Raw genomic sequence first — 115,343 nt, 5'->3', positions numbered from 1 at the left:
TGGGCCTGAAAAATATACGCCGGGGTATGCGCTCCAAAAAAGTACAGGTCGCTTTCGATAAGAACATGGAGCTGCTACTACGCATCAATGGCTTTTTTCTGGGCGCCATCGGCATAGATATGATTGTATCAGGTATAAGAAACCTGGTGACTATTGAGATGTTACAGTAACTAGTGGTGGTCTTTCGAGAAGATTATGCGCGGTACCTTCCTTTGATGTAGAAATCTACTGAATAAATGGTAGTGGTGGTTTAGCATCTTATCCACCATTTTAAAACTAGGCAGGAAATTAAATTTTCTACTACTTTGTATTATATAAGCTTATCTCAAGATAAAAATTATGGAAGGAAATAAAGTGCTTCATTATATACAAGATGTTGTAGAAAATATGCCAGCTGACTGGTTGAAGCTAACGACCCATCGCCTGGATATTTATAATGAACAATTAGCCAAAACCCAATTCTTAGATCAGTTTGAAAATCTGTTTAGAGACAGCAATACTGAAACATCAGCACTCAATGCACTACCCACTGCTTTCGACTATATTCGGTTGGGCCATCCACTATCTTCCGTACTGGAATGGGCTATTGCTAAGTTAAACAATCTAAAACCGGAGAATGTCATTAGTTTTTCTTCCAGAACGGCCCCCATTTTAGCAGTTCTGAGAAAAAACCTGCTGGATCATAAGCACACTCAAATCGTTTATACCGGTGCGTTACCGGATGCTTTCGATGCTGAAGTGCTAGAGCGTGTTTACGGTTATAAGTTTGACATAAAGCAGGTCGAGAAAGTAGAAGAGGTTTCTGAGTTTAACGGCAGTACCATTTTCGTTTCACAAGAAGATGAAATTGGTAAAGTTGACCTCAACCCGAATATTGACTTCTTTGTCCAGGTCCATTCTCAATTTGGAAGTATCTTATTGGTAAATGGTGAACAAAACGAGCGCTATATCTCAGAAATTCAGCATGTGCGAAGAAGAGAGACAATTGCCATGACCCCGGCCAATTGTTTTGCTGCTTTGCAGCAGCTGACAGGAAAAGCCTCTTCCGACCATGAACAGCGTGACGTCGAGAGGAACAAAACAAGTGTCTTAGCGTCAATCAGAAAAATTACGGGTACAAATACAAAGCCGCTGGTTGCTTCATCCGGGCTGTCTATGCAGTATGCGATCATGATGGGGCTAGTGCACGAGGCACTGGAAAAACATAATGGGAAAGCTATCAAATTTATTGTACCTCCCAATTGCTATGGTGGTACAAACGACCAGGCCAGACGGGTAGCTGCTTGTCTGGATAATGTTGAAGTAGTGGACTTACTCGTTGATGGGGACCATGACATGGTTCAAAGCATTGATGCCGTGCTAGATGAAATTGCCAGCCAGGATGCTGTGCCTTACATCATCGCTGAGATTCCAACGAACCCAAGGGTTGAAGTTCCGAATCTTGTAAAACTAAGAGATGTTTTAAGTAAAGAGCGTAAGACAGCGGCCGGTGAAGTTGCGATTGATCCGGTTTTCATCTTAGATCAGACATTTTGCCCGAATGTACAATTCGCATGTGAAGACGGGATCCTCTCCACGGTCAGGACCATATCCTATGTGAGCGGTTCTAAATTTCCGAGTGGCGGAAAAGTTACTGCTGGCTACTGTGTAGCAAATACAAAAGCAGAAGCTTCACTCGAAAAAATAGAAAAGCACTTAAGGCTTTGCGACAACGAGGCTACCGATCTTCAGATGGAGATACTGGCAGAGCAACTGCCTTCCATGAATCAACGAATTGCAGATGCTTATAAGAACACACGAGCATATGTAAATTTTATCAAAGAGGTTTTACCAGCGGCGAAAATCAATTTTGTTTCCGAAGAACTAGCGCAGGAAGGGTTTACGCCATCCGTGTTTTCACTGGATCTTCCTACGAAAGGGGAGACTTATGAAGAAAGGGAAGCCTATAAAAGAGCGTTGAATTTAAAGTTGATCAATTTAATGATCGAAGAGATTCCCCAAGAAAGCAAGTATTGTGTGAGCTATGGGCAGTTGAAAGGATGTTATTGGACGATACCAGCCACATCCACTCAGGGGACGACGAAAGAAGACGACAAAGATTACATTGCCCGTGTAGCCCTATCTCCTGATATGGATCTGGAACTGCATAAAAAAGTCTTTTTAGATTTTGTTGAGCAAATTTAAGCCTTCAATACCGCACCATTGCTACAGTTGGCAATGGTGCGATGATGTTCAGGTCGGTAAATTAGGCAAGACTGCACTGGTGTTTAGCTAAAGGGAGAAGAGAGAAATGTTCGAATAGTAACCTAGGAAAATTAAAAAGCCGCTCCAGTTAAATCTGAAGCGGCTTTGGTAGCCCGTAGGGGAATCGAACCCCTGTTGCCAGAATGAAAATCTGGAGTCCTAACCCCTAGACGAACGGGCCGTGCTACTGTATTGCGGGTGCAAATATACAAGCTGATTTACAGGAAGCAAAATTATTTTCGAGAAATAAGCCTTGCTACGCTGTCTCAACCCTCGAACCTCAGGGGACAAAGGATGCAAATGACTAACCAAAGCGTTTTTGTAAACTTCGTCTTATCTTGTGCCGTTATACCTTCATCTGTAAAATAATAAATACTATGTCTAAAAGAGCATTCTATACGGGCGTAACGCCTGAAGCTTACAACGAACTCAAAAGTAAACTGCAGACCTACGGCATGAACTTGCAGGGCAATAGCGGCCGCATCAACGAAAAAGGAGTCAATGCGAACTTCAACTACGATCCTGATGCAAAATCACTCGAAATCAACGACCTGTCGGTGGGCTTTCCGGCCAGCATGATGATTAACGCTGACAGCCTCATGCAGCGCATGAACGAGATGATCACCAAGTATGGAGGCCAAGCACAGGGTTAGGCTATATCCTGATGCTCATAATGCCGTATAAGAAAACCACTTGAAATTAATACCTAAACGAAACCGAAAATAACTATGGAAAACGATAACAAGAGCAACCAGAATGCCAGCAATAGCGGACAAAACCAGGGTAAGAAGGAACCAAGCGCTCTCAAGTTGATGCAGCCACACGACATGTCTAAAACGGTAGAATCGGCTATGCATGTGTTTCAGGGTAAGCACGACAAATTGCCGGAGCTGCTACACGATGTAGGGAAACTGGTGCTGCAGGGCGCCCGCCGCATGAGTACAACGCAGCTTATCCTGACGGCAGGTGCTGTAACGCTGGGTGCCGTGCTGGTTGCTAAATATGTGGCTGACCAAGACTTCGACTTCGAAGCCTAATAATAGTCTACAAAAAACAGAAACCCTTCACCCAATTGTGAAGGGTTTTTTTGTGCTCGCTCATTTGTGGTACGGCCTTTGCAATTGGAGCCTATATAGCAAGACGCTATATTTACCAATACGTTTAAACTCTTTTGACCGAAATTATGAAAAAAGTATCCTTTATCGCCCTGATGTTTTTGTTGGCAGTTGCGTTACCTGCCCTGGCCCAGCAACAAATTTTGCCCCCGCTCATCAGCGTAAACGGAATAGGGGAGGTAAAGCTTGAACCGAATGAAGTCGTGATCAGCCTGGGTGTGGAAACGCGCGAGAAGACCCTGGACCAGGCCCAAAAGCAGACCGATAAGCAAGCGGCCGCTATTATTGCCTATTTGCGCAAGCAGGGCGTCGATGCTAAAGATATCCAGACCTCTTTCGTCAACCTGCAACCTATCTACGCCGGCACAGAGTTTGGAAAAGCACAGCCTGAGTTTTACATGGCTCAAAAAACAATGACCATTGTGATCCGAAAAATCAACAAGTTCGATGAACTGCTGTCCGGCTTGTATGACAATGGCGTGAACCGCATTGATAACATCTACTTCAGAGTATCAGACATGGAGAAGCACCGCGCCGAGGCCCGTAAAAAAGCTATAGCAGATGCCAAGCAAAAAGCCAATGCCCTGACATCGGAGTTGGGAGCCAAAGTAGGCAAAGTATACTCCATCAGTGAGCATACTTCCAATGGATCGCCACGCACGGGTTACGCCAAAATGTCGATGGACATGGAAATGGCCCAGGGTGGCGGTCCGTCTATTGCAGGAGGCGAAGTGATTGTCACGTCTACTGTCAATGTTAGCTTTGTGATAGAGCAATAGTTTGTTCAGGTATACAGCATCAAAAAAAGAGCTCTCAGGTAAATACCTGGGAGCTCTTTTTTTGATTTCAGCAATAAAATAGAAATACCTAGTTCAGCTTTTGATAGCGGTCCATTGGTTTGAAGTTGTTCTGATCATCGAGCAGAAAGCTGATCGGGTTGTTTGGTTCAGCCAGTATCTCTTTTTCACGAATATCCCAAGGCTTGAGCATTTCCTCCAGCATGTGCGCATAGGCCGTCATTTCCCAAGGGTTGAAGACCTCGTTTGTGACATCGTCTATGATGGTGTCGAGGGTGATATGCGTATCTTCTGGTTTGAGTGGCCGCTCAAAATATTCGGGTATCACGCTAAAAATATAGGCCGCATAGAATACCCGTGCCTTAAATTCCGCTACCTGAATTGGGTGTAGTTGCTGCCCCTGCGTGAGGCGGTAGAACTTGCCCAGCGCTTTCCCGATAATGCCATTGTCAAGCAACGTACAGACGAGCACCACCGGACCTAATTTGATGCTGAAGGCCATGGTTGTCAGTTCATCCTGATACTCAAAGGGCAACTCATCCTCGGTAGGGCTCACTTCCAGCATAAACAGCGAGCACGGCAGGAAATCGGAGAACTCCATAGGTACCCGCATGGACTGCAGCACCTTGAAGAATTCGCGGAACTTGCCCAGCATTTTTGGGTTTTCGCTCACAGGGTTCTGCGGCATGATCAGTGGGTCGGCCTCTTTGATGAGCTCTGTGATCAGGGTGCCGTAATACATCTTGCCGATCCACTGAAACAGCTTCTTTGGATCCAGCGCTTGCAATCCGGCTATACCTTGCTCAGCCGCCGCAGCAATTTCTTTTTCCAGCGGAATGACGTGCTGGGTATGGCAATGATCGCAGCAGGGAATGGTAAGCTCGCCGTATGTGGTGATGCTCTTATCAAGCAGAAGCAGTTCCTTGTCCTGCAGCTTATACCTGTCCTGCAGCCACGTAGCAAAAACAGGCGTTCGATTTTCAGGTCCGGTATGTGCCCCGCACAGAAAGCAGTGTTTGTCGCTGAACTGCATGTTAGGGAAGGGGTCGTATAGTTTCAATTCCGTCATGATCGTGTCGTTTGAGGGTGCAAAGATACGAAGAAGTGCTTGTCGGAATCAGGATTTTGGGGATTAAAGGATTGTCAGGATTCTCTTGCACGATTAACCTGCACCTACTCCTCCCGAATCAAGTCCGGGATCTTCGACTTCAAAGGGGGACTCTGCTATAACTTAATCTTTCTGTCATCCTGAGAGGATCTTGGTCGATATAGAGGGCCCCTACCCCCGGCGGTCAGGCAGTTGCTATAACACATCGCTGCCCCTCTCTTTATAGAGGGCCTCTACCCCCAGAGGGGAATATTCTGCTACTACCAAATCACAGGTATGAGCTGAGTAGTTGAAGCAATTCCTTTGCTAGACCGGATCCAACCACCCCCTGCCCCTCGTTATCCAAGGCGGGGAGTCTGTTGCTGCCAATTCTTGGGTATAGGCGTCTTAGCTGCAGTTTCATATGCACGATTGTCATCCCCCTGCCCCCTTCGAAGGGGGACTTCAGCCATTACCAGTGTCAGGTATAATCCAAGTAGCAAATAACCACTGGCAGGTGTAGCAAGAGAAACTTGCACAGGAGCAATTAAACAGAAAGCATTTACCCTGTTCAAAAACTGACGATTTTGCGTTGGGGGAGGAGGGGCCCTCTATTTTTTCATCAAGGAAAAAAGTAAGGCCCGCCCGGCCAGGGCAAGTTATAACAAGCTATAAAACGAGTCAAGTTGCTATATCTACGAAATCAGTTTCAACGCTAGTAAAAGCGGAAATAATAGTATATAAGAAATGATCTTATCAAAAGAGGTGAGGAAAAAAGTTTAACAGCAAGCCTGTAAGCCGGGTTCTGTCGTTAGACCAAAGCCCAACGTCTTATCATTTATCTAGGCCTGCACTCGCGCGCAGGCTCCATCGACCTACCCACTGACATCGGACGAGCAGCCCTTAGCCCCGCCGAAGCGAGGCGCTGTCAGCCTATTTGGTCTTTCAACTCCTAAGGTTTACCCAGCCGGACTGGTCACCCAGCCGCTGGTGCGCTCTTACCGCACCTTTTCACCCTTACCAGCACGAGGCTGGCGGTTATTTTCTGTGGCACTGGCTGTAGCCTTCCCGTCTCCCGGAAGGCCCCTTCCCGTTAGGAAGTAGGATGCTCTGTGTTGCCCGGACTTTCCTCTCCTCCCTTGCGGGAGCAGCGATAAGACGGCTTGCTGTTAAGCTTTCTATACCTGCAAAGGTATGATTAATTGTTGATGGTTAAATTGTTAAATTGTTGAAAGGGGATTATGGTTCCTTTTACCAGAAGACAAACTTGGACAGAGCAAGACTACTTGACCCTTAACCAGTAAAATCAATAGGCGCAAGAGCAACCAATAACATTTTAACCATCAACAATTTAACAATTTATCTGAGTCTCACCAAGGTCGCGCCATACCCAAATTTCTCTTTCTTGGCGTCTTCGAAGAAGCGGATGCCGTGGGTGCGACTCAGGATCTTCTGGATTTCCTTGCGGAGCACGCCGTTGCCGGAGCCGTGGATGAAGATGATCTCATGCATGTTGGCGGCCATGGCACGATCTAATGCATCCTGGAAGCGCTCCAGTTGCAGCTTCAACATAGCGCTGTTGCTCATACTGCTGTAATCTTCCACCAGCTTCTCGATGTGCAAGTCTACTTCATGCTCGGGTGCCTGCACTTTAATATTTTCCTGCGCAGCAGGCTTTTCAGAAAGTTGCTCTTTTATCTTGTCAGTGTCTACAGCCACTGGTTTGGTATCGAGCTGGAAAAGGTAGGCTTCTTTGTTAAGAACAGGAGCGGTTTTCTTGCTCTTGTAAAAGGAGTTGGCGCGAAATTGTACCTTCTTGGTCACCGGCTCAAACAAACTCGGAGCTCCGTTGCGGTGCTGCAGAAACTGCACGATCAACGTCGGCCACTTCTCGAAGTCCTTCATGTGGTAGTGGCTTACGACACGACTCGCTTTTGGGGCCAGTTTGTCGTTCTGCAATCCGCGGTATTGGTTGTTGCGCTCTTCGCCTGAGGTAAAAAGCACATCGTAATCGGTATTGTTCACAACCGTGGCGGCTAAGAGTTCCTCTGACTGGTGCACCATAGCCAGGTAAATGCCTTTCTCGGCTAACACCGGCGCAGTTGGCTCCTTACGGGCTGCTGGCTTGGCATAGGCCTCCGGCTCAGTGTTGCGGAAAGCCTTGGCCTCTTCCGGCGCAATCAACACAATCTCTCTTCTGGAAACAGGTATAGTGAAATCGTTGTCAATGGCGACTTCTACAATGTTGTTATCTAGTATGCGGGTAATGATGCCTTCCTCCCGGCCTGACATCAGGCGTACGCGATCTCCTACGTTCATAGTCTTATGTGTTTTATGCCAAGGTATAAGCCGTTGCCGGCTTTACTTTAGTGTGTAAGTACAACTTGATTTTACACAAAGATACGATTTGTACAGCGGAATAACCGACCTGATTTAGAAGTATACCGGATGGAAACGCAGTCCGTCCGTGCGGTTGTACTCCAGCGCGGGTGCCGGGATTTTGATGATGCTGAGCACGTATAGCGTGGTGTTGAGCACTTTGCTGCGGCCCTTAAAGTGCGTCAGGTTAAGGTCGGGACTGAGGTAGAACTGACGGCGGGCATCGAAGCCGCGTGCCTTATTCAGTTCCGGGTCGTTGTATACCATCCCTTCGGCACCATAACCTACCGCTATACTTAGCCACTTGGGGTAGCGACTCTCTTCTTTCAGAAAATCTCCCAAATTCACCGAGAGCCAGTAGGTCTGACCATTGTAATCCTTGAGCATTTGCTCTGGCTGGGTGCTGCCCAGCACATTGGGACGTTCAGCAGCGTAGCGGGTCGTCCGGAAAGAATATTTGGGCATGATGCGCACCTTCCGCCACGCCAGTTCCTGCGCCACGACTGCGGCCGAGCCTACCGTGTTGGCAATCGCATCGCCCACCGACGCGCCGTAGTCCGACTGAAAACCATCGAAGATCTCGATGGGTGTTTGTAGAATGATGCCCGTCAGTCCACCGTATAAAATAGCTTTTTTATCGGGCACGCCCGCCCAGCGTAACAGGTCTATACCTGCCCGGCTCTGGTGGAAGGCACCCCAGAAGTGCCCGGCCTTGTCCATCTGCTTCCATTGCCGATTGTCGTTGAAGAAGTGGAAGTTCGTTCGCTCCTGATCTTTGTACCATGCTTTGTTCAAGGATACCAACATGGCCGTGTACCCCACCCCAAAGCCGATTCCGAGAACCAGCAGCCTTTCTTGGTTCACAGCAGTGGCCGTAGAGTCAGATGCGGCGGCTATACCCTGCAAGGGTTGGAGCAGGAGCAGCACACAAAGCCAGAAGTGAAGCAGGTAGCGGTACATCAGGCCAAAGATACACAACCGACTGAAATACCATGCGCCTTTGCCGCTATCGCTTCCCTTTAATCAAGATTTAATTCCCTTTTAACTTGCCTTTAATAGGGGCACCCTACCTTCGTGCCATTCAGAATACCTCGTATGAATCGATCTTTTTTCACACTTGTCTTCTTTATAGCCATCTCCACCGCCAGCATGGCGCAGGAAATGGCTATACCTGATACAACCTGGCAGTCATCCAAAAAACCACTTAAACTGGACCATGCGGAGCCCTTGTACATTGACCTGATACGGGACCTGGGAGCACACAAAGGGGAGAAGGAGTGGAACCTCGGCGCGGGTATGACTGACAACCTGGGCTATGACCGCTACGAGTTTTTGGTGGAGTATGAGTGGGCGCCTATTGACAGACTAGGCCTGGAGATCGAAGTGCCGTTATCGATGTATTCTACCAATAGCAAAGATCGTCGGCCGGAAGTGAACCGTCCATCAGACCGTATTGAGTCACTGAAACTGGCTGCCCAATATACCTTTCTGGTAAACGACCGCTTTAAGACCTCCATGGCGCTGGGCGGTATCACGGAGTTCGAGCTGACAGATCTGGATCGGATCCGGAACGATGATATGTTGCAGGGAATTTTATTCAATCCCTTCGTAGTGGCAGCCAAAAAGTGGGGCAGCAATTTTCATTCGCTCATCTACACGGGGCCGCGCCTGTTCAACCACTTCGGCCATAGAGGACTCGAAACCAGTTACGAGGTCAATACCAGTGCCCATTACATGATCCCTAACTCCCGCAACTTTGTGGGAATCGAAGTGAACAAGGAGCTCCAGAGCGGGCACATGGACATGGTACTTCGCCCACAGATGCGACTGGTGATCAACGAGGGGCTGATGATCGGCATCGTGACAGGTATACCGGTTACCAAAGAGCGGGAGCGCATGAGTACCTTCTTCCGACTGATCTACGAGCCAGGGCACCGCAAGCACTAAAGCACAGTACACACAGCAGAAGGGATACTCCTTAGATAAAAGTTTAGGTTGTTTATTATCAGTGTCAGCGCCATTGCTTAGTAGTGGCGCTGTTTTTTTATAGCATCCGGAGCGTACTCATGCCGCCATCCACATGAAGCACCTGCCCGGTAGTCCAACTCGCATCCTCGCTGAGGAGATAGGTGGCTGCCTTGGCCAAGTCTTCTGGCTGGCCCACGCGGCCCAGCGGGTGGCGCTTGTCAGCTGCTTCCACTTTCTCCGGAGTATTCAACAAGGATTGCGAGAGGGGAGTGGCAGTGAGAGAGGGCGCAATGGCATTAACGCGTATACCTGCACTGGCAAATTCGGCCGCAAGCGACACAGTCAACCCCTCCAGGGCAGCTTTGCTCGAGGCAATGGAAGCGTGAAAAGGCATGCCCAGTTGTGCGGCCACTGTGCTGAAAAGTACAATGCTGGCGCTATCCGGTTTCCTGAGCAATGGTAGTAGGACTTTTATACTTTGGATCGCACCCATCACATTCAGTTCGTACTCCTGTCGGAAGTCTTCTGGGTTCATGCGCTCAAATGGCTTCAGCTTGATGCTGCCTGGGCAATACACCAAACCGTGCAGCTCGTTGGAAAGGTCTTTGGTGAAAGTCGGGTCAAAAGCCAGCACGTCTAGTTCCAGATGGTCTATACCTAGCGCTTCTATTGCATCAGAAGTTTTTCGGGAGGCTACCGTTACGTTTGCGCCTTCCGCTTGCAACTGTCGGGCGATGGCCAAACCTGTGCCGGATGTGCCGCCTATGATCAAAATATGCTTGTTATCAAATCGATTCATGATCCATTCCATTGTATCTTAGTAACAACTGTCAGATTTATGCTTTGTTCAGAAGGGCCTGGGTTTAGAAGGCGGCTTGCACGAATCTGAAATGGAACGATGGATAACGGAAGTGTTTTTAGCTAAATTGCAATATAACCTTATCAGGAAAAAGCCTGTATTAAGGGATGTTTTCAAAACGGCAGGCCGACTCATCTCCCGACTGCCATTCGTCTATACCTATTATTATAGTGTTGCTTATACATGTGGCGCATGGGTTTCTCCCTTTCGCCCTTATACCTAAAAATATAGTGCAGCTATACCTTACATCTCACCTTGTATGAAAATCAAAAAAGTACTTGTCGCTAACCGCGGCGAAATTGCCATCCGTGTGCTCAGGGCCTGTACGGAGCTCAACATCCAGACGGTGGCCATCTATACCTACGAAGACCGCTACTCCCTGCACCGCTACAAAGCCGATGAGGCCTACCAGATCGGCAAAGACAACCAGCCGCTACAGCCCTACCTCGACATCGACGGCATTATTGCTATTGCGAAGGAAAACGGAGTAGACGCCATTCACCCGGGCTATGGCTTCCTGTCCGAGAATCAGCATTTCTCCCGCAAATGCGCCGAGAATGGCATCATCTTCATCGGTCCACGGCCGGAGGTAATGGGTTCGCTGGGTGATAAGGTGTCGGCTAAGAAAGTGGCCGTGAGCTGCGAAGTGCCCATTATTCAGAGCAACGATCTGGACCTGAACACTTACGACACCGCTTTGGAAGAGGCGCACCGCATCGGTTATCCGCTCATGCTCAAGGCAGCAGCCGGCGGTGGTGGACGTGGCATGCGCGTGATCCGGGATGACGAGCAACTCGAAAAAGGCTTTTTCGAAGCCAAGAACGAGGCCCTGAAAGCTTTCGGCGACGACACGCTCTTCCTGGAGAAGTATGTCGAGAACCCGAAGCACATCGAGGTGCAGATCGTGGCCGACAACTATGGCAATATTACCCACCTGTTCGAGCGCGACTGTTCCGTGCAGCGCCGCTTCCAGAAAGTGGTGGAGGTGGCGCCGGCCATCAGCCTGAACGAGGAAACCCGGCAACAGCTCTACGACTATTCCATCCGCATTTGCAAGGCTGTGAACTACAACAACGTGGGCACGGTGGAGTTTTTGGTGGAGCCACACAACAATAACATCTACTTCATTGAGGTGAATCCGCGCATTCAGGTGGAGCACACGGTGACAGAGATGATCACTGGCATCGACCTGATCAAAACGCAGATTTTCATTGCCGACGGCTATACACTGGACCATGAGGAGGTACTGCTCGGGCCACAGCATACCGTGCGTGCCAATGGCGTAGCCATCCAGTGCCGCATCACGACGGAAGACCCGGAAAACGACTTCAAGCCAGACTACGGCACCATCATCGCCTACCGCAGTGCCGGTGGTTTCGGTATCCGCCTCGACCAGGGCAGTGTGTATCAGGGCGCCAAGATCAGTCCGTTCTTCGATTCGCTTCTGGTGAAGGTATCGGCACAGGCCCCGACTTTGCGTCACGCCGCCATGAAGATGTCGCGCACGCTGGACGAGTTCCGTATCCGGGGCGTGAAACAGAACATACAGTTTCTGCAGAACATCATCACACACCCGACCTTTATCTCCGGCGACGCCACCGTGGAGTTTGTGAAAAACCACTCCGAGCTGTTCGTGTTCCGCAAGAGCAAAGACCGCGCAACGAAGCTACTCAGCTTTTTGGCCGATGTGATCGTGAACGGTCATCCGGATGTGAAGAATCCGGACCCAAGCAAGGTGCTCACAAAGCCGGATTTTACGGGTTTCAATCTGAACAAACCGTACGAGCGAGGCACTAAAGACCTTCTGACAGAATTGGGTCCGGAAGAGTTCTCCAAGTGGCTGCGCAACGACAAGCAGATCCACTATACCGACACCACCTTCCGCGACGCGCACCAGTCCTTGCTGGCGACCCGCATGCGCTCGTTTGACATGCTCAAGATAGCCGAGGCTTATGCCAAGGATCATCCGCAAACCTTCAGCATGGAGGTATGGGGCGGTGCTACTTTCGACGTGTGCCTGCGCTTCCTGCACGAAGACCCATGGCGTAGACTGGCCGAGATCCGGGAGGCTGTGCCGAACATACTCTTGCAAATGCTGATCCGTGGCTCCAATGGGGTAGGGTATAAAGCCTATCCGGATAACATGATCGAGTCATTCGTGGAGAAGTCGTGGGAGACGGGCGTGGACATATTCCGCATCTTCGACTCGCTCAACTGGATGAAGAGCATGGAGCCCTGCATCAACTTTGTGCGCAAGCGCACCGGCGGTCTGGCCGAAGGCGCGATTTGCTATACCGGCGACATCCTTAATCCAGCCAAGACCAAGTATAATCTGGAGTACTACCTTCAACTGGCCAGGCAGCTGGAAGATGCCGGTGCACACATTCTGGCCATAAAAGACATGGCCGGTTTGCTGAAGCCATACGCCGCCACTGTGCTGGTAGAAGCGCTTCGCGATACCGTGAAGCTGCCTATCCACCTGCATACCCACGACACCTCAGGTATACAGTCAGCCACTTATTTAAAGGCAGTAGAAGCGGGGGTAGATGTAATCGACGTGTCCCTGGGCTCTATGTCTGGCCTCACTTCGCAGCCTAACTTTAATTCGATGGTAGAGGCCATGCGCTTCCAGGAGCGGCATCGTGAGTTCGATCAGAAGAGCCTCAACCGCCATTCCAATTACTGGGAAACGGTACGGGAGTACTACTATCCGTTTGAGTCGGGGCTAAAGGCCGGCACAGCCGAAGTATACCACCACGAAATACCGGGAGGTCAGTACTCCAACCTGCGTCCGCAGGCCAATGCGCTGGGCTTGGGCGATAAGTGGGAGCTGATCAAAGAGACCTATGCCGAAGTGAATCAGCTGTTTGGTGATTTGGTGAAAGTGACGCCAAGCTCCAAAGTAGTAGGTGACATGGCGCTATACCTGGTCTCCAATGGCCTGACCACAGTGGACGTACTCGAGCGAGGCGACCAGATCTCGTTCCCGGAGTCGGTGCAGTCGCTGTTCCGCGGCGATCTCGGCCAACCGGCAGGTGGCTTCCCGAAAAAGCTGCAGGCAATTGTGCTCAAAGACGAACAGCCCTACGACGGGCGCCCGAACGAGCACCTCGAGCCAATCAATCTAAAAGAAGAATTCCGGGAGTTTCAAATGAAGTTCGGAGAGCACACGAAATATACCGACTTCCTCTCGTACCAGCTATACCCGAAGGTATACGAGGCCTACCACAAACACTATGACCAATATGGCAACGTCTCCAAGATCCCGACGCGCCTGTTCTTCTATGGCATGCAGCAGGGCGAGGAGGCCATCATCGACATTGCCCGTGGCAAGTCCATCGTGATCAAGTACCAGTCGCTGGGCCACGTGGATGAGGACGGCATGCGCACTGTGTTCTTCAAGCTCAACGGCCAGACGCGAAACATTGAGGTGCGCGACAAGTCGGTGAAAGTGGAGCGGGTACAGCACCAGAAAGTCGACAAAGGCAATCCGAAGCACATTGGAGCGCCACTGCAGGGCCTGCTATCAAAGATTCTCGTGGAGAAAGATCAGGAGGTGAAGAAGAACACGCCGCTGTTCGTAATCGAGGCCATGAAGATGGAAACCACCATCACCGCTTCAGAGGCCACCAAGATCGCCAACCTGCATTTGCCGGAAGGCTCGCTGGTGAATACTGACGACCTCGTGGTTAGCTTATCGTAGCCAGAGAAAGGTATAAACAGAAAAAGCCACCCAACCTGCAAAGGCGGTGGCTTTTCTTTTTGCTAGCGTAAACCTTCAGTCGCTATATCAAGTACCCTACAAGAGTCAAGAGAAAACATTTTGCGTAAAAGACGGTTTTATACTTGCAGATATGATGCATGCATACTATTTTTGATTCATAGCGCAACAGGTGCTATTCGTCTTCGTAGTCAAGGCCCGCAAACTTGTTATAGGCCTGTTGCAGCTCGGCAAATGCGTGCATGTTGCCTTCCTGTCGGCTGATCAGCATCCCTTTTTTGTAGGTTTGTTCGGCTTTTTCAGGTTGACCAGACTCGGCGTACAGGCTGGCCGCATGGTAGTAGGTGCCTACGTAGCGCTCGTGCTCAGACAGAAGTTTCTCGTAAAAATCCATTGCTTTTTGCGGATCAGATCCACGCAATTCTGTCGCAATCGCATAGATCGTAAATGGGTCGTTCGGGTCTTCTTCGTAGAATTGGAAGAGCTGTTCTAATCTATTTTGAGACATTTCTATTTGGCTATATTTTAACTAACTTCGCATCAAATTTAACTTTTAATAAGCTAACATTTTATTATATGAAAATATTAGTTTGCATCAGTAACGTTCCGGATACCACATCCAAGATCAACTTTACTGGAGATAACAAAGAGTTCGACAAGAACGGGGTGCAGTACGTAATCAACCCTTGGGATGAGTACGCCCTGACCCGCGCCATTGAGCTGAAAGAAGCCAAAGGCGGCAGCGTAACCGTGCTGAACGTGGGCGAAGCCGACGCTGAGCCGAACATCCGCAAGGCATTGGCCATTGGCGCCGACGATGCCATCCGCGTGAACGCACACCCGAAAGATGCTTACTTCGTGGCGCAGCAGATTACTGCCGTGGCCAAAGAAGGCGGTTACGATATGATCCTGATGGGCAAGGAGTCCATTGACTACAACGGCTTCCAGGTACACAACATGGTGGGCGAGATGATGGGCATTCCGTCAGTAACGCCAGCCTTTAAACTGGACATGGTAGACGATAGCACGGCCCGTCTGGAGCGTGAGATCGAAGGTGGCAAAGAAGTGGTGGAAGTGAAACTGCCATTCGTAGCCAGCGCCCAGCAGCCAATGTGCGAGCCCCGCATCCCGAACATGCGCGGTATCATGACAGCCCGCACCAAGCCACTCAAAGTAGTGGAGCCTGCAGGCGGCGAAGCCAAGTCGGAGTACGTGAACTACAGCAAGCCCGAGAAAAAGAGCGGCGTGAAGCTGATCGACGTAGAAAACGCCGGTGAATTGATTAAACTATTGAGAAACGAAGCTAAAGTACTGTAATATGTCTGTATTAGTATTTGTAGAAGGTCTGAACGGAGAGATCAAAAAGTCCTCGCTGGAGGCAGCCTCATACGGCAGCCAGGTAGCGCAGGCCATGGGCACAACCGCTACGGCTGTAGCTATCGGCGATGTTCACGAAGAAGCGCTTGCCAAACTGGGCGAGCAAGGTATAACGAAGGTGTTGTACGATGCCGACGACCGTCTGAAGCAGTTCGTAGCCGATGCGTACGTGAAAGTAATCGCAACAGCTGCCCAGCAGGAAAGCGCGAAAGTACTGGTGTTCTCTAACTCCAACATCGGTGCAGCGGTAGGTTCCAAACTGGCTGTTCGCCTGAACGGCTCTCTGGCAACCAACGTAACCGAACTTCCGAAGATGGATGGTGGTAACTTCATTGTAACCCGTGGTGTGTTCTCGGGCAAGGCGTTTGCGGACGTGAACCTTACTTCCGACGTGAAGATCATCGCGGTAAAGAAAAACAGCACCGACATCATCAGCAACGCAGGTTCAACTGCTTCTGTTGAGAAGTTGTCGGCTGATCTGGCGGAGTCTGATTTTGCAGCCGCTCCAAAGGAGACGGTGATGCAGGAAACGGACGGAGGTGTATTGCTGCCTGAGGCGGAGATCGTCGTGTCTGGCGGTCGTGGTATGAAAGGACCTGAGAACTGGCACCTGATCGAGGAGCTTGCCCGCGAACTGGGTGCGGCAACCGCCTGTTCCAAGCCTGTTTCGGACATAGGCTGGCGTCCGCACCATGAGCACGTAGGCCAGACGGGTATCACCGTAAGCCCTAACCTGTACATCGCGGCGGGCATCTCTGGTGCCATTCAGCACCTGGCAGGGGTTAACTCTTCTAAAGTGATTGTCGTTATTAATAAGGATCCGGAAGCGCCGTTCTTCAAAGCCGCTGATTATGGCATAGTTGGCGATGCGCTCGAGGTACTTCCTAAATTAATTGAAGCTGCTAAAGCTTTAGACAAATAGACTTAGAAGAGCTTAATTGTGAAAAAAATACAGCTAGAGATACTCGGGCTCTCCTCCAGCCAATCGCAGACGGGATCGTTTGCACTGGTGCTGGGTGAGCGAGATGGAAACCGCAGGCTGCCGATCATCATCGGCATGTTCGAGGCGCAGTCCATTGCCATACAGATAGAAAAAATCAACCCAAACCGTCCGCTTACGCACGATCTGTTCAAGACCTTTGCAGAGCAGATGAGTGTGAATATCACCGAGATCCTGATCTCAGACCTGAAAGAAGGCGTGTTCTATTCCAAGATCATGTGTACCGACGGCGAGAAGGAGTTTGAGCTGGATGCGCGCCCGTCCGATGCCATTGCGATCGGCCTGCGATTTGGGGTGCCTATCTACACGGTGGAAAGTGTGCTGTCAGAAGCTGGCATCATTCTGAGCGATCTGGAAGAAGAGGAAGACGAGAACGAAGAAATGACTGTGAAAAGCAGTTCTTCGACGACAGCCTCTAGTTCCAAGGAACCGCTCAACCAGACGTCGGTTGATGACCTGAACAAGATGCTGAACGAGGCCCTCGAAAAAGAGGACTACGAGCGCGCCGCCAAGATCCGCGACGAGTTGAACAAGCGAAACTAGCGTAACATACGTTATACTTTGAAAGTCCTGCCCCTTATCGGGGTGGGACTTTTTGTTTTAACAGATATTCGCCTTACTTTTGGCCAAATTTTTCCCACAGCATGTTCGATATTTTCAGAGGGCTTCTTGGCCTCCTTGCCATTATTGCCATTGCCTTTGCGTTCTCCAAAAGTCGTAAAAACATAGATTGGAGACTCGTCGGTTACGGCGTTTGCCTCCAGATTCTTTTTGGCGTGCTTGTAACCCAGGTACCCGTGGTGGCAAAAGGCTTTGCCTACGTGAGCGAGGGCTTTGTTACCTTTCTGGATTTCTCGCAGGCGGGTGCGCAGTTTCTCTTCGGTAATCTGGCCGACCCCTCCAAGAATAACGGACTAGGCTTCATTTTCGCTTTCTCCGTTCTCCCGACCATCATTTTCTTCTCTACGGTATCGGCTGGTCTGTACTACCTTGGTGTGCTGCAGAAGATCGTGTACGGCATTGCCTGGGTGATGTCGAAGGTGATGCGCCTTTCAGGCCCTGAAAGCCTTTCTGCTGCCGGCAACATCTTTTTAGGGCAGACAGAAGCTCCCTTGCTCGTGCGCCCCTTCATTGCCCGTATGACGCGCTCCGAGCTGATGTGCTTGATGACAGGCGGTATGGCGACGCTGGCAGGCGGCGTACTGGCGGCTTACGTGTCCTTTCTGGGAGGCGATGATCCTGCCCAGAAGGCTATTTTTGCAGCCCACTTGCTTACGGCCTCCATCATGAACGCCCCGGCAGGTATAGTGCTTGCTAAAATTCTGGTGCCTGAAACAGAACATGAAGAGATCACCAACAAACTGGAAGTGAACCAGGAGCAGTTGGGTGTGAACCTGATCGATGCACTTTCGAGAGGAGCCGGTGACGGCTTGCGCCTGGCCGCTAATGTGGGTGGTATGCTACTCGCTTTTATCGCCGTAATTGCTCTGGTAAACTACATCCTGACAGACATGATCGGCGCCTGGTCTGGTTTGAATGAAATGGTAGTGGCCAGCACGAACGGTCAGTTCAACGGATTCTCCTTGCAGTATATTTTAGGCCAGATCTTCCGGGTGTTTGCCTTCATCATGGGAGTGCCCTGGGCCGACACCCTGCAGGTAGGCAGCTTGCTCGGACAAAAAACCGCCATCAACGAATTTGTGGCTTACCTAGACCTGGCCAATATGAAGGAGGCCGGCACGCTCGGGCCAAAGGCGCTGGTCATGGCAACTTACGCTTTGGCTGGCTTCTCAAACTTCAGCTCCATCGCCATCCAGATCGGTGGTATCGGCAGCATGGCTCCAAATCAGCAGGGACAGCTCTCTAAACTTGGCTTTATTGCCTTGTTGGGTGCCTCCCTGGCCTGTATGATGACTGCAACAGTAGCTGGTATGCTATTCGGACTCGACTTCTAATAACTGTCTATACCCCATAAAAAAGGCTCCTGCTAAATGTTAGCGGGAGCTTTTTTTTGTGAGCTAAAGATAATGTTAGACCTGCGCCTTTCTCAGATGGATCGGCTTATACCTGGTTTTTCCCGGTCTGGGTAGTTGCCGTAGGTCCCTCCGGATTTTCGGGCTGTGGTTTGTCCTGTGTTTCCACTGTCTCTTCTGAGGGTGCTTTCTCGTTGCTTTGAGAATCTGGATGAAGGTTGTGCTGACGCTCCTCTTCCTCTACGCGTTCCTCTTCACGCTCTTCTTCCTCTACCTTTTTGGCGTCGCGCATCAGTCGGTTGGCAAAAATGAAGTCGTTAAGCTCTTTGATGTCGGTGTCCATGATCTCATCGCGGGTGCCTTCCCAAAGTTTTTTGCCTTCGTACAGGAAAAAGATCTTGTCACCAATCTCGATTACGGAGTTCATATCGTGCGTCACAATGATGGTGGTAATGTTATATTCCTCCGTAATCTCTTTGATCAGTTCATCGATCTTGAGGGCAGTTTGCGGGTCGAGGCCCGAGTTAGGTTCGTCGCAAAATAGGTATGTACAATTTGGAGCAATAGCACGGGCTATACCTACGCGCTTCTTCATACCCCCACTGATCTCAGAGGGCATTTTTTTATTAGCACCTTCCAGCCCGACGCGCTTTAAACAGAAGTCAACACGCTCTTTGCGCTCTTCTTTGCTCATGTCAGTAAGCATTTTGAGCGGGAATTCGACGTTCTGCTCCACCGTCATGGAGTCGAACAGCGCAGAGCCCTGGAAGAGCATGCCAATCTTACGGCGGATTTCCTGCCGGATGTCGAGCTTGTTGTTGGTGAAATAAGTACCGTCAAAAGTCACACTGCCCAGGTCGGGCTTGATGAGGCCCACAATGCACTTGAGCAGCACGCTTTTACCAGTACCACTGGCTCCGAGCAGGAGGTTGGTTTTGCCGGTCTCAAAAACACCGCTCACGCCATCCAGCACTTTCTTGTCGCCAAAAGCTTTGTGTATGTTGTGTATTTCAATCATGGGTTTTCAGAAAATAAGTAAGCAGGCTCGCCTAAAGCAGGATGTAAGCCAGCACAAAGTCCCCGATCAGGATGGCGATCACGCTATTGGTTACGGCTGCGGTACTGGCCGCTCCCACTTCCAGTGCGCCGCCGGAGGTATAGTAGCCCCGGAAAGAGGAGATGGAGGAGATCAGGAAGGCAAATACCACCGATTTGATCAAGGCAAAAACAATGTTGTAAGGTATAAACTGGTCGCGTATACCAGTGATATATTCCTGAGCTGTCACCTCGCCTGAAAGTGTTCCGGCTAAGTAGCCGCCCAGAATCGAAAGGAACATGGCCAAGATCACCAGCATCGGGAAAACAAGGATAGCCGCCACCACTTTCGGCAGCACCAGGTATGAGGCTGAGTTGATGCCCATTACCTCCAGCGCATCCACTTGTTCCGTAATCTGCATCGTGCCCAGACCGCCAGCAATGCTAGAGCCCACTTTGCCCGCCAACACGATGGAGGTAATGGTAGGGGCTAGTTCCAGGATGGTCATTTCGCGCACCATGAAACCGATGGTGGAACGGGGAATGAAGGCGTTGTCGAGGTTATATGCTACCTGCACGCATGTAACTGCGCCAATGAAAGTAGAAACAATAGCAACGATGATAATAGAGTTGATACCGATCAGAATAGCCTCGTCGACGGTGCGGCCGAACAGAATCTTGGCGGATTCTTGACGGGTGAAAAGGCTTTGCATGAACAGCAGGTATTTCCCAAAGGATTGTAGCATACAGGCGATACGTGTTAAACAAGGTATTAAACGTGTTTCTAAACAAAAATACTGTTTAAATGCCTATATTACGGTTAAATTTCGAAAACGTATTATCTTAAAGCTATATAGAGCGCATGCAGCAGTATATTTTGGTGACAGGTGGCACAAAGGGTATCGGTAGGGCCGTAATTGAACAATTCGCAAAAGCAGGCTTCCACATCATTACTTGTTCCCGAAACGAGAAAGACCTGAAAAAGCTGAAACTGGAAATAGAGGAGCGCTATACTTTTTCCAAAGTGTTTTACCAGGAGGCAGACCTGAGCGATATGGGCTCACTCAAAAACTTTATTGCCTACGTGAAAGGCCTTAAGGTGCGGATTGAGGTTATTGTCAACAACAGCGGCCTATTTATACCTGGCAAGGTGCACGAAGAGGACGATTCTGCGCTGCCGATGATGATCAACACAAACCTTTACAGCGCCTACTACATCACCAAGGCCTTCGTACCGGACATGAAGAAGCGCAGAAGCGGGCATATCTTCAACATGTGCTCCACGGCCAGCATCACCCCTTACACAAACGGCGGCTCTTACTGCATTTCGAAGTATGCTTTGCTCGGTATGTCAAAAGTGCTGCGTGAGGAAATGAAAGAGCACGGTGTGCGCGTAACGGCTATTCTGCCGGGCGCTACCCTAACGGCCAGTTGGGAGGGCGTAGACCTGCCGCCCGAGCGCTTCATGCGCGCCGACGATGTAGCTATGGCAATCTACGGTGCCTATACCATGTCGCCCAACAGTGTTGTGGAAGAGATCCTAATAAGGCCGCAGCTGGGGGATATCTAGCATGGAAAAGTGAGGAGGGTATGCGGGGATAATTTGAACTAGATACAAACTTATACCTATATGAAAAAAGCATACCTGTTACTTCTCGCGCTCGGAAGTGCAACGCTGTCGTTCGGGCAGAAGATGGAATATAGCGTGCAGCTAAACTCAGGCCTGTCCAGTTTTGCAGGAGAGTCATCCTCCAAAACAATAGCTATGAGCCTTAGCAACAGTTGGGGTGGCAGTGCAGGAGTGAGCAATCCGTATGGGAGTAGGTATAACGTGACGTATGGAGCCAGCCTGCAGGCACAATACGTTGCTACCAGTGGTCTTTTATTCGGCACACAGGCTGGGTACGAGCAACTGCGCACCCGAGCCAAAATAGACAGAGCCGTCGGCCAATGGTCACACAGTTCATCCATGACACATCCAGCAGATGGAAAGGCAGTGATCATAGCTGACTACATCAATCTGCAGCCCTACATCGGTTGGCGGATAAAGCAAAGCCCTGTAGACCTGGACTTAACCCTGGGCTCCGACATTGGTTTTAGTCAACAAATGAAAGAGCGATCTGAAGCAACGATGGAAGACGGGACTGAAATTAAAGTTAAGGAGGACCGAAGCGAAAAGATCACCGATTTCAGACCGCGGCTAGGCATAACAGGTTACCATGGACACTTCGGTATATCCATGAGTTACGCGCATGGCATCAAAAACTACCGTGCTAATATGGATGGCGCGAACATGAAGCTGTATACGCGGGTATTCCGGATAGGCCTGCTTTACAGGCTATAGGTAGCAATAAAACAAAGAACTATGAAACTGGAAGGAAAAATTGCTGTAGTAACCGGCGTAAGTCGAGGAATAGGATTGGCAACTGTAAACGCACTGCTGGAGCAGGGCGCAAAAGTAGCAGGCTGGGGAAGAACAGCGCCGGAGGTACAGCACGAGCGCTTTGAGTTTGTGGAGTGTGACGTTCGTCGGGCTGACTCGGTGCAAATGGCTTATAAGCATACCGTAGAGCATTTTGGTGGCCAGGTTAGTGTGCTTGTTAACAATGCCGGCCTGGGCCGCTCTGCCATGCTCGAAGATCAGAATCTGGACGAATGGCATCTGATGTTCGACACAAACGTGCATGGTCTCTTCTACTGTACCCGATTGGTAGTGCCAGGTATGAAAGAAATGGGAGAAGGGCACATCATCAATATCTCTTCTATTGCGGGCACCACAGGTATAGAGCAGATGTCGGCTTACTGCGCCACCAAGCATGCGGTCCGCGGCATTTCACACTCACTCTACAAAGAGTTGCGCGATTATGGCGTAAAGGTCACCTGCATCTACCCCGGTTCGGTGCAAACCAACTTCTTCGACAACATTGACAGCGTGACCGTAAACGACAACATGATGCGCCCCGGGGATATCGCCTCTACCATACTGCATTGCCTGGAATCGCATCCAAATTACCACCACGTAGACATAGAGGTACGCCCGTTGATGCCAAAGGGAAGAAAGCAGGTATAGCTGATATTTGGAACAGCTTTTGTAGCTTTGCGAACCCTAATTAACGAATAATTAATAATGGTGAATGAATAATGGAAGGCAATCCTGATGCGTCATTATTCATTATTCATTAATCATTACAATGCATGTCAGTTGAAGTAAAGAACCTTACAAAAATATTTGGGTCGCAGCGGGCCGTAGATGATATTTCCTTTTCCGTGGGGCAAGGTCAGATCCTGGGTTTTCTGGGGCCAAATGGGGCTGGCAAGTCCACGACTATGAAGATCGCAACCTGCTACCTGCCGCCTACCACCGGCACCGTGCTCGTGAACGGCTACGATGCTGTGCAGGACTCTATCGCCGTCCGCCGCAGCGTGGGCTACCTGCCAGAGCACAACCCGCTCTACCTGGACATGTACGTGCACGAGTACCTGCAATTCGTGGCTTCTGTCTATGGCCTGAAAGGGCGCCGGGCGAAGGAACGCGTGCAGGAAATGGTGGAACTATGCGGACTCACACTGGAGCAGGGCAAAAAGATCGGAGCGCTTTCAAAAGGCTATCGACAGCGTGTCGGGCTGGTGCAGGCGCTGGTGCACGACCCGCAGGTGCTCATTCTCGATGAGCCGACCACTGGCCTTGACCCGAACCAGATCGTCGAGATCCGGGCACTTATCAAGCGCATCGGGCAGGACAAAACCGTGATTTTCTCGACCCATATCATGCAGGAGGTTACCGCTATTTGCGATCGGGTAGTGATCATTAACAGGGGCAAACTGGTAGCCGACAGCGACGTGGCGAGTCTGCAGGCTGGTTCCCGAAACGAAAAGTCGACCCTTGTGGAGTTTGAGCAGCCTATACCTGTAGAGGCCTTGGAACAAGTGCCGGGAGTGCTGTCGGCTACACTGGCCGAGGGTACCACCTACCGGGTCATCTCCAGAAAAGACACCGATATCCGCGCTACCATCTTCCGTGTTGCTGCCGAGCGCAACTGGCCACTGGTAGGGCTGCGCCACGAAGAGAACTCCCTTGAAAAGATATTCCAACAACTGACGAAGTAGGTATACCAAATGCTCGCTATACTTAAGAAAGAATTTAACGGCTTCCTGAACTCCCTGATCGCCTACATTGTGATCATGGTGTTTCTGGTGGCCATCGGCATGTTCATGTGGGTATTCCCAGAGAGCAACGTGCTCGATTACGGCTTTGCTGATATGCAGACGCTCTTTAACATGGCACCCTGGCTGTTTCTATTTCTGATCCCAGCTATCACCATGCGTACATTTGCCGAGGAGAAGCGCGAAGGTACGATCGAGTTGCTGCTCACCAAGCCGATCACAGACCTTCAACTGATTCTGGGCAAATACTTCGCGGCGCTCCTGCTGGCCCTATTTGCGCTTATACCTACCCTGATCTACTACTATACCGTGTATGAGCTCGGCAATCCGCAGGGCAATGTAGACTCTGCCGCTGTGGTGGGCTCATACCTGGGCTTGGTGTTTCTGGCAGGCGTTTTTGCGGCCATCGGCGTATTTGCCTCCTCCGTTTCTGACAACCAGATCATCTCCTTTGTGATTGCTATTTTCCTGTGTTACATCTTTTATGCCGGTTTCGAACTAATCGCTTCTATATCTGTTTGGGGCGGCTACGGCTACTTTATCAGCCAGCTAGGTATAGAATACCACTATTCGGCCATTAGCAAGGGGCTGATTGACTCGCGTGACGTGCTGTACTTTCTGAGTGTGATCGCGATCATGATTCTTTCCACCAAACTTGTATTGAGCAGCAGAAAATGGTAACAGAGCAGGCAACGATACCCAAGAGCAAGCGCAGCAGCGACCTGACCCGCTTTCTGATCGCGCTGGCGGCCATTGTGCTGCTCAACGTACTGGCGGCCAATTTCTTCTTCCGCCTCGACCTGACCGAGGACAAACGCTATACCATCTCACCCGTTACGAAGCAGATGCTTTCTCAGCTTCCGGAGCCGGTGTTTGTGGAGGTATACCTGGAGGGCGAGTTCCCCGCCGGTTTCAAACGCCTGCAGCAGTCGGTGCGCGAGACGCTGGACGAATTCCGCATCTACTCGGGCGGCAACGTACGCTACGAGTTCATCGACCCGAACGATATCTCGGACGAGAAGCAACGTACTGAACTCTTTCAGAAACTAGCGGCCTCAGGTATACAGCCGACTAATCTGCGGGCCAATGAAAGCGGCAAGCAGGTGGAGCGTCTGGTGTTTCCGGGTGCCCGCGTCTTGTACAAAGGCAAAGAGACTGGTGTGATGCTGCTGAAAGGTAACCTGGCCGCCTCTCCTGACGAGCGATTGAATCAGTCGGTAGAAGGAGTAGAGTACGAACTGGCTACAGCTATACGCAAGATGGCTTTCCAGGGCAACAAGACCATCGGCTACATCAGTGGGCAGGGGCAGTTAGAAACACAGTATGTGACTGATCTTCTGGGCTCCTTGCAGGAGTTCTACCGGGTGGCTCGCGGTGAACTCCGCAACATCCCTTCGCTGGATGGTCTGGACCTGATCATCATCGCTAAACCAACCGAAGCCTTTACCGAAGCCGACAAGTATAAGATCGACCAGTTCATCATGAACGGGGGCAAAGCGGTGTTCTTTGTGGATGCCCTCAATGCGAATATGGACAGCGTGGGAGCGGGCGGTATGTTTGCCATGCCCTATAACCTTAACCTGGATGACATGCTTTTCCGCTACGGCGTGCGTTTGAACCCAACCATGATCATGGACCTGAACTCTGGCTTTATACCGATCGTGACGGGGTATATGGGCGAGCGACCGCAGACCGAGATGGTCAACTGGCGCTTTTACCCACTGCTCAACACCTTCAGTAAGCACCCGATTACGCGTAACATCGACGCAGTGTATTCGAAGTTTATTGGTACGATGGACACGGTGCGGGCCGACGGTATCCGCAAAACACCGCTCGTCTATACATCGGTTTACTCCCGTGTGATGCAAGTACCCGTGCCGCTGACGCTCGAAGAAGCCCGTATGGAAGTGAAGCCGGAACAATACCAGGCTGGTCCGCAGCCGGTGGGCTACTTACTGGAAGGCGCTTTTGCCTCCCTCTTCCGTAACAGACGAGCACCGGAGGGAGCGGCCAATCCGCAAGTGAGAGAGACTGGAGTTCCGACCAAAATAGCAGTTTTCTCGGATGGTGACCTGGTGCGCAACGAGGTAAACCCACGTACCGGACAGGCTTACGAACTAGGGTTTGACAGGTACAACAATGTGACCTTTGCCAACCGGGAGCTGGCCATGAACACGATTCACTACCTGCTGGACTCTGAAGGTTTGATTAACGTACGCAGCAAGGAAATACAGCTACGGCCGCTGGACAGGGTGCGGGTGAAAGAGGAGCGCACGTACTGGCAATTGCTTAATCTGGTGGCACCGATCATGCTACTGGGCCTGTTTGGGGTGGTTCGCTACTACCTGCGCAAGCGGCGTTATGAACGCTTCTGATTTTTTTGCCCTGTATGTAAAGAAATTGTGAAATGCCGGACCGTTTCAGGTAGTTTAAATGCGAAAAATTTTTAACTTTGTCCAAATAACATTATAGCTATACATAATGAAATTTATCGTCTCTTCCTCTGCTCTTTTGAAGCAGTTAGCCAGCATAAATGGTGTGGTAACCAACAACCCAGTGGTTCCTATCCTCGAAAACTTCCTGTTCGAGATCAACGACAGCACCCTGACCATCACAGCCAGTGACCTGGAGACTTCCATGATCACCGAACTGCAGGTAGAGGCGAAGGAGAGTGGCCGCATTGCTGCCCCTGCCAAGATCCTGATCGAGACACTGAAGAACCTGCCAGACCAGCCGGTAACCTTCACCATCGACGAAGAGACCTATACCATCGAGATCAGCTCCTCAAACGGACGTTACAAACTCTCTGGTGAAAACGCAACCGACTTCCCGCGTGTACCTGTGGTGAAAGGCGGCAGTGCCATCGAGATTCCGTCTAATGTGCTGGCCCGTGCCATCAACAAGACCATTTTTGCAGTAAGCAACGACGAGCTTCGTCCAGCTATGACGGGCATTTACGTGCAACTGCGCACTGATAACGTAACTTTCGTCGCCACAGACGGTCACCGCCTGCTGCGTTTCCGTCGCACGGACATTGCTACGGCCCAGGAAGCATCGCTGATCATTCCGCGCAAGGCCTTCACGCTGCTGAAGTCTACGCTGCCTTCTGAGGCAACCGCCGTGCGTATGGAGTTCAACCAGTCCAACGCCTTCTTCAGCTTCGACAACATCCGCATGATCTGCCGTCTGATCGACGAGCGCTATCCGGACTATGAGAATGTGATTCCGGTGCAGAACCCGAACAAACTGGTGATTGACCGTGCTGCTTTGCTGAGCTCTGTGCGTCGTATCTCCATCTACTCCAATAAAACCACACACCAGATTCGTCTGAAGCTATCAGGTTCTGAACTGCAGGTATCTGCCGAGGACCTCGATTTCTCTAACGAGGCAAACGAGCGCCTGACGTGCCAGTACGACGGCGAGGACATGGAAATCGGCTTCAACGCGAAATTTTTGATCGAGATGCTTAATAACATCGATGCGGATGAAATCTCGTTTGAGCTGTCTACACCGAACCGCGCAGGTTTGCTGATGCCGCTTGCTAATGAAGATAATGAAAATGTTCTGATGCTAGTGATGCCTGTAATGCTGAACAATTACGTATAAGAAGATAATTTCTCCTAATGCAGAAAGGCGGACCGTTTTGGTTCGCCTTTCCTGTTTTTAGGGGATGATGCTTATACTTTGGCTTAGCGCCGAAGCACTATTTTGCTTGCTGTAGTTTGATGTATACCGGGAAATGATCGCTATACCCGCCTAGGTATAGGGTGTGGGACCAGGTTTGGCGGGGAGTGTCTTTATACCTGCCAAAGGTAAATTTGGCAAACTCAGGGTCATGGATCTGAGCCGAACCATGTACATAATGCAAACCAGTTTGGGTATTCATCATTGACTTAGTGACCATGATCTGGTCGCGCATTTTGTTGTCGTTGCGGGTATGGTAACTGCCGTTTCCCTGCACAAACCACAGGTAGAAGGTATTGAATAGCTCGTTCTGGTAGGCCGGATTAGGTCGGCCGGAAGCCTTTAAGACTTTTTCTACGCTCACAGAATTAGGCTCATCCGCAAAGTCGCCCAGCACAATGATTTTCGCATTCTTATCTGTTTTCAGCTGCAAGTCCAGCTGGCGACGCAGTTCCGTTGCCGCATCGCGCCTGCGGGCCGCACCCAGTGTCGCGCTGCCACGGTCTTCGGGCCAGTGGTTCACATATACCGTAACCGGTTCGCCAGCCAATGTACCTTTCACCTGCAGGATGCCGCGCGACGCAAATCCTCTTTCTGAAAACTTAACAGGAAGATTAGTCTGCGAAGTCGGTTTGAATACTCTAGGATTGTAAAGCATCGCCACGTCGAGCCCCTCCGGGTCAGGTGAGTCGTAGTGGATGATGCCATAGCGGCGTTTGCGAAGCGGGGAGGACTTCACTATGTCATCCAGCACCTGGCGGTTTTCCACCTCACAGAGGCCGATTATGTCGGGGCCATTCTTTCCTCCGATGGTCTCAATCACTTGCGCTATATGGCGTATTTTGGTCTTATACCTGTCCTGGTCCCACTGCAAGACGCCGCCCGGTGTAAAGCCGTCATCATCTGTTTTGGGGTCGTTCTGAGTATCATATAGCTTCTCTGTGTTATAAAAAGCGATGGTATAGAGTTTCGGTTTTTTGATAGAGGAGGTTAAGCTGGCGCACCCTGAAAGCATGGTCAGACTAAAAAGAAAGAAGAAGGTTTTTATTCCGTAGCGCATCACGTAACTTTGTACTTGGTTTTAGTATTCAAGCATAGTACGAGATATATATAGCCCAAAGTTTAAAAAGAAAAGAAAATGAAGAAGTCTGAGATATACTTTAGCATTGCGCTTGACGAGCAGCGCGTACCAGAGGCCATCAGCTGGAGAGCCACTGACGCAGGCGAAAAGATACATTTTGCCAAAGCCATCAACATTTCGCTCTGGGATCGCGACGAGGCGGGCACGATGAAAATCGACCTGTGGACAAAGGATATGCCAATCGACGAAATGAAGTATTTCTACATCGATACGATCGGTGCGATGGCACAGAGCATTGCTACAGCCACCAGCGACAAGGTAATGGCCGACAAAATGCGCGCTCTGTGTGAAGACCTGATGAGTCATGTAGAAGAGGAGCGCAAAAAGGAAAACAATTAGCCTGTAAATAATGAAAGCCACCCTAAGAGGTGGCTTTTATGCTATTAAAATTTTGGTTTGGTCTAGTTTACGTTAGAAGCGATTTTGCTCTTATCGGCCTGCTGGTTAGTGGCCATGTTCTGAGAACCTTGCTCGTCCAGGCTTGATACGAACTCGCGGTCAACTTTAGAGTACATTTTGCGATCACCGAAGTAATCGTTGTACTGCACAGTGCTCAGGATGTCTTCAAACTCCAGGTCACGTACGGCCAGTACTTCTTTGCACTGCTCTGCAATCAGCTGCTCGTTGCCTGCATGCTTCTGCTCAATTTCAGTAATCTGGGCAGCTACATCCAGGTTGATTTCTCTAACTTTATTTGCCTGGTAGTTGTTCAGACGTAATTCACGAATCATCTGCTCAGAGAGGTGATTGGCACGCTTCTCAGCAACAACAGTTACATTATTACCTGAAGCAGATGCGCTGAATACAGTTCCGAATACTATAAATGTTATTGCCAGTAGCTTTTTCATAATCTTAGTGTTTTTGGTGTTTTCAATGCTTTGTCAGATTCTTTTCTGAGGCAGCGTAGTTTTAAAACGCGGGTTGTTTGTAAATGATTCCGGTAATTTAAACTATTTTTTTCGCTACTCTATCAGTGCCGAATACAAGCTATATAGTACAGAAATAATGCCAAAGAGGTCAAATTGTTAACAATTTGACCTCTTTTTTTGATTTTATTTTGGATTTTACCATTCGTTCCGCCACATCATCGACTCGACTGGTTTGGTTGTGCGGTTGTTGTATTTAGCGTTCTCTTTACTGTTATAGTAGTTCTCAATACCACCTTTCACTTCAAAATAAATCAGCTGACCGATCGGCATGCCATGGTAAACGCGCACCTGTTGGGTAACCGAAATCTCCAGCGTCCAGGTGTTGCAGAAGCCTACGTCTCCTTTGCCGGCTGTAGCGTGAATATCGATACCCAAACGGCCAACACTAGACTTGCCTTCCAGGAAAGGCACGTGCGCGTGGGTTTCTGTATACTCCAGCGTTACACCCAGGTATAGGGTGTTGGGTTGTAAAACGAATCCCTCCTCTGGTATTTCAAACACATCGATCTCGTTGTGGTGACGGGCATCGAGTACTTCGTTGCGATAGGTGGCCAGGTAGCGGCCCAGGTGTACGTCGTAGGAGTTGGTGCCAAGGCCAGAGCGCTTGAATGGCTCGATCAGAATAGTGCCTTTCTCAATCTCTGCTAAAATCTGCTTATCTGTAAGAATCATGGGGTGCAATGTTATGACTGTAAAAGTAAGCAAAATGGTTGATTGTTGAATTACTGAATTGCTGTATTGTTAAATTGTTAACTGGTTGAGGTTGCATGATCAGATGAGAAGGCGATAGGGTTTGTATTGAAAGCTCTTCCCTCTTCAAAAGGATCAGGCTATACCTTACTTAATTGAAAACGGCAGCCCATTTCTGAACTGCCGTCTTTTTTCTCTTATTATGAAGGTATAGCTTATCTCAGTAAAGCCTCTTTTAACGCCTCACTGTTAGCTTTGAGGTACTCTTGTACCAACTCGTCCGTAATGGCTGTAGACACAAACAGCGACTCGTACTGCGAAGGGGCCAGGTATACGCCGCGCTGCAGCATAGCGTTAAAGTAACGACCAAACATCGCTGTATCCGATGTTTTAGCGCTCTCGAAATCTGTAACAGGCTGCTCGGTAAAGAAAATGCTGAACATAGAGCCTACATGGTTGATCGTGAAATTCATGCCCAGTTCCTGCATGTTCTGCTTCATCCCGTTTACCATGTTAGTAGTGGTGCGCTCCAGGTTGGTGTAAACCTCTGGGTGCGCCTGCAGGTACTGCAGCATGGCCATACCTGCTGACATGGCAATCGGATTGCCAGAGAGGGTGCCTGCCTGGTATACCGGTCCGGCTGGCGCCACGAAGTTCATGATCTCTTTCTTGCCGCCGTAAGCGCCCACTGGCATGCCACCCCCAATGATCTTGCCGAGTGTGGTCATATCAGGCGTAACGCCAAACAGCTGCTGCGCTCCACCTGGGGCCAGTCGGAAGCCCGTCATCACTTCATCAAATATCAGTACGATGCCTTCTTTGGTACAGAGGTCGCGCAATCCCTGCAGGAAACCAGCTTCTGGCAGCACAAGTCCCATATTACCGGCCACTGGTTCCAGTATAATAGCCGCAACCTGGTCTTTGTTGGCTTCGACCAGCGTCTTAACAGCTTCGAGATTGTTGAAAGGAGCAGTGAGCGTATCAGCGGCAACGCCTTTCGTCACACCCGGGCTGTCTGGCACGCCAAGGGTAATAGCACCGCTACCGGCAGCGATCAGGAACGAGTCGCCGTGGCCGTGGTAGCAGCCCTCGAACTTGATCATTTTGTTGCGGCCTGTATAGCCTCTGGCCACGCGCACGGCCGACATAGTCGCCTCAGTACCGGAGTTTACCATGCGCACCTTCTCAATCGATGGCACCATGTCAACGATCAGCTCAGCAATTTCGATTTCCTTGCGGGTAGGAGCACCGAAGGATAGGGAGTTAGGTATAGCCCGTTGCACCGCTTCCTGTACAATTTCAGCGGCATGGCCCAGGATCATAGGCCCCCAGGAATTGATGAATTCCATGTAACGGTTGCCGTCTTCGTCATACATGTAAGGCCCTTTGGCCGAAACCATAAAGCGTGGATTGCCACCCACGGCTCGGAAGGCACGAACAGGAGAGTTTACCCCGCCCGGTATAGAGTGCTGTGCACGCTGAAACAATTCTTCGCTAATTGGCGCTATTTTCATAATTCTGAATTCTTAGAAGTTAAAAGCGATGATATAGACATGGTGCTATACCTTGATTTGAAATGCCGGAAGCCTTAAAAAACCGGATTCACGATAGTTAGTTGCAAATTCTCCAGTTTCGTGATCGGAATAAACTGGTTGTCGCGTCGCACTTCGTTCTGGGCTGCGCGGTCGGTGTAGCCTATACCCTTATAAAAGACCCCTGGTCTGAGTCCTTCCGAACCGAGTGCCAGATTAAAGCGCGATCCGTAGTTTTGGAGTAATGTTCCAAAGTAGTACATCATCTCAAAACCTGCATAAGCATAAGGTGAAGGCGGCATGTTATACCTGGCGGCATACCTTTTGCGGAAGTGGCGCACCGCAGGGCTCATCTGGTCAATGTATTTCGGGTTGACAAAGTAGATTTCCAAATCATCCAATTGGCGGAGCGTTAGCTGTCCTATACCCAGCCAACTTTCGAAGGTAACCAGTGGGAGAGTGGCAGCCCTGGACTGCAGCGTGCTGACCGTGTTGGCTGCGGCCGTCATCTGGTCCGAGAACACGGCTAAATGGCCTACGTTTTCCAGATTTAATTCCTTGAAAACAGATGCAGTGGCAGAACTCTGTGCAGAGTTTATTTTTTTATAAGCTGCTACTTTGCCCCCAAGCTTAAGGAACTGCTCACGGTAGAACTGGCTAAAAGCGATGTCATCTTTGCTTCCTTCATACAGTATGATAGCCGTTTTGGGCTCAAACGTGTTGTAAGCGTAGGTAGCAGCCTGACGCGCCTGCGTTGCTACTGAAGACTCGAATAAGAAAACATTTGGGTTCTGACCAGCGACTTCCAACTCCTGTGATAGCGGATTGACCACGTTCACATTGTTCTGCGCAGCAAATCGAGCGGCTATTTTGGCTGATGACCTGTAAACGGGACCAATGACCAGATCCATTCCTTTCAATTCTGAGTTTTCCAGGAGACGCTTTACAGCTGTTGTATCAGTGCCAGCATCGTAAGCAAACAGATTGATGTTAACGCCCTGTCGCTTGAGAGAGTCCTGGGCCATCTTCATGCCAGCGTAGAGGTCGGTAGCAAACTGATTTTTGCGCGCTGCCTGACCCAAGTCCTGGTCTAACTGAAATGGAAGGAGAGCGGCTACATTGTAAGCCTGCTTGCGCATGGCATTGGCGCTCAGGTAACGGTTGCGGTCAAGGCGGTGCTTCGACACAATGCTCTCCAGGGTAGTTTTGTCCTCAGGACGGTACCAGCCAGACAACAACTTATCAGCAAAAGTCTGAGCCACGGCTTTGTCATCCGGGTAACGCTGCAGTAGCTGCTCAAAAGTTGCACGGTCTGTAATGCGCATCAAATAGTGGCGCTTCAGATTGTCTGCATCTCCCTGTAGCTTAGCAGAACGCAGGCTTTTCAACTCAGCCAGTGCCTGCTCATAGTCACCCTGTTCAAAAAGCACATTGCCGAGCAGATAACTTGCTTCGGGCTGGTTTGGCCAGTTGGGGTGCTGGCCCTGTAGCTGTTGTAGCATACGACGGGCCTCCGGCAATTTGTTTGCCTTGAGAGCCGCTATGGCATAGAGGTAAGAAGCTTCAGGAGCGTATTGATTTTTGGGACCAGCCTGCGTGATAGGCAAAAGTTCAGCCATAGCCTTGTCATAGCGCTCCTGCTCTATTAGTACCTTGCCATTGCTGTAAGTTGTGCTATAATCCTGCTGGGCCTGAACTGGCAGCGCGAGTGCAGCCACAAGCAGCAAACCCGCTGCATGCTTCAATAAGCTTCCTTTCATGTTATTTTATTTGATTGAGTGATGGAGTGAGTTAGTGAATGGGTGATTGAATGAAATCAAAGATCATACATACTTCTCAATAGCCGTTTCATTAATGCTTTATTAACAATTCAGCCAATTAACAATTTAACCATTCACTAACTCACACATTCATTAACTCACTCCATTAATTTACTCCCACTCAATGGTAGCCGGTGGCTTCGAGCTAATGTCGTATACCACGCGGTTTACGCCTTTTACTTTGTTGATGATCTCGTTGGATACATCGGCCAGGAACTCATACGGCAAACGGCTCCAGTCCGCTGTCATGCCGTCGATAGACGTAACGGCACGGAGGGCTACCACATTTTCGTAAGTTCGTTCGTCACCCATCACGCCTACTGACTGCAACGGTGTCAGGATAGCGCCAGCCTGCCATACCTCGTCATACAGACCTGACTTTTTCAGGTTGCTGATGAAGATGTGGTCTACCTGTTGCAGTACATGTACCTTCTCCGGTGTGATGTCACCTAATATGCGAATTGCCAGGCCAGGGCCAGGGAACGGATGGCGACCCAGGATGTTATCATCTATCTTCAGGGTCTTACCAACCAAACGCACCTCGTCTTTGAAAAGTGTTTTGAGTGGCTCCACCACTTTCAGTTTCATAAAGTCAGGCAGGCCGCCTACGTTGTGGTGCGACTTGATGGTAGCTGAAGGGCCTTTCACACTCAGCGACTCAATTACGTCTGGGTAAATAGTGCCTTGTGCCAGCCACTTCACGTCTTCAATTTTGTGTGCCTCATCGTCGAACACCTCAATGAACACGCGGCCAATCGCCTTGCGCTTGCCTTCCGGGTCAGAAATGCCGGCCAGTGCGTCATAAAATCTGTTTTTAGCGTCGACGCCTTTCACGTTCAGGCCCATGTGCTTGTAAGAGTCAAGCACCGACTCAAATTCGTCTTTGCGGAGCAAGCCGTTGTCTACGAAGATGCAGTACAGGTTCTTGCCGATCGCCTCGTGAATCAACATAGCGGCTACGCTCGAGTCCACACCGCCGGATAGACCAAGCACTACCTTGTCATTGCCCAGCTGCTGCTGTAGTTCCGCTACGGTCGCATCCACAAACTGCTCAGATGTCCAGTCCTGCTGGCACCCGCAGATGTGCACCACAAAGTTGCGGAGCAGGGTTTTGCCTTCGTCAGAGTGTGTTACCTCCGGGTGAAACTGAATGCCGTAGGTTTCCTGGTCGCGCAGCTTATAAGCAGCTACACGTACCGTTTCCGTGCTGGCTATTACTTCAAAATTGTCAGGAATTTCTTTAATGGTATCACCATGCGACATCCATACTACAGAACCCGGCGTGAGTTCTTTCATGAGGCGGTTGGCGGTGTGCAACTCTGTGAGTCTGGCGCGGCCATATTCGCGAATAGTGGATGGGGTGACTTCGCCCTGGTGCTCGTAAGCGATCAGTTGTGCGCCGTAGCATACGCCCAGCAAAGGGAGTTTGCCCATGTACTGGCTCAAATCGATGGTAGGATGTTCGTGGTCGCGCACCGAGCAAGGGCTGCCCGATAGAATAACGCCTTTGACATCTTCCGTTAGTTCCGGAACATTATTGTAAGGGTAAATCTCACAATACACATTTAGCTCGCGCACCCGTCTTGCGATCAACTGGGTGTACTGGGAGCCGAAATCGAGAATCAGTATTTTTTCTGGCATGCGCAAAGGTAAGGTGTATTAGGCTTTTTTGCCAAAAATAGGGGAGATATGTTTTGTTTCGTGCTTCAAAACATATATTCGGTAAGTAATGGCTTGTGTATGTATAGCAACTTATGTTGTTTTATAGCTTCGCCTGTGCGGCGGTCACTCACTTTTTTCCTTGATGAAAAAATCGAGGGCCCCTACCCCCACTCGCTGACCGCTCTTGACAGGGGGCCCCCCCTTCACCCCCAACACAAAATCGTCGCTAGTGCACCGGGCTAAAGTAATCTGCTTTGTAGCCTAGGTGCAAGTAAGCCTTGTTATACCTGACAGTGGTGGTTTGTAACAACGCTTATACCTGTAGATAGGCAGTTACAGATTCCCCGCCTTGGACAAGGAGGGGTTAGGGGTGGTTGGACCCGGTATAGGGTATAGAAAGAGAACTGTAACAGCTACAACACTTGTACCTTTAAAGCAGCAACTGCAGAAATTCCCCTCTGGGGGTAGGGGGCCTCTATAAAGAGTGGGGCAGGGGTGTATTATAGCTAATGCTTAACCTCCCTTTGACTAAGATCCTTTCAGGATGACGGATAGAAAGGCACTAGCTGCAAAAAGTCCCCCTGGAGGTAAGGGCCCCCCTCGACAAAGAAGGGGTAGGGGACAATCGTGCACTGGCATCCTGCAAATTCTTTAATCCTGTAAATCCTGATTCAGACAAGCTATACCTCCGCAGTCCTAGACATTCGCAGGTCTGTTAGACGCTGCGGGATCTTTCCCTCTCCATAGGTATAAGTTACAAGCCCTCTAAAACAAAACCGACTGACTAGTAGTGAGATTGACTCTTATTGGTAATCCTGATAGATAATTCTTTAGAATATGCTTGCACCGAATGGGATTCTTCGTACCTTTGTAACGGCAAATCGGCACGGCCAGCTCCCGTCGAACTCCCCCAGGGCCGGAAGGCAGCAAGGGTAGATGGTTGAAGCGGCGCGATGTTGGTTTGCCACTTTTTTTTGCCCATACTTTTCTGACCGGCTCCCTCGCCGGTCTTTTTGTTTTAAGCCCGGCCGCTTCTCTGCTCTTCCTATACCTTGCTATACAGTTGGTTAACCTGCCTTTGAGGGCTTATACCTCAATTGTGCCGCATCTTTTATACAATGTCTTTTGACTTAGGGCATATTGCGTTAGATTTGTAGGAAAATCTACATCTTCAGCATTATGAAATTCTTTGTTGATACTGCAAACCTGCAGGAAATTCAGGAAGCGCACGACCTCGGTGTGCTCGACGGTGTTACCACCAACCCATCACTGATGGCTAAAGAAGGCATCTTCGGACATGACAACGTGATGGCGCACTACAAGCAGATTTGCGAAATCGTGGATGGTGACATCAGCGCCGAAGTGATCGCAACGGACTTCGACGGCATGGTACGCGAAGGCGAACTGCTAGCCGAACTGCACCCGAACATTGTGGTGAAAGTACCGATGACGCGTGAAGGTGTGAAGGCGATCCGTCACTTCAGCGAGCGCGGCATCAAAACCAACTGCACACTGGTGTTCTCTGCCGGTCAGGCTATTCTGGCTGCCAAAGCGGGTGCTACCTATGTGTCTCCTTTCGTAGGTCGTCTGGATGACGTGTCAACGGATGGTTTGCAGTTGATCGAGCAGATTGTGCACATCTATGGCAACTATGGCTACCAGACCCAAGTGCTGGCTGCTTCAGTTCGTCACGTAATGCACCTGGTGCAGTGCGCTGAGCTAGGCGCTGATGTGGTAACATGTCCGCTTTCCGTGATCACTGGCCTCCTGAACCACCCACTGACTGACATCGGACTGCAGAAGTTTTTGGCTGACCACGCCAAAGGAAATAAGTAATGATTAATGAATAATGAGTAATGATTAATGGGGAATAGTGCATGGGCCAAAAGCCTTAACATTATTCTTCATTAATCATTATCCATTCTATACCTGGCAATTCTTCATTAGTCAATACTCATTATTCATTCTAAAAAAGATGTACATCATCAAAGTAAAGGGCAAGGCCAAAATTCCGGATTACATTCAGCTGCGCGACGATAACTTCGTGCTGATCGCCTATTTTAGGGCAGACCGTCCGCTCAAGAACCTCGACCGCTATGGGCTGGAGGGAAAAGAGGAGGCACTGGCTGCACTGATTGAATCTCTTGAGTTTGGTAAACTGCAGCAACTAGACATTTAATTATCTTATGAGCTTTTCTTCTTCCACCCCTGTTGTATCACTGCGTGATGTAGCTATTTACCAGGATGTAAACACCGTGCTGAGTAGTGTCAACTTCGACATTGACAAGGGGGAGTTTGTATACCTGGTGGGCCGCACGGGTAGCGGAAAAAGCTCTCTGCTCAAAACCCTTTATGGTGACCTGCCGCTGCAGACGGGCGTGGGTACCATCGCCGATTTTAAGCTTACCAAGCTCCCACGCAAGCAGGTGCCCTACCTGCGCCGCAAGATCGGTATCGTGTTTCAGGACTTTCAGTTGCTCTTTGACCGCACAGTGGCCGAGAATCTGGCCTTTGTACTCAAAGCGACAGGCTGGAACGACAAGTCGAAGCGCAAGCAGCGCATCACGGAAGTGCTGATGCGGGTGGGACTGGATGCCGCCGCTAACAAACTGCCGCACCAACTGTCCGGAGGCGAGCAGCAGCGTATCGTGGTAGCGCGTGCTCTTCTTAACGAGCCAGTTATACTATTGGCTGATGAACCCACCGGTAACCTTGACCCGATCGTAGCAGACGGCATCATGCAACTCTTCAACGAGATCAACAACACTGGCACGGCCGTTCTGATGGCTACGCATAACTACGAAATCATCAACCGCTACCCGCACCGCGTGCTTAAGTGTGAAAACGGCAAAGTGCTCGATTCAAAGGTTGAGACTTTCAACCTGACCACGGGTTACTAAATCTGATTTTCCTGGTTTTAGATTGTAGGAGCTTTTACAGAAGGCTTTCCGGACAGCTATACCCTTTCCTGTAGCTTATCATAGTTTTCAATTAAGAAGCTCTATTACTTACCTAATCCTGCGCCACTGAGTGAGCATCCATTGGTTCATATTTGGGTATACCCGCAAGCCAAGCATCAGGCCCATGTAAATAGCGGTGATGAGCAGGGAACGCACCAGAATATCCAGGTATAAATTGCCAAGGTATGGCACCAGGTATGAGGCTCCCAACGCTACAGCTGCAATAGCTGTTACTCCCAATGAATTCCAGGCAAAAGGCTGCATCTTATAGAGCCACTGCACAAAGAACAAGCGCAGCAGGTTGATGGTCACATAGGAAATCATCGAAGCCAGGGCCGCCCCGTTTATTCCATAGATAGGTATAAAGACATAGTTGGTCCAGATAGTCAAGCCGGCCAGCACCACATTGAAGAGCAGGTCCCAACGGTATTTCTCGGAGGTCGCCAGGATGATCCCGTTTATACCTGTGGCCAGGTCGATGATCCGGGCCATGGACAGGAACAGCACCACATACTTACCCGCCCTGTAGGTCTCCGGCATGAAGGAAAAGAGGTTGTCGATATTAGCCCAGATGCCAATAAAGAGCAGTAAACCCACGATCAGGTTGATCAGCGTGATTTGCTTGTAGAGTTTTTCCATACCTGCCATATCCTTGTCCTTCCAATACTCTGCCACCTGCGGAAAAGCAATCTTGAAAATCGATCGTGCAGGCACCATAATAGCGCTGGTAATAAAGAAAGCGGTAGTATAAATACCGTTGTCGCCCAGACTGTAGGAACTGATCATGATCTGGTCGACGGTCGTGATGATAGTGACCGATATATTGCCCAGGAAGGTAAAAAAGCCATAATAGAGCATCTCCCGCAGGGGCACAATGCTAAGCGCTGCCAGGCGTGGACGCAGAAACAATTGCTTTAACCACAGCGCATACACCACCAGCGAAAGTGTGATCACCGCATTGATGACAATGTAAAGCAGTACAAATTGCCTAAACTCGATCCAATCAAATGCATAAAGACCAATCAGCACCGTCGTGAGGATGCGCAGCAGAAAATCCTGGGCAAAAGACGAAATGATGGTCTTGAACAGCGAACGCAGGTAGGCTGTGAGCAGGTTAAAAAGCAGGGTGAAAAAGGCCAGCGGGATCACAAAGTAATAGTAATCGAGCAGGAGCGGGGAGTTCTCGATGTAGTAGTCGATCACCACTGGTTTGAACAATAGGAAGAGCCCTGCGATGGCAGCGAAACCCAGTACAGGTATAGCCAGCATCAGAAAGAGGAAGCCATGGTGCTCCTTGCTCTTGTCCCGGAAATAAGGGAAATAGCGTACGCTCATGTTCACAAAACCGAGCGCTGAGAACTGCGCGAACATCACCGAGATCTGGATCAGCAGACGGGTAAGGCCTACTTCTTCCTCTTCCAGAAAGTTAGGGAAAAGCAGGATGGTGTTCACATAGCCGATGGCGATGCCGGCATATGAGATCACGGTGTTCCAAATTCCCTCTCGCTGGAGATGTTTGCTCATGTTTCTATTTCAGGCCACAAAGGTAGCCGATTCCTACAATTTGCCCTTGGCTAACATTGCTTTTACAAAATCAGCTGCCAAATCACTGCTTCTGCCGTCATGCTCCGTGCCCACAGTCGCATTATAATACCTGGCCCGCTGGTATACCTCGGGCTTTTGCTGTATACCTTGCTCCAGCATTGGCTTGAGTGCCTTGTAAGAAGTCGTCTCTTCCACAAGACCATGCGACACGTAGCCATAATAGTCGTGCAGTTCTTCTTTAGGGTTGAAGTTGAAGTAAACGGACCACACATTCAGCAGCACAGCCTCCAGGTGGATGCCGGAATTGCCGCTGATCAGCATATCCAGCTCCCGCAGGTACTCAAAAACGGACTGCTGTCGGGGATTGGTAAGGCTGATGTTCGGACTGATGCCGGTGACAAAGGTATAGCTGCGCTTGTCGCGGGGGTGGGGCCGCAGCAGAATTCTTAACTGCGGAAAGTCACGGTTGATGTGGTGAAGCAATTGCTCCACTTCCTCAATCCGGTCCATCAGGTTGCAGGCTATACCCAATGTTTGCACCTGCTGGTTCTTATTACGGATCGGCACAAACTTATCAGCTTTCGGCATGCCGATAAACTCCACCTGACCGTGCACCGGACCGTACCGCCTGTACTTGTCCAGCGAGTCCTGTCCTTCGAGCAGGTTCAGGTCAAAAGTCAAGGGTGGAAATAAGTTGCTTACGCTCGAGTGCTGCACATAAACGGCAGGTATACCTAATTCCTTAGCCGCCAACAGCATAGCACGGGCATCGGCGTTGTGGTCGTTAGCAAACACGATGGCCTGTGGGCGGTATTTTCTGAGCTTCTGCAGGTATACCTCGTAAAAACCGATGGCATCGTAGAGCAGGTCCACGAAGCGGAGGGTGCTGTGTTTGCGATGCGAGAGAAACTGAAAGAAAATCGGTAGAAATTTATAATAGTAGAACAGTTTCTTGCGCAGCGAGATCCGCGCCACCTGCTGGTTATACCTGCCAATAGCCTTGCTCTGACCCGCCACCATCACCGCATCAGGTACAGCCCCTTCTAAAAAGTGCAGACTGTCGTAGTTATTCTGACTCACCACATACAGCCACACCTTACCCTGCAGTCGCTCCGGCTGCTCGACTGACTTGAACAGATTGCCAAACAGCCGCACCAGGGTATAGCCAGCCATGCGCAGTACTCGCAGGAACGGATTAGCGGGTGAGGCTGCATTTTTGGCGCTTTCCGGCAGTTTATAGAAACCTTCGGAAAAATGCAGGTATAGAATGTTACTGTACAGGGTATACCAGTCTTTCATGTGTTATACCATGTCCCAGCTAAGCGGTGTGCCTGCTTTGATGTCCTGCGCAGCCTTTTTGCCCAGCAGATCTTCGTAATGTTTCGGCGGCAGCCCCAAACCGGGTCTGATCACGCGGATATTCTCTTTGGTGAGGGGTTCACCTGCCTGAATGTCTTTAGAAGCATAGACGGAGCGCTTGAATAATCGGCTTTTTTCCTCTGCCCGTTGCACGCCGTACTGTACATGCCCCAGCGCCAGCCAGGCCCTTTCCGACTCCACCACCAGCGACTGCAGCTCGGCGGGCTCCAGTGAGAAGGCCGAGTCCACGCCACCATCGGCGCGGCTGAGGGTAAAGTGCTTCTCGATAACGGTTGCACCCAGCGCCACGGCGGCCACAGAGGCCCCAACGCCCATAGTATGGTCCGAAAGGCCCACCTGCACATCATACAAAGCGCTCAGGTGCGGGATAGTACGTAGGTTGGTGTTTTCCGGCGTGGCTGGGTAGGTGGAGGTGCATTTGAGCAGGATCAGCTCCAGGCAGCCCTCTTCGCGCAGCACCTGCACGGCTTCGGCCACTTCCTGCACGGTGGCAGCGCCGGTACTCATGATCACAGGCTTGCCAGTGGCTGCCACTTTGCGCAGCAGCGGGTGGTCCGTGTTCTCAAACGAGGCGATCTTATAGGCCGGGGCATCCAGACTCTCCAAAAAGTCCAGCGCCGACTCGTCGAAGGGGGAGGAGAAGACAATGATGCCGCGCTCCCGTGCCCGCTCAAAAATAGGCTGGTGCCATTCCCAGGGGGTATAGGCCTCTTTGTAGAGGTCATACAGCTCACGGCCTTTCCAGAGCGAACCCTCGTCTTCAATGGTTAGAGCACCCGGCAGGGTCATGGTATCGGCAGTATAGGTCTGCAGTTTGATGGCATCCGCACCTGCATCGGCGGCGGCGTCCACAATGGCCAATGCCCGCTCCAGCGACTGGTTGTGGTTGCCCGACATCTCCGCGATGATGAATGGCTTATGCGATGGGCCGATCAGACGGCCGGCAATACTAATATCGTTGATCATGATTTCTGTTTCTAAACTATGCTTGGGCCTTTGGCTGCCAGACAAAACGGAATGCCTTTGGATGTGCCGGATCGACATTGCCATACGCAAAACCGGCTTTCTCAAAAGAGCGCACAGAGGCTTTATGCTCCTGCTGCACCAGCCCTTCTACAAGTTGCACATCGGGCCGATCCTGTAAGAGCTGCTGTGTACCTTTGAGCAACACGGTGTGTCCCAAGCCTTTACCGCGAAAGTCTGCGGCAATCAGATAGCTGATCGTAGCTGTTTTATCGTTCATGTCGAAGCGAATGTGAGCGGCCGGCTTTCCGTTCTCTTCAGCAAGATAGAGGATGGCGTTGGGGTTGTCAAGTTTGGCTTGAAACCAGCGGGTATGATCCTGCAGCGGAATCGGCTCCGGGTTGAACGAGTGTCGGCGTACCTCCGGGTCATTGGCCAAGTCGAAGAGTAGCTGTAAGTCATTCGGAACAACTTTGCGCAATTTCAGACTTGTCGCCAAGCTCAAGCTTTTGAAAAGCTCCAGCAGTCGCTCCGGGCTTTTGCCGTCGAAAAACTGTCGCTGGGTTGTGAGTTGTGTCTCAAATTTTTCTTCGCTTATACCTTGCTGCAGTACTTTTGATAGGTTGCTGTATTCTTGGGCTATACCTTCTGTGGTCAGGAATTGGTGCATACCTGCCTGGTTGTCGGCAGTTTGCTTTACAAACAAAAGTCCACCCACGGCGGCGTATTCATAAGAAATCCCGCTTGCGGAGGTAACGGCTGCCTGGCATTTGGCCATCAGGCGGCGCAGACTTTCAGCGGAAAGGTCGCGGTGCAGTTTGGCCTGAGGCTGTTCTTTCAGGTGCTGTTTCAGTTCATGTAATCGGGTATAGGCGCTACCCACCACTATCTCAATATGCTTGACGGCAGGTATAGCTTGCAATGCTTCCAGTGCTTGTAAAGTATGGTTATCTGGATCGGCACCACCCATGCAGACGAGCACATGCAACTCACCTTCAGGTATAGTCCGGGCAGCTTTGGCAGCTCTCAAAAAAGCAGGGCGCAGCAGCGCATAGTGCGGACCGATCAGCAGTCGGGTATAGGGAGCGATTTGGTATTTCACGGGTGAAACGCCACCAGCCTGATTGATGACCGCATCTGCTACGAAGGTATAAGTGTGGATATCGTCGATGCAAACCAGAGCCGTGCCACGTGATTTGATGTTTTTTTGGTAAGCTGTGCCGAAGGTATAACCATCCAGCACCACAATCTCTTCTGCTGAAATGTAGGCATCCAGTTCGTGCACAAAGCGATCAGCATCGGGTTCAGCAGGAGGAAGCACGATGATGCCGTCGCATACCTCCCGTATCCGCTCCTGCAAAGCTTGGTCAGGCGATTGGATGGCGAACACGCACTCGAACTCCAGGCGCAGCATGTTCACCAGTGCCAGTGAGCGTGTCACGTGGCCCAGTCCGATGCGGCTGTTTCCGTCTGCCCTGAAAATAATGCGTGTCTTCCTGTTCATGCTATCCTAGTTTTAGCAGTGCCCTGGTCAATCCTCCGGCCTGTAGCTGTTTCCGGGCAGCAGCCAGCTCCTCTTCTTCGCTTACGAAAATTTGCCGCTGCGTATTTGCCGCGTTGATCTCCTGCAGCCAAGGCTGCTCCCGCAGCAAGCCGCTAATCGCCTCGTGCGTGATGGGCTGACCCGGTTTCCAAAGTCGCTCAAAAAGCAGCGCAGCCAGTGCATAGTCGGTAGGGTAGTCTACGGTCAGGCGCAGCTGACTGATGTCCGATTCGATAGGCAGGGTCTGATTCTTGAAACTCGCTTCTCTTCTGATGAAAGGCGTCACATGCTCCCGATCGGAGGCAGCCGTGGCCTGGGCAGCGGCTTTCTCCAGTGCCTGACGGGTAAACACCTCCACATTGGTGCCCAGGGGAAGGCCGGTGGTGATGATATAGTCTGATGCTGTCTGCAGCAGTTTTTCTACTGCCTGATCAATCGTCTCCGGCAACACAAAGGGGTTATCGCCGGTGAGCCGCATGATCACATCCAGCTCATAGGTATGCGCCGCCTGTTGGAACCTGTCCAGCACATCGTCGGCTGAGCCGCGCAGAAAAGGAATTACCTTGGTGCTGCAGAAATTCTCGATGGCATCGTCCGCGCTACGGGTGGTAGTGGCGACAATGGTTTGATGCAGCGATTTCGCGTCGCGTGAATTCATCACCACATGCTCCAGCAGACTGGTGCTTCCGCTGAAGGGCAGTGGCAGCAGGACTTTGCCCGGCAGTCGCTCCGAGCCCAGGCGTACCTGTATGATGGCGCCGACCTTTACCATGCCGTCCAGCCTCCGTCCAGCACCATGTTCTGTCCCGTCATAAAGGCCGAAGCGTCTGAGGCCAGGTAGACGAAGGCTCCTTTCAGGTCATCAGGTTTGCCAATACGACCGAGTGGGTTCTTCTTCTTGAGTTGCTCCATAAATGCCTCGTTTTGCTGCACCTGCTCGCTTGGGAACGGGCCCGGCGTAACGGCATTAACCGTAATATTGTACTTGCCCAGGTAGCAGGCGAAGTAGCGCGTGAGCTGCAGCACACCCGCCTTAGCAGCTCCGTAGTGTGGCGGATTCAGGAAGGCCGGGCTCTCGTCGTAGATGCTGAAATCAGGGGAAACCATGCCGTACATGGAAGACACGTTGATGATGCGCCCGCCTTGCCGCTTCAGGTAGGGAATTGCTTCACGGATGCAGCGATACACGCTGTTGAGGTTGCCGTCGATGCCGTAGGCCCATTCTTCATCTGTGAGCTGCTCCGGTTGCTGGCCTTTGGAGTAAAAGGCGTTGTTCACCAGCACGTCGATTCGGCCCGCTTCCTGCTGCACCTGCTCAAAGGCGGCTGTAACGGTTTTGGTTTCGGAGATATCGCAATAGACGAAGGAGAGGTTTAGGTCGGGATGCTCGCTGAAAGCCTCCTTAAACTTGTCCTCGCTCCGGCCCAGCACATACAAGGTGGCGCCGGCCTCGGCCAGCGCCAAGCTGATGGCAGTGCCCAGGTGGCCGTAGCCGCCGGTAACGAGGGCCACCTTGCCGGTCAAGGAAAATAGGTCGGTCAGTTTGCTGCTCATCGTGCGGGCCACTTGTAAGGTAAGAGTATCGTTTCGTTATCTTCTTTCAATTCCAGGAGTTGGGTATACAGCGCCTCCGGCAGCACCGTGTCGCTGTAACGGATGTTCTCCTGCAGGGTCAGCAGGCTCTCGACCCCTATCACCACCTGTGAAATATAGGGATTTGCCAGCGCAAAACCCAGACAAATAGCGCCGATTGGAAGTTGGTAGTTGCAGGCCAGTTCTTGCAGGCGCTCCAGTTTGGGCGCTGCTTCCTGCAGGTATAGCGGCAATTGGTCCGGCTGCATAAAATAGAGTCCCTGTAGGTATACGGAGCGGATGTGCGATTCAATGCCCCGGCTCCTGAGTTCTGGCAACAGCTCCTCAAAGCGCCTGTCGAAAATGCTGTAGGGGAACTGTACCAGGTCGATGGGCACTTCTTGTTGAAGCAACTCCTCAGCCTCGGCCGGATGGTAGAGGGATATACCGATCTTCTCCACCTGGCCCGATGATTTCAGTTCTTGCAGCTCGTCCAGTATACTCGGCTTGCCGCTGTAACTCGCATAGCTGTGCAGCAGGCAGCCATAGAGCTTGTCGATGCGTAGACGTTCGAGCGATTCCCGGAAGGCCTGCGCTATAGGTTTGCCTGGCTGATTCGGCGGATACTTACTGATGATGCGGTAAGTTTCTGGCAAGGAGTTGAGTACATTGCCGAGACACTGCTCGCTGCTGCCATAGGCCGCCGCCGTATCCAGCGTGTCTAAACCTGCCTTCGCCGCTTCGGCCAGTATGGCCGCCACCTCAGCTTCCGGAATTTGTCCGCGCTGGTTGCTGATGCCGTAGGGCAATCCGAACTGCGCCGTGCCCAGGATCAGCCGCTTTGCCGGTGATTGGTTATCCAGACTCAAGCCTTGCAAAATTCTTTTACCTTCTCAATCACGAATTGCTGCTCCTCGTCGGTCAGCGTCGGGTACATCGGTAGGCTCAGGCAGGCCTCGTAGTAGCGCTCGGCCTGTGGGAAGTCGCCATTTTTGTAGCCGAGGCTGCGGTAGTAAGGCATAGTGTGGGCCGGGATGTAGTGTACCTGCGCAAATACCTGGTGCTCGCGAAGAAAATCATAAAGCCCTTTGCGGTCAACCACTTGGATCACGTAGAGGTGGTAGGCGTGGCCTGTTTCACCGGCCTCGGTTTTAGCAGCCGGATTGGTGCCCAACACCTCTATACCGGCAAAGCCTGCGAAAGCCTCATCGTATACCCTGGCGATCTCTCTTCTTCTCTTCATTCCCTCGTCGGCGCGGCTCAGCTGGCTGATGCCCAGGGCGCAGAGCATGTCAGGAATGCGGTAATTGTAGCCCAGCGCCTGCATCTCCATGTACCAGCCGCCGTGGTTCTCCTCCAGCAGGTCCGCATCGCGCGTGATGCCGTGGGTGCGGTAGAGTAGCAGCTTCTTGTAGAGTGCCTCGTCGTTGGTGGTCACCATGCCGCCCTCGCTTGTGGCGATGTGCTTGACGGGGTGGAAGGAGAAAATGGCCAGCTCAGCAAAGCGTCCGTTGCCACAATACTGCTTCTCGCCATAGCTGTCTATAAAGAAGCCACCAGGAGAATGGGCCGCGTCCTGGATGATCCACAGCCCGTGCTCGTCGGCCAGCTTGCGAAGCTCCTCCAGGTTCACGGGATTGCCGGCAAAATCCACTGGGATGATACCTGTGTAGTAGCCCTTGGGTTTGCTCTCCACCATCTGGCGTACCTGCGCGATGTCGATCAGGGCTGTGGCCGGGTCGATGTCAGCAAACTCGACGGTGCCGCCGCAGTAGCGCACGCAGTTGGCCGAGGCCACGAAGGTGATGGGCGTGGTGATCACGCGCGAGTTCTCGTTCACCCCCAGCGCCATGGCGCAGAGGTGCAGGGCAGCCGTGCCGTTGCTCACCGCCACGGCGTATTTGGCGCCTACGTATCGGGCGAAGGCCTGCTCAAACTCCGCCACCTTCGGCCCCTGCGTCAGGAAGTCAGACTGCAGCGTCTCCACCACCGCCTGTATGTCGGCCTCGGTGATGTGCTGGCGTCCGTAGGGGATAGGCTTCATATTCTTAAACTGTTAATTTGATAATGTGTAAATAGAGTGATGTTTTCTGTGCTGATGACTTAATAAACTGATGCATCTAAAGTATAAGAAGAGGAGTGTAGAGGTGTGGTTTGTGATTTTTTGCTGTAATCGAAGCTTTTTTATCATTTCGGCAAAAAGAGAAATCTGAAATTGACTTATTATACTTTAACCAGCCAGATCTCTACATACTGTCGAGATGACAAAGTTATGTCTCAACCTGGCTAATCCGCCTGAATAAATTAAGCATTCAGCCATTCAACTACGTATACTCATTCACTCAACTACTAAATCACTCATTTTACAATTAATTACACACTGAACTCCGGATCCACATGCTGGCGGATCTGGTCGCGGAGTTGCTCTACGTTGAGCCATTCGCTGTTGGTACCGGAGTTGTACTTGAAGCCCATTTCCACCATTTTGCCGTTGTGTGCTTTGATGAAATCCTCGACCGTCCAAAGTGAGGTAGAAGGCACAATCACATAATATTTGTCTAACTCTACGGTGCTCAGGGAGTCAGTTTCGGTGATCATCTCTTCGTGCAGTTTTTCGCCCGGACGTATACCTACCACTTCCTGCTTGCAGTTCGGCCCAATGGCCTCGGCCAGGTCGGTAATCACATAAGAAGGAATCTTCGGCACGAAAATCTCGCCGCCCCAATGGTGCTCGAGCGCATGGAAAACTAACTCTACGCCCTCTTCCAGTGAAATATTAAAGCGGGTCATTTCTGGATGAGTAATAGGCAGCACGCCTTCTTCCCGTTTCTTCAAAAAGAAAGGCACCACTGAACCGCGGGAGCCGATCACGTTGCCGTAGCGCACCACGGAAAACTTGATGTCACGCTTGCCCTTCATGTTATTAGCGGCTACAAAGAGCTTATCAGAGCACAGTTTGGTAGCGCCGTACAGGTTGATCGGAGCGGCAGCTTTGTCAGTTGACAGTGCCACCACGTGCTTCACGCCGGTGTCGAGGGCAGCGTTGATGATGTTCTCAGCACCCAGCACGTTCGTCTTGATGCACTCCATCGGGTTGTACTCAGCGGCAGGCACCTGTTTCATGGCGGCGGCATGCACAATGATGTCGATGCCTTCGCAGGCTCTTTTGAAACGATCGCCGTCGCGCACGTCGCCAATAAAGTAGCGGACAGAATTATACTTGCTATGCGGAAAAACCTGCGACATCTCGAACTGCTTGAGTTCGTCTCGGGAATAGATCACCACCCGCTTCACGTCCGGAAAGCGGGCGTATACCATCTCCACGAACTTTTTGCCAAACGAGCCAGTGCCGCCCGTTACCAGTATAGCTTTATTATTTAGGTCTAATGCCATGCTTATTTTTTACTTTATACTTGGGCCCAGAATCTGTAACCCATGCCAAGCTGCAAGTTAAATATTTAATTGTTGATTGCTTAAATTGTTGGTAGTTGATTGTTAATTGTTGGTTGTTGCAGAGGGATGTTGTTATTTGCTGATTGTTATAAGGGGTAATTGTTGACTGTGCATGCTTGACCCACCGCTGCTCCTCTCAAGAGGGATTACAGTGTAAGATTGCCAATAATTGATTGGCCGTGCACGATTCGGACAGGTCGAAACCTGTCCATATATTAATTAACTCCTAAATTCCAAAACTTTACTTCTTCATGTTGAAAAAAGCTTTTTTCGGGTTGCTGCATACGCTGGGCTATTACTCGCGCTATACCTCGGTGCTACATCATCCGGGCAAACAAGTGCTTAGCCCCAGCTATGTGCTGGATTTCAACGATGCGGAAAAGACATTTCTGGAAGATTCTGCCCGCAGTTTCAACTACGCCATCGACTATAGTCTGGGCTACCGGCAGAAAGAGCAGTACCTGATTCGGTTGCAGGAGGTGGAAGCGCTGGGTAACTCCGGTGCCGTGGTACTGGATGGAAAGGTTGTGGTGGAGTCAGTGGGGGAGGTGAGTCGGCTGGCCAAATCGGATGCTTTTAAGGAATTGTCGTTGCTGCTCCCAAAAAAGCGAAGTGGCCGCTATACCTCTGTGCTATACCTGCCCTGGGCTGATAACAACAACTACCACTGGTTTTTTGACTGTCTGCCACGCCTGTACCTGGTGCTGGAGCATACCCACGAGCCGATCAAGGTAATCATGCGCCGTGACATGGCCCGCTACCAGCTTGATACACTGCAATTTGTGCTAAAGGACTATCCCCAAGCCGAACTGGTCTATATTGGCAAACATGAAAAATGGCAGGTTGAGGAGTTTGTACTGCCCTCTTTTGTAGCCAATGTGCAAAGCGGTTATCTGCCTCGTGAGGTGGCCGACTGGCTGCGGCACAAGGTATGGCAGGGCTATGACGTGCAGCAAGGCAGTCGCAAAAGGCGCATCTACATTAGTCGAGCCAATGCCAAAACCCGCCGTGTACTGAACGAGCAGGAGCTTTTGCCGCTGCTAGACAAGTACGGCTTTGAGATGGTGCGGGCCGAGGACCTGACTTACCAGCAGCAGGTGCAGCTCTTTTATGAAGCTGAAGTTGTCATCGCTCCCCACGGCGCCGGCCTGACCAATCTGCTTTTCTCGGAGCAATGCCAGGTTCTCGAATTTCACCCAGCCAACCTGATCAAGACGCACTACTTTTTGCTCTGCAAAGCACTCGGCTTCAGGTATAGCGCCTTAGTTGGTACAGCAGGGGATAAACTGGAGAACTATACCATACCGGTGCAGGAAGTGGAAGCGTGGCTGAAAGGAATAGGCGTTTAGGTATATTTAGTTAAATTGAAATTGAATGAAGGGGCTTGGTTTTAACTATCTCCATACATAGTGCAGATAGTAGGAGTTAGCATTCCTCCTGTACAGTAGTTGTATGATATTAAAAGCATGAATAAAACTCTTTCACAATCCTACGTCTACTTTGCTCTTCAAGGAGATGATTTTGACCCTAACGTAGTCACAATCGCACTTGGAATAGAACCAACAGACTCTTGGAAGAAAGGGGATAAAGGTCGGTATATTCCTAATCAGAAATTTGCTTCTTGGAAGTGGTCAACTGGAAAAGGAAAAGAATCAGTATTTCTTGAGAAACTTGTGGAAGAAGTTATTGATAAGTTTGGGGACAAGGTAGAAATCATTAATAAGTTAAAAGATAAATACCAGCTGACTTCTGTACTTGAAATTGTAATGTACATCGATGTTAATCCAGTAGAGTCAACTCCAGCTTTAGGGCATGAATTAAAAACTATAGAATTTCTTTATCGAACGCAGACAGTAACAGACGTAGATATTTACAGATACGATTCAGCAGAAAAGGAAGAATAACAACCATACAACAAAGTATAGCAGGTATGCTGCGGCAACGCCTTGCTATCTGCTATACCAGCACGTTGTAGCAATTTATGATTATCAGAAGTCGAGTGAACTTGTAGGCTATATACATATATCTCCCGTCTACCTGGTAGAGGCTGCCATGTAGGATTTCCTGAAAGGGGAAGATGCCGTGCTAAACTATACCTTGGATTTAATCAAACAAAGTCTAGAACTGAAAGGCAAAAAACAGTAGATTTAATTTCTCTCAGGCCTAATAAATAAACCTAAAACTTTCAAAACATGAAATTTCTGAAGATTCTATACCTGGTATTTGCTGCTGCCATGTTAGTAGACTTAATAACCTCTTTCTACACCACCCAGGAAGTGTTCAGAGTATTTTTCTGGGAGACGAATATCTGGTGGTATCGACTCTACAAACTGGCTTTTTTGTTGATATCTGTTGCCGCTTTCTGGGATCAACAGAAGCGCGGAAAATTAAATAACCAGTAGGCTGCTGGCTTTAATAATATTAAAGAAAGTTCTAAAGTAACGAGGAAGCCTCTATGGAGCAGTCACCTCGTATCTGTTTTAAGTTTCTTCCATCAGTCCAAGTTCTTGGGATGCTATTCTGCGCATCTCTATTTTCTGGATCTTACCTGTTACTATCATCGGGAAGCTCTCTAGGCATTCTGGGCATACGGTATTTTTGGTATTTTAAAGCATTTGATTTGCGCTTTCCCTCAGGTCACCCTATGCTGTAAAGTAGTATAGAACCCCCTTGCATTCTTCCAGCTAAGTCATCATTTCTTTGCCGTATTAGGATGAGGCATCTTCTGCTTAAATTCCGAATCACCCAGATTGGGTACTTCATGACATCAGTTCCTGAGTTGCTAATGTGTACAAGCTTTAATTTGCTGAATATAATTTAGCATCTAAATAATGGAATAATAATTGCTAGTATAGAATATTAAGAATACCTTGTATTTAGCGTCCCACCTTTTACAAAACTTAAATCATGAAGAAACTTTACAAATCCTGTCTCATCCTGGCCTGCCTGTCTTTCTCACTTTATAGCTGCGACACCAACAAAGAAAAAGATGAAGTTTTACCCACTCAAGAAGAGATTGATTACATTGTAATCAATGCCAATACTACTGATTTGCCTGTTAAACCTGGTACGATTGCGGAAATAGATGGGGCCTTTGCCTACAGAGAAAATCACTATATCACTTCAGTACCCCACCGGTTCACCATCGATAAAAAATACTTTTGGGCACATTATAGTGGTCAGGACAAGAAGATGCCTGATCTTCCGCTTCATGGTAGCAAAATAAACGGGGAGGCCATGTGTATGAACGGCCTGACGGGCTGTGACGATGTAAGGCCTTCTACCCTTTGGAACTTCTATGGACCGCAGGCGCAGGACAGGAAGCTGAAATGGGAGTATCTTAACAGGGATAAAAGCAAAGGTTATCGGGTAGAAATGACTAATATCCCGACCCCTGCTACAGTAACTGAATTGCCTGATCGTATTTTGTGGGAAGAAAATATCGATTTTCAATTTGAAAGAAACAGTGCAGCAGACAGTATTATAATAGCGCTGCTGTTTGTACCCAAAGACAAAATAGACAATATACTCCCATTCCCGGTTATAGGAGGCACGCGATCATGGATATTCCCTGCCAAGTCGAACGAATCATCACTTACCATGAAGAAAGAAGCGTTACAGAGCATGGGGCAGCAATCCGGTTTTCCAACTGAAAACGATTCAGTGTTTGTCAATGTGATGACATCCCGCCACGTCATCAAAAATATCGACAACAAGAAGATGCTGATCTCCTACACGATAAACGACATCAGACCGGTCGTGCTGGAAAGGAAAATTGACTAAACCCTGGCAGCTTTCGCCACCAACCGCTTCACCACCTTGGCCAGCTTCGCCGTCAATTCGCGCCTCGAAAACTGGGCGTCGTTGATATAGGGCAGGTCGAGGTTCGGATTGATAGACCAGGCTTTGCTCATCAGCATCAGGTGGTCGAGCATGAGCTCGTGGGCCGTGTAGTGGAACAAGCGGCCGGCACCGCACTCGTCTATGATCCGGTCGGTGTCGGAGTGAACGGGTCCCAGGCAAACAATAGGCTTGTTCGAGGCCAGGTACTCAAACAGCTTACCCGGCACATTGGAATATACAGCCGGCACATCCGCGATAGCCATGAGCAACATCGTGCTTTCCATCAGGTATTTGATGGCCTCGGTGTGCGGCACGTGCGGCACAAATTCGGTTATACCTTCCAGGCCGGCCTTGCTGATGCGCTGCTTCACACCCTCTGATACCTTGCCTACAAAGCGCAGTTTGTACCGGATGTCACTGTTCACCGAGCGCAGCTGCGAAATTACTTTCAGGAACACATCAATGTTGTAATTCTCAGTGATGGTGCCAGTATACGTAATCAGAAATTCGTCTTGCGGTGGGGTAGAAGGATAAATAAAATCATCCTCGTCATACCCGTTCGGAATCACATGGATCTTATCCGGATCAATTTTAGCGGGTTTGTTGAGGAAAAGGCGTTTGGTGTCTTCGCTTGTCACGATCACGGCATCAGCCCGCTCCAGCACCTGCAGTTCGTAATTACGATCGATGCGCTTGGCAATCGGGGTGTGGTACAACTGGTCGTAATAGTGAATGTTGATCCAGGGGTCGCGCAGGTCCGCAATCCAGGGCAGTCCGTACTTTTCTTTCAGCTTCAGGCCGATCAGCTGGGTGGAGTGAGGCGGACTAGTAGTCAGGATCGCCTGAAAATGACCATCCTTTAGCAAGTCGTCAGCCTTTTTTAGGGCGTGCTTGTTCCAGCCTACGCGGGCATCCGGTATGAACAAGTTGCCGCGCACAAACTTAAACACTTTGTCCAGAAATCCGGTTTTGGCCTCTTCGTTGGCAAAGCCACTGTAAGGTATTTCTTTCTTGCCGGAGAGTTTCTTGTAATACTCAAAGGGCTCGGAGGTGGCGGTACGATACACGGCTATACCATCGGGCACTTCGCTCGCAAACGTATGATCGAGCACCGGATAAGAGGCCTGTTTCTCGTCGACGGTCAGCACGCTGGGCCGCACACCCGACAGTGGTAGGTATTTGCAGAACTTCAATCCACGCTGCACGCCCGGCCCACCCGAAGGGGGCCAGTAGTAGGAGATGTATAGTAAATTAACCTGGTCTGTCTTTTCCAAAGTGATCAGCAAAATAACTTCTTTCCCAAAGATAGCAAAAGCGTAATTACGAATGAATAATGAATAGTGATTAATGAATAACGATTAATGACGAATAAATAATGATGAATGATTAATAAAACTATGGAACAAGCTGTAGAGCTAAAAGCCCTTCACTCGTCATTACTCATTAATCTCTCGTCATTACTCATTCCTATAGCAACTATTCCTGATATTCCTTAGTTTTGTAAGTAAATCCAGAATTAGAGAGATGTTTGATAATTTAAGTAACAAACTAGACCGCGCCTTTAAGACCCTCAAAGGCCAGGGAAGCATCACCGAGATCAACGTAGCTGCCACCATCAAAGAGGTACGTCGTGCCCTGGTGGACGCCGACGTAAACTATAAAGTAGCCAAAACGGTAACCGACAAGATCAAAGACGAGGCCATGGGCCGCGACGTATTGATCTCTGTATCGCCGGGCCAGTTGATGGTGAAGATCGTGTACGAGGAGCTGACGGAGCTGATGGGTGGCCAGAAGCAGGACATCAACCTGAAAGGTGAGCCGGCCATCATCCTGATCGCGGGTCTGCAGGGTTCTGGTAAAACCACCTTTACAGGCAAGCTGGCCAACTACCTCAAAAAACAAGGCCGTGGCGTACTGGTAGCTGCCTGCGACGTGTACCGTCCGGCTGCGATCAACCAGCTGCAGGTGCTGGCCGAGCAGGTAGGCGTAGAGGCCTATACCGAACTGGAAAACAAAAATCCGGTTCAGATCGCTCTTAACGCGGTAGCACACGCCAAAAAGACAAACAAGAAAGTAGTGATCATCGACACCGCCGGTCGTTTGGCCGTGGACGAGGCGATGATGAAAGAAATAGCCGAGATCAAGGCCGCCGTGAAGCCAACCGAGACCCTGTTCGTGGTGGACTCCATGACCGGTCAGGATGCGGTGAACACAGCCAAGACCTTCAACGAGCGCATCAATTTCGACGGCGTGGTACTGACCAAGCTCGACGGTGACTCACGTGGCGGTGCTGCCCTTTCTATCCGTGCGGTAGTAGAGAAACCGATCAAGTTCATCTCGACTGGTGAGAAGATGGAAGCCCTCGACTTATTCTACCCGGATCGTATGGCACAGCGTATTCTCGGCATGGGTGACGTGATCTCCCTCGTAGAGCGTGCGCAGCAGGCTTTCGACGAGGACGAGGCCAAGCGCATCAACAAAAAGATCCGCAAGAACCAGTTCAACTTCGACGACTTCCTGACGCAGCTCGAGCAAATCAAGAAGATGGGTGACATCAAGGACCTGGTAGGTATGATCCCAGGCGTTGGCAAAGCATTGAAAGATGTAGAGATTGACGAAGGCGCCTTCAAGCCGATCGAAGCGATCATCAAATCGATGACGCCGCAGGAACGAGAGAACCCGGATATGATCAGTGGCAGCCGCCGTGCCCGTATCGCAAAAGGCTCCGGTACAGACATTACGCAAGTGAATAACCTAATGAAGCAGTTCAACGACATGCGCAAAATGATGCGCTCCATGAACAAGATGGCCGGCACCAAAGGCGGCATGGCCAATCTTGCTAAAATGATGGGCGGACGTCGCTAAGCGATTCTAAGGTATAAGCAGAAAGGCTGAACAGGTATACTGTTCAGCCTTTTTCGTTTTAGGTGCCTGTATACACCTTAGCAATAGATTCTTAATCTCTGATGCTATACCTGTGCTAGTAACTCAGAGGGTATAGCGTTAATACACTCGTTTGTCTTCTTTCATTGCCCATCTTTTAAATGCCTCCTGTGCTTCCTCCCGAAGCATCTGCTCCATCGGAATGGAACGTTCTGGTGCATTTTTCTCAATTTCGTTGTAGATGAACTGATCGTCGAAACCAGCCTCGGCAGCATCGTCTTTTGAATTGGCATAGTACACCTTACGCGGACGGGCCCAGTAGATGGCACCCAGGCACATGGGGCAGGGTTCGCAGCTGGTATAGAGTTCGCAGTCCGTTAGTTGGAAGTTACCCAGGGCCTGGCAGGCCTTGCGAATGGCGTCTACCTCAGCGTGTGCAGTGGGGTCGTTAGTGGCCAGCACATTGTTATACCCACGGGCGATGATCTGGCCGTTGCGCACAACCACAGCCCCGAAAGGTCCGCCAAAACCAGCTTCCATTTTATCGATGGAGAGCTTGATGGCTTCCCGCATAAAGTGTTTTTGTTCTTCAGTCATAGAAATCGCTTCACGCTGCAGCATACGTAATCCTGAGGGAAAACGGTTAGGGATGTAGTCGGACCTCTACTTTATAACTGACGGGAAGGCTGGAATTGTAAGTGAATAACTTAGCCAAATATTTACCAGCTAAGTATATATAAAAGCAATAGCTTACACTACACTTGTGCCTTTTAACGCATACTCGTAGTGCAAGCTATTCAAGCTTGGGCTGCTAACCGAAAAGGAGAGCTAGCTGTATTTTAATAGATAAATATTTACTTTTGGAAGTATATTGTTTATTATTTGTATTTTAATAACCTCTCTAAACTAAATACGGACCATACGTAGTATTAGTTTGGAACAGGCTAAATACGTAGGTATTTTTATACTTCAGTGAAAATTGCTTGGAGCTGCTTAGGAACAAATAAATAACAGCTATATGGTTACAAGACATTATCTGCCGTTGTCGCGGCTTATCTCAATCAGGATGCAATGGGCCGTTATGGTCCTGCTGGTATCCCTGATGATGAGTGCCTGCACGGCCACGCGCGAACAAGAAATCGAGGGCGATGTGAATGAGTTTCGCTCCTGGGTAAACGCCCAGACAAACAAATTGGAGGAGCGAACGGAGGAAGACTGGAAAAAAACAAAAGAGGACTTTAAGCAGCGAACCGAGGAACTGGACCGAAAGCAAGAGAACTTTTCGGAAAAGCTGCGAGCCGACTACCAGCAGATCAAGGCAGATTTTAAGGCCCGTGAGAAAGAGCGTGACAGTATGGCCAACAGGGAGGCTCAGTTAACGAAATGGGAGCGCGACCTGCTGGGACAATACGCCAATGGCACAGCGCTCAGTGCAGCTAACATTGAGCAGGCTTATCAGAACTTTATGAGCAATGTGCGGGCTAGAAACAAAAACTGGGGCCAGCAGGACTGGGAAATGGCCGATGCCGTGCTGGAAGAGCTGAATCAGCGCAAAGAAGCTTTTGATGAACTTCCCGACGAGACTGAAGTACGTATAAAGACTCTACAGATGGAGTTTGCCGCGCTTAAAGAAAGCGAAACAGCCAACTAGTAATTCCCTTTTAACAGCATACACCCTATGGCCAACCCTGAGACCTTAAACCCTGAGCTATACCTTGTCAAAGCCTTTACAGAGCAGCCTAACGGAGGCAACACAGCCGGCGTGGTGCTCTTTGCTGACAGGCTTTCGCGCGAAAGACGCCAGAAGATTGCGGCCATGCTGGGCCTTTCCGAAACGGCTTTTGTATCCGCCTCCGAAGTAGGGGATGTGAAAGTTGAGTTTTACACGCCCCTGAAGCAGATTCCGCACTGCGGGCATGCGACAGTAGCTGCATTCAGCCTACTGTGGCAAAAGGGACTGCTGCTTAACGGAAGCGCCGTGAAAGAATCGATAGAAGGCCCCCGACAGATCAGTTTTGAGGAGGGCAAGGTATACCAGGCGCAACTGCCACCACAGTACACCACCATGGAAGCGGCCGGTATCAATCCGCATCTTATTGCCACGGCACTTGGGCTGCCGGAAGGGTTTGTTTTTCCGACTGTGCCACTCATCGCCAGCACCGGAGTCCCTTTTCTACTCGTGCCTGTACCTGACGAGCGTACGCTGCACCATCTGCAACCAGACCAGGAACTGGTGCGCGCCATTTCAGATAAAGTGGGTTTGGTGGGTTTCTACGCGTTTACGACAGCTACACCAGCAGCTGATGCGAGTGCCCGCATGTTTGCCCCGAGTTATGGTATACCTGAGGAATCAGCCACCGGTATGGCGGCAGGGCCGCTCGCCTGCTACCTGCACGATCATCTGCAGCAATACAAAGCGAATTTCTTGATACACCAGGGCTACCTCATGCGGCATCCTTCTCCCAGCCAAATCGAAGTGGTATTGCAGCTGGACGGAGAGGGGCACATCATGGGCTTACGTGCCGGCGGAAGTGGATTGGTGATCAGGAAAATGGAATTAGGAGATTTTTAGCCTCGGTTACTGAAGCCACTGCTGCCGTAGTCGGGTAATCTGCCGGGCATGGTGGCTGAAGTGGTCCTGAAGGAATGCCAAAGTCTGGTTTATTGTGAGCATGCCTGCATAGGGGTGTCGGAATACGCACTTATCCAACTGTTGCTGAGGTAGTTCGGTCAGCGTGTCTTCCAGCTGATAGCGGGCGGCGTCCCACTGTATGCGGAGCGAGTTTAGGCTGGCATAGGCCGGCACTTTCGCTACTGCTGCAGGAGCCTTAAACTTCATGCCCGAATGCAGCGCAACCCGAAGCAGCAGCGACCGGAATCCATGTGCCAGTGAAGCTGACTCCAACGCGTCTTCCTGCACTTTGCGCTGTATATAGCTGTTGGTCAGCTGCTCTACCTGAATCAGGTGGGCCACAATCTGGTTGATAGACCACTTGCCAGTGGCAGCGGGCCGGTTTAGAAGTTCTTCGTCCAGACCCTCCAACTCCCCGATCAGGCGGTTGCGCGACTCTTCCAGTTTCAGGTATCGGCTTTCTAGCAAAGGATTCATCAATTGAATGTGGCTAAATACAGTTGTGCTCATAGGTAAACGTAGGTTTAGGTCGATTATTGATTGCCAATCTACATAAATTTCTGATTAATGCAACGGGCGGTACTATTTTTTTGTCTCTAAATATCTGATAATAAGGCAGCTGATTTAATATGGAGTAAAATATATAATTGGATAAGTTCAACTTTAATGAAACAAAAGAGGATAATCCTTTTCTTTGCAGAAAATATACAGACAGCATGGCAATGATAAACGACCCGGTAGGGGCTGCAATACAGGACTTTATGGCCGGGAACCGAAAGGCGAGGATTGTGGTGGAAAGCAACCTGACCGAAGACGATGAAATAGAAGTAGCTTATCTGTTTCGGACACCCGAACAGATGCCGGAGCTAGAACTACTGGCGCTGGAGAAGTGCCGGGGACGTGTGCTTGACGTAGGCGCAGGAGCCGGCTGCCACAGTCTCGCCCTGCAGGAGCGCGGCCTTGATGTAACGGCGGTTGATCTGTCGGCTGGAGCAGTGCAGGCCATGCGGGCGCAAGGTATAAAGCAGGTCGTACAGCAGGATATCTTTCACCTGAGCGGCCAACGCTACGACACGCTGCTGCTGCTCATGAACGGGGTAGGTATAGCCGGTGATCTGGAAGGACTGGAGCACTTTCTCGAGCATACAAGAACGTTACTTAACCCCGGAGGCCAAATCCTGCTTGAGTCGTCGGATATTCTGTACATGTTTGAAGAAGAGGATGGATCCGTGCTGCTTGACCTGAATGCCGGCTACTATGGTGAGGTAATGTATAATATGCGTTACAAACAGCACCAGACTGGCGAGTTCAAATGGCTCTTCATCGACCCGGCCATACTGGAGGACTATGCCACAGCGCAGGGTTATACCTTTGAGCAGCTTTACGAAGGAGAGTTCGGTAACTACCTGGCCCGACTGGCACTGCCAAAAGCTTAGGCTCAATTTGCGCAGGAGGCTATACCTTTAGATGCCGCTTTGCCGTATGGCTGTAGGTATAGCAAAAAGGCAAAACTCATGCAAAAAAAGCTTGCAACAACCTGGCAACTCACGAAACGAACGTTTAAGAAGTTCATCGATGACAATCCGCTCGACTATGCGGCCATCATAGGGTTTTATACTATTTTCTCGTTACCGGCTGTGCTCATCATTACCATTCGCATTGCGGGCGCTGCTTTCGGTCAGGAGGCCGTGCGGGGCGAGGTGGTGAAGCAGGTAGGCGGTATTGTAGGGCGCAACAGTGCCGCGCAGGTGCAAAGCATCATCGAGAACGCAAGTCAGTCGGAGGCCAGCACGATCGGCACCGTAGTGGGGGTACTCGTAATGGCCTTTAGCGCAACGACTGTGTTTGTGGCGTTGCAGGACTCGCTCAACGCCATGTGGAAGGTGAAGGCCAAAGCTGAAAAGGGCTTTATGAAGCTCGTGATCGGTCGTCTGCTCTCACTTGCCCTGGTGGTGAGCTTTGGCTTTTTGCTGCTGGTTTCACTTTCGATAGACGTGGTGCTCGGACTTGTCTACGATTACCTGCAACAGGAACTCTCTGGTATAGCCGTTTACCTGGTCACCATCGGCAACATGCTGGTGTCGATTGCCATTGCCACGGTTATTTTCGCTGCCATCTTTAAAGTGCTGCCCGACGCCCGTATCCGCTGGGCCAATGTATGGGTGGGCGCTTTGGTGACAGCCGTTCTGTTTACCCTGGGCAAGTTCGTTCTTAACATCTACTTCCAGCACGACCCCTTGGCCGATACCTACGGTGCCGCCGGTTCGCTGGTGCTCATTCTGGTATGGGTGTACTATACGTCTGTTATTTTTCTGCTGGGCGCCGAGTTCACGCAAGTATACTCCGAAGAACATGACCGAGGCATCAGGCCCACTGACACTGCCGTAAAGGTAGAAAAGCAGGAAGTAGAGCAGGACCAGGATACAGGCAAAGTGGAAGTGAAGCGCAAGTCGGGTCTGAATTAGATTCCTATTCCTGTTAGATTATTATATCTTATTCCCATACCTGCCACAAATAAGCTAGGTATAAATCCATCCGTGAAACCATCATTTCAAACGCCCTCATCAATACAGCCGATCGCGGAGTATAATCCTGCAGCATACCCATTGTCTACTTGTTGGTTAGCTGAATTCTCAGAAGGAGACACACAAATAAAATATATAGCGTATAAGATGTATTGCACTGTCTGCAGGAACAGCCTCTGGTAGGTGTGATCCCAAACAGTATTCATAAACCTAAATCCTATGCCTTATGAAAAACCTGAAATCCTGGCTGGCTGTGTTTGCCATGCTAACCCTGTTTATGTATGGCTGCGATAGCGGCGGCACCGATGTGGTGGAGTCTGGCACGTACCAGGGAAGTGTAAAAAAAGCGGTGCCTGAGAAAACAGAGATTTACGTGCAGACCGATGACAACAAGACCCTGGAGCTCTACTTTACAGACGCCACTACGCTAACCCGAAATGGAGAAACCGTGGCTTTTGACCAGCTGCAGGAAGGCAGCAGGGTAGAAGTGCAGGTGGAGAAAGTGGGCCAGCGCCTGGACCCTGTGGCCGTGCGCATTCTGAACTAGGCCTATGGAGGAGCTGCTGAGCTGGCGAACCGAGGCCTGGCATCCACTTACGGTGCATTTCCCGGTAGCGCTGTTGCTCTTTGCCACCCTTGCGAAATTGCTGGCTGTGTCTCTGAAGTCGCAGTCTGCTGCCTTTTGGCATCGCATGGGCGCATACCTGCTTTATGCGGGTACAGTGGGCGCCTGGTTCAGCATCTATACCGGTGACCTGGCTGATGGCATTGTGTCCCGGAAACTGTGCGACCCTACCGTGCTGAAGAGCCACGAACTGGCAGCCTACAATCTGGCTTATCTGTTTACGGGAGCTGCCTTACTCGACCTGAGTTTCGCGGTAGATTGGGTGCAAAGGTATAAGCGGCCGTTATCGGCAGTCGTTGTGTTGCTCATGCTGGCAGGAAGCGGATTTTTGGCGTATACCGGCCACCTTGGTGCAAAGCTGGTGTACGAGCAGGCCGGCGGCGTGCAGGTGCCACCATCCGACTGTGTCGGGTTTTAAATCAAAAAGGCCCCTTGTTCTTAGAACCAGGGGCCGTTTTCTTATGAATTTCAGTTTAGCTTACGCTTTCTGATACGTTACTTGCTTTACAGCGGCGATGGTGCGCTCTACGTTTGGCAACGATGCTTCTATCAGGGTAGGAGCATACGGAAGTGGCACGTCGCGGCAGGTTACACGCTTCACCGGGGCATCCATGTAATCAAAGGCGTTGCTTTGGATATGGTAGGCCAACTCGGCAGAGATAGAGGCCAGTGGCCATGCTTCTTCCACTACCACCATGCGGTTGGTTTTCTTTACTGACTCAATCAGTGTCTTATAGTCGATCGGACGCACGGTGCGCAGGTCGATTACTTCCGCCTCGATGCCGTCTTTGGCCAGTTCGTCGGCAGCCGCCAGGGCCACTTTCATCATCTTGCCAAACGATACAATGGTTACGTCAGTACCTTCGCGCTTGATGTCAGCCACACCGATCGGAATCAGGTATTCTTCTTCAGGCACCTCGCCTTTGTCGCCGTACATCTGCTCCGACTCCATGAAGATAACCGGGTCGTTGTCGCGAATGGCAGACTTCATCAGACCTTTGGCATCGTATGGGTTGGATGGAACCACTACTTTAAGGCCTGGTGTGTTAGCATACCAGTTTTCGAAGTTCTGAGAGTGCTGCGAAGACAGCATACCGGCGCTACCGGTAGGGCCGCGGAACACCATTGGGCAAGAATACTGACCACCTGACATCGACATCATTTTGGCGGCAGAGTTGATCACCTGGTCAATGGCCACCAGCGAGAAGTTGAAGGTCATGAACTCAATGATCGGGCGCAGGCCGTTCATGGAGGCGCCTACACCAATACCGGCAAAGCCGAGTTCGGCGATAGGAGTGTCAATCACGCGCTCCGGACCAAACTCGTCCAGCATGCCCTGGCTAACCTTATAGGCGCCATTGTATTCGGCTACTTCTTCACCCATCAGGAACACGCTCTTGTCGCGGCGCATTTCTTCTGACATGGCTTCACGAAGGGCTTCTCTAAACTGTATACTTCGCATAGTAATGTTAAAATCTCTGTTCAGCTGGTAAAATTAAGATAAGTCTTTCAATTTGCAATGTATAAGCGGCAACTTATCGCACCAATCCCTCCCGGAAGGATTGTTTTCCATGATAAGCGGCAAACTCCGGGTCGTCGAAGGCGCGCTCCATGTAGCTGCGGTCGCGTTGTATAGCCCGGCGCAGGTGGATGCGCACCATGCCCTCGTTTTGCATACGCGCTCCCAATACGGCCAGCGAGTAGTGCGCCAGCGGATCTTCCTCCTTTAATTCCAAGGCCTTTTCGTAGTACTGGCGGGCTCCTTCGTAGTTTTCTTTCAACAGATAGCTCAGCCCCAGGTTCATGTTCGTCTGGTAATCGTCGCCGGAATAGGTCAGGCTGCGGATGGCTTCGTCGTAAAGGCCCATCTCCATTTCCAGAGCTGCTTTGTCGGTGAAGATACGATGCAGAAGTTCCTGCTCACCACCCAGTTTGATGGCATAGTCGTAAATCTGCAGGGCTTTTTCACGCTCACCGCGCAGGTGATAAGCACTGGCCAGGGCATAGTTTACTTCGGCAGTCGGGTTGCGGAAGCCGGCGAAATTCAGGTTGTGAATGGCCTTGTCCAGCAGGGCTTCCTTTGCCTTAGGACGATACTCTTTGCGGGCCATCTCGGTATATACCACACCCAGATTGTAATAAGCGGGCCATTTGTCGGTAGTCTTCACGGCAGCTTCGTACAGCTTGCGGCGCTCGGCCAGCAGAGGCGTGAGTGTAGCGGCGTACTGCAGTTCCTCAGCTGTGAGCACCTGCGCACTGATGCTATCGTCGGCAATTCGACGGGCCAACAGGTATAGCTCGTAGTCTGATTTGCGGGCGCGGTTATAGTCCACCTCCACACGGGCAAAGCGCATGGTCGGGTACACGTAGTGACGAATGTAATCGAAGGCTGCGCTCTGCTGCAGGGCATCCACTTTCTGCTTATCAGAGCCTGCGCCCTGCAAAATCGCGGCAACCTCCTGTTTCTGTGCCTTTGGCAAGGCCGATTTGTTCACGCGGTCCAGCAGAGTTGCCCAGCCAGTCGGTTCTGTTTCCGTGCTGATCTCAATTTTTTTGCCGGAATAGTCGAGCAGACTTACCTTGCTACGATAGTAGTCGGCCAGGGCTTTGGCACGTTTTTGGGCCAGGTCGGTCCCTTTCTCGTTAGGCGCCTGACTGCCGATCACCTTAATCTTCTGCAGCTTTACGGTGTCCATGGCGTACTGGTCCAGCACCGGCAGGTTCTCTCCTAAATAGCTTTTGGTCGTGAAGGTGTTCTCATCGAAGTAAAACTCGATGCTGGCAGGACCTTCTGCAATGGTCTTATAGTTGTCGGGCACATAGGTATAGTCATTGCTGCGCACCATCAGCAGGGCCGTGGTGTTCAGTCCGGTCGCCACCTGCTCCTCTGGGGTATAGGCAACTTTGTCACGCTTGCGCTTATCAATGGCGGTGCCCTGTATCAGCAGGCGGCCTTTGTTTTTGTGCGGCGCATAGGGGAAAGAGAACTCCTGCGTGATGGTCGGGCGATTGTTCTCGTAGAGGTAGTTGCCAATGTCGAAGTTGAGTGCGCCCAGGTGTTCGCGCTGCTGACCGGCTGCTTCGTAAACCACATCGATCTTGTAGCGATAGTCCTGATTTTTTTTGAGCATCTTCTCCGGCAGGGTGGCCTTCATCTCAAAAACCACCTCTTCGCCGTTGGCTACCAGGGGGTTAGGCGACACTTCAATTTCCTGTTTTTCAGCCTGTTTTACCATGCGCTGCAGGGTGCAGCCTGTGTTGGCAGAGAGCATCGCCACGGCGAGTGGCAGGAACAAAGCGGCGTTTTTTTTGTTGTGTTTCATATCAGATTTGGGTAACCAACGTAAGATATAGCTGGGGGCATGCGTTAATACACTGCCATACCACGATTTTTTTGTCAAATTTTTGACGGAAATCTATTAATTTCCTACTTTTAAATTTAAATCAAACGCAAGTGAAAAGGCTACAATACTTTATAGAATCTCAGGCTTTTGGTGTCTGCACCATGTTGGGAGAGAAGCTTGGAATAGCCTCTAGCAGCATCCGCCTGTCCTTTATCTACATTTCGTTTTTCACATTGGGCTCGCCGGTCATCCTATACTTTATCATGGCCTTCTGGATGAACGTAAGCAAGCACCTGCGCCGCGAACGCAGTACCGTTTGGGACTTATAACTCCCGCACCGTGCGCCGCTGGCGCACAAAGTACTGCCACACAATACTTCCCCTGTAAACGCCTGACATAGCCGGAAAAGTACCTTTCAGTTGCTGTTCCTTTCTGCGCTGCCGCCAATACTTGCTGTTGCGCAAGAGATCGGCGTGTGCATTGAGCACCGCTTTGGCGTCTGCCGACTGCCCTGCCAGCAGCATACGCAAGGCAGCCAGCCAGTCTAGCAGAATGCGTATAACAACAGTCGAAAACAGCTCACCGGCTGGCAGGTTTTTGTACAATAGCGCCATACCGTTTCTGAAGTTCAGGTAAGTTTTGCGCGGATTTGACTTGTGTAGCGTACCGCCTCCCACGTGGTATACCTGGCTATGGCCATTGTACATCACTTTATAGCCCACGTTCTTAGCACGCCAGCAGAAATCGATCTCCTCCATGTGCGCAAAAAAAGCAGGCTCGAGTCCGCCTAGTCCGTGAAAGACGTTGGCCCGCACGAACATGCAGGCGCCCGTTGCCCAGAAAACTTCTGCTACATTATTATACTGTCCCTTGTCCTCTTCCAGCGTCTCAAACAACCGCCCACGACAATAGGGGTAGCCCAGTGCATCCAGCATACCGCCGCCTGCACCCGCATACTCAAAGAAGTCGGGGTGCTGCTGCGAAACGATCTTGGGCTGGCAGACAGCGATGTTCTCGTCAGACTCCATCAGCTGGATGATCGGCTCTGTCCAGTTCGGGGGCACCCCTACATCGGAGTTGAGCAGCACGTAGTACTTGGCATCCACCTGGCGCAGGGCAATGTTATAGCCTTCGCAAAAACCGTAGTTATCGTCGTTTTGGATGATGCGCACCTGGGGGAAGTGCTCCTGTAAAAAGGGAATAGAGCCATCGGTAGAGGCATTGTCGGCCACAATGACTTCGCAGCCTGTGCTGTTGGCCACTACCGATGGCAGAAACTCCTGCAGATAGCGGAGTCCGTTCCAGTTAAGGATAACAATAGCCGTGAGGCTGGGATTAGAGACCAAAGTTTCCTAAATCTAAACCGGGAATATTAGGTAAAAGGCCTTCTGTGCTCTTTTTCATTTCTTCCTGCGCGCGCTCACCTGCTGTCAGCATGGCGTTGTTCACAGCGGCTACGACCAGGTCGTTCACCATGTCGCGGTCGTTGGTGTTCAGAATGGAGTCGTCGATCTCGATCTTGAGGAGTTTGCGCTGTCCGTTTACGGTAGCCTTTACGAGGCCTGCACCCGATTCGGCGGTAACGGTAATATGCTGCAGGTTGTCCTGCGCTTCTTTCATTTTGGCCTGGACTTCTTTCATCTTGCCCATCATGCCCATCATATCAAACATAGTCTATCTTCTTTTTGGTGTCTTGTACTTCTTTTAACGTCACCCGGTAGGGAGGGTGTATACAAATATACAAGCATATATCTGAATCGGGAAATAATGGTGCTGGAAGGTCGGTCAGTTAGCTTTCCTCCTCATGCAAAGCAGGTTGTGTCAACTACTATGAGGTATGGCAAACGTTCAAATTATTCTTATCCGGTTACTATGTTTTGTGCGTATAACTATACGTATAAATTATTTTTTCAGCTTTCATTTATTTTGCCTGATGATGAATGATTGCGTTCTGATCGTCTGTGCTTCCTCTTCGCTTCTCCTGGCTCTGGAGCTGCTCTGCTCTGGCTTTTATTTAACTCCTGTATGATAAATTAAATTTTACCCAATTGCCATGTTAGTTTTTTTACACTCGCCCAGACGGGGCTTTGGATTTTTGTTTGTTCTTGTTTTAGTTCTGCACACCCTTAGTCTGTCTGCTTCGGCGCAGCAGGTAACAGAAGAATGGGAGAGGCGCTACGGCAGTGCTTTCCCCACATTTGAGTCAAGTGCTTTCAGCGCCGTCGATGCAGCCGGCAACACTTATATCGCCGGCAATAGCAGAAGCACTACCCTGGGTTCTCCTACCAATTTCGATGCCTTTGTGGCGGCTAAGTTCAGCCCCGCTGGCGAAGTGCTCTGGCAGCAGCATTTTCCTTTATTTCAATATCCGCATGCCTTGGTGGATGTCGCACTAGATGAAACGGGCTTTTACGTGGTTGCCTCCACGGTTGACATGGGCTCCAGAACAACTGTGTATGTGGTGAAATACACGTTAACCGATGGGCAAATGGTATGGCAGCAGGGCGAATCACCTAGCGCCACGATGACAGGTATAGAACTGCTGGCAGATAACAGGGGAGGACTGGTAATGGTTGGCTCCGTCAGTTTAAATGCTACAGACGATTACTCTCTTTTGTTTAAATACGATTCCTCTAGCGGAGATAGGTTATGGCGGCAAACGCTGTCCAGGAGCGACATGCCTCCCGCTTACGAGCATCTGGCAGGTATAGCGCTGGACAGCCAGGGCGACATCTACCTGACAGGCAGTTCAGGTATAGCGGACAAGGCCAGCCAAATGCTGACGACAAAGCGCAGCGGGGCAGACGGCTCTTTGGTCTGGTTCCAGCAATACGACACGCCCCTGCAGGACCGCGCCATGCAACTTGCCGTGGACGAAACAGGGGGCGTTTATACCTGGGGAATCCACTATACGACAGATCCTGACAGTCCCACAGGAAGTTCCTTGATTAAGTACGACGCGGCTACAGGCAGGCAGGTATGGCTCAAACGGTTGGAGGGAAACGCTCTGCCTGAGCAGCTGATAGCGGACGAGGCTGGCGGGCTATACCTGACAAGCACCTTGCAAGGGCAGCCCCATTTGGCGCGGCACAGCGCTTCTACTGGTTCGTTAACCTGGGCAACCACGTCAGCAGGTACAGCTGCCGGCGTAGTAGCAGACGAAGCCGGAAATCTATACCTGGGCAGCAGGCAAAACGGAACGGGGTATGTGGTGCGCAGGTATGGAGCAAGCAGCGGAAACGTCGCCTGGGAGTATACTTCTCCTGCAGACAGCATAAATTTACTGCAGACAATGGCCCTCTCCGAAGCAGGCACCCTGCACTTGGGCGGAACATCTGGGACTGGTAATACGCACCTTTTTGTCACCAGCCTCCAGGCAGCTACGGGTACGCTTGTTTTCAATGTTACTTTCATCCACACCTTGCCAGGTATAGACGAGCCAGCCAATATGGTGACGGATGATGAAGGCAATGTCTACATTACGGCTACCAGCGGAAACCCTGATCCTTCACGCCAGTATCAACATGCTTTTCTGCTCAAGTACTCACCTGATGGGGAGCTGCTTTGGAACAGGCAGTTCTATAACAGCGATATCCGGCAGACGAAACACTTGGCAGTAGACGCTACAGGCATGGTGTATATCATGGTGCAAGCACTACGCGGTAGCGCGCAGCGTGATATTGTGCTGCATAAAGTGAACGGTGCCACAGGGGAGGTATTGTGGGAAGCGATCCATGGACCAACAGAAGCCAATGTAGGCAGGGAAATAAAGCTTGACCAGCAGGGGAGTATCTACATCATGGGAGCAGTCAGTCCTCAGTTTAACCTTCCCCAAGAGGATTTCCTCATCAAAGTTGACACTGAAACAGGACAGAGTTTTTGGACGAAACGTTACGGTCTACTAGAAACAGAGAGTGACCTGAATGAATTGGCTGCCTTTGCCCTAGATGAAGCAGGTGATGTATATGTTACCGGCACCGCCCGCGCTCCCGCTGTAGTAAACAATCTGGCTCTGGTAAAGTATGCGGGCAGCGACGGTAATACGCTATGGAGCGAAATTTACAACAGCAGCAACCGTCAGACTGAACATCAGGTAACGGATATAGCCATTGACAGCACAGGAGGCGTATACCTGGCTGCCCACGACATTCTGGAAACGGGTGAGCATGTGGCCTACCTTCTAAAGTTTGAAGCAGCTAGCGGAGCATTCGTGTGGCGTCAGCCTACTATTGACGAGGTTACCAATTCAGGTAGCTTGTCGAATCTGATGCTTGACAATGCTGGCGGGGCCTATGTGACGAGTTTTAATATCAGGTTAATCAAGTTGAGCACAGAGGAGCCCGTGGTTGTATGGACATCTCCCTTCGAAGGAGCTATTTCAGCTGTTGAGCTTGACCAGACGGGAGGCATTTATGTAGCCTACAGGGCTTCGGATGGTACACAGGTCGTGAAATACCAGACCTCAGATGGAACCAAGGTATGGGAGGTGTTCAAGGAAGGACAGTCGAACCAGGAGCAGAGACTTTTGGCTTTGGACAAAGACAGAAATGTATATGTGGTGAATACCGTCCACTCACCTGACACTAACTTTGACCTCCTGACAGTCAAATACAGTCAAACTGTAGAAGAACCGAACTGTGCTATACCTGTGAACGTGCAGCTATACCTGGCGCCCTATGCCATACGGGCGGGCTGGGAAGCACGCACCACCGCTGACTTTTCGCCATACATCCTGACCGAAGACACCGGCCTGGGCTGGACCTGGGGCGATGGCTCAGAGCCAACTATGTCCTATACCGCTTTCGGCACCTCGCGCATCACGGGCAAGCATACCTATACCCAGGCGGGCATCTACCAGGTGGGGCTCGACTTCTCGGAGAGCTGTCTGGAGGCGACCAACAGCGACTATAACCAGTGGCACGTTATCTATGACCCCGAAGCAGGCCATGTAGAGGGTTCTGGCAGTATCGTCTTAGCCAATTTCGGTGTGGGTGGTAATGGCCAAAGGCTCGAAGCTGCGTTCTCTTTCTCTGTTCGCTATCAGAACAAGCACGCCACCAGGCCGCAGGGCACACTGCAGCTGACCGTGAACAAGCAAAAGTTCTCCCAGAGCGGAGCGCTCGACTGGTTGGTGATCACCGGAGACCAAGCCATCTGGAAGGGGACGGCACAGCTGCAGGGCGTAGGGCGATTCGGTTATATTGTGTCGGTGCGCGACGCGGGTGGCAAAGGCAGGAACGACCCCAACGACCAGCTCCGCATCCGTATCTGGGACTTGAGCCGCGGCAACGCGATCGTATTCGACAATTTTGAGGCAGGAGGCGACATCTACGACCTGTCAACAGAAACCGGACCCCGCATCGGGTGGGGAAATATCGTGATCAATGGCCGAAAAGACAACCGCAACCTACAGGCTACTAATGGACGTGGTGTGCAAGGTATGACGTCGACAGAACTGTTAGCTTATCCAAACCCAGCCAAGGCGATCACTACTGTTCGTTTCACTTCGGATACGGACAATCCGTACGAACTGCAGTTATTTGACATGAAAGGGGCGAGGGTACAACAGGTTCGACAAGGCCACGCAAAAGCAGGTGAAGTGACAGAAGTGCAGCTGAATGTTTCCGAGCTGCTAGCTGGCATGTACCTGGCTCGGATCTCGAGCGGAGGGAAAGTGTTGTCCGTGAAAATAGTGGTGGAAAAGTAAAAAGAAGTGTCGTACCGGCCGCGTTAGCGCAAAAGCGTGACGGTGCCGGTACGGCGCTTTGTTTCTCCGCTCTGGATTAATAGGTCGTTCCCCATGTCACGGTCGTTAGTGCCCGTAAAGGAATCATCGATCCGATCTTGATGAGTTTGCGCTGTCCTTTTACGGTGGATTTCACAAGACCCGCGCCCGATTCAGCAGTAATAGTAATGTGCTGCAGGTTGTCCCGCGCTTTTTTCATTTAGCCCTGGACTTATCTCAACATGCACCTTCCTATCAGCATAGCCTATCTTCTTTTTGGATTGTTCACGACAAGAATATTTAATAAGCCTCCCGGCTTGTAAAAATATACAGGCATCATGTCAGAGTGGCGACATGACTTATCTGCCTTTCGTCAACCTGAAAAATTTAACTGTAATCCACCTCCTCAGATACATTTAAAGCCTGACCGGGTATGTCAGAATAGTTCTGGCCAGGAATACGAAAACGTTCACCCGGAAGAATTATGCATTCACCCGTATTTTGGTGTAACCTATTTCAATGCGTTTTAGTACTGTTTATAAACGTTTTAATACCCGGCCTGGTGGTTTGACAACGGCAGCCGCAGCATTGTGCTGATGGACTTAGATGCTTCCGTTTCGTTTACCATAGGCTATGCCACCCCTGTACCTACCCTAAGGCTCGGTAGCACTGACTACGCGGTCCTATCTTCCACCCTTCTTTATTAAAATAATTACACTACAGTTACGCTTTTTGCCTTTGAAAACACTTTAACTCTACAAAACTATGATCAAACATTTATTCCTCATTAGGGAGGCACTCAGCATGCGCCTCTGTCTTATCGTATTGCCTCTTTTTTTCTTAACATCTACGGCTTGGGCGCAAGGCCTGAAAGAAGAATGGCTAAGGGACTTTGACACACCCCCAAGCGGCTCGGGCGTGATGATAACTTCAGCCACTGACTCTGAAGGCAACATCTATATGGCCGGTTTCAGTGAAGTGGGGGAGTTGGCAAGCAAACGGATTGTTATGGTAAAGTATAGTCCCACCGGACAGTTATTGTGGGCTTTTAGAAACAAGGAAGCTTATAACCGACAAATCTATCATGAGGAAACCCGGGATATTACCATCGATCATGCCGGCAACGTGTATGTAACGGGGCTGATAAGCTGGCGGGAACGGAACGCCTCGGAGGATAGCCGGGAGGCGACCATAATCAAGTTGAATGCAGCTGACGGAAGCCAGGTATAGGCCGTCGAGTATGGCAAAGATGAAAGCCTGGCTGATGTGGCCGGCATAGCAGTAGACAAGTCCGGGGGAGTATACATGGCGGCAACAGTTAATGCAGACTACAGGCTCGCTAAATTCAATGCGGCAACCGGAGCCTTGCAGTGGCAGCAGCAGTTTGGTGGAAGCGCCGGCCTGGCTGACGGTATCGCCGATATAAAAGTGGATAACAGAGGCGGAGTATACGTGACCGGTAGCACCCTGGAGAAATACAAACCCTTCCCGGATTCAGATGTAACTGTTAATGCTAACGCCATTACGACGATTAAATACAATACCCAGGATGGATCACAGGCCTGGGTAGCCGGACGCATAGTTGGTGGGGAGCCTCGACAAGTGGGACGCCGCCTGGAGTTGGATGAGACTGGCGTTTATGTTGTTGGGAACAGCGACGACATGATCTTCCTAAAGTATGACCCGAACACCGGCCAGCAGCATTGGGTTACGACGTATCGTGGTGGTACGAGGATGAGTGAAGGGCGTGATATAGCCTTGGACGGTGCCGGAGGTGTCTACGTGACAGGCATCAGCGAAGACGGCATGTCAATTATTTCGACGCTGAAGCTCAACGCATTGAGTGGTGAGATCATCTGGTCTGACAGGTATAGCAGTAGCGGTGCTGATTACAATCAGGCAGGTTCTATAGCAGTAGACGGACAGGGAGGTGTTTTTATAGCCGGCACCAGCTATTTCCAGGGGGATAAGTATAACTATATCGTCGTTCATTACGATGGAGCATCAGGTACTCGCGTTTGGGAAAAGCGACTCAGGGACATGCAACCGTATCTGAAGTCAATGGTGCTGACTAGTAATGACGGGGGCTTATACCTGACTGGTAGTGTTTATAATGAGGTCGGCGACCAAAGCCGCAACATGATTGTCACCCGGATGAACGCCTCGACCGGGGACGATGCATGGAGTCAGCGATACGGTTGGAATGGACCAGTTTCGTACACAGGGACGGACGTAGTGGTAGACGAGGCTGGAAATACATACGTAACTGGAATTATCTCCATTGAATTTGGAGAGAAGTATGTGTATGCCGCTAAATATGCTGCTTCGGGAGAAATGCTTTGGAGCACGCATTATAAAGACAAACGGGAAGCTTACAGCAAAAACTTTATCTCTTTGGATAAGGAGGGAGACGTGTACGTGGCAACTTCCAAAGGGCTGCTACTGAAGTTGCAGGCTACAAATGGTGCACTGGTGTGGCAGTCACAAGTCCGTGAAGACTCTGAGTTGCAAGTTGATATAAATGCATTGGTACTCGATGACTCCGGAAATATTTATGTGGCAGGCGCTGAGCATAAACCAAGGGTGAGCTTTGAAATGATCAGCTCCTTCCTCACTATAAAATTTGATGCGGCTTCAGGGAGCAGGCTCTGGGAGAAAAGGTATGGCGGAAATTCCGGGTATGATCATGTAAAAGACCTTGTCCTCGACGGAAATGGCAACCTGTATGTTACCGGCTCGGTTTTCGGCAGTGACAGGACGGTTCAAATGGCTACCATAAAGTATAACAGTGCCAACGGCGAAGAACGCTGGATTGCCATACACCATGAAGGTTATCCTGCAGCTATAGCTGCGGATGGTACCGGTGGAATTTATGTGACAGGAACAAAATCGATTGTCAACAATTTCGCGACCATCAAATACAATGCGGAGGATGGCAAAGAGGCATGGGTCTCATACTTCGGTACAGATGGCAGGCGCGATGTGCCGGAAGCGATAGCTGTTGACAATGCGGGAGGTGTGTACGTGGCTGGTATTAACCAAAGTGATGTAAACGGCATGCAGATTTCCGTACTCAAGTACAATTCGACCGACGGATCAGAGATATGGGCGCATCGGCATGAAGAATGGATCCAGAGTGAAAGCGGGACCAGACTCATGCTGGACAACAAGGGAAGTGTTTACCTGGCAGGCAATATAAGAAGAACCTTTGTACTAGCCAGTCATAACACTGAAGATGGAGAGGTAATTTGGACGAAAGAGTCGGATAATTTGCTGGGTCTGGGATCTGATTTCATGATGGATTTTACCTTGGACGCGAAGAATAACCTATACCTGACAGGCCTTAACTATCAGAACGCCACGACTAGGAAAGCCTTTACCATCAAATACAGCCAGGATGCGCCATGTGCCCCTGCAGTTCAGCAAGCAATAGCCGGGCCGGATAAGGTTAGGGCCGGTGCAAAAGACGTCGCCTATACCTTGGAAGGCACAAAGGCCACTTCCTATACCTGGTCTGTGGATGGACCGGGACCTGTCAGACTCAGTGGACAAAACACTGCACAAATCACAACAAATTGGCCGGCTTCTGCGGGTTTTTACGAAGTGAACGCCAGTTACGGCAACAACTGCGGCACGCATTCGGCCACGCATAAAGTAGCAGTGTACAACCCCGACGACCGCATTGTGGCAGCTGCTGGTTGGCTCCACTCTCCTCAAAACACCCAGATGGATTTTATGCAGCAGGAAGGAAGGGGCTATTTTGGCGTGGCCGTGCAATACCGCAACAAAACCGAACAGGTGCAGGGACAGGTGGCTTTCCAACTGAAGGAGAACGACCTGAATTTCAAGAGCACTTCCTTTGAGGCCGAGCGTCTGATTGTTTTTGGACAAGAGGCCAATTTTAAAGGGAAAGGGACGATCAACGGCAAAAGCGGCTATGGATTTCTGGTGGCCATCGTGAACCACGCCCTGAATGTAAAGAACCCGAACGACCGTTTGAGGCTGATGATCTGGGAAGAAGAAAGCGGCCGGATCGTATACGATAACCAGGCTGGTGATGCGGAGGAGGCCACGGCCACCAACCGCATAGGGATGGGCGCGATGGTACTTTACGATCCGAAAAACCCGGATTTACTGGCAAAGGCAGAGCTGGAGGCGCTCGGTATACAATTGCCTGGAGCAGAAGTAGCTGCTAAGCTGATGGCCTATCCGAACGCTTTTTCCGACAGAACCACCATCTCCTTTGCGCTGGAAAAAGACGAGGCCTATACCCTGGAGGTATACGATATGAACGGCCGGCTTGTCCGGAAAGTAGGAGAGGGTACCGCCAAAGCAAACCAATTGTATGAGTATGAGCTGGAGGGGCAAACCATGTCAGATGGCATGTACATCGCTCGCCTGGTTACCGACTCAGGTACGCAGAGTATAAAGCTGTTACTAAGAAGATAAAGTTTAGTTTCGTGTTGAGAAAAAGGGGAGCCGGCATGCTGGCTCCCCTTTTTTGTGCCTTCAGCTGTGGTCTTCGATGGAAATTATCTTGTCATACTGAAAGCCGAAAATCGTTTTTCCCTTTAGAGTGAGGGTGTCGCCAGCTTTCATGTCTTTGGAGAAGTCTATGGCTAGCACTGCCCGGTATGCTATCGTGACTTCCGCTGTGTTTTCCTGCTCCTGATACTGAAGGATCACTTGTTCCCGCTCTTTAAACAGCTTTGCAGCTTGCTCGGCCTGTTCCCGAAAGGCCTCTATACCTTGCAGCGACAGGTTGACTTCGCCATTAGAAATGTTGCTGAATACTACCTCATCGTGCAGGTACTGCAGCATACCCGGCACATCAAAGCTGTTAAAGGCCCTTATGTAGTTTTCGATGATTTCTTTTTTTGTCACATGCTGTGTACGGGTCAGCGCAAAAGCGTGACGGTGCCGGTACGGCGCTTTGTTTCTCCGCTCTGGCTCACGATGTTGATTTCATAGGCATAAGCACCGGCTGGCTGTGGTTTGCCCTGGTAGGTGCCGTCCCAGCTGGTGTTGCGATCGTCAGCCGAAAACACGACTTGCCCCATGTTGTTGTATACCTTAATGCTGAAGGATCCTATAAAGCGACCTTTTACCTCGAGCACATCGTTGAGTCCGTCGCCGTTTGGGGTGAATGCATTGGGTATATGGACCTGCAAAGGCTGTTGGATGACAACCGTATTGGAGAAAGAAGTAGCACTGCCATTGCCGGAAGTCACCCGTATGCGGTAGCGGAGTTCCTGCAGTTCATCACTCGGGTTACGCTCCAGATAGGTGTTTCCCGTGACGGGTATACTGCTGACAACGCGGCCCTCAGTGTCCAGCAGTTCTAAGGTATAGCGACCCACTCCATCCGGGAAACCCACATAGCCCGTCCAGCCGAACGTAATGGCCGGGGAGTTTTCCTGGGGGACGGCGATCAGGTATACGGGGCAAGTAGTGTTGCTGTAAGCAGCACTGCGTTCACAAGGATTGGTATAACTGGCCCGGTAGCATGCCGGATTAAGGGGTTGTAAAAGGTCGGTATAATTTGTCTGTTCACTGTTGATCAGGTCAGCAAAAGGCACCCCGTCGATACTGCGCTGATAGCGAACCTGCTGGGCTGTCTGGCCTTGTGGCAGGGTCAGGTTGAGCTGTACCTGGTTGTTTTCATCATACGTGCTGTACAGGTACCCGGCTGCTGGTGTGGTAGTGGACGTGGCCTCGATGCAACGGGAAGCGGAGATGGAGCGGCTTTGCCCGTTATGGAGGATACTGCTTACCTGGTAGCAGTAGCTTTGTCCGCAGTTCAGGTTAGGGTCTGTGTAGGTGGTCGTGCTGCCGTTTAGCTCCACTAGCTGGTTACCATCGCGGTATACCTGATGGGTTTGTACATTATCTCCTATACTTCTCCAGTTGAGGTTTGCCAGTTCGTTGCCTGTCTGCACATCCAGTACCAGACTGCTGACCGGGGCTGACAAAATCGCCAGCTGATTGCCACAGTTATCGGCAGTGCGGATACGGAACTGGATAGGTTGCCGGGTATCTACCTTGCCGATTCTGAAGTCCACCCACCTGTTTTGTGTAGCTGGTGCACTTGTAAAGATCGTTTCGAAATTGCCGGTTGCCGTAGTGCGTTGTTCCAGCACGTAGCGGTATCCCGGTTGCAGATTCTCCAGCGTGAACAGGACCTCACCATCTGTTGCTTGGCGCAATACTTCCAACTGTGTGATCGCCGGTGTGGGAGGAGTTGGCAAAAGTGTGACGGTATTCGTACTGCTTGTCTCGCAGGAACTTCCCGTGTACTTGCCGCGCACAGTGATAGTGTAGTTAGAAGCGGTGCCCTGGTAGGTATAGCGCGGCTGTTCGCCATCCTTCACCTCGCGGACTACCGTGTTATCACCATAATCAATGTCGTACAAATCGTATCCAATGTCGGCGATGGTTACCTGAACCGATCTGCTGGCGCAGGCTTGTACCGTAAAACTGGGAGTTGGAGTGGCAACCACTTCAAACTCCATGGGCTCTATGGTAGTGCTTTTGCCACCTCCCCGGTTGATAATTTGCGTGATGATGTACTTGCCCGGCTCTGTGTAGGTATACTGAAAACGCCCGTCAGCACCACGATTTACCAATTCGCTCTGCTCAAAGTATTGAGGGTCAAATGCATCAGGCCCGGGATCATAAAAGGTCGTGTACTGCGTATTCTGATCAGCACTACAATCCTCAAAAAAAACGGGTATACCTGCGCAGATCACCTTCACTTCCTGTTCGTTCTGTATTGCACGAAAACAGCCTTCCTGCCCAAAAACAGGTATAGCAGTAAAAAGGAGCAATATGAACAGCAGCAGTCTCAAAAGATAAGTATAGGGTGTGCTACGAATATAGGCATGTAGGGAATAGGAGAAAAGCTTGTGTCTAAATTTCAGGTATAGGAGAGGGGCAATTCGTTTTACTTTTTTGTCATCCTGAAAGGATCTTGGTAATGTAGGCCTCTACCTCCGCAAGTAGAATAGGCTCATCCCTAAGATGGCGGGCGCCTCTATTTCAGCTAAGTGTCCTTATTGAATGAAACATGTACGTCCCTATATATAGCTAATGCGGGCCTTTAATTCCGTCCAGGTTGCAGGTATAGGAGAGTTGAAGATTGACATACCTAAATGCAAGGCGAAAATCAGTGCAGACAGGTATAAAAAGAAATCCGCAGCAGCTTCCTGAGCTATTGCGGATTTCCAGCGTTCTGAAGTATAGTCTATGCTACTACAACAGGCAGCCGACAGTTTCTGAGGAAAGCCACGCTGCGCTCCATGTCCGGATGCATCACGCGGTCTGTGCTCACAAAAGGGATCTGCTCCCGGAAATCTGCAAATAGTTGTTCCAGTAGCGGGGCAGTGTGTAGCGGACGTCTGAATTCCATCGCCTGCGCAGCGTTTATCAATTCAATGGCCAGCACACGCTCCACGTTCTGCACCACCTTGTACAGCTTGGTGGCCGCATTCGAGCCCATGCTCACATGGTCTTCCTGTCCGTTTGAGGATGGGATGGTATCGATAGAGGCAGGCGTGCAAAGCTGTTTGGTCTGGCTCACGATAGAGGCGGCGGTATACTGTGTGATCATGAAGCCGGAGTTCAGGCCTGGTTCAGCCACCAGAAAATCCGGCAAACCGCGGCTGCCGGAGATCAGTTGATACGTGCGGCGCTCCGATATACTTCCCAATTCTGCCAAAGCAATCGCCAGAAAATCCAGCGCCAGCGCCAGCGGTTGTCCGTGGAAGTTGCCGCCTGAAATGATCTCGTCCTCGTCTGGGAAAATGTTCGGGTTGTCAGTCACGGAGTTGATCTCGGTCAGAATCACTCCTTCGGCATAGCGGATGGCGTCTTTGGAGGCGCCGTGTACCTGCGGAATACAGCGGAAGGAGTAAGGGTCCTGCACATGCTGTTTGAACTGGCTGATCAGTTCGCTTCCCTGTAGCAATTGGCGGAATGTGGCGGCTGTCTCCAGTTGTCCCCGGTGCGGGCGCGCCTGGTGAATCAGGTGATTGAACGGCTCGATGCGACCGTCAAAAGCATCCAGCGACAAAGCACCCACCACGTCGGCCGTGTGCGACAAACGACGCCCTTGTAGCAGACAGTGTACCCCATAGGCGCTCATGAACTGGGTGCCGTTTAGCAAAGCAAGACCTTCTTTGGCCTGCAGCGCAACAGGTTCCCAGCTGAACATCTCCAGCACGTGGCGACTTTCCAGCCGATAGCCCTGGTAATATACCTCTCCCAAACCGATCAGCGGCAGGCAAAGGTGCGCCAGTGGAGCCAGGTCACCACTCGCCCCAAGGGAGCCCTGCTGGTACACGATCGGGTAAATGTCGCGGTTATAAAAATCGATCAGGCGCTTCACCGTCTGCAGCTGCACCCCGCTATTGCCATAAGCCAGCGACTGTATCTTGAGCAGGAGCATCAGTTTCACCACCTCGGCCGGAACTTCGTCCCCCATACCACAGGCATGCGACATCATCAGGTTACGCTGCAACTGTTCGAGGTTATCAGGCGAAATCTGTTTTTTGTAGAGCGATCCGAAGCCGGTGTTGATGCCGTAGATGCTCTTGTCGGTGCTGGCTATTTTGCGGTGCAGGTAGTTGTAGCAGTGCAGAATGAGCTCCTCCGCCTCCTGCGACAGGGCCAGGCTATACCTGCGGCTGATGATTTCCTCGATGCGCTCCAGACTCAGGTGCTGGCTGGAGATATGATGAACGTCGCTCATGATGTGATTTAGTTTGCTTCAGATTTCAGTTGGGCGATGATGTCGTCGATGTACAATTCGTCCTGCTCACCCGTCTGCATGTCGCGCAGCTTCAGCTTGCCGGAGGCCATTTCTTCGGAACCTACCAACAGCACAAATGGGATCTTTTTCTGGTCTGCATAGCTCATCTGCTTTTTCAGCTTGGCATTTTCAGGGTACAGCTCAGAGGCTATACCTGCGTTGCGCAGCTTCTGCAACAGGGGCAGGGCATACCGCTCCGATTCCTTGTCGAACTGCACGATCAGCACTTTGGTACCTACCTCGCTACTGGCCGGGAAAAGCTGCTGTTCCTCCAGCACATCGTAGATGCGGTCCACGCCAAAAGAGAAGCCCACACCCGATACGCCCGGCATACCGAACATGCCCGTCAGGTTGTCATAACGGCCACCGCCGCTGATGCTTCCCATGTTCGCATTGTTCACTTTCACCTCAAAGATGCAGCCGGTGTAGTAGGAGAGACCTCGCGCCAGTGTCACATCCAGCTGCAAACGCGGCTGTCCGGATGGGTTCTGCGTCACAAGAGCATCGCTGCCCAGGTTGTCCAGGTACTCCCATACCTCCCGCAGGTCTTTCAGTCCCCGCTGGCCTTCTTCGGTGTTGCCAAGCAGTGCCTGTAGTTGATCCAGTATTTCCTGGTTGGATCCTTTCAGATCATAAAGCGGTTCCAATTTGTCTACAGCGCCTTCAGCTATACCTCGCTCCAAAAGTTCTTTGCGCACGCCTTCCGCCCCGATCTTGTCAAGCTTGTCGATGGCCACACAGATGTCACCCTCACGGCCTTTCTCTCCTATGGCCTCTGCTATACCTGCCAGCACACCCCGGTGGTTGATCTTGATTGTGAAATCCGTCATACCCAGCGTACTCAGCACCTCGTCGATCATCTGCACGATCTCGGCTTCGCACAGCAGGGAGTTGGTTCCCACCACGTCGGCATCGCACTGGTAAAACTCGCGGTAGCGGCCGCGTTGCGGACGGTCGGCGCGCCAAACCGGCTGTATCTGGTAACGTTTGAACGGAAAGCTGATCTCGTTGCGGTTCATCACCACAAAGCGGGCGAAGGGCACCGTCAGGTCGTAGCGGAGCGCTTTCTCAGAGATCTTGCGGGTGATGTGCTTAGAGCCCTGCTCAATGTCAGCGGCTGTGGTTTTGGATAGGAAGTCGCCTGAGTTCAGGACTTTGAAAATCAGTTGGTCACCCTCGTCGCCGTACTTGCCCGTTAGCACCGACAGCTGCTCCATGGCAGGTGTTTCGAGTGGCAGATACCCGAATTTCTCGAAGGTGCGCTTAATGACACTGAATATATAGTTGCGTTTGACCACTACTGCGGGGCCAAAATCGCGGGTTCCTTTCGGTATAGATGGTTTTTCCTTGCTCATGTTTTCAACTTTGCAGGCGAAGTTACTAAAACAGGAGCAATTGCGCGGACTGATTTTTAAAATGCGTTGTCCTCACCGCGCAGCATATTATACACGGTATAGAAGACAATTTTAAGATCGAGGAAGAAAGACCAGTTCTCGAGGTAGAAGATGTCGAGTTTCACTCGGCCACGGATCTGGTAGTCGGAACTAGTGTCGCCCCGGTAGCCCCTTACCTGCGATAGACCCGTAATGCCTGGTTTAATGAAGTGACGGACCATGTATTTCTCGGCCACCATGGCATACTCCTCGTTCACTTTAAGCATATGAGGACGTGGGCCTACTATTGACATCTGACCCATAAACACATTGAAGAACTGTGGCAACTCGTCCAGGCTGGTTTTACGCAGGAAGGCTCCCATGCGGGTAATGCGGGAGTCACCGCGCCGGGCGAGCAGCGAGTTGGCTTCGTTGTTCACATACATGGAACGGAGCTTCCAGCAGCGGAATGTTTTGTAATTAATTCCTGAGCGCTCCTGCCCGAAGAAGATGGGTCCGCGCGAATCGATCTTGATCAGTAGTGCCAGCAGTGGGATGAGCCAGGAAAGAATTAGGATGATCACCAGGGAGGAGAACAGCAAGTCGAAGGCACGTTTGATGACTTTGTTGAAAGTGTCGTCGAGCGGAATGGAACGAAACACCAGCACGGGGAGCATGTCGTGAAAGTCCAGCTTCATGCGGGTATGGTGAAAGCCACCCGGCTCTGGCAAAAACTTCATCCGGATCAGACGATCGTCTGCATCGTTCATCAGGCTAATGATTTGATTGCGTGACAGCTCGAAGGGGGAGCAGTAGATCTCGTCAATATGATGCTCTTCGAGGAACTCCTCTATCTCTGCTATCGACCCGAGCAGGTCTGCCTCGCCTGATTCCTTATCATCAAAAAAGCCCAGGAAATGGTAGCCGTATTCCGGGTGCATTTCAAAAAAGCGACGCAATTCCCTACCAGCCTCTCCCATACCTACAATCACCACAAAACGCTTGTTATAGCCCTTTCTTCTAAAGTGGCGCAGTAGGATGAGCACTACAAAACGGTAAAAGGCGACAAAGCAAGCCAGAAAACCATAGTGTGCGAACAGGAACTGTCGGGACGTAACATGTAAGTCGAACAATTGGATGATGACCTCAAACAACAGCACATAGAGCAGCACGACCTGCAGCGCGTTCAACAAGAGCCTGTTTATGGTTACGGCCCGGTAAATCTTGTAAGTACCCAGTAGGAGAGAGCAGGTATACCAGGCAAAGAGCGCGTAGAGCAAAAGCTGCAGGTAGCTTGAAAAAGCCGACGTATTGGTTTGCTCTCCTGCTACCTGGTGGGCCAGAGTAAAGGATAGTGCGATAGAAGCCGCATCGCCAACCGCATGCAGCGGTCTGATGTATTTATTGTATAAGCCGGACATAAAAAGATCGCTACAAATATATCAAAAGAATAATTTATACTCTATGTATGTTTAGTATGCTTGTAGCTTCTGTTCGTAAAAAAAGTGGTATTACTGAATATGCCTGTTGCCAATCAGGAAGATGCGCTTTACAGGTATTGTAAAATAGGATAATCCTTCACTTGACCCAGCGTATCCTGGTCAAACTAAAGTGTGACGCTAAGAGCTGGCTCCTTTATTGACCTGTTAAATGCAGCGACTTCCAGCAGGATGAACAGGAAATAGCAGATGAATATAACACCTTGTGCGCTTGACAATACAGACTCTGTAATAGAGCAGGCCATGATCAATAGCATGAAACTGCCAAGCAGCCAGCTTTTTCTTTTGATAGCCATGTAAAGGGGTAGCAAGTAGCAGCACAACAACACCGCTAAACCCGGTATACCGATGGCCACACCCGTATCCAGGTACTGGTTGTGGGGGTCGAAACGGCCTTCGGCGGCATACGTAAAGTTTCTGTTCCGATAGGCTTCCACCATTTCATCTTTCACGTCGCCTGTGCCAACACCTAAGGGGTTTTGCCTGATCACATCGATGGCGCACACCCATTTGGCTAGTCGGAGATTAAGTCCGTTCCATTTGGCCTCACTGTCTTCGCCGGAAAAGTGGTAGATGTCTTCTGTATTGGAGAAATCATAGCTTATGTTGCGCAGACTCTTGAAGCGGGAAACCGTCTGGGGAAACACAACAGAAAGCCCCACTATAAACGCTATGAGGCCTGCAACCGCAACCAATGTATACCTGAGTTTCCCATACCTGAATCCAACGCCTACTAGACTTGTGATTAGAATGAGTAAGAGGATTCCGAGGGAAGTTCTGGATGCCAACAGGAACAAGAACAGCAACAGGAACAGAATAAGAGCCATGTGCAGCACTCTCTCAGCCCATCTTATACCTGAAAATCGCTGCCACAGGTAGTGGACGAGTATCAGGATTGAAAAAGATACATAAATGGCATAGTAAACTGCTTGTTTACCCATTATCGACACCAATCCATCGCTGAAGAAATAATTGAAGTCATTCTTCTCCAGCACCACAAAGGTTTGATAGACCAGTGCCACCATGCTGAGTACAGCACAGGTATAGGCAAAAGTGAGCAAGGTTTTATACAGGTAGTCTTGCCTGATGGCAGCGGAGCCTAGCAGCAATGGAAAGACCAGTAGCGATGCTTTGGTCTCCAGACTTTTGACACCAAGCATCAAATCCGCTGTATAAAAGACGCCAGCAAGGTATAGCAAGAACAGCACGATAAACGAAATGGCCACTGTATTAGCCGTCAACTTCTGGTACTTGGCCTTAAAGTCACCATCCAGCAACCATACCAAAGCAAACAACATGATGGTGATGTTTGTGAATGCCTGTTTCGGCAAAAACAGCGACACCGCCACTAAAAGCAAGCAGACGAAATAGCCCCTTTGAAGGAGGGTTGCCTTTTTAGTTGTCGTAAGTAATGTTTTCATTTAAGGAGTATAGCCTTCGCTTTTGCCACAAGGCGGTATGGGAGCGCACGAAGAGCAAAATTTCTGAGCAGGCCCGCTACAAAGTAGGGAGAGGCCGATTTGTTGTCTAACAGTATTCTTATCTTGCTTTTAAGCTGCACATTGCGCTTTGTATGTGAAATGCCACCAGTATTGATTTCGCAGTAAGTCAGAACCTCCGGAATAATATAAGTCTTATACCGTTGGATGAACCTGAAAAAGAACGCATAATCCTCAGCTGCTTTGTAATTCACGGGGTAGGTGCCTATTTCTTTTAAGGCAGCCGCGCGGAACATAACAGAGGGATGTATGAAGCTACACTTCAGATACATGTTTTTGACAATATCCTTGTGTTCGGCAGGAGCTCTGTAGGTATAGACCTTTTTACCTTCTCCGTCCACAAACGCTACCCAGGAACCGATAAGGTATACATCCGGATGGGCGTCCAGGTGCTGCTTCTGCTTGATAAACCGATCAGGGGCACACGTGTCGCCACAGTCAAGCCGTGCGATGTACTGGCAGCGCATCTGCTCCTGGATGTAATTTAGCCCATTGTTAAGTGTTCTCTCTATCCCTTCGTTCACCTGGTTGTAAAGGAAGGTGATGCTTAGCCTATCCTGGAACCTTTGGCGGAGCCGCTGCTCATCAGGCTTCGTATGGCTGCCATCATCCACTACCAGGACATTGATCGGAGTAGGAAACGCTATCGAATTTAATGAGCTCTCTAATCCTGCAGGATTGTTATAGTGGGGAATCAGGATGACGATATCATTACTCATTTCCAGCCAACTTTACTTTATTTGATTCAATTTTCAAGAACAGACCTATAAATAGCCAGATCAACGCATCGGTACCTCTGAATTGAATAAGAGAGGCTATAAAATAAACCATGATGATGATAGCAATGGGGTTACTCAGCCGCGATTTGAGGGCTTTGATACTGATGTTATATACTACGATAAGATATAAGAACAAACCAATGATACCAAACTCGATCAGGAGCTGCATGTACAGGTTGTGCAGGTTGTCTTCCTGGTAATCAATTCTGGAAATCGACTCGATGGCATATATGCCGTTCCCGGCGCCGTAGCCGAGCAGTTTGCTGTCCCAAAGTGCTGTGCCATAGTAGCGCCACATGGCAAACCGCCCACTTAGGCCCTTATCCGAACTACTACCAAACTCGGTGAAGCGCTGCAGTGCGTATACCTTTTCAGCTAAATTGTCCAGATCAATGAAAAGAACAAAGGCCAGGAGGGCTATTAAACCGAGCATAATAATCGCAATCCGCTCCTGTTTAGAGGTAGTTGCCGATATAAACTTGAAACCAGCCACCAGAAAAGTAATTACAACCCCTACTCTGGAGGCATAAATGACGCTAACTGCCAGTGTCACGGCGAACAGTATATAAAAGAGCCGTTTTCTGTTTATGAAAAGTGCCGTATTCAGTCCCATCCAGGTGGCCTCCAGGTTTGTTCCGCCCCCATAAATGGTATAGATGTCCGGGTGCCCGTCAGGGGCTTTCATAAAGCGCTGAATTTCCGGAATATGGAAGAAAAGTTTTCCAACTATAACGATGAAAAGAAGCAGTGCCGCTTTTTGCAGTATACTAAAGACCTGCTCCTGTGTAATGGGACCCGCTACATAGTAACCTATAAAGAATGCATAAAAGGCAAACAGGTGGTTTACTATAAGTCTGTTGAACGGGTATACCAGAAAGAGCAGCAGGGATATAACAATAATACCTACAAAATACTCAAAGATAAAAGGCGGTATTTTAGGTATCCCGTTTTTTGGTTTGAGGAACAGGAGGGGTAAAAAAAAGAGCGAGAAGATATGGTAAAATTTCACCGATGATTCTTCCACTACCATAAAACCTGTCAGGGTGAGTGTCTGCAGGTTCAGGAACAGAAAAAACAGGAATAAAAATAAACTGAAGGTGTTTACCGTGAGTCGCATCTTAGTTAATAGGTTCAGCTCTATGGGCCGCAAACAGGCTCATGCTGCTGACAAAATGTAAAATTAGGAAAATAATGCTCCCAAAAACTAATATTGCTTCTTTATTGGAGAGATACGGGTACGGTAGAAACTATTGATGAAAGATAGGGGCGTATCGCTAAGCGCCTGGGAAATCCTGTACCGCATCATAGTCCAGTAGTAGTAGAGTTGGTGGCTAACCCTGTTGCCCAATACCTCATTTTTTGCCTTGAGCACTTCGCGGTAACAGCCCTCTATGTTGGCAGACACACCACCGAGCCGCATGTTGGTGATAATACGGTCCACGTATAGGAACTTTGCCCCGGCATTGTAGAGGCGCAGCAGCAAGTGGTAGTCCATGGCCAGTTTATAGTCGAGGTCAAAGACGCCAAACTTGTTGTAAAGGCTTTTGCTAACAAATACAGTGGGATGGTTCAGGCTCATTTCAAGTGGTAGGATGTCCACGTTGGGCTTTGCCTGGTGGGCCTTGCTGCCGTCCTGGTTCCAGTACTGCTTGTTGCCGTGCAGCACACTATCCGGCTCGTAGTGGCTGACGATGTTGGCAATTGCCTCCGGCTCATACCAGTCGTCTGCATTGAGCAGACCAACCAGATCCCCTGTGGCCAAGGAAATTCCTTTGTTGAAGGCATCGCTTATACCTTTATCAGGCTCACTTTTCCAGTAGGACAGCTGCTCATCGTATTTCCGGATGATATCCAGCGTGCCGTCGGTAGACCCACCATCTACTATAATGTATTCTATGTTCTTGTAGCTTTGAGAGAGCACGCTTTGGATGGTTTGCTCCAGGTACTTTTCGCCATTGTAGACAATAGTGACAACAGACACCAGAACACCAGTCTGTGATCTGGATTCGGGCTTGTTTAGGCGGTATCCTCCTTCCAACGTATGAGCCATGGTATGATTATTTTGTAAACAGATAAGGACTCTACAGAACTGTCAGCTCGTGTTCTTTGCCGGCCAGTTGGGCATATAGGTGCTGGTATTGCCGGGAGACGATCTGTATGTCGAATTCCCTTTCACTCCATTCACGGGAGTGCTTTTCCATCTGACGCAGCGCCTCCCTGTTTTGCATGAGCCACTGTATCTTGCCGATGGCTTCAGTGGCTGTGAGAAAGCTGAATCCGTTATAACCGTCCTTTACCAGGTCCTTATTTCCCACACAGTCTGACAGCAGGAGGCACTTTCCCAGGCTTAGGGCTTCTAAAACAGAAAAGGGAAGGCCTTCCCACAAGGAGGTGGACAGGTATAGATCAGAAGCGCTGACACTACTTTCCACTTCAGCCTTCGACAGCCAGCCCGTGATGCTGATGTTTGCGGCGTTTAAAATAGCTCTCTGTTCTTTTTCCCCTTCACCAATCCAAACGAACTTCACATCCTGCTGTTGGACAAAAGAAGCGGCTATCTCGTTGAAGAGTGCTGGGTTCTTCTGCTCTGTGACCCTGCCACAGGTGACAATCGTAAACGTCTTTTCTGGTTTAGCTGTCAAGGTAGCAGGTGAAAGGGCAGGCAGCGCAGTGCCGTTATTGATGTAGGTGGTCTTAATGCCTAACTCTTCGTAGCTGTGCGCTTCGGAAGGGGAGCAGCATACCACTTGCCCCGAAAGCTTATTGGCCATCTTCTCCAGCAGGATGTAAAGCGATTTCTTTTTTGGGGAAACATCGGCGCGGGCAAAGGGAGCACCATTCGGGGTATAGATTACCTGCTTTTTACCCAGCAGGAAACAGGCGGCCCTGCCCAGGAAACCCGCTTTGGAAGAATGCAGGTGGATGACGTCAATCCCCTGTATATTTTTTAGAATGTGGATCAACTCCTTCAGGGCCTTGATGTCCTGACCAGGCCTGATCTCCCTTTGCGCATGTTGCCAGTGAATGAAGCTAACCCCCTCCGGGAATTTCGCTTTTACTGCCTCCGCGCTGGCTTCATCGACCCGCTCGCCATGAATAACAATGTGTTCGCAGGAGGTGTACTGTGTCAGCAGATTAATAAAATGCGCTGTGCCGGCTGCAAAACACTCAACTACATGGACTACTTTCATCAAAAACAGAAGGATAAATCAGGATTAAGCAGTACAAATTTACGATAAAACTTTCGACTGCACTGTGAATGGGGCAGATTATGTACCCCAGACGCATTCGCCTCTGCTGTGCAAGTAAGGAATAGCAGAGGCGAATACGTCTTAAGTATAACTTAGCGCGTCTAAAGATGCAGTTGAGCGAATGTATTGATCGCCTCTGCTATCTGCGCCATATCTTCTTCGGTATGGAAGAAGGAAATTGGGAGACTCAATGTGGTGGCATGTATTTCCTCCGATATAGGAAAGCTTCCTTCGAACACACCTGCCAGGCCCTTCTGCTGATGCGGTGGGATGGGGTAGTGGATCTCTGTTTTGATACCCTGCTCCATTAGGTACTCCTTCAACTGATCTCTTTTAGGGGTTCTGATATTGAAGATGTGGTACACATCAAAATAACCTTCTTCCACAACAGGTTTTGTTACCCTGTCACTCAGTAGTTCAAGGTATGCGTTGGCCAAGCGTCTTTTATGCGCATTGATCTCGTCCAGGCGCTTTAGTTTCTTACTTAAGAAGCCTGCCTGCACTTCATCCAGCCTGGAGTTATAGCCAATGTAATCATTGATATACTTGATACGGGAGCCGTAGTTTCTGAGGGCACGTACTTTCTCCGTCAGTTCGTCGGATGTGGTGGTGATAGCGCCTGCGTCCCCCAGAGCGCCCAGGTTTTTGGTTGGGTAGAAGCTGAAAGCCCCAAAGTCACCAAAGCTGCCCACTATTTTACCGTGTTGGGTAGCTCCATGCGCCTGCGCGCAATCTTCTACCACTTTCAGGTTATGGGCCGCCGCCAATTTCATGATCCGGTCCATCTCGCAACACTTGCCATACAGGTGCACCACCATAATGGCGACCGTGTCCTTTGTAATCTTTTCCTCTATTTTGTCAGGATCGATGTTATAGGTTCTGATATCAGGTTCTACCAGCACTGGCTTCAGGCCAGCATGCAGGATGGCCAATATGGTAGCAATGTAGGTATTGGAAGGGACCAGCACCTCCTTGTTCTTCGGGAAATCGAAGGCTTTGAGCGAAAGAATCAGGGCATCCAATCCGTTGGCAACGCCAATGCAGTGGTCAACATGGCAATAGGAGGCAAACTCATTTTCGAAGTCGCTTACGCTTTTGCCCAACACATACCAACCGCTGTTGAGCGTTTCTTCAAAGCTCTGTTTGTAATCCTCAAAAAAAGGCTTGTTCAGCCAGTAGAGGTTCTCGTAATCAATCATTAGTACCTGTCGAATATATAGTCCTTCTCGTCATAATACTCAGATGCCAGCACCATCAGTATGGCGTCTTCCGAAAACTTAAACATCTCGTGCCAGTCTTCCGGCTCCAGGATCAGGCACTTCTCAGGTTTATCGAGGACAAACTCCTGCTGCTCGGAGCCATTGTCGTTGTAGATGTGGCAGGAACCCTGGATACAGATCGCAGCCTGTATGGTTTTGTGATGTCTGTGGCCGCCTCTTCTCGATTCATCCACACCGTAGATGTAAAATATCCGCTTAATGTCGAACGGAATAGATCTTTCAATAACAGTTAGATTTCCTCTTTTGTCCGTAAAGGTTTTTAAATCAATTAGTTTGGCCATGCTTTGACGAATTTGTTAATGCGGTGAATGTTATACTTTCCTTTCAGGAAGTTTAGTGTATTCTTTTTGAAGGTAGACAGGTCTCTGCCTGCCGGCAACCACAAGTCCAGGCTACTATCCAGCTGCTTCAGCATTTTGTAGTGCTGCAGGTATAGCGATATATAGGGGCCATACAGCAACGCTACAACTTTCCGGGGAAGGCTATATTCGCAGAGGCTCAGTTTACTATCAGACAGAAATCTTAGCCCGTGGAAGTGGTAAAAGTTTAGTTTGTACTCGCGGCCCTCGAAAGTAACGTATGTCTCTGAGCCTTTCTGCTCGATCCCGTACTGTTGCACGTTCCAGGGGGCAACGCCTCCGCCTGGGTTTTGCAGCACGTGTACATTGTCAAAGCACGTTTCCCAGTCGTCCAGGTATTTCTGATCCCCAAACTTACCGTCCTCCACTCTGTTATAGCACCAGTCGATGCAGGCATTCCGCCACCAGTCCAACGCAGCCAGGCTTTCGGGTTTGTTCTTAAACGTCATGAACTGAACGCAGAACTTGCCGCTCAGGTGTGTCTCGTCGTACTTTGGGGTATACCTGTGCAGTGTCAGCAGTATTTCTTTCTCGCCCATCTCCTGTAGCAAATGAACCGGATCCTCATAGAAGTAGATGTCCGAGTCGATGTAGGTGCAGTTCTCCAGGCCGAAGGTATTGATGCAGTATAGGATAGTGGATGGGGTACAGGTCCAGCAGTACTCGCCTCTTGTTCTGGTTGGCTTTATCGCCAAAAGCGCCTCGTCTTCAAATTCGGACAAAGAAATTACAGTCGTGTGCGGCAGGTTCAGCTTTAAGAGGACCTCGTGGCACTTATCATCGAAAGCAAATATGTAGAGGTGGAAGCTCCCGGCATGCTGCATAAGCGAACTGTGCAGGTTAAGGCCATAAGGCAGGAACTTCGTATCGAACAGGGTACAAAAATTTAACATGGGTACAGTTTATAGAGCAGGTTTTCTCCTGAAAATAAATCCTTCGTAATTGATGACATTTCCCATATAGGTCAGGGTGATGTCAGATGTAAAGCTCTCCACTAACTCATAGGAGTTGGCCTCGAACACGGCTAGAAATTCCTTTTTATTGAAGATCCAGGAAGGGTAGCTTGCTTTGTAAATAGCAGGGTTAACACGCTGGACAGTTATTTTACTGGGTTCATTGTCCGGTGTGAACCCGGTCAGATCTACGATAACGTATTCAATCTTCCTCTCGAAGAACTGATCCAGCATTTTGTAGGGCTCCTCCAGGTACTGCAGCACAGACGAAAATAAAACGGCCTGTGGGTTGGTATTCGCGTAACAGGTTGCAATATCTTCGTAGAACCTGAGCTCGTCATCCTGAAACAGCTGCTGTCCTACCTGCACAAACTGCCTTTGTTCTATGATATTCCATTCAACACTGCTCAGGTGACGCAGGAATTTCCTGTTTTGATAGTAGGAGCTACCAAGGGAGCCGCCGAAATCTATGATCTTTAGTACACCTGCGTGCTGAGCGGCGATCCAGTTCAAGGCTGCTAACGTAGGCCAGGAGTACTCTATAGAGTCGAAAATGACAGAGTCTCTTTCGAAAACTGCTTCTCCATTCTTTACTTTCAGAACGGCTTCCTTCACCTTCGCTATAATCTCCCCGTCCTGGTACCCGACACAATCTTTCTGTGCTTCCTGCCAGTTGCTATAATCGCCAAACCAGCCATACTTTGATGGAAACAGTTTGTTCTTGAAGTCCAATAAGATGGGAGGAACAAATTTTTTAAGTTTGTTCATCGTGTTAAAAAATTAATTAGTCTCTGCTTCAAACCTACTTTGGTGTTTTTCCTGAAAAAGGCCTCAAAAGACTTTCTGGCTTCTGTATTTTCCTTGACCTCGATCTTATTAATTTGGGCAAAAGTTTCATCTGACAGCACTTCGTCATTGTAATGACCTGTGGAATCGGAATGTGTGCCGCTGGAGTCCAGGCCAATATTTCGGACCAAAGACTTTGCGGGGTACAAGGTATAGCAATTTTTTAGGAATGCCGAAGCATACCACCGAATCGCCCAGGAATCGTTCTCCCCATTGATCTGTTTCTGCAGCATTTGGGTATAGGGGTAGGAGTTGTTGAAGTTAAACTCCCTGCTCAGGTTTTGAGCCTGTATCTGATCCAGAAGTTTCTGCCCGTTCTTTTCAAACAAGTCCCAGCCTCTTTTCCAGGTGGCCCAGCCCCAGCAGTCTGCCCCTTTCAGGAAGAAGGTCTCTACATCATTTAGCTTAATCGGGTAGGTATAGGCGTGAATAGAGATAACCTGATCATCGTGCTCGTAGAGATTCAGGCTCTTATTCATGTACGTGAGGAAGTAAGGGGAAGTCACCAGGTCGTCTTCCATTACAATGACGCTGCCGTGCTTATTGACAACTTCGGTTACTCCCCGAATCACGGACTCGGCAAGGCCACGGTTTTTATCGCTTTCAATGATGTGCAGCGAGTTAAAGCCTTTTATGCTGCGGATATACGTTCTTACCTCCTGAACACCTTTAACGGCAGCATCATTTTTAGCACCATCGGCATAGATGTACAGGTCACTTCTGGCCGCCAGATCATTCTGAAGCAAGGCCTCGATTGTCTTTTGGGTGTGTGCGGGACGGTTGTATACAAACAATACTATAGGAGCCAAACTCATACCTTATCAATCATTTGTTGTAATGCTCTTTCTACAGCAAAACGATGGCTCTCAATTTTGAGGTTGTGCAGCAGGAACAGATGCTGTTGTGTGCGATTTTTCTTAAATAGCCATCTGTAAATCACTTTCAACAAGGAGTAGGCCGAGTCAGAACGAGCCACTCCGTTGGAGGCAAAACTGTAATAGTGGGAATAAACTGTCTCCCACAACTTCAGAGCCTCTTCATTCGCCAGCATGCTATAGTTCGCAGAGTCCAGTATACCTGTTATGTGGGACAGGTGATCAATAAACTCATTGTCCTGATTTAGTAAAATCTGGTTGCCTTTTTTGACGATAGGGATGACTTCAAACGCTGGTTTCTGGTCTTTTTGTAGTGACAGGGAAACGGCGTAGCCTACATTCCACAAAGGGTGCGAAGACTGTGCATCAAAGTAAAAGTTGCCCAGGCTATAAAAAATTAAGCCGTCCTGGTAGTGTTCCCAGCCTTGCGGAACATGCGGATGGTGGCCTATAATAACATCAGCACCCAGATCAATCAGTTCCCGATACCTGGCTCTCCACTCAGGCAAAGGGAAATCCATTTCCTCCACTCCCGCATGTACCTGCACCACCACAAAATCGCAGTGTTGGCGTGCCTCCTTTATGCTGGCGTTTACGGATTCATGGTTGAGCCAGGCATAGCCTCCCTTTTGCCCGTTTTTATCAGTAAATGCACCAAAGCCCCATTCGGCTAAGGAAAACAGGCCTACTGTTAAGCCATGCCGGGTGATGATCTGTGGTTTGTAAGCGTCTTCAAATGCTAAACCAGCTCCGATAACAGCTCTGCCTTTCAGTCCTTCCAGCGTGTGTTGTAATGCCTCGTACCCGTAGTCGTAGATATGGTTGTTGGCCAACGAGAACAGGTTGAATCCCGCTTCATCCAACGCCTTGATGGCGCAATCGTGCTGAAAAACATGAGGACCGGCCTTTCTGATTGGCGAAGCATCCGGTGTGATAAGAGGTGCTTCAAAATTACAGGAAACAATTTCATGGGCTTTGATGACCGCAGCAAAATCAGGGTGAATGATACGATCTTCCACCTGATGCCTGATCACCACATCACCCACGAAAAGCAACTTCAGGTTATCCATCAATCAATGATTCTCTCTTCTTAATCAGGTTCTCGATAGGCTTCAAAGTGACATAGCCATAATAGGCGGCCATGATGTCATTGGAGAAGCCCAGTGCACCGATTTTAGGTATAGCGTAAAATGTGTTCTTCAGCTTATTGAGCAATCCGTTGTCAATCCTTTTGTTTATCCAGGCTACATAAGCAGGTTTAACTACCTCTTTCAGCAAGTCTTCACTCAGTGGGCTAAACTGGACCTTCTGCATGCCCTGATAATCGAGCGTGTTTCTCGTGGAGAAAGACAAATTTAAATCTTCAAGGTTTAATCCATGCTTTCTGAAAAGATCACGCTGCCATTGCCTGTCCTGCTTCCGGTGGGAGGGCAGGTTGAGCATTTGGGTGGCGATGGAAATATCGAGAAACGGAGACCAGGCCTTGAAACCCATACTATCCGGAATTCTGATCAGGTAAGACAGCAGCACCAGTTTGAAGCGCATGGCTTCAATAACTCTGTAACTGTTGTCTTGCAGGAGTTGGCGTTTTTCTTCAAAGTATGCTTCCTTCAATTCGGAGCCGGACTTAAGTACGCTTGCTTCTGAGGTTGCGCTGACGCCATGCGAATACCCCAGGTACTGCAGGTCATCCGGTTTTTGGATAGCCCGGATGCCAACGTTACCCGACCAGGCATCCCCGATTATGCCGCTCAGCAGTGGTCTGTTTGGAGCTGTGCGTTGCAGGATCTGGTTGTAGAACTCGATGTGGTACATGCCGTGCGCATGCGTAGATGCACCGTATTGCTCATCCCAATAGTCCAGGTACTTGTGAAACTCGCCAAGCACTATCTGCTCCCAGCGTATACCTAGTATTCCGGCAATGCGCTTGGCCTTCACTACTTCTTCTGATTCGCTCTGGTTGCTGGAAATGCCATACGTAAAGGCCCTGATACGGCTCTTGTCGTCTAGCAGCAGGTTGAGCAGCCTGGAGTCAAAGCCGCCACTGGTCGGAATAATGATATCGCCTTCAGAGGAGGCTGCCCACTCGTTAATGCTTTTATGCAGCGCAGCGAGCACATCCTCTTCCCTGCCTTCCTTGTTTAGCAAGCCAACGGCCGGGTCTTCCTGCCTTACAACGGTAAGTCCACCTTTCTCATACTGCAGAGAGGAGTTTGGCAGGAGATACTGAACACCTTTTACAGGAGTCTGCCCAAAAACTGAGTACCCATAGTCCAGGTAGTTGTTAAGGCCCTCCGGATGGAATTCCAGATTCTGTATATCAATTACCTCGTTGATATTACGGCTAATCTTACCCGTACAAGTATTATAAAATATAGGATCAGAGCCTAACCAGTCTGATTGAAGCGTCATTTTTTCACAAAGTAAAAGCCATTGCCCCTTTTGAAGAAAGGCTTGATGGATACGTTGAATTCCTTGGCAAACCTGTTGGCAGCCTGCTTAACGGGGTAGGAGTTGTCGGTGTCATCTTTCCAGGTCCAGTCGTCGCCAAACATAACGCCTCCTTTTTTTACCTTGGGCCAGCATGCAACCAGGTCCTCGTAGCAGCCCTGTGCAGAATGATCCCCGTCGACATAGGCGAAATCAAAGGAGTGATCCTCTAGCTCCTGCAAGGCCTCCACTGATTTTTTTCTGATAGGTATACACTTCGCCGAAAAACCTTTTGCCTGTATGTTGTTGATGAAGATATTGAACAGGCTGTCTACTTTTAGCTCCGCAGCCCGCTCCGCATTGGCCTGTATGAATGCCTTTTCTGTATTGTAATCGTTCCAGGCGCTTACGTCCCAGGTGTCTATACAATAGATTTTGGAAGCTTCATGGCCAAGATAATTCTCGAGAAACCAGATGGCACTTCGGCCTTTCCAACTGCCGATTTCAATAAATCGAAGCGGCTTTGACTTATCGACATACTTATTAAGGACTTTAGAGAGTAGTTTCTGGTTTGAAAACCACTCTTCCCCTAATTCTAATTTCTCGCCCATATAAATGATTTTAACAGTTGAACCGTGCTATACCTGGTTGGCTTAAAAAATAATGGGAATACGATAGAAGAGCAACCATAGGATACGACAGTTGCCCATGCGGCACCCAAACCACCATAAGAGGGTATCAGCAGGTAGTTCAGAATGATGTTCATTACGGTAGACAGCGTTGTGTAGATCAGGCCATAGCGCTGCAGATTCTCAGACACGAGCCAGTATCCGCGGGCAGTGCCCTGAAACACGAATACCCCCGCCCATACATAGATCATGAGTATGCTGCCAGCTGAAGCATAATCTTCTCCATACAGAATTAATACAACCCAGTCACTCAGAAAGGTCATAGGTATAGCGATCGCCAGTGCCGTCCAGGTTAGCATGGTGTAGAGCCGTTGGAGCCTCTCGTTGTACAGCACAGGGCTCGATTTCCGGGCATTCAGGATTGCAGGAAAAAGGGAGGAGCAGATGATGGCAGGAATAAAGTACCACAGCTCACTTAATCTTACGCCGGCTGAGTACAAGCCCACTTCGTGCGCCCCCACCATGTTTTTCAGCATGATCTGATCGATTCGCATGTAAATCATAATAGCCAGACTGCTCAGTATAATGGGCCAGCTGTCTTTTAGGAATCGACGGGCGATTGACTTATCAAAATATCGCAGGAAGTTCGTCTCGGAAGGGCCTTTTTGACCTTTTCGGTTTTGATAGGCAACGTACAGGGAAATGGCTAACGTAATCTGGTCTACAAGAATGACAAGCACAAACCAAAACAGATCGGCCCCGATCACAACAAAATATATTTTGAGGAGGGAGGAGATAAAAAGCTGGACTAGCCTACTGATCGATACATATTTGGTGAGCACATTAGCCCGAAAATAAAAGTCCAGAACCTCAAAACTCTGAAAGATTATTCCACAGGTAACAATTAGTATAAACAGATTAGTTAAGGCATCATTGGAGGAAACCAGTGTGACAAAGGTGATAATCCCAAAAGTTAGAAGGGCACCAACTATCTTCAGCCAAAACGCTGTTCCCAGGTATACTGCCTCTTTTTCAGGATGATTGACCAAGTCCCGTACCAGAATCTCATCCATGCCGAGTTTAGCCAGACTTGCAAAAATTGATGTGAACGCGATTACGTAATTATAAATACCAAACTGGTCGGGACCCAGGTAGCGTGCCACCCAAAGCCCCACCAAAAAACCAGCCGCCATTCGAAGCATCTGCTCAGCGAATAGCCAACCCGTGTTGCGGGCATACTTCTTTACGCCTGCACTGCTCAGAGGCTTCTTAATTCGGTCTACTAGTTTCAATTTAAACTATTGTATTTGTGCAAATACCTCCGGGATGCTTGTTTTCATGTATGAGCAAAAGGGGAAGCAGGCAAGTGCAAGTTAAGATTTATTCAGTGAAAGAAAGGGCACTATTAAAGAATGCGTGTGCCGGATCAGGATTAGGTATAATCTTGGGGTACTATACACAACCGGAGCTTTCTGCTTTGTTGAGGCACTTTAAGTAAAAGAGTGGCGTCTTCATATTCTAAGTTGAGCAGGGTTCGGTGTCACACATTATTCCCTATTGCATGGTTTATAAAGTAGTACTGCAATAAACCGTAAAAATAGCGAAATTAATAAAACATGTTATACTTCTCCTCTTTCATATTAAACATACCTTGTATATTTGTCCAAAATATAAAGCATGCCACATTTAAAAGAACAGGATAACAAACCAATGCGTAATTCTCCAGATGAAATTGATTTAATGGTGGTTTTCCAGTATTTCGGATCATTATTTCAGAGGATTCTTAACCGAATAAACTATACTATCCGAGCCATTCGGAACCACGCAATAGTTGTGTTAGGATGTATCGCGATTGGGATGGGGCTTGCATATGGCCTGTACGCGATAACAAAGCCCTTCTACAATTCCTCAATGACGCTGATGCTGGCAAACATCCGTAACGAGTTCATTGAGGAGCAGTTGCTGAAATTGTCCAGCATGATTGATGAGGGGAACGTAGAGGCTGTTGCAGAGAGGTTAGACATTAGTCCGGACGCAGCCCGGAGCATTAGAGAGATGAAGTTTTCTAATCTGGATGACAACAGGATAGACGAGGATAGTGTTCTGACAGGTTCCCCGTTTAGAATCGAGCTATCCTTATATGATCGGGAGCTTTTTGAAAGCATGGAGCCTGCCCTGACCAACTATATCGAAAACAACAGGTACTTTGCTAAGCAAAAGAGGATAAAGCAGAAGCAGGTAGAGGACATGATTTCCAAACTCAGAGGGGAGATCACATCAATAGACAGTCTGAAGACCAACTCCGTAGAGCCTAGAGGCCCAGTCAATGGCTTTGTTTACGGGCAGCCTATAGACCCTACAAATCTCTTTAGAGAAAGTATCACTTTGTATAAAGAGCAGGTGCAATTGGAAGCCAGCCTCGAGCGCCTGGATAACGTTGAGGTGGTCTCAGGGTTTATTCCAAAGTTAAGACCTACAGGCCCAAACATGCTGAAATACCTGGCAATAGGTGGAGCCATAGCTTTTCTTATAGGTATGATCGCAGCCTTAAACCTGGAAAATAAAAAATAAAAAAGAGCGGACCTGATCTAGTGTTCGTTTGACTTGTATGTAAAAAAGGAGCGGTCTGCCATTCAATTGGCAGACCGCTCCTTTTTTCTTAAAAGCTTTGGGTGATCTATACCTACTCTTCCTGCCTCAGCACCCAGCTCAAGTTGTAAAGGTCCTTTCTACGATCCTTGAGGTTTCGAACGCTACCGGCTGTATTCAGGTCCTTGAGCAGGTCCAGGTCCAGATCGGCGATCAGGGTCATCTCGGTGTTCGGAGTGGCTTCGGCTACCACCGCGTCGTGCGGGAAGGCGAAGTCAGAAGGGGAGAAGACCGCTGATTGGGAGTACTGGATGTCCATGTTCTCCACCTTCGGCAGGTTGCCTACGCTACCCGTAATGGCTACATAGCACTCGTTCTCGATGGCGCGTGCCTGGGCACAGAGACGTACCCGGAGGTAGGCGTTCTTGGTGTCGGTCCAGAAAGGCACGAACAGGATTTTCATGTCCATGTCGGAAAGCATGCGGGCCAGTTCCGGGAACTCCACGTCGTAGCAGATCAGAATGCCGATCTTGCCAATGTCCGTGTCGAAGATCTTCAGCTTGTGGCCCCCACGCATACCCCAGTAGTGCGACTCGTCCGGCGTGACATGCAGCTTGTACTGTTTGTCGTAAGTGCCGTCGCGGCGACAGAGGTAGCTCACGTTGTAGAGCTTGTTGTCATAGTATTCCGGCATACTACCGGCAATGATGTTGATGTTGTAGGAGAGTGCCAGGTGAATCATACGCTCCCGGATTTCCTCGGTGTATTCGGCCATACTTCGAATTGCCTCTGAAGGCGACTCCTCGTTGGTAAGCGCCATCAGCGGAGCATTGAAGAACTCGGGGAACACCACCATGTCCGATTTGTAGGAACTTACAGTATCGACAAAGAACTCCACCTGCTGCATGAAGTCATCAAGGTCTTTTACAGCGCGCATCTGCCACTGCACAATGCCAATCCGGACAACAGTCTTCTTGCCCCCCAGCAACTTCTCCTTCTCTTCGTAGTACACGTTGATCCACTCCAGCAGCGTAGCGTAGGCGCGTGACTCGGTGTCGTCGGGGAGGTAGCCTTTCAGGATCTTGCGCACGTGGAAATCGTTGCTGAGCTGGAAAGACAGCACTGGGTCGGCCAGTTCCTTGTTACGCACCATTTCGATGTATTTGGCTGGGGTCAGCTTATCAGCGTAGTCCTTGTAGCCAGGTATACGTCCACCGGCAATAATACCGCGTAGGTTCAGGTTCTCGCAGATTTCCTTGCGGGCGTCGTATAGACGACGGCCCAGGCGCAGGTTGCGGTAATCCGGGTGCACAAACACGTCGATGCCATACAGGGTCTCGCCCTCCGGGTCGTGTGACTTGAAGGTGCCCTTGTCGATGATCTGGTCATAGGTATGCTTATCGCCATACACGCTGTAGTCTACAATCAGGCTAAGGGCCACGGCCACTACCTTGCCTTTGTCTTCTATGCAGATCTGTCCTTCCGGAAATTTCTTGAGGAGGTTGGAAAACTCCTTGCGGGTCCAGGCGCCATCGATGTTCGAATACACCAGGTCCATGATATCTTTTACTTCTTTGTAATCTTTGAGCTCCAGTTGGCGCAATAACAGCCGGTGCTCAGAGTTCGCTTCTATTTTTTCACTCATAGGTCAGGTTTGGGGTTACTTGCTACGGGTATACGTGAAGCAAGTATCGTTTTGATATGATATTTTAATCGAAAGCGGGAAATCCCACCTTCATGCAAATTTAAAAAGAAAAAGCGCAGCTTTGACACTGCGCTTTTGATAGGATAGGTATAGCTTTCTTAAAGCTGTACTTCCGGGATGTCTCCTTCCACGATCAGGCGTCCTTCGGTTGCTTTTTGAATCTCTTCAACCGTCACGCCAGGTGCTCGCTCCAGCAGTTTGAAACCGTCGCTTGTTACTTCGAGTACGGCCAGGTCGGTTACGATCTTCTTGATGCATTTAAGGCCTGTGATCGGCAGGGTACATTCTTTCAACAGTTTGGAGGAACCATCGCGGGCGGTGTGCTGCATCGCCACAATGATGTTTTTAGCGGAGGCAACCAGGTCCATGGCGCCGCCCATACCTTTCACCATTTTGCCCGGAATCTTCCAGTTGGCAATATCCCCTTGCTCTGATACTTCCATGGCACCCAGGATGGTCAGGTCCACGTGCTCGCCCCGGATCATGCCAAAACTTTCGGCTGAGCTAAAAATAGAGGAGCCCGGCAGGGTTGTGATGGTCTGCTTGCCCGCGTTGATCAGGTCGGCGTCTACTTTGTCTTCGGTAGGGAAGGGACCCATGCCCAACAGTCCGTTTTCTGACTGCAGCACCACCTCCACGCCTTCCGGAATGTAGTTGGCCACCAGCGTAGGTATACCAATGCCCAGGTTAACGTACATCCCGTTCTTTACTTCTTTTGCGATTCGCTTCGCTATCTGATTTTTATCAAGTCCCATGTTGCTGTCTTTTAAGCAATTCTAACTGTACGTTGTTCAATACGCTTCTCGTACTTCTCGCCCTGGAAAATGCGCTGCACGTAGATGCCCGGTGTGTGGATCATATTCGGATCCAGTTCGCCCGCAGGTACCAGTTCCTCTACCTCTGCCACCGTGATTTTGCCGGCTGCGGCCATCATTGGGTTGAAGTTACGGGCCGTCCCCTTATAGATCAGGTTACCGGCTGTGTCGCCCTTCCAGGCCTTCACAAACGAAAAGTCGGCCTTCAACCATTGCTCCATTAAATACATCTTACCATTGAACTCACGGCTCTCTTTGCCTTCGCCTACCTCTGTGCCATAGCCGGCAGGGGTGAAGAAAGCAGGTATACCGGCACCACCTGCACGGATGCGCTCTGCCAGCGTGCCCTGCGGAATCAGTTCGACATCCAGTTCACCGCTCAGCAACTGGCGCTCAAACTCCGCATTCTCGCCCACATAGCTGGCAATCATCTTTCTAACCTGGCGCTTTTGCAAAAGCAACCCAATGCCATAATCATCCACGCCGGCGTTATTCGAGATACAGGTAAGGTCTTTCACGCCCAGGCGCAGCAACTCCTGTATGGCGTTCTCAGGGATGCCGCACAGACCGAATCCTCCCAGCATGAAGGTCATGCCATCCTGTACACCCTGCAGGGCCTCCTGTGCATTCTTTACAGTTTTATTTATCATAGTTTATGATGTGCTTACGCCCCGCAAGATATAGCTATACCTGCCCAGGCAGCGGTTAAACGATTGATTCTATAGAAAAGGTAAGTTAGATAGAAAAAAAGCCATATACAAAGTATGGCTTTTCGATTTTGGGTGAAATGGGAATTGTGTAAGGTGAAATACCTTATGAGGCTAATGTACGTACTGCTGCTTCCTTATCTTTCGACAACTGCGCCTGTAAAGCACCCAGTCCGTCGAACTTTTTTTCCTCACGCAGCATTTCTACAAACTCTACTGTTAAGGAGTGACCGTAAAGGTCGCCTTGGTAGTTGATCAGGTGCACTTCCAAGGTAAGGTGGCTGCCATCTACAGTCGGGCGTACGCCAATGTTCATCATGCCGGGCAGGCGCTGTCCGTTGTGCCTGACCCAAACGGCATACACGCCATGGGCAGGTATAAGCTTGTGCGGAGTGGGTAAAGCGAGGTTAGCAGTTGGGTAACCAATGGTGCGTCCCAGTTTGTTGCCTTCCACCACAGTAGAAGTCAGACTGTAGGTATGGCCCAGGTAACGATTGGCCGTGGGTATATCACCCGACTCGATCGCCTTCCGTATTTTGGTAGAGCTAACGCCAATGTCGTCCACATCCTGACGCGGAATCTCTTCTACTTCAAAGCCATATTGCGCTGAGCGGGCTTTCAGGTGTTCAAAGCTGCCTTCCCGGTTCTTGCCGAAACGGTGGTCATAGCCAATTACGAGTACTTTGGTATGGATCGCCTTCACCAGCACGTCTTCTATAAAGGTGCGGGAACTCAGGCGGGAAAATTTTTTCGTGAACGGAATGATCAATAGGTAATCGATGCCGAAGCTGCGCAACTGCTCAACGCGCTCCTCGATAGTGGAGAGCAGTTTGAGCTCGTTATCTTCCGGGAAGAGAACAAGGCGGGGATGGGGCCAGTAGGTGATGACCACGCTCTGACCGCTCGACTGGCGGGCACGCTCCTTCACCCGCTGCAGGATCTTCTGATGCCCGACATGCACACCATCGAATGTGCCGCTGGTCACCACCGGGAAACTCAGTTTTGGAAAATCAGCTATATCACGAATTACTTCCATTCGCTTCGAGTTGGGCTCTTCTGATCTGCTGTATGTCTTCTATGGTGAGGGCGTCCTCCAACTTATACTCTCCGATCCGGGTACGAACGAGCGCCGAAAGGTGTGCGCCTACCCCAAGCTTCTGCCCGAGGTCATGGGCCAGGCTGCGGATGTAGGTGCCTTTGCTGCAAATTACTTTAAAGGAAATTACAGCTCCTTCGATGTTTGTAATCTCAAATGCCTTGATGGTAACGGAGCGTGGTTTCATCTCAGCCTCCTTGCCTTTTCGGGCCAGGTCATAGGCGCGCTTGCCGTCTATCATCACCGCCGAGTAAATAGGAGGGATCTGCTCAATGGTGCCTACAAAGCTATTGGCAGCTGCCTGTATATCTTCCGGGCTAAGGTGACTGATGTCTTTGCTTTCGCTTACGGGCGTCTCCAAATCGTAGGAAGGCGTTGTCTGGCCCAGGGTGATGGTGCCGGTATACTCCTTTTCCTGTGCCTGTATCTCGTCGATGCGCTTGGTGAACTTGCCGGTGCACAGGATTAGCAGTCCTGAGGCAAGGGGATCGAGTGTGCCGGCGTGACCGATCTTCTTAACCCGAAGTGTATTACGCACTTTCTTTACCACGTCAAATGACGTCCAGGTAAGCGGCTTATTGAGGAGCAGGATCTCGCCCGCTTCAAAGTTGTAGTTCATTTTATACTCTTAAATCAACGCCCATAGCCAGCAGTGCCAGCAAGGCTATACCTAACGCTATGCGGTAATATCCAAACATCTTGAAGCCATACTTGGTCAGGAAGTTGATAAAGAACCTGATCGCGATCATCGCCACAATAAACGCGACCACGTTACCGATCAGCAACAGTTTAAGGTCATCGCCTGTGATCACGTCGAAGCTGTTCCTGATTTTTACGAGATCGAAGGTGACGATGTCTGATATTTCCAGTTTCAGCAGGTCTTTGACCAGCTTGTACGAAGCGGCGGCCAGCATCGTGGGCACTGCCAGGAAAAAGGAGAATTCAGCAGCTGCCTTTCGGTTAATGCCCTGTGTCAGACCACCAATGATAGAGGCCGCCGACCGTGACACCCCCGGAATCATGGCGATGCACTGGAAGAAGCCGATGACCAAAGCATTCTTGTAGGTGATCTTGTTTTCCTGGGCATGCGCAAACCACTTGTCCACGAATAAGAGGACAACGCCCCCGAGCACCAGCATAACAGCCGTAATGAGCACACTCTCCAGCATGGCGTCGATCACATCGTTGAGCAGAAAGCCGATGACTGCTGCAGGTATAAAAGCGAACATCAGCTTCTGGTAAAACTCAAAACTGTTGATAAAGCGCTTCCAATACAGCACCACGACTGATAAAATAGCCCCAAACTGTATGTTCACGGCAAAAATTTTGGTGATGGGTAGCTCGTTGATGCCCATCAGGGCCGAAGCGATGATCATATGACCTGTAGAGGATACAGGCAAAAATTCGGTAAGTCCTTCAACTATGGCTAGTATAATAGCCTGCCATTCACTCATCTAACTAATCTTTTGTGTTTTCGTGTGTTCTATCTTTTACCATGATCGCAAAGAGCTCGATCACAAAACCGGCCATAACCACAATCGGGCCCAATGTGATGCCCATAAAGCCCAGTCCGTACTCTTTGTTATCGAGCGTCATGATGATAAAACCTACGGCCAGCACGGCAATGCCTACCAGCATCAGGATGTAGTTCTTTCTGCCAAAGGCAAGCTTATTCTTATTTTCCATTTTAATATAGTTCGTCAAGTGAAAGGCGCAGGTACTTGCGTACGGCACGGTATGAACTCAGGAAACCGATCACGGCACCCAGTACGATGAGGGCGATCATGAGCATGTACATCTGCTCTTCGTCTTTGAGCAGGCTCAGCTCCGTAATCTCACGGTAGGCATACTGCATGAGCGCAAAAAGCAGCACAGAGGCCACAATGCCACTAATAATCCCCTGAAAAGCAGCACGGTTCAGGAAAGGCCGCTGTATAAAGAACGACGTGGCCCCAACCAGCTGCATGCTCCGGATCAGGAAACGCTGGGAGTACAACGCAAGTTTGATGGTATTGTTGATCAGAATAATGACCACCAGCACCAGTATACCCGCAAAGGCAAGCAGCAGGATGCTGATCTTCTGAATGTTGCTGTTTATCGATTCGATCAGACTTTCGACATACTGCACTTCGTACACGCCCTCAATCCCCTCGATGTCGTTTTTTATACCTTTGAGTTGGGCAGAACTGGAGCTCTCGGCGTTGATCCGGAGCACGTAAGTGTCACGTAGAGGATTATCACCCAGAAAGGCCGTAAAGTCCTCGCCCGTTTCTTCTAAGAACGCCTTGGCACCTTCTTCCTTTGAAAGGAACCGCACCTGGGCCGTGTCGCCTTTGTAGGCCACGTACTCTTTCGCGGCCAGTGTCTTTTGCAGACGATCCAGCTGCACCTGTGTCAGGTTGCGATCCAGGTATACCTGCATCTCAATGCTTTCTTTCACGATATCCGACAGCTTGCCGGCGTGGATCAGCAGCATGCCAAAAAGGCCGATCACAAACAAAGCCAGGGAAATGGAGAATACCACCATGGCATGCGGGTAATTACCGAGCTTCTTCTTCTTAACTGTCTTGGGGGTAGTTGTTGCCATACGATACGCTTCCGTGCAAAAATAGAAATATTATTTAAATATGAGGTGCTTCCGGCGAGCTAATGCAAAAAGCCCGGCTGCTGTTCCGGGCTTTAAAGATTCATGCGGGGGTCAGAGTCGAGGATGATCGGGGTTTCCTGCTGCTCCCGTCGACGGTCGCGCCGGCCTTCCCGATCCCGGCCAAAGAGCTCTCTCAGATTATCGAACCGCTTGGTGTGTAGCAAGCTCAGGCGCTGTGTGTTCGAAACACGGGTGCGGTAGTTTTCAGGCAGGGTGTTATACTCCAGTCGGGCTCTCAACTCGCCGCTTTGGGTGATGTAGTACTCTATTGACCAGTTGCCCTGGTAGGAGCTTCGGTTGGTGCCACCTGCTTGTTCTGACTGAGCAGCAGATGCGCCTATACCTGTCTGGCTGCTCACCCGCAGACGACCCTGGAAGAAGGTATAGCTCAGTCGCAACTGTAAAGTGGAGAGCGCATCCTGGCTCACATCGCCCAGACCGATATCTACCTCCAGGTTGCTGTCGATTGAATTAAGCAGACCGCTCAGTTGCCCTGTCAGCAAGCTGCCCAGACTGCCGCCCACCGCCGATACGCCCGCGTTGTCAAAAGATGCGAACATGCCGATAGGGGAAAGTCTGCGCAATACGAGCAAACTGAATACCTGTCTGTTCAATTCATTTTCATCGTTGCGGATAGCCATTATGATCGGGTCTAGCTGGAGGCGGGCGTTAGCGGGCATGCTCTCGAAGTCCAGGCCCAGCTGAATTTCAGGAGTCAGGATTGGTCCTTTCAGGTCAACGATAGCCGTTACCGGGTATCGGCCCTGTGGTGCAGAAGTTAAATCGCTCTGGCTTCGGCTGCTCATGATGTCAGCCAGCGATGCGCTTTGGGTATAGGTAGCGCGCAGGTCCATCATGCCCTCCAGCGGGTCGCCGTTCCAGGACAGCGTACCGCCTGGCGTTACCCGGAATTCGCGTGACACCACGCCTTCCAGCAGGTTTAGGTTATAAGCGCCATTGGCAATCTCAAAGTTGCCATACATGTTAAACTCACCGCGGGTATCGATGGTCATCTGGATCTGTCCGCTACCCGAGCCCCGGATCACGTCACCCGTTTGCCGGTCGATGATGATCTCAAAATAGGCGTCGTCGGTTACATCCAGGTTGAAATTCATGTTGATGCCAGACAAATCAACCCGTTGCTCTTCCACCGCCACCGCCACACCGGTTGAGTCGCTTACGTTGCGGTTTACAAAGCGTATAAAGTCCTTGCGGGCCAGATCCGTCTGGTTGTCGAGCGGCACCACAATGCGTGTGTTGGCATCGCTGCGGGCCTTCACGTCTATTTTGAGATTCTCTACCGGCCCTAGCACACTGGCCGTGCCAGTGCCAAAGGCTGTGCCGTAGTAAAGCTCGTTCTGCTCGTAGGTTGTGTTCAGGATCATCAGGTTCCGGAAGCGGGCGTTCAGGTCAAGCACCATGTTCTGGAAACCATCGTGGGCAATTCCGCCTGTTACATAGCCTATATTGCCATAGAGGTCACGCAGTTGCGCATTACGGAAACTGATACTGTTGGCTCCGAAGTATATGCGGTCGGCGAAGCGGTAGGTGGTGCCAAGGTAGTCGAAGCGGAACTGCCCGCCTGTCACCATCACCGATCCGGTCAGCACTGGTGCCGATAGCCTGCCGAGCACCCGGATGCGGCCTTCCATGGTCCCCTCCAGTTCTGACATGATCGGTTTCAGGATCGGCTCCACGATCTTAAGCTGGGTTTCATCCAGAACGGCCAGCATGTCCAGCTGCTCTTCCTCGGCGCGGGGGTAGTAGTTGCCGGTTAGCGTGAGAACCTTTTTATTGTTCCGGTCTATGTCTACATCCACCACCATTTGCTGCTGGGCGTTTATCCAATTCCCTTTGCCGTGTATGTTGCCGATCAGTACATTGTCCAGGTAAAAGGAGTCAACACGCATGCCGGCGTTCAGGATGGCGTTATTATAAATGTCCTGTGCCGTCAGTTCGGCATTAAGCGTTCCCCGGATCTGCTCCGGCATGAGCGGATTGAGATTGCGCAGGTCGAAGTTCTGGATGCTGGCAAGCAAGGTACTGCCGGGATCTTGCCCGATGGCACCGTCTACCCGGATGACCTGGTTCTGGTTAGAGAGGATCAACTCTTCGAAGTCCAGCCGCTTGCCGCTTTCGCTGATGTAGATCATGCTGCCGGGCTGAAATGCCCAGGGCGTTTCGCGGAGTGTAATGTTCGATCGGCCAAACACCACTTGCAGCCGGTCTTGCAGGAAGTTTACATCGCCAACCACGGTTGCCTGGTTGTTATAGGCGGGCTGCAGCAGGTTGGTGTAGAATCCGATGGTGCGTTCGCTCCAGATCGCTTCCAGCAGCAGACGCTCTGTTTCTCCAACAGAGGGAAGTAGCTGCTTATCTGAAGTAAATTGGGCACTGGCCAGTACATCGGGTCTGTTCTGAAGCTTGGAGGTGCTTAGTTCTATGTCGTTGGCGTAGAGGGAGACGTCATTGTATAAGATGGTATCAATACGTGCATAAGACGTCAGGATGACCGTGTTGCCATGCCGGAAGGTGCCTTCCAGCTTGGAGAAGTCAGAAATGGTGAGCTCCGGCACAAACAGCTGGAGCAGCGGATTGACCCGTCGCAGGTATAGGTCGTAGTCAAGATTATATTCGGGGCGGGTATCGGGACGCTTCCGTCTGTAGTAAGCTGCCGTGGCGGCATCGTTGCTCTCAAAATTCAATTTATACTCCTCCACCAGCTGTTTCAGATCGTCGATCAGGGCAGAATAGGTAAAGTCGCCGCTCACCCGCAGGGCCAGCGGTGTGGAACGAAGGGTCAGGCTGCGGATGCCCTCACCAATATAGGACTGCACCCGAATGGTGTCCAGCGCAACGCGTTGACCTTCGTAAGTAACGGAGGCACTGTCAAAAAAGGCGGTGCCCTCAAAATCATCCAGCCGCAGGCCACGAAAGTTGAGGTCTGCATTGGCCTGCACGATAACAGACTTATCCGTCATGCGCAGGGCTTTCAGATCGGCTTTCCTCAGATCAGCTCGCAGGTTAAAGGCCTGGTTGTTGTTTGCCAGGTTAACTTCGCCATTGGCTGTAAAGGCAAGATTAGGGTCAGCTATGGAAAAGCGACCTTCGTAACGCTGACCTCTGAAAGTGCCATCGGTGCGTATGTTGCGGTAATTGTAGTCGAGCAGGTGGAGCTGGGCAATGTCGGCGTTGATCTGCAGGCGGGCATCCTTGAGCGTAAATCCGGAGCCGACCACACTACCGTCCATGGTGATCGTTTTAATGACATCGGGCTCACCGATCAGACGCCCCACGTGAAAGTTCTGGGTTTTAAGGCGACCACGGTAAGAGGAGGTTTTGTTCGCCCGGTTGATCTTCATGTTAATATCCGACTGCACATTGCCTAGTGCGGTGACAAAACTACCATTGGCTACGAAGTCGTTGTAAAAGCCCAGGAAGCGCCCGTCAATTTTCACAGTGCCCAGTCGGGAGGCGATGGCATAGGCATCGGCAGGTAGAAACTGTTTGATATCCTCGGCATTTAAAGTCGAGGGCCGCAGGCGGATGTTGGCGAAGGTCTCGCCCCAGTTAGGCAGCCCGTCTACGTTCATAGTGCCTACAATGTGTGTGTTTTGCCCGTACTTAATATCCAGGTTAGTTGCCAGGAACTCCGCCACGCGACCTTCTACCTCGGCAGAGGCGATATAGGCATTCTCGTCATATTCCCGGAGAGGGGGGGCAAACAGGGCGATGTCGCGGGAATAGAGCTGCGAGTCTTTGATCCGGCCGGTGACGGTCACACTATCCATGAAGTTGGAGAAGTCGCCGAAACGGTTATAATCAAAGCGAATGTACTCCTGCACGTTACTGTCGTTTACCCGCAGGTCGAGCTCGTCCCACTCCCAAAAGGTGGGGGCGTAGGTCATCAGCACATCGAGGTTGTGCAGGCGTATACCGGACAGACGTTCGCGGGCAGTCAGGTCCGATACCCGCACCTGGAGCGTATCGCCGGGCTCGAACTCGGTGAAGCGTGCCGAGATGCTGTCGATGGCCATGTGAAAATAATCGATGCCGTAGTCGGCACGCGGACGGTTGAAGTCGTCGTAGGTAAAGGCGCCGTTTTGGATGAACAGCTCATCGATCGAAAACTCAAAAGGCTGCGAGGCTTTGGTGGTATCCTTGGTGATCAGGTTGCCTAAAGAGGTGAGGAAAGTGGAGAGGTTGAGGGAGTCGGTGCCCTCGTATAGCACCAGGTTGGCCCGCGGCTCCTGCAACTCCAGGGTAGAAATGCCCAGTGTGTTTGGCTGGAAGATCGAAAACAGGCTGACATCAGCTTCAGCCCGGCCCACGTAAAACAGTTCTTCGCCGCGGTAGTCGAGCACCTTTACCTGTTCCAGGATCACATTACTGAAGAACTCAATGTCAACCCGACCGATGGTCACCTCGTGGTCGATGGTGCGGGAAATGTACTCGGCTGCTTTCTGGGCTACCCTGGTTTGCACGCCCGGGTAGCGGATGGCCACAAAAACAACCGCAAATGCCACCAAAAGCATTAGGATTAGGGCCAATACTATTTTTAGAATGGCTTTTCCTATAACTTTGAAGAGATTTATGGACTGTTCTTTTTCCAAAAGATGACCGAACCTACAATATTAGCGATTGAATCTTCGTGCGACGAAACGTCTGCTGCGGTTATACGTGGCGGCAAGGTTTTGTCGAATGTTATTGCTACTCAGGCCGTTCATGAAAAATATGGCGGCGTTGTGCCGGAGCTTGCTTCGAGAGCACACCAACAAAACATCATCCCGGTGGTGGCACAGGCCTTGAGTGTAGCAAATGTAAACAAATCTGACTTAAATGCAGTGGCTTTTACCCGCGGCCCTGGCTTGCTGGGCGCCCTGCTGGTCGGCAGTTCTTTTGCCAAGTCTTTTGCGCTGGGGCTCAACATCCCGCTTATCGACGTCAACCACATGCAGGCGCACATCCTGGCCCACTTTATCGATGACCCTAAGCCCAACTTCCCCTTCCTGTGCCTGACCGTGAGCGGTGGCCATACCCAGATCGTGCTCGTAAAAGACCACCTGGACATGGAAATTATCGGGCAGACGACGGATGATGCTGTTGGGGAGGCCTTCGACAAGACGGCCAAAATGCTCGGTCTGCCATACCCAGGCGGCCCTATGCTCGACAAGACGGCGGCCCAGGGCAACCCGAAGGCGTTTCCGTTTCCGGTTGGCAACATGCCTGGTTACGACTTTTCGTTCAGCGGCATCAAGACCTCGGTGCTCTACTTCCTAAAAGATAAAACGAAAGATAACCCCAACTTCGTACAGGAGAACCTGGCTGATATCTGTGCCAGCGTGCAGTATACCCTGATCAAGACACTGCTCAAGAAAGTGGTGCAGGCGGCCAAAGACCTGGGTATAAAAGAAGTGGCCATTGCCGGTGGTGTTTCCGCCAATTCCGGTCTCCGCCAGGCCCTGCAGGATTACGCCAAAAAGTACGATTGGAACGTCTACATCCCTGCCTTTCAGTATTGCACCGATAATGCAGGTATGATCGCTATAACAGCTCATTACCAATACCTTAAAGGCGACTTCGCTGACCAGTACGTTAGCCCGGAACCCAGGATGAAGTTTTGATTATTGAGTGATTGAGTGTTGGAGTGATGGAGTGAGTGAGTTAAAAGGTATAATTTGTAGGGACAGGTCGCGACCTGTCCGAACCGCGCACGAGCTATACCTGTACAAATTCAGTACTGCTATACCTGATAGAATCGTTCACGAACAACAACCAATAATTCAACCATTTAACAATTTAACCATTCACTCCATCACTAACTCGCTCATTCACTCAATCAATCAATCCAAAATGAAACACCCCTTCCAAATCGGCGACACACAGGTATACCGCAAAACAGTAACAGCGGCGGACTTTGCCCGTTTTGACGATGGACTGGTGCACGCGGTTTGCTCTACCTTTTCGCTGGCGCAGGCAGCTGAGTGGGCGGGTCGTTTGTTTGTGCTGGAGATGAAAGAAGAGGATGAAGAGGGTATAGGTACTTTTCTGAATATCAATCATAAAAGCCCGGCGTTTGAGAATGAAGTGGTTGAGATAATCGCTCATCTGAAATCGCAGGAAGGTAACAGCGTAATTTGTAGCTTTGAGGCACGGGTGGGAGAGAGACTGGTGGCAGACGGGGAGACGGGGCAGAAAATTTTAAAGAAAGACAAACTGGCCAGGGTGCTGGCCCCAACAAAATAGCATGACGAAAGCAAAAGATAAAGAGAGAATCAAGAAGCACGTCAACATCCAGAACCGCAGGGCTTCATTTGAGTACCAGTTCCTGGACAAGTATACGGCAGGCATCATGCTCAAAGGCACTGAGATCAAATCGATCCGGGAAGGCCAGGTAAACCTGCAGGACGGCTACTGTGTGCTCCACAATGGCGAGCTATACCTGCACAACGTACACATCTCTACCTACACCGAGGGCACGCACTACAACCACGAACCCATGCGGGTACGCAAGCTCCTTGTGAACAAGAGTGAACTCCGGAAACTGGAGAAGGGCGTGCAGGAGCAAGGCGTCACCATGATCCCCACCCGGATGTTCATCAGTGAGCGTGGCTTTGCTAAAGTAGAGGTTGCACTGGCACGCGGTAAGAAGCTGCATGACAAGCGCGAAGACATCAAAGCAAAGGACATAAAACGCGAGCTGGACAGAAGCGGTTTTTAAGGAATTGAGTGATGGAGTGGTTGAGTGATTGGTTAAATAGTTGATGGTTGTTTGGGCATAAATACTTGTGCACAATTGAACAGGCTGTGATCTGTCCCTACATCAATACCCTTTTAATTTACATATTCACTTAATCACTCAGTCGCCCCATCACTAGATCAAAACTCACTCAATCACAAACACACTCATTCACTCAATAAAAAAATGGACTACGGAATATGCATGCTCAGTCTGGTGCCGATGCGCGCTGAGCCCTCTGACAAAGCAGAAATGGTAACGCAGGTGCTTTTTGGGGAGTGCCTGGAAGTGCGTAGCAGGCAAGGGAACTGGGTGCAGGTAAAGCTGGCTTCTGACGGCTATACCGGCTGGATCGACTACAAGCAGTACGTACCTGTGGCAACAAGTTACTACCAGGAGTGGACGGCTGCCCAGCACCCGCGGGCGCTGGATATCGTGCAAGTGGTGAGCAATGCCGATATGCGCATACCGGTAGGTATAGGGGCCTATCTGCCATTCTTTGATGGCATGAGCCTGCGCATCGACGGGCAAACTTACCAGTACAGCGGTCGTGCCACAAACCCTGCGGTGCCGGTTACAGCGGCCCAACTGGCCAAATTGGCTCAGGGCTTCCTGAAAGCGCCTTATCTGTGGGGAGGCAAATCCATGTTTGGGATCGATTGCTCGGGCTTTACACAGCAGGTATACGGCCTTTGCGGCTACCAATTGCCCCGCGACGCCAGTCAGCAGGTGGCGGTGGGGGACGAGGTGCACTTTGCCACACAGACCCAACCCGGGGATCTGGCCTATTTTGCCAACGACGAAGGTCGTATTACCCACGTAGGCATTATGCTGGAAGGGCAGCAGATCATGCACGCCCATGGCGAGATCCGCATCGACACGCTAGACCACAATGGTATCTACAATGCCGAGCGCAAGCGCTATTCCCACAACCTCCGCATTATTAAGCGTATTTTTTCCTGATTCTCAGCGTTTTTCTTTGAACATAGGCTATAACGAGTTGGTTAATTCTCGTAAAAGCTATAGCATAAGTTCAAAGCAAAGCCATGAGAGACAAAGTGCTGATATTAAACCAGGACTTCAGCGCCATCGCCGTCTGCACGGTGACCAGGGCCTTTTTGCTCGTATACCTCGAAAAAGCAGAGCTCATTTCTAAAGCCAACGGCGCTGTTCTGCGCACGATCAGCACTTCTTATCCTGTTCCATCAGTCATCCGGCTGCAGCGCTACGTCAAAGTGCCTTACTACGGTATAGCCCTCAGCAGGCACAATGTGCTGCGGCGCGATAACTTCCTCTGTCAGTACTGTGGCACGAACCGCAACCTCACCCTGGATCATCTGCTGCCCCGGTCAAGAGGAGGAGAGACCAGTTGGCAAAACATTGTCACGGCCTGCTCCAGGTGCAATTCCCGCAAAGGCGACCGAACGCCTGAAGAAGCTGGTCTTAAACTACATCGACACCCCTCTCGTCCATCCCTCTACACCTTCCTGCAACAGCACCTGAACGACGCCAATGAGGACTGGAATACTTACCTAAATGTATCCAAAAAGTAGTAATATATAGTTGCTAATATATTTAGTTGGTAGCTGATAAGTGTTTAAGGTTCAGGATATGGTTAATGTGAACATACACTATAAGTTTAATGATTAGAATTGTGCTTGTAGCTCTGCCTGCTCAACGTGCTTTTTTTCTGATCAGGTATACCAGCCGTCTGTTTTAATTCCTCTCTATACCTTCTAAGGCGAACGTAGTCAACCGGCTCATGCCTACTTTGTCCAGAAATGCATATCTTGGTTTCGTTAAATTAGGAGGGGGAAGTAGTCCGGCCGCTGAGAGAACGTATAGCTATACCTGCTGCTCTTGTTAGTGGGGTTTTGGGGCTCGCCAGAGGTATGTATCCTCTTAATCAGGCACTTATACCTTGTAAATCTTTTGCGAAATCTCTACTATATACTAGCATACTTTTAAAGTATTTATTACTTTTGCCCCTTCATTCGAGTGAATGGCCCCGGCAACGTGTTCGGGGAAATGTAAAACCAAACCAAACCGGCCTATTGCTCTAAGTCGGTGGCTTCTTCAGAGCAGTAAAACATTATGAGTAATTCTCCAGACAATTTTGATTGGGACAAGTTTGAGACCCAGGGTTTCGGTGGCGGCTACAGCAAAGACGAGCGCGCTGAAATGGAAAAAATGTATGACGACACCCTGACTACTGTACAGGAGCAGGAGGTTGTTAAAGGAATCGTGGTAGGCATCACTGAGCGTGACGTGATCCTGAACATCGGTTTCAAGTCTGACGGCCTGGTGCCGGTTTCTGAATTCAGAGACCTGCCTGAGCTGAAAGTTGGCGACGAGGTTGAGGTGTTCATCGAAGACCAGGAAGACCCGAACGGCCAGCTGATCCTTTCCCGCAAGAAAGCGAAGATCGTTAGCGCTTGGGCGAAGATCTATGACGCGCTTGAGAACGACAATGTTCTGGAAGGTGTAGTGAAGAGAAGAACCAAAGGTGGTCTGATCATGGACCTCTACGGTGTTGAAGCCTTCTTGCCAGGTTCTCAGATCGACGTGAAGCCGATCCGTGACTTCGACGTGTTCGTTGGTAAGAAGATGGAAGTGAAAGTTGTGAAAATCAACGCCGCTTTCGACAACGTGGTAGTTTCTCACAAAGTATTGATCGAGAAAGATCTGGAGCAGCAGCGTGCAGCCATCCTGAACAACCTGGAAAAAGGTCAGGTGCTGGAAGGCGTTATCAAGAACATGACAAACTTCGGTGTGTTCATCGACCTTGGTGGCGTAGACGGTCTGCTTCACATCACAGATATCTCTTGGGGACGTATTAACCACCCAGAGGAAGTATTGAACCTTGACCAGAAGGTGAACGTGGTAGTACTTGACTTCGATGATGACAAGAAGCGTATTTCTCTTGGCATGAAGCAGCTTACTCCGCACCCATGGGATGCTCTGCCAGCTGATATGGAAGTTGGTACAAGAGTAAAAGGCAAGATCGTTAACGTGGCTGATTACGGCGCATTCCTTGAGCTGATGCCAGGCGTTGAAGGTCTGATCCACGTTTCTGAAATGTCATGGTCACAGCACCTGCGCAACCCACAAGACTTCATTAAGCAAGGCGACGAGGTTGAGGCAGTTGTATTGACGCTTGACCGCGAAGAGCGCAAAATGTCTCTGGGCATTAAGCAGCTTACTGAAGATCCATGGACGAAAGAAGACGTTATCACGAAATATGCAGTTGGCACAAAGCACACTGGCGTAGTTCGTAACCTGACTAACTTCGGTCTGTTCCTGGAGCTGGAAGAAGGTGTTGACGGTCTGGTACACGTATCTGACCTGTCCTGGACGAAGAAGATCAAGCACCCATCTGAGTTCGTGAAAGTTGGTGAAAACCTTGACGTAGTTGTTCTGGAGCTTGACGTAGCTAACAGAAGACTTGCTCTTGGTCACAAGCAGCTGGAGGAGAACCCTTGGGATACGTTCGAGTCTGTATTCAACATCGGTTCTGTGCACAAAGCTACAGTGCTTGAGAAGTCAGACAGAGGCGCTACGCTGGAGTTGCCATACGGCATCGAAGGATTCACTTTCCCGAAAGGTCTTGCGAAAGAAGACGGTTCTCAGGTAGAGGCTGGCGAAACGCTTGACTTCCGTGTAACTGAATTCTCTAAAGACGACCGTAAGATCATCCTTTCGCACACGGCTACTTACTCTGAGGCTGACAACGCTCGCATCGCGAAAGCGACGAAGAAAGCTGCTCCAGCTGCCGCTGGTGAGAAGAAAGAGAAAGCTCCAAAAGTTCAGAAAGAAGTAGAGAACAAGTCTACTCTTGGTGACCTGGATGCCCTTTCTGCTCTGAAAGAGAAGATGCTGGACAACGAGAAAGAAGCTGGCGTGAAGAAATTGGAAGCTGCTGCCGCTAAGAAGGCAAAAGATTCTGACGAAGCGTCTGCTGAAGAAGAGAACAACGCTTAGTACTAAGCTTGTCCTATAACAGAAAGGCCCCGGAGCAATCCGGGGCCTTTTTTTGTTTTTGGAGTAGTTTCTTATGTGCTCAAAAGTTAATATCTTGTTATGTATATACTGCAGCAAAGCTGCATATTAGTTATGCGCTATACCTGTGGAAAGGTCGATATAAAAAGAATCCCTACATAGTGCAGATAGTAGGAGTAGGTACTCCTACTAGCAGGTAGTTGACCGTGATTGTAAATTTACAGATTTTAAAAGTGGCGTGTCTTTCAGGCTTTTTTAGGGCTGGAGGGCATCAAAGGCCACTAAAGCGGGCAA

At 50.1% G+C, this 115,343-nt stretch carries 101 protein-coding genes, 1 tRNA gene, 2 other RNA genes and 1 pseudogene (1 of these 105 running past the window's edge); 45 read left to right on the top strand and 60 right to left on the bottom strand.

Annotated features, from left to right (window positions below):
• A protein-coding gene (locus C8E01_RS16730) for a MarC family protein (RefSeq protein WP_116544605.1) crosses the window boundary here: on the top strand, positions 1 to 170 show its 3' portion. Its footprint begins 445 nt before the window's first position; only the last 170 of its 615 coding nucleotides appear in the window; its start codon lies beyond the left edge, outside the window; the stop codon is at positions 168 to 170.
• 169 nt (positions 171 to 339) lie between these two features.
• Complete coding sequence (locus tag C8E01_RS16725) at positions 340 to 2,184, top strand: PLP-dependent aminotransferase family protein (RefSeq protein ID WP_116544604.1); 1,845 nt, start codon at positions 340 to 342, stop codon at positions 2,182 to 2,184.
• Positions 2,185 to 2,350: 166 nt separating this feature from the next.
• Here the strand turns inward: C8E01_RS16725 and C8E01_RS16720 are convergent.
• Positions 2,351 to 2,425: transfer RNA gene (locus C8E01_RS16720), tRNA-Glu, on the bottom strand.
• Between the two features lie 196 nt (positions 2,426 to 2,621).
• On the opposite strand from C8E01_RS16720, the gene C8E01_RS16715 reads away from it, so the two are divergent.
• The 3 genes from C8E01_RS16715 (at position 2,622) to C8E01_RS16705 (ending at position 4,138) form a co-directional block, all read left to right on the top strand.
• The gene (locus tag C8E01_RS16715) at positions 2,622 to 2,897 is read left to right on the top strand and encodes a hypothetical protein (RefSeq protein WP_116544603.1); all 276 of its coding nucleotides are present in this window, start codon (positions 2,622 to 2,624) and stop codon (positions 2,895 to 2,897) included.
• A gap of 75 nt (positions 2,898 to 2,972) precedes the next feature.
• On the top strand, positions 2,973 to 3,281 hold the full coding sequence (locus tag C8E01_RS16710; protein WP_116544602.1) for a hypothetical protein: 309 nt from the start codon (positions 2,973 to 2,975) through the stop codon (positions 3,279 to 3,281).
• Between the two features lie 146 nt (positions 3,282 to 3,427).
• Positions 3,428 to 4,138 carry an SIMPL domain-containing protein gene (locus C8E01_RS16705; RefSeq protein WP_116544601.1) on the top strand — a complete coding sequence of 237 codons (711 nt, stop codon included), beginning with the start codon at positions 3,428 to 3,430 and terminating at the stop codon, positions 4,136 to 4,138.
• Between the two features lie 88 nt (positions 4,139 to 4,226).
• Here the strand turns inward: C8E01_RS16705 and C8E01_RS16700 are convergent, their stop codons facing one another.
• The 4 genes from C8E01_RS16700 to C8E01_RS16685 form a co-directional block, all read right to left on the bottom strand.
• On the bottom strand, positions 4,227 to 5,225 hold the full coding sequence (locus tag C8E01_RS16700) for a hypothetical protein (RefSeq protein ID WP_243409646.1): 999 nt from the start codon (positions 5,223 to 5,225) through the stop codon (positions 4,227 to 4,229).
• A gap of 796 nt (positions 5,226 to 6,021) precedes the next feature.
• An RNA gene (gene rnpB / locus C8E01_RS16695) (RNase P RNA component class A) lies at positions 6,022 to 6,413 on the bottom strand.
• A 189-nt stretch (positions 6,414 to 6,602) separates the two neighbouring features.
• Positions 6,603 to 7,562, bottom strand: a complete 960-nt coding sequence (locus C8E01_RS16690) for a DUF2027 domain-containing protein (RefSeq protein WP_116544600.1) — start codon at positions 7,560 to 7,562, stop codon at positions 6,603 to 6,605.
• 114 nt (positions 7,563 to 7,676) lie between these two features.
• Positions 7,677 to 8,582, bottom strand: a complete 906-nt coding sequence (locus tag C8E01_RS16685; RefSeq protein WP_243409644.1) for a DUF2279 domain-containing protein — start codon at positions 8,580 to 8,582, stop codon at positions 7,677 to 7,679.
• Positions 8,583 to 8,717: 135 nt separating this feature from the next.
• On the opposite strand from C8E01_RS16685, the gene C8E01_RS16680 reads away from it, so the two are divergent.
• The gene (locus tag C8E01_RS16680; RefSeq protein WP_116544599.1) at positions 8,718 to 9,569 is read left to right on the top strand and encodes an HAEPLYID family protein; all 852 of its coding nucleotides are present in this window, start codon (positions 8,718 to 8,720) and stop codon (positions 9,567 to 9,569) included.
• A gap of 97 nt (positions 9,570 to 9,666) precedes the next feature.
• On the opposite strand, the gene C8E01_RS16675 is transcribed toward C8E01_RS16680, so the two are convergent.
• Positions 9,667 to 10,389 carry an SDR family NAD(P)-dependent oxidoreductase gene (locus C8E01_RS16675; RefSeq protein WP_116544620.1) on the bottom strand — a complete coding sequence of 241 codons (723 nt, stop codon included), beginning with the start codon at positions 10,387 to 10,389 and terminating at the stop codon, positions 9,667 to 9,669.
• A 319-nt stretch (positions 10,390 to 10,708) separates the two neighbouring features.
• Between C8E01_RS16675 and C8E01_RS16670 the strand changes: the two genes are divergently transcribed.
• On the top strand, positions 10,709 to 14,152 hold the full coding sequence (locus C8E01_RS16670; protein WP_116544598.1) for a pyruvate carboxylase: 3,444 nt from the start codon (positions 10,709 to 10,711) through the stop codon (positions 14,150 to 14,152).
• A 193-nt stretch (positions 14,153 to 14,345) separates the two neighbouring features.
• Here C8E01_RS16670 and C8E01_RS16665 read toward each other — a convergent pair whose 3' ends face one another.
• Positions 14,346 to 14,678, bottom strand: a complete 333-nt coding sequence (locus tag C8E01_RS16665) for a tetratricopeptide repeat protein (protein ID WP_116544597.1) — start codon at positions 14,676 to 14,678, stop codon at positions 14,346 to 14,348.
• A gap of 68 nt (positions 14,679 to 14,746) precedes the next feature.
• Between C8E01_RS16665 and C8E01_RS16660 the strand changes: the two genes are divergently transcribed.
• From C8E01_RS16660 to C8E01_RS16645, 4 genes are all read left to right on the top strand, one after another.
• Positions 14,747 to 15,487 (top strand): electron transfer flavoprotein subunit beta/FixA family protein, encoded by a 741-nt coding sequence (locus tag C8E01_RS16660; protein WP_116544596.1) that lies wholly within the window; start codon positions 14,747 to 14,749, stop codon positions 15,485 to 15,487.
• Between the two features lies 1 nt (position 15,488).
• Positions 15,489 to 16,469 carry an electron transfer flavoprotein subunit alpha/FixB family protein gene (locus C8E01_RS16655; RefSeq protein WP_116544595.1) on the top strand — a complete coding sequence of 327 codons (981 nt, stop codon included), beginning with the start codon at positions 15,489 to 15,491 and terminating at the stop codon, positions 16,467 to 16,469.
• A gap of 18 nt (positions 16,470 to 16,487) precedes the next feature.
• Complete coding sequence (locus tag C8E01_RS16650; RefSeq protein ID WP_116544594.1) at positions 16,488 to 17,090, top strand: bifunctional nuclease family protein; 603 nt, start codon at positions 16,488 to 16,490, stop codon at positions 17,088 to 17,090.
• A gap of 101 nt (positions 17,091 to 17,191) precedes the next feature.
• Complete coding sequence (locus tag C8E01_RS16645) at positions 17,192 to 18,502, top strand: NupC/NupG family nucleoside CNT transporter (RefSeq protein WP_116544593.1); 1,311 nt, start codon at positions 17,192 to 17,194, stop codon at positions 18,500 to 18,502.
• Between the two features lie 292 nt (positions 18,503 to 18,794).
• On the opposite strand, the pseudogene C8E01_RS16640 reads toward C8E01_RS16645, so the two are convergent.
• Both C8E01_RS16640 and C8E01_RS16635 read right to left on the bottom strand, forming a co-directional pair.
• Positions 18,795 to 19,538: pseudogene (locus C8E01_RS16640) on the bottom strand (ABC transporter ATP-binding protein); the annotation flags it as partial.
• Positions 19,539 to 19,569: 31 nt separating this feature from the next.
• Positions 19,570 to 20,301, bottom strand: a complete 732-nt coding sequence (locus C8E01_RS16635) for an MlaE family ABC transporter permease (protein ID WP_116544592.1) — start codon at positions 20,299 to 20,301, stop codon at positions 19,570 to 19,572.
• Between the two features lie 116 nt (positions 20,302 to 20,417).
• Here C8E01_RS16635 and C8E01_RS16630 point away from each other — a divergent pair, with 116 nt between their 5' ends.
• The 7 genes from C8E01_RS16630 (at position 20,418) to dnaN (ending at position 27,325) form a co-directional block, all read left to right on the top strand.
• Positions 20,418 to 21,125 carry an SDR family oxidoreductase gene (locus C8E01_RS16630; protein ID WP_116544591.1) on the top strand — a complete coding sequence of 236 codons (708 nt, stop codon included), beginning with the start codon at positions 20,418 to 20,420 and terminating at the stop codon, positions 21,123 to 21,125.
• 60 nt (positions 21,126 to 21,185) lie between these two features.
• On the top strand, positions 21,186 to 21,899 hold the full coding sequence (locus C8E01_RS16625; protein WP_116544590.1) for a hypothetical protein: 714 nt from the start codon (positions 21,186 to 21,188) through the stop codon (positions 21,897 to 21,899).
• A 21-nt stretch (positions 21,900 to 21,920) separates the two neighbouring features.
• Positions 21,921 to 22,625, top strand: coding sequence for an SDR family oxidoreductase (locus C8E01_RS16620; RefSeq protein ID WP_116544589.1), 705 nt, complete (start codon positions 21,921 to 21,923; stop codon positions 22,623 to 22,625).
• 125 nt (positions 22,626 to 22,750) lie between these two features.
• A complete protein-coding gene (gldA, locus tag C8E01_RS16615; RefSeq protein ID WP_116544588.1) occupies positions 22,751 to 23,662 on the top strand; it encodes a gliding motility-associated ABC transporter ATP-binding subunit GldA in 912 nt (303 codons plus the stop codon).
• A gap of 9 nt (positions 23,663 to 23,671) precedes the next feature.
• Positions 23,672 to 24,400: a gliding motility-associated ABC transporter permease subunit GldF gene (gene gldF, locus C8E01_RS16610; RefSeq protein WP_116544587.1), complete on the top strand. Its 729-nt coding sequence runs from the start codon at positions 23,672 to 23,674 to the stop codon at positions 24,398 to 24,400.
• Complete coding sequence (gldG, locus tag C8E01_RS16605; RefSeq protein ID WP_116544586.1) at positions 24,394 to 26,094, top strand: gliding motility-associated ABC transporter substrate-binding protein GldG; 1,701 nt, start codon at positions 24,394 to 24,396, stop codon at positions 26,092 to 26,094. Before gldF ends, gldG begins: the two co-directional genes overlap by 7 nt.
• Positions 26,095 to 26,200: 106 nt before the next feature.
• Positions 26,201 to 27,325, top strand: coding sequence for a DNA polymerase III subunit beta (gene dnaN, locus C8E01_RS16600; RefSeq protein WP_116544585.1), 1,125 nt, complete (start codon positions 26,201 to 26,203; stop codon positions 27,323 to 27,325).
• A 97-nt stretch (positions 27,326 to 27,422) separates the two neighbouring features.
• On the opposite strand, the gene C8E01_RS16595 is transcribed toward dnaN, so the two are convergent.
• On the bottom strand, positions 27,423 to 28,463 hold the full coding sequence (locus C8E01_RS16595) for an endonuclease/exonuclease/phosphatase family protein (protein WP_116544584.1): 1,041 nt from the start codon (positions 28,461 to 28,463) through the stop codon (positions 27,423 to 27,425).
• 78 nt (positions 28,464 to 28,541) lie between these two features.
• On the opposite strand from C8E01_RS16595, the gene gldC reads away from it, so the two are divergent.
• Positions 28,542 to 28,883 carry a gliding motility protein GldC gene (gene gldC / locus C8E01_RS16590; RefSeq protein ID WP_116544583.1) on the top strand — a complete coding sequence of 114 codons (342 nt, stop codon included), beginning with the start codon at positions 28,542 to 28,544 and terminating at the stop codon, positions 28,881 to 28,883.
• A gap of 62 nt (positions 28,884 to 28,945) precedes the next feature.
• Here gldC and C8E01_RS16585 read toward each other — a convergent pair whose 3' ends face one another.
• The 5 genes from C8E01_RS16585 to guaA all read right to left on the bottom strand — a co-directional run bounded on the left by C8E01_RS16585 (position 28,946) and on the right by guaA (position 35,156).
• Positions 28,946 to 29,392 carry a hypothetical protein gene (locus tag C8E01_RS16585; RefSeq protein WP_116544582.1) on the bottom strand — a complete coding sequence of 149 codons (447 nt, stop codon included), beginning with the start codon at positions 29,390 to 29,392 and terminating at the stop codon, positions 28,946 to 28,948.
• 216 nt (positions 29,393 to 29,608) lie between these two features.
• The gene (gene dcd, locus C8E01_RS16580; protein WP_116544581.1) at positions 29,609 to 30,145 is read right to left on the bottom strand and encodes a dCTP deaminase; all 537 of its coding nucleotides are present in this window, start codon (positions 30,143 to 30,145) and stop codon (positions 29,609 to 29,611) included.
• 233 nt (positions 30,146 to 30,378) lie between these two features.
• Positions 30,379 to 31,677 carry a glutamate-1-semialdehyde 2,1-aminomutase gene (gene hemL / locus C8E01_RS16575; protein ID WP_116544580.1) on the bottom strand — a complete coding sequence of 433 codons (1,299 nt, stop codon included), beginning with the start codon at positions 31,675 to 31,677 and terminating at the stop codon, positions 30,379 to 30,381.
• Positions 31,678 to 31,751: 74 nt separating this feature from the next.
• Positions 31,752 to 33,455: an ABC transporter substrate-binding protein gene (locus tag C8E01_RS16570; protein ID WP_243409643.1), complete on the bottom strand. Its 1,704-nt coding sequence runs from the start codon at positions 33,453 to 33,455 to the stop codon at positions 31,752 to 31,754.
• Between the two features lie 171 nt (positions 33,456 to 33,626).
• The gene (gene guaA, locus C8E01_RS16565) at positions 33,627 to 35,156 is read right to left on the bottom strand and encodes a glutamine-hydrolyzing GMP synthase (protein ID WP_116544579.1); all 1,530 of its coding nucleotides are present in this window, start codon (positions 35,154 to 35,156) and stop codon (positions 33,627 to 33,629) included.
• An 894-nt stretch (positions 35,157 to 36,050) separates the two neighbouring features.
• Here guaA and ffs point away from each other — a divergent pair.
• The 4 genes from ffs (at position 36,051) to C8E01_RS16545 (ending at position 38,077) form a co-directional block, all read left to right on the top strand.
• Positions 36,051 to 36,148, top strand: an RNA gene (gene ffs / locus C8E01_RS16560) — signal recognition particle sRNA small type.
• Between the two features lie 208 nt (positions 36,149 to 36,356).
• Positions 36,357 to 37,013, top strand: a complete 657-nt coding sequence (fsa, locus tag C8E01_RS16555; RefSeq protein ID WP_007654513.1) for a fructose-6-phosphate aldolase — start codon at positions 36,357 to 36,359, stop codon at positions 37,011 to 37,013.
• A 139-nt stretch (positions 37,014 to 37,152) separates the two neighbouring features.
• Complete coding sequence (locus C8E01_RS16550) at positions 37,153 to 37,356, top strand: hypothetical protein (protein ID WP_007654512.1); 204 nt, start codon at positions 37,153 to 37,155, stop codon at positions 37,354 to 37,356.
• Positions 37,357 to 37,363: 7 nt separating this feature from the next.
• Positions 37,364 to 38,077 carry a cell division ATP-binding protein FtsE gene (locus tag C8E01_RS16545; protein WP_116544578.1) on the top strand — a complete coding sequence of 238 codons (714 nt, stop codon included), beginning with the start codon at positions 37,364 to 37,366 and terminating at the stop codon, positions 38,075 to 38,077.
• 108 nt (positions 38,078 to 38,185) lie between these two features.
• On the opposite strand, the gene C8E01_RS16540 is transcribed toward C8E01_RS16545, so the two are convergent.
• The 9 genes from C8E01_RS16540 to pseB all read right to left on the bottom strand — a co-directional run bounded on the left by C8E01_RS16540 (position 38,186) and on the right by pseB (position 48,533).
• Positions 38,186 to 39,661: a lipopolysaccharide biosynthesis protein gene (locus tag C8E01_RS16540; RefSeq protein ID WP_116544577.1), complete on the bottom strand. Its 1,476-nt coding sequence runs from the start codon at positions 39,659 to 39,661 to the stop codon at positions 38,186 to 38,188.
• A gap of 33 nt (positions 39,662 to 39,694) precedes the next feature.
• The gene (locus tag C8E01_RS16535) at positions 39,695 to 40,981 is read right to left on the bottom strand and encodes a hypothetical protein (protein ID WP_116544576.1); all 1,287 of its coding nucleotides are present in this window, start codon (positions 40,979 to 40,981) and stop codon (positions 39,695 to 39,697) included.
• Positions 40,982 to 40,984: 3 nt separating this feature from the next.
• A complete protein-coding gene (pseI, locus tag C8E01_RS16530; RefSeq protein ID WP_116544575.1) occupies positions 40,985 to 42,028 on the bottom strand; it encodes a pseudaminic acid synthase in 1,044 nt (347 codons plus the stop codon).
• Positions 42,029 to 42,044: 16 nt separating this feature from the next.
• A complete protein-coding gene (gene pseG / locus C8E01_RS16525) occupies positions 42,045 to 43,529 on the bottom strand; it encodes a UDP-2,4-diacetamido-2,4,6-trideoxy-beta-L-altropyranose hydrolase (RefSeq protein ID WP_116544574.1) in 1,485 nt (494 codons plus the stop codon).
• Position 43,530: 1 nt separating this feature from the next.
• Positions 43,531 to 44,340 carry a cytidylyltransferase domain-containing protein gene (locus C8E01_RS16520; RefSeq protein WP_116544573.1) on the bottom strand — a complete coding sequence of 270 codons (810 nt, stop codon included), beginning with the start codon at positions 44,338 to 44,340 and terminating at the stop codon, positions 43,531 to 43,533.
• Positions 44,334 to 45,122 (bottom strand): SDR family NAD(P)-dependent oxidoreductase, encoded by a 789-nt coding sequence (locus tag C8E01_RS16515; RefSeq protein WP_243409642.1) that lies wholly within the window; start codon positions 45,120 to 45,122, stop codon positions 44,334 to 44,336. Before C8E01_RS16515 ends, C8E01_RS16520 begins: the two co-directional genes overlap by 7 nt.
• Positions 45,119 to 46,009 carry an aldo/keto reductase gene (locus tag C8E01_RS16510; protein WP_165820673.1) on the bottom strand — a complete coding sequence of 297 codons (891 nt, stop codon included), beginning with the start codon at positions 46,007 to 46,009 and terminating at the stop codon, positions 45,119 to 45,121. The genes C8E01_RS16515 and C8E01_RS16510 overlap by 4 nt, the downstream gene beginning before the upstream one ends.
• Positions 46,006 to 47,184: a UDP-4-amino-4,6-dideoxy-N-acetyl-beta-L-altrosamine transaminase gene (pseC, locus tag C8E01_RS16505; RefSeq protein ID WP_116544571.1), complete on the bottom strand. Its 1,179-nt coding sequence runs from the start codon at positions 47,182 to 47,184 to the stop codon at positions 46,006 to 46,008. The genes C8E01_RS16510 and pseC overlap by 4 nt, the downstream gene beginning before the upstream one ends.
• 329 nt (positions 47,185 to 47,513) lie before the next feature.
• Positions 47,514 to 48,533 carry a UDP-N-acetylglucosamine 4,6-dehydratase (inverting) gene (gene pseB / locus C8E01_RS16500; protein WP_116544570.1) on the bottom strand — a complete coding sequence of 340 codons (1,020 nt, stop codon included), beginning with the start codon at positions 48,531 to 48,533 and terminating at the stop codon, positions 47,514 to 47,516.
• A gap of 311 nt (positions 48,534 to 48,844) precedes the next feature.
• On the opposite strand from pseB, the gene C8E01_RS16495 reads away from it, so the two are divergent.
• The 4 genes from C8E01_RS16495 (at position 48,845) to C8E01_RS16480 (ending at position 52,376) form a co-directional block, all read left to right on the top strand.
• Positions 48,845 to 49,942, top strand: a complete 1,098-nt coding sequence (locus C8E01_RS16495; RefSeq protein WP_116544569.1) for a glycosyltransferase family 61 protein — start codon at positions 48,845 to 48,847, stop codon at positions 49,940 to 49,942.
• Positions 49,943 to 50,059: 117 nt separating this feature from the next.
• Entirely contained in the window at positions 50,060 to 50,497 is a 438-nt protein-coding gene (locus C8E01_RS16490) for a DUF4279 domain-containing protein (protein ID WP_116544568.1), read from the top strand.
• Between the two features lie 288 nt (positions 50,498 to 50,785).
• The gene (locus C8E01_RS16485; RefSeq protein WP_116544567.1) at positions 50,786 to 50,995 is read left to right on the top strand and encodes a hypothetical protein; all 210 of its coding nucleotides are present in this window, start codon (positions 50,786 to 50,788) and stop codon (positions 50,993 to 50,995) included.
• A gap of 505 nt (positions 50,996 to 51,500) precedes the next feature.
• Entirely contained in the window at positions 51,501 to 52,376 is an 876-nt protein-coding gene (locus C8E01_RS16480; protein ID WP_116544566.1) for a hypothetical protein, read from the top strand.
• On the opposite strand, the gene C8E01_RS16475 is transcribed toward C8E01_RS16480, so the two are convergent.
• Complete coding sequence (locus C8E01_RS16475; RefSeq protein ID WP_116544617.1) at positions 52,373 to 53,710, bottom strand: glycosyltransferase family 4 protein; 1,338 nt, start codon at positions 53,708 to 53,710, stop codon at positions 52,373 to 52,375. The genes C8E01_RS16480 and C8E01_RS16475 overlap by 4 nt on opposite strands.
• Positions 53,711 to 53,960: 250 nt before the next feature.
• Here C8E01_RS16475 and ffh point away from each other — a divergent pair, with 250 nt between their 5' ends.
• Positions 53,961 to 55,301 carry a signal recognition particle protein gene (gene ffh / locus C8E01_RS16470; protein WP_116544565.1) on the top strand — a complete coding sequence of 447 codons (1,341 nt, stop codon included), beginning with the start codon at positions 53,961 to 53,963 and terminating at the stop codon, positions 55,299 to 55,301.
• A 138-nt stretch (positions 55,302 to 55,439) separates the two neighbouring features.
• Here ffh and C8E01_RS16465 read toward each other — a convergent pair whose 3' ends face one another.
• Positions 55,440 to 55,916, bottom strand: coding sequence for a nucleoside deaminase (locus tag C8E01_RS16465; protein WP_165820672.1), 477 nt, complete (start codon positions 55,914 to 55,916; stop codon positions 55,440 to 55,442).
• Between the two features lie 421 nt (positions 55,917 to 56,337).
• Between C8E01_RS16465 and C8E01_RS16460 the strand changes: the two genes are divergently transcribed.
• Together C8E01_RS16460 and C8E01_RS16455 are read left to right on the top strand one after the other, a co-directional pair.
• Positions 56,338 to 56,970: a hypothetical protein gene (locus tag C8E01_RS16460; protein WP_243409641.1), complete on the top strand. Its 633-nt coding sequence runs from the start codon at positions 56,338 to 56,340 to the stop codon at positions 56,968 to 56,970.
• A 27-nt stretch (positions 56,971 to 56,997) separates the two neighbouring features.
• Positions 56,998 to 57,891: a PhzF family phenazine biosynthesis protein gene (locus tag C8E01_RS16455; RefSeq protein WP_116544563.1), complete on the top strand. Its 894-nt coding sequence runs from the start codon at positions 56,998 to 57,000 to the stop codon at positions 57,889 to 57,891.
• A gap of 6 nt (positions 57,892 to 57,897) precedes the next feature.
• Here the strand turns inward: C8E01_RS16455 and C8E01_RS16450 are convergent, their stop codons facing one another.
• Positions 57,898 to 58,461, bottom strand: a complete 564-nt coding sequence (locus tag C8E01_RS16450; protein WP_243409640.1) for a DinB family protein — start codon at positions 58,459 to 58,461, stop codon at positions 57,898 to 57,900.
• A 206-nt stretch (positions 58,462 to 58,667) separates the two neighbouring features.
• Here C8E01_RS16450 and C8E01_RS16445 point away from each other — a divergent pair, with 206 nt between their 5' ends.
• From C8E01_RS16445 to C8E01_RS16430, 4 genes are all read left to right on the top strand, one after another.
• The gene (locus tag C8E01_RS16445) at positions 58,668 to 59,387 is read left to right on the top strand and encodes a class I SAM-dependent methyltransferase (RefSeq protein ID WP_243409639.1); all 720 of its coding nucleotides are present in this window, start codon (positions 58,668 to 58,670) and stop codon (positions 59,385 to 59,387) included.
• 78 nt (positions 59,388 to 59,465) lie between these two features.
• Positions 59,466 to 60,416, top strand: a complete 951-nt coding sequence (locus C8E01_RS16440; RefSeq protein ID WP_116544560.1) for a YihY/virulence factor BrkB family protein — start codon at positions 59,466 to 59,468, stop codon at positions 60,414 to 60,416.
• A 286-nt stretch (positions 60,417 to 60,702) separates the two neighbouring features.
• Complete coding sequence (locus C8E01_RS16435; protein ID WP_116544559.1) at positions 60,703 to 61,023, top strand: hypothetical protein; 321 nt, start codon at positions 60,703 to 60,705, stop codon at positions 61,021 to 61,023.
• Positions 61,024 to 61,027: 4 nt separating this feature from the next.
• A complete protein-coding gene (locus C8E01_RS16430) occupies positions 61,028 to 61,519 on the top strand; it encodes a DUF2231 domain-containing protein (RefSeq protein ID WP_116544558.1) in 492 nt (163 codons plus the stop codon).
• 60 nt (positions 61,520 to 61,579) lie between these two features.
• Here C8E01_RS16430 and C8E01_RS16425 read toward each other — a convergent pair whose 3' ends face one another.
• Both C8E01_RS16425 and C8E01_RS16420 read right to left on the bottom strand, forming a co-directional pair.
• Positions 61,580 to 62,563 carry a pyruvate dehydrogenase complex E1 component subunit beta gene (locus C8E01_RS16425; RefSeq protein ID WP_116544557.1) on the bottom strand — a complete coding sequence of 328 codons (984 nt, stop codon included), beginning with the start codon at positions 62,561 to 62,563 and terminating at the stop codon, positions 61,580 to 61,582.
• A 73-nt stretch (positions 62,564 to 62,636) separates the two neighbouring features.
• Positions 62,637 to 64,424: a tetratricopeptide repeat protein gene (locus tag C8E01_RS16420; protein WP_116544556.1), complete on the bottom strand. Its 1,788-nt coding sequence runs from the start codon at positions 64,422 to 64,424 to the stop codon at positions 62,637 to 62,639.
• Between the two features lie 131 nt (positions 64,425 to 64,555).
• Here C8E01_RS16420 and C8E01_RS16415 point away from each other — a divergent pair, with 131 nt between their 5' ends.
• On the top strand, positions 64,556 to 64,774 hold the full coding sequence (locus C8E01_RS16415; protein ID WP_116544555.1) for a PspC domain-containing protein: 219 nt from the start codon (positions 64,556 to 64,558) through the stop codon (positions 64,772 to 64,774).
• On the opposite strand, the gene C8E01_RS16410 is transcribed toward C8E01_RS16415, so the two are convergent.
• On the bottom strand, positions 64,769 to 65,791 hold the full coding sequence (locus C8E01_RS16410) for a glycosyltransferase family 2 protein (protein WP_116544554.1): 1,023 nt from the start codon (positions 65,789 to 65,791) through the stop codon (positions 64,769 to 64,771). The genes C8E01_RS16415 and C8E01_RS16410 overlap by 6 nt on opposite strands.
• Positions 65,781 to 66,116: a YbaB/EbfC family nucleoid-associated protein gene (locus tag C8E01_RS16405; protein ID WP_116544553.1), complete on the bottom strand. Its 336-nt coding sequence runs from the start codon at positions 66,114 to 66,116 to the stop codon at positions 65,781 to 65,783. The genes C8E01_RS16410 and C8E01_RS16405 overlap by 11 nt, the downstream gene beginning before the upstream one ends.
• A 382-nt stretch (positions 66,117 to 66,498) precedes the next feature.
• Between C8E01_RS16405 and C8E01_RS16400 the strand changes: the two genes are divergently transcribed.
• Positions 66,499 to 70,152: an outer membrane protein assembly factor BamB family protein gene (locus C8E01_RS16400; protein ID WP_116544552.1), complete on the top strand. Its 3,654-nt coding sequence runs from the start codon at positions 66,499 to 66,501 to the stop codon at positions 70,150 to 70,152.
• Between the two features lie 76 nt (positions 70,153 to 70,228).
• Here the strand turns inward: C8E01_RS16400 and C8E01_RS21830 are convergent, their stop codons facing one another.
• On the bottom strand, positions 70,229 to 70,390 hold the full coding sequence (locus tag C8E01_RS21830) for a YbaB/EbfC family nucleoid-associated protein (protein ID WP_133242784.1): 162 nt from the start codon (positions 70,388 to 70,390) through the stop codon (positions 70,229 to 70,231).
• A gap of 545 nt (positions 70,391 to 70,935) precedes the next feature.
• On the opposite strand from C8E01_RS21830, the gene C8E01_RS16395 reads away from it, so the two are divergent.
• Both C8E01_RS16395 and C8E01_RS16390 read left to right on the top strand, forming a co-directional pair.
• The gene (locus C8E01_RS16395; RefSeq protein WP_116544551.1) at positions 70,936 to 71,400 is read left to right on the top strand and encodes an NHL repeat-containing protein; all 465 of its coding nucleotides are present in this window, start codon (positions 70,936 to 70,938) and stop codon (positions 71,398 to 71,400) included.
• Positions 71,401 to 71,436: 36 nt separating this feature from the next.
• Positions 71,437 to 74,619 (top strand): outer membrane protein assembly factor BamB family protein, encoded by a 3,183-nt coding sequence (locus tag C8E01_RS16390; protein WP_133242783.1) that lies wholly within the window; start codon positions 71,437 to 71,439, stop codon positions 74,617 to 74,619.
• A gap of 60 nt (positions 74,620 to 74,679) precedes the next feature.
• Here the strand turns inward: C8E01_RS16390 and C8E01_RS16385 are convergent, their stop codons facing one another.
• The 19 genes from C8E01_RS16385 to C8E01_RS16295 form a co-directional block, all read right to left on the bottom strand.
• On the bottom strand, positions 74,680 to 75,054 hold the full coding sequence (locus C8E01_RS16385; RefSeq protein WP_116544549.1) for a nuclear transport factor 2 family protein: 375 nt from the start codon (positions 75,052 to 75,054) through the stop codon (positions 74,680 to 74,682).
• Positions 75,055 to 75,068: 14 nt separating this feature from the next.
• Positions 75,069 to 77,018 carry a T9SS type B sorting domain-containing protein gene (locus C8E01_RS16380; RefSeq protein WP_116544548.1) on the bottom strand — a complete coding sequence of 650 codons (1,950 nt, stop codon included), beginning with the start codon at positions 77,016 to 77,018 and terminating at the stop codon, positions 75,069 to 75,071.
• Positions 77,019 to 77,413: 395 nt separating this feature from the next.
• On the bottom strand, positions 77,414 to 78,919 hold the full coding sequence (gene hutH, locus C8E01_RS16375) for a histidine ammonia-lyase (RefSeq protein ID WP_116544547.1): 1,506 nt from the start codon (positions 78,917 to 78,919) through the stop codon (positions 77,414 to 77,416).
• Positions 78,920 to 78,927: 8 nt separating this feature from the next.
• Positions 78,928 to 80,334 (bottom strand): histidine--tRNA ligase, encoded by a 1,407-nt coding sequence (gene hisS, locus C8E01_RS16370; RefSeq protein ID WP_116544546.1) that lies wholly within the window; start codon positions 80,332 to 80,334, stop codon positions 78,928 to 78,930.
• 56 nt (positions 80,335 to 80,390) lie between these two features.
• Entirely contained in the window at positions 80,391 to 81,773 is a 1,383-nt protein-coding gene (locus C8E01_RS16365) for an undecaprenyl-phosphate glucose phosphotransferase (RefSeq protein ID WP_116544545.1), read from the bottom strand.
• Positions 81,774 to 81,958: 185 nt separating this feature from the next.
• Positions 81,959 to 83,272, bottom strand: coding sequence for an O-antigen ligase family protein (locus C8E01_RS16360; RefSeq protein WP_116544544.1), 1,314 nt, complete (start codon positions 83,270 to 83,272; stop codon positions 81,959 to 81,961).
• On the bottom strand, positions 83,269 to 84,069 hold the full coding sequence (locus C8E01_RS16355) for a glycosyltransferase (RefSeq protein ID WP_116544543.1): 801 nt from the start codon (positions 84,067 to 84,069) through the stop codon (positions 83,269 to 83,271). The genes C8E01_RS16360 and C8E01_RS16355 overlap by 4 nt, the downstream gene beginning before the upstream one ends.
• Positions 84,062 to 85,246: an O-antigen ligase family protein gene (locus C8E01_RS16350; protein ID WP_116544542.1), complete on the bottom strand. Its 1,185-nt coding sequence runs from the start codon at positions 85,244 to 85,246 to the stop codon at positions 84,062 to 84,064. Before C8E01_RS16350 ends, C8E01_RS16355 begins: the two co-directional genes overlap by 8 nt.
• Positions 85,247 to 85,333: 87 nt before the next feature.
• A complete protein-coding gene (locus C8E01_RS16345) occupies positions 85,334 to 86,179 on the bottom strand; it encodes a glycosyltransferase family 2 protein (RefSeq protein WP_116544541.1) in 846 nt (281 codons plus the stop codon).
• A 31-nt stretch (positions 86,180 to 86,210) separates the two neighbouring features.
• Positions 86,211 to 87,320: a glycosyltransferase gene (locus tag C8E01_RS16340; RefSeq protein WP_116544540.1), complete on the bottom strand. Its 1,110-nt coding sequence runs from the start codon at positions 87,318 to 87,320 to the stop codon at positions 86,211 to 86,213.
• A gap of 161 nt (positions 87,321 to 87,481) precedes the next feature.
• Complete coding sequence (locus C8E01_RS16335; RefSeq protein ID WP_116544539.1) at positions 87,482 to 88,579, bottom strand: DegT/DnrJ/EryC1/StrS family aminotransferase; 1,098 nt, start codon at positions 88,577 to 88,579, stop codon at positions 87,482 to 87,484.
• A complete protein-coding gene (locus tag C8E01_RS16330; RefSeq protein WP_116544538.1) occupies positions 88,579 to 88,941 on the bottom strand; it encodes a sugar 3,4-ketoisomerase in 363 nt (120 codons plus the stop codon). The genes C8E01_RS16335 and C8E01_RS16330 overlap by 1 nt, the downstream gene beginning before the upstream one ends.
• A complete protein-coding gene (locus C8E01_RS16325; protein ID WP_116544537.1) occupies positions 88,929 to 89,912 on the bottom strand; it encodes a glycosyl transferase in 984 nt (327 codons plus the stop codon). The genes C8E01_RS16330 and C8E01_RS16325 overlap by 13 nt, the downstream gene beginning before the upstream one ends.
• 9 nt (positions 89,913 to 89,921) lie before the next feature.
• The gene (locus tag C8E01_RS16320) at positions 89,922 to 90,740 is read right to left on the bottom strand and encodes a TIGR04325 family methyltransferase (RefSeq protein WP_116544536.1); all 819 of its coding nucleotides are present in this window, start codon (positions 90,738 to 90,740) and stop codon (positions 89,922 to 89,924) included.
• Positions 90,737 to 91,633, bottom strand: a complete 897-nt coding sequence (locus C8E01_RS16315) for a glycosyltransferase (protein WP_116544535.1) — start codon at positions 91,631 to 91,633, stop codon at positions 90,737 to 90,739. The genes C8E01_RS16320 and C8E01_RS16315 overlap by 4 nt, the downstream gene beginning before the upstream one ends.
• The gene (locus C8E01_RS16310) at positions 91,630 to 92,763 is read right to left on the bottom strand and encodes a CapA family protein (RefSeq protein WP_116544534.1); all 1,134 of its coding nucleotides are present in this window, start codon (positions 92,761 to 92,763) and stop codon (positions 91,630 to 91,632) included. The genes C8E01_RS16315 and C8E01_RS16310 overlap by 4 nt, the downstream gene beginning before the upstream one ends.
• Positions 92,756 to 94,105 (bottom strand): asparagine synthetase B family protein, encoded by a 1,350-nt coding sequence (locus tag C8E01_RS16305; protein ID WP_116544533.1) that lies wholly within the window; start codon positions 94,103 to 94,105, stop codon positions 92,756 to 92,758. The genes C8E01_RS16310 and C8E01_RS16305 overlap by 8 nt, the downstream gene beginning before the upstream one ends.
• Positions 94,102 to 94,734 carry a class I SAM-dependent methyltransferase gene (locus C8E01_RS16300; protein ID WP_116544532.1) on the bottom strand — a complete coding sequence of 211 codons (633 nt, stop codon included), beginning with the start codon at positions 94,732 to 94,734 and terminating at the stop codon, positions 94,102 to 94,104. Before C8E01_RS16300 ends, C8E01_RS16305 begins: the two co-directional genes overlap by 4 nt.
• Positions 94,719 to 96,044 (bottom strand): flippase, encoded by a 1,326-nt coding sequence (locus C8E01_RS16295; protein WP_116544531.1) that lies wholly within the window; start codon positions 96,042 to 96,044, stop codon positions 94,719 to 94,721. The genes C8E01_RS16300 and C8E01_RS16295 overlap by 16 nt, the downstream gene beginning before the upstream one ends.
• 385 nt (positions 96,045 to 96,429) lie before the next feature.
• Between C8E01_RS16295 and C8E01_RS16290 the strand changes: the two genes are divergently transcribed.
• On the top strand, positions 96,430 to 97,323 hold the full coding sequence (locus tag C8E01_RS16290; protein WP_116544530.1) for a chain length determinant protein: 894 nt from the start codon (positions 96,430 to 96,432) through the stop codon (positions 97,321 to 97,323).
• Between the two features lie 112 nt (positions 97,324 to 97,435).
• Here C8E01_RS16290 and C8E01_RS16285 read toward each other — a convergent pair whose 3' ends face one another.
• The 9 genes from C8E01_RS16285 to C8E01_RS16245 all read right to left on the bottom strand — a co-directional run bounded on the left by C8E01_RS16285 (position 97,436) and on the right by C8E01_RS16245 (position 108,924).
• Positions 97,436 to 98,986: a carbon-nitrogen hydrolase family protein gene (locus C8E01_RS16285; RefSeq protein WP_116544529.1), complete on the bottom strand. Its 1,551-nt coding sequence runs from the start codon at positions 98,984 to 98,986 to the stop codon at positions 97,436 to 97,438.
• 158 nt (positions 98,987 to 99,144) lie between these two features.
• Positions 99,145 to 99,801, bottom strand: a complete 657-nt coding sequence (locus tag C8E01_RS16280; RefSeq protein ID WP_116544528.1) for a CoA transferase subunit B — start codon at positions 99,799 to 99,801, stop codon at positions 99,145 to 99,147.
• Positions 99,802 to 99,812: 11 nt separating this feature from the next.
• Positions 99,813 to 100,511, bottom strand: coding sequence for a CoA transferase subunit A (locus C8E01_RS16275; RefSeq protein WP_116544527.1), 699 nt, complete (start codon positions 100,509 to 100,511; stop codon positions 99,813 to 99,815).
• Between the two features lie 163 nt (positions 100,512 to 100,674).
• On the bottom strand, positions 100,675 to 101,604 hold the full coding sequence (locus C8E01_RS16270; protein WP_116544526.1) for a bifunctional riboflavin kinase/FAD synthetase: 930 nt from the start codon (positions 101,602 to 101,604) through the stop codon (positions 100,675 to 100,677).
• The gene (gene truB, locus C8E01_RS16265; protein WP_116544525.1) at positions 101,588 to 102,283 is read right to left on the bottom strand and encodes a tRNA pseudouridine(55) synthase TruB; all 696 of its coding nucleotides are present in this window, start codon (positions 102,281 to 102,283) and stop codon (positions 101,588 to 101,590) included. Before truB ends, C8E01_RS16270 begins: the two co-directional genes overlap by 17 nt.
• A gap of 1 nt (position 102,284) precedes the next feature.
• The gene (locus C8E01_RS16260; protein ID WP_116544524.1) at positions 102,285 to 103,118 is read right to left on the bottom strand and encodes an undecaprenyl-diphosphate phosphatase; all 834 of its coding nucleotides are present in this window, start codon (positions 103,116 to 103,118) and stop codon (positions 102,285 to 102,287) included.
• Between the two features lie 4 nt (positions 103,119 to 103,122).
• Positions 103,123 to 103,350, bottom strand: coding sequence for a DUF3098 domain-containing protein (locus tag C8E01_RS16255; RefSeq protein ID WP_116544523.1), 228 nt, complete (start codon positions 103,348 to 103,350; stop codon positions 103,123 to 103,125).
• A gap of 1 nt (position 103,351) precedes the next feature.
• Positions 103,352 to 104,251 carry a cell division protein FtsX gene (locus tag C8E01_RS16250; RefSeq protein WP_116544522.1) on the bottom strand — a complete coding sequence of 300 codons (900 nt, stop codon included), beginning with the start codon at positions 104,249 to 104,251 and terminating at the stop codon, positions 103,352 to 103,354.
• A gap of 92 nt (positions 104,252 to 104,343) precedes the next feature.
• Complete coding sequence (locus C8E01_RS16245; protein ID WP_262509647.1) at positions 104,344 to 108,924, bottom strand: translocation/assembly module TamB domain-containing protein; 4,581 nt, start codon at positions 108,922 to 108,924, stop codon at positions 104,344 to 104,346.
• A 3-nt stretch (positions 108,925 to 108,927) separates the two neighbouring features.
• Here C8E01_RS16245 and tsaD point away from each other — a divergent pair, with 3 nt between their 5' ends.
• The 6 genes from tsaD to rpsA all read left to right on the top strand — a co-directional run bounded on the left by tsaD (position 108,928) and on the right by rpsA (position 115,031).
• Complete coding sequence (gene tsaD, locus C8E01_RS16240; RefSeq protein ID WP_116544520.1) at positions 108,928 to 109,935, top strand: tRNA (adenosine(37)-N6)-threonylcarbamoyltransferase complex transferase subunit TsaD; 1,008 nt, start codon at positions 108,928 to 108,930, stop codon at positions 109,933 to 109,935.
• A 229-nt stretch (positions 109,936 to 110,164) separates the two neighbouring features.
• Positions 110,165 to 110,557, top strand: coding sequence for a thioesterase family protein (locus C8E01_RS16235; RefSeq protein ID WP_116544519.1), 393 nt, complete (start codon positions 110,165 to 110,167; stop codon positions 110,555 to 110,557).
• Between the two features lies 1 nt (position 110,558).
• On the top strand, positions 110,559 to 111,032 hold the full coding sequence (gene smpB, locus C8E01_RS16230; RefSeq protein WP_116544518.1) for an SsrA-binding protein SmpB: 474 nt from the start codon (positions 110,559 to 110,561) through the stop codon (positions 111,030 to 111,032).
• A gap of 204 nt (positions 111,033 to 111,236) precedes the next feature.
• Positions 111,237 to 112,013, top strand: coding sequence for a C40 family peptidase (locus tag C8E01_RS16225; protein WP_243409638.1), 777 nt, complete (start codon positions 111,237 to 111,239; stop codon positions 112,011 to 112,013).
• Positions 112,014 to 112,096: 83 nt separating this feature from the next.
• The gene (locus tag C8E01_RS16220) at positions 112,097 to 112,603 is read left to right on the top strand and encodes an HNH endonuclease (protein WP_116544516.1); all 507 of its coding nucleotides are present in this window, start codon (positions 112,097 to 112,099) and stop codon (positions 112,601 to 112,603) included.
• A gap of 541 nt (positions 112,604 to 113,144) precedes the next feature.
• Positions 113,145 to 115,031 (top strand): 30S ribosomal protein S1, encoded by a 1,887-nt coding sequence (gene rpsA / locus C8E01_RS16215; protein WP_116544515.1) that lies wholly within the window; start codon positions 113,145 to 113,147, stop codon positions 115,029 to 115,031.
• The last annotated feature ends 312 nt before the right edge of the window (positions 115,032 to 115,343 follow it).

Source organism: Pontibacter virosus, assembly GCF_003096355.1.
Taxonomy (GTDB): Bacteria; Bacteroidota; Bacteroidia; order Cytophagales; family Hymenobacteraceae; genus Pontibacter; species Pontibacter virosus.
The sequence above is the reverse complement of the archived record's forward strand: the minus strand, read 5'-3'. Positions and strand labels throughout refer to the sequence as shown.

Coding starts and splice junctions, on each gene's coding strand:
- C8E01_RS16725 (WP_116544604.1), top strand. CDS start 340: ATGGAAGGAAATAAAGTGCTTCATTATATACAAGATGTTGTAGAAAAT.
- C8E01_RS16715 (WP_116544603.1), top strand. CDS start 2,622: ATGTCTAAAAGAGCATTCTATACGGGCGTAACGCCTGAAGCTTACAAC.
- C8E01_RS16710 (WP_116544602.1), top strand. CDS start 2,973: ATGGAAAACGATAACAAGAGCAACCAGAATGCCAGCAATAGCGGACAA.
- C8E01_RS16705 (WP_116544601.1), top strand. CDS start 3,428: ATGAAAAAAGTATCCTTTATCGCCCTGATGTTTTTGTTGGCAGTTGCG.
- C8E01_RS16700 (WP_243409646.1), bottom strand. CDS start 5,225: ATGACGGAATTGAAACTATACGACCCCTTCCCTAACATGCAGTTCAGC.
- C8E01_RS16690 (WP_116544600.1), bottom strand. CDS start 7,562: ATGAACGTAGGAGATCGCGTACGCCTGATGTCAGGCCGGGAGGAAGGC.
- C8E01_RS16685 (WP_243409644.1), bottom strand. CDS start 8,582: ATGTACCGCTACCTGCTTCACTTCTGGCTTTGTGTGCTGCTCCTGCTC.
- C8E01_RS16680 (WP_116544599.1), top strand. CDS start 8,718: ATGAATCGATCTTTTTTCACACTTGTCTTCTTTATAGCCATCTCCACC.
- C8E01_RS16675 (WP_116544620.1), bottom strand. CDS start 10,389: ATGAATCGATTTGATAACAAGCATATTTTGATCATAGGCGGCACATCC.
- C8E01_RS16670 (WP_116544598.1), top strand. CDS start 10,709: ATGAAAATCAAAAAAGTACTTGTCGCTAACCGCGGCGAAATTGCCATC.
- C8E01_RS16665 (WP_116544597.1), bottom strand. CDS start 14,678: ATGTCTCAAAATAGATTAGAACAGCTCTTCCAATTCTACGAAGAAGAC.
- C8E01_RS16660 (WP_116544596.1), top strand. CDS start 14,747: ATGAAAATATTAGTTTGCATCAGTAACGTTCCGGATACCACATCCAAG.
- C8E01_RS16655 (WP_116544595.1), top strand. CDS start 15,489: ATGTCTGTATTAGTATTTGTAGAAGGTCTGAACGGAGAGATCAAAAAG.
- C8E01_RS16645 (WP_116544593.1), top strand. CDS start 17,192: ATGTTCGATATTTTCAGAGGGCTTCTTGGCCTCCTTGCCATTATTGCC.
- C8E01_RS16635 (WP_116544592.1), bottom strand. CDS start 20,301: ATGCTACAATCCTTTGGGAAATACCTGCTGTTCATGCAAAGCCTTTTC.
- C8E01_RS16630 (WP_116544591.1), top strand. CDS start 20,418: ATGCAGCAGTATATTTTGGTGACAGGTGGCACAAAGGGTATCGGTAGG.
- C8E01_RS16625 (WP_116544590.1), top strand. CDS start 21,186: ATGAAAAAAGCATACCTGTTACTTCTCGCGCTCGGAAGTGCAACGCTG.
- C8E01_RS16620 (WP_116544589.1), top strand. CDS start 21,921: ATGAAACTGGAAGGAAAAATTGCTGTAGTAACCGGCGTAAGTCGAGGA.
- gldA (WP_116544588.1), top strand. CDS start 22,751: ATGTCAGTTGAAGTAAAGAACCTTACAAAAATATTTGGGTCGCAGCGG.
- gldF (WP_116544587.1), top strand. CDS start 23,672: ATGCTCGCTATACTTAAGAAAGAATTTAACGGCTTCCTGAACTCCCTG.
- gldG (WP_116544586.1), top strand. CDS start 24,394: ATGGTAACAGAGCAGGCAACGATACCCAAGAGCAAGCGCAGCAGCGAC.
- dnaN (WP_116544585.1), top strand. CDS start 26,201: ATGAAATTTATCGTCTCTTCCTCTGCTCTTTTGAAGCAGTTAGCCAGC.
- C8E01_RS16595 (WP_116544584.1), bottom strand. CDS start 28,463: ATGCGCTACGGAATAAAAACCTTCTTCTTTCTTTTTAGTCTGACCATG.
- gldC (WP_116544583.1), top strand. CDS start 28,542: ATGAAGAAGTCTGAGATATACTTTAGCATTGCGCTTGACGAGCAGCGC.
- C8E01_RS16585 (WP_116544582.1), bottom strand. CDS start 29,392: ATGAAAAAGCTACTGGCAATAACATTTATAGTATTCGGAACTGTATTC.
- dcd (WP_116544581.1), bottom strand. CDS start 30,145: ATGATTCTTACAGATAAGCAGATTTTAGCAGAGATTGAGAAAGGCACT.
- hemL (WP_116544580.1), bottom strand. CDS start 31,677: ATGAAAATAGCGCCAATTAGCGAAGAATTGTTTCAGCGTGCACAGCAC.
- C8E01_RS16570 (WP_243409643.1), bottom strand. CDS start 33,455: ATGAAAGGAAGCTTATTGAAGCATGCAGCGGGTTTGCTGCTTGTGGCT.
- guaA (WP_116544579.1), bottom strand. CDS start 35,156: ATGCCAGAAAAAATACTGATTCTCGATTTCGGCTCCCAGTACACCCAG.
- fsa (WP_007654513.1), top strand. CDS start 36,357: ATGAAATTCTTTGTTGATACTGCAAACCTGCAGGAAATTCAGGAAGCG.
- C8E01_RS16550 (WP_007654512.1), top strand. CDS start 37,153: ATGTACATCATCAAAGTAAAGGGCAAGGCCAAAATTCCGGATTACATT.
- C8E01_RS16545 (WP_116544578.1), top strand. CDS start 37,364: ATGAGCTTTTCTTCTTCCACCCCTGTTGTATCACTGCGTGATGTAGCT.
- C8E01_RS16540 (WP_116544577.1), bottom strand. CDS start 39,661: ATGAGCAAACATCTCCAGCGAGAGGGAATTTGGAACACCGTGATCTCA.
- C8E01_RS16535 (WP_116544576.1), bottom strand. CDS start 40,981: ATGAAAGACTGGTATACCCTGTACAGTAACATTCTATACCTGCATTTT.
- pseI (WP_116544575.1), bottom strand. CDS start 42,028: ATGATCAACGATATTAGTATTGCCGGCCGTCTGATCGGCCCATCGCAT.
- pseG (WP_116544574.1), bottom strand. CDS start 43,529: ATGAACAGGAAGACACGCATTATTTTCAGGGCAGACGGAAACAGCCGC.
- C8E01_RS16520 (WP_116544573.1), bottom strand. CDS start 44,340: ATGGTAAAGGTCGGCGCCATCATACAGGTACGCCTGGGCTCGGAGCGA.
- C8E01_RS16515 (WP_243409642.1), bottom strand. CDS start 45,122: ATGAGCAGCAAACTGACCGACCTATTTTCCTTGACCGGCAAGGTGGCC.
- pseC (WP_116544571.1), bottom strand. CDS start 47,184: ATGAAGCCTATCCCCTACGGACGCCAGCACATCACCGAGGCCGACATA.
- pseB (WP_116544570.1), bottom strand. CDS start 48,533: ATGGCATTAGACCTAAATAATAAAGCTATACTGGTAACGGGCGGCACT.
- C8E01_RS16495 (WP_116544569.1), top strand. CDS start 48,845: ATGTTGAAAAAAGCTTTTTTCGGGTTGCTGCATACGCTGGGCTATTAC.
- C8E01_RS16490 (WP_116544568.1), top strand. CDS start 50,060: ATGAATAAAACTCTTTCACAATCCTACGTCTACTTTGCTCTTCAAGGA.
- C8E01_RS16485 (WP_116544567.1), top strand. CDS start 50,786: ATGAAATTTCTGAAGATTCTATACCTGGTATTTGCTGCTGCCATGTTA.
- C8E01_RS16480 (WP_116544566.1), top strand. CDS start 51,501: ATGAAGAAACTTTACAAATCCTGTCTCATCCTGGCCTGCCTGTCTTTC.
- ffh (WP_116544565.1), top strand. CDS start 53,961: ATGTTTGATAATTTAAGTAACAAACTAGACCGCGCCTTTAAGACCCTC.
- C8E01_RS16465 (WP_165820672.1), bottom strand. CDS start 55,916: ATGACTGAAGAACAAAAACACTTTATGCGGGAAGCCATCAAGCTCTCC.
- C8E01_RS16460 (WP_243409641.1), top strand. CDS start 56,338: ATGGTTACAAGACATTATCTGCCGTTGTCGCGGCTTATCTCAATCAGG.
- C8E01_RS16455 (WP_116544563.1), top strand. CDS start 56,998: ATGGCCAACCCTGAGACCTTAAACCCTGAGCTATACCTTGTCAAAGCC.
- C8E01_RS16450 (WP_243409640.1), bottom strand. CDS start 58,461: ATGAGCACAACTGTATTTAGCCACATTCAATTGATGAATCCTTTGCTA.
- C8E01_RS16445 (WP_243409639.1), top strand. CDS start 58,668: ATGGCAATGATAAACGACCCGGTAGGGGCTGCAATACAGGACTTTATG.
- C8E01_RS16440 (WP_116544560.1), top strand. CDS start 59,466: ATGCAAAAAAAGCTTGCAACAACCTGGCAACTCACGAAACGAACGTTT.
- C8E01_RS16435 (WP_116544559.1), top strand. CDS start 60,703: ATGAAAAACCTGAAATCCTGGCTGGCTGTGTTTGCCATGCTAACCCTG.
- C8E01_RS16430 (WP_116544558.1), top strand. CDS start 61,028: ATGGAGGAGCTGCTGAGCTGGCGAACCGAGGCCTGGCATCCACTTACG.
- C8E01_RS16425 (WP_116544557.1), bottom strand. CDS start 62,563: ATGCGAAGTATACAGTTTAGAGAAGCCCTTCGTGAAGCCATGTCAGAA.
- C8E01_RS16420 (WP_116544556.1), bottom strand. CDS start 64,424: ATGAAACACAACAAAAAAAACGCCGCTTTGTTCCTGCCACTCGCCGTG.
- C8E01_RS16405 (WP_116544553.1), bottom strand. CDS start 66,116: ATGTTTGATATGATGGGCATGATGGGCAAGATGAAAGAAGTCCAGGCC.
- C8E01_RS16400 (WP_116544552.1), top strand. CDS start 66,499: ATGTTAGTTTTTTTACACTCGCCCAGACGGGGCTTTGGATTTTTGTTT.
- C8E01_RS21830 (WP_133242784.1), bottom strand. CDS start 70,390: ATGAAAAAAGCGCGGGACAACCTGCAGCACATTACTATTACTGCTGAA.
- C8E01_RS16395 (WP_116544551.1), top strand. CDS start 70,936: ATGATCAAACATTTATTCCTCATTAGGGAGGCACTCAGCATGCGCCTC.
- hutH (WP_116544547.1), bottom strand. CDS start 78,919: ATGAGCGACGTTCATCATATCTCCAGCCAGCACCTGAGTCTGGAGCGC.
- hisS (WP_116544546.1), bottom strand. CDS start 80,334: ATGAGCAAGGAAAAACCATCTATACCGAAAGGAACCCGCGATTTTGGC.
- C8E01_RS16365 (WP_116544545.1), bottom strand. CDS start 81,773: ATGTCCGGCTTATACAATAAATACATCAGACCGCTGCATGCGGTTGGC.
- C8E01_RS16360 (WP_116544544.1), bottom strand. CDS start 83,272: ATGAAAACATTACTTACGACAACTAAAAAGGCAACCCTCCTTCAAAGG.
- C8E01_RS16355 (WP_116544543.1), bottom strand. CDS start 84,069: ATGAGTAATGATATCGTCATCCTGATTCCCCACTATAACAATCCTGCA.
- C8E01_RS16350 (WP_116544542.1), bottom strand. CDS start 85,246: ATGCGACTCACGGTAAACACCTTCAGTTTATTTTTATTCCTGTTTTTT.
- C8E01_RS16345 (WP_116544541.1), bottom strand. CDS start 86,179: ATGGCTCATACGTTGGAAGGAGGATACCGCCTAAACAAGCCCGAATCC.
- C8E01_RS16340 (WP_116544540.1), bottom strand. CDS start 87,320: ATGAAAGTAGTCCATGTAGTTGAGTGTTTTGCAGCCGGCACAGCGCAT.
- C8E01_RS16335 (WP_116544539.1), bottom strand. CDS start 88,579: ATGATTGATTACGAGAACCTCTACTGGCTGAACAAGCCTTTTTTTGAG.
- C8E01_RS16330 (WP_116544538.1), bottom strand. CDS start 88,941: ATGGCCAAACTAATTGATTTAAAAACCTTTACGGACAAAAGAGGAAAT.
- C8E01_RS16325 (WP_116544537.1), bottom strand. CDS start 89,912: ATGTTAAATTTTTGTACCCTGTTCGATACGAAGTTCCTGCCTTATGGC.
- C8E01_RS16320 (WP_116544536.1), bottom strand. CDS start 90,740: ATGAACAAACTTAAAAAATTTGTTCCTCCCATCTTATTGGACTTCAAG.
- C8E01_RS16315 (WP_116544535.1), bottom strand. CDS start 91,633: ATGAGTTTGGCTCCTATAGTATTGTTTGTATACAACCGTCCCGCACAC.
- C8E01_RS16310 (WP_116544534.1), bottom strand. CDS start 92,763: ATGGATAACCTGAAGTTGCTTTTCGTGGGTGATGTGGTGATCAGGCAT.
- C8E01_RS16305 (WP_116544533.1), bottom strand. CDS start 94,105: ATGACGCTTCAATCAGACTGGTTAGGCTCTGATCCTATATTTTATAAT.
- C8E01_RS16300 (WP_116544532.1), bottom strand. CDS start 94,734: ATGGGCGAGAAATTAGAATTAGGGGAAGAGTGGTTTTCAAACCAGAAA.
- C8E01_RS16290 (WP_116544530.1), top strand. CDS start 96,430: ATGCCACATTTAAAAGAACAGGATAACAAACCAATGCGTAATTCTCCA.
- C8E01_RS16285 (WP_116544529.1), bottom strand. CDS start 98,986: ATGAGTGAAAAAATAGAAGCGAACTCTGAGCACCGGCTGTTATTGCGC.
- C8E01_RS16280 (WP_116544528.1), bottom strand. CDS start 99,801: ATGGGACTTGATAAAAATCAGATAGCGAAGCGAATCGCAAAAGAAGTA.
- C8E01_RS16275 (WP_116544527.1), bottom strand. CDS start 100,511: ATGATAAATAAAACTGTAAAGAATGCACAGGAGGCCCTGCAGGGTGTA.
- C8E01_RS16270 (WP_116544526.1), bottom strand. CDS start 101,604: ATGGAAGTAATTCGTGATATAGCTGATTTTCCAAAACTGAGTTTCCCG.
- truB (WP_116544525.1), bottom strand. CDS start 102,283: ATGAACTACAACTTTGAAGCGGGCGAGATCCTGCTCCTCAATAAGCCG.
- C8E01_RS16260 (WP_116544524.1), bottom strand. CDS start 103,118: ATGAGTGAATGGCAGGCTATTATACTAGCCATAGTTGAAGGACTTACC.
- C8E01_RS16255 (WP_116544523.1), bottom strand. CDS start 103,350: ATGGAAAATAAGAATAAGCTTGCCTTTGGCAGAAAGAACTACATCCTG.
- C8E01_RS16250 (WP_116544522.1), bottom strand. CDS start 104,251: ATGGCAACAACTACCCCCAAGACAGTTAAGAAGAAGAAGCTCGGTAAT.
- tsaD (WP_116544520.1), top strand. CDS start 108,928: ATGACCGAACCTACAATATTAGCGATTGAATCTTCGTGCGACGAAACG.
- C8E01_RS16235 (WP_116544519.1), top strand. CDS start 110,165: ATGAAACACCCCTTCCAAATCGGCGACACACAGGTATACCGCAAAACA.
- smpB (WP_116544518.1), top strand. CDS start 110,559: ATGACGAAAGCAAAAGATAAAGAGAGAATCAAGAAGCACGTCAACATC.
- C8E01_RS16225 (WP_243409638.1), top strand. CDS start 111,237: ATGGACTACGGAATATGCATGCTCAGTCTGGTGCCGATGCGCGCTGAG.
- C8E01_RS16220 (WP_116544516.1), top strand. CDS start 112,097: ATGAGAGACAAAGTGCTGATATTAAACCAGGACTTCAGCGCCATCGCC.
- rpsA (WP_116544515.1), top strand. CDS start 113,145: ATGAGTAATTCTCCAGACAATTTTGATTGGGACAAGTTTGAGACCCAG.